102 protein-coding genes, 1 rRNA gene and 1 riboswitch (1 of these 104 running past the window's edge) are annotated in these 100,117 nt (G+C 53.4%); of the genes, 61 read left to right on the forward strand and 42 right to left on the reverse strand.

The window, feature by feature from the left end; genetic code table 11:
- Positions 1–1,349 carry the 3' portion of an aldehyde dehydrogenase family protein gene (locus ABS784_RS10450; protein WP_068896326.1) on the forward strand. It extends 133 nt beyond the left edge of the window, so only the last 1,349 of its 1,482 coding nucleotides appear in the window; the start codon falls outside the window, past its left edge; it ends in the stop codon at positions 1,347–1,349.
- A 157-nt stretch (positions 1,350–1,506) separates the two neighbouring features.
- On the forward strand, positions 1,507–2,664 hold the full coding sequence (locus ABS784_RS10455; RefSeq protein WP_042381028.1) for a saccharopine dehydrogenase family protein: 1,158 nt from the start codon (positions 1,507–1,509) through the stop codon (positions 2,662–2,664).
- A gap of 112 nt (positions 2,665–2,776) precedes the next feature.
- On the opposite strand, the gene ABS784_RS10460 is transcribed toward ABS784_RS10455, so the two are convergent.
- The 8 genes from ABS784_RS10460 to ABS784_RS10495 all read right to left on the reverse strand — a co-directional run bounded on the left by ABS784_RS10460 (position 2,777) and on the right by ABS784_RS10495 (position 10,656).
- Positions 2,777–3,874, reverse strand: coding sequence for an MFS transporter (locus ABS784_RS10460; RefSeq protein WP_352512426.1), 1,098 nt, complete (start codon positions 3,872–3,874; stop codon positions 2,777–2,779).
- Positions 3,875–3,926: 52 nt separating this feature from the next.
- Positions 3,927–4,403, reverse strand: coding sequence for a (2Fe-2S)-binding protein (locus tag ABS784_RS10465; protein WP_011229881.1), 477 nt, complete (start codon positions 4,401–4,403; stop codon positions 3,927–3,929).
- A gap of 21 nt (positions 4,404–4,424) precedes the next feature.
- A complete protein-coding gene (locus tag ABS784_RS10470) occupies positions 4,425–5,267 on the reverse strand; it encodes an FAD binding domain-containing protein (protein WP_352512428.1) in 843 nt (280 codons plus the stop codon).
- Positions 5,254–7,581, reverse strand: a complete 2,328-nt coding sequence (locus ABS784_RS10475) for a xanthine dehydrogenase family protein molybdopterin-binding subunit (protein ID WP_069304000.1) — start codon at positions 7,579–7,581, stop codon at positions 5,254–5,256. Before ABS784_RS10475 ends, ABS784_RS10470 begins: the two co-directional genes overlap by 14 nt.
- The gene (gene pucB, locus ABS784_RS10480; RefSeq protein WP_131873929.1) at positions 7,568–8,206 is read right to left on the reverse strand and encodes a xanthine dehydrogenase accessory protein PucB; all 639 of its coding nucleotides are present in this window, start codon (positions 8,204–8,206) and stop codon (positions 7,568–7,570) included. The genes ABS784_RS10475 and pucB overlap by 14 nt, the downstream gene beginning before the upstream one ends.
- Entirely contained in the window at positions 8,203–9,228 is a 1,026-nt protein-coding gene (locus ABS784_RS10485) for an XdhC family protein (protein WP_352512431.1), read from the reverse strand. The genes pucB and ABS784_RS10485 overlap by 4 nt, the downstream gene beginning before the upstream one ends.
- A 387-nt stretch (positions 9,229–9,615) precedes the next feature.
- On the reverse strand, positions 9,616–9,795 hold the full coding sequence (locus ABS784_RS10490; RefSeq protein ID WP_352512433.1) for a type II toxin-antitoxin system antitoxin: 180 nt from the start codon (positions 9,793–9,795) through the stop codon (positions 9,616–9,618).
- 15 nt (positions 9,796–9,810) lie between these two features.
- Complete coding sequence (locus ABS784_RS10495; RefSeq protein ID WP_047757530.1) at positions 9,811–10,656, reverse strand: SPFH domain-containing protein; 846 nt, start codon at positions 10,654–10,656, stop codon at positions 9,811–9,813.
- A 273-nt stretch (positions 10,657–10,929) separates the two neighbouring features.
- Here ABS784_RS10495 and hutP point away from each other — a divergent pair, with 273 nt between their 5' ends.
- The 4 genes from hutP to ABS784_RS10515 all read left to right on the forward strand — a co-directional run bounded on the left by hutP (position 10,930) and on the right by ABS784_RS10515 (position 15,038).
- A complete protein-coding gene (gene hutP, locus ABS784_RS10500) occupies positions 10,930–11,376 on the forward strand; it encodes a histidine utilization transcription antiterminator HutP (RefSeq protein ID WP_014194867.1) in 447 nt (148 codons plus the stop codon).
- Between the two features lie 119 nt (positions 11,377–11,495).
- Positions 11,496–13,010 (forward strand): histidine ammonia-lyase, encoded by a 1,515-nt coding sequence (gene hutH / locus ABS784_RS10505; RefSeq protein WP_352512436.1) that lies wholly within the window; start codon positions 11,496–11,498, stop codon positions 13,008–13,010.
- Positions 13,011–13,353: 343 nt separating this feature from the next.
- Positions 13,354–14,082 (forward strand): TerC family protein, encoded by a 729-nt coding sequence (locus ABS784_RS10510; protein ID WP_185968142.1) that lies wholly within the window; start codon positions 13,354–13,356, stop codon positions 14,080–14,082.
- 23 nt (positions 14,083–14,105) lie between these two features.
- On the forward strand, positions 14,106–15,038 hold the full coding sequence (locus tag ABS784_RS10515) for a D-2-hydroxyacid dehydrogenase (protein WP_352512438.1): 933 nt from the start codon (positions 14,106–14,108) through the stop codon (positions 15,036–15,038).
- Between the two features lie 105 nt (positions 15,039–15,143).
- On the opposite strand, the gene ABS784_RS10520 is transcribed toward ABS784_RS10515, so the two are convergent.
- From ABS784_RS10520 to ABS784_RS10535, 4 genes are all read right to left on the reverse strand, one after another.
- The gene (locus tag ABS784_RS10520; RefSeq protein WP_352512440.1) at positions 15,144–15,866 is read right to left on the reverse strand and encodes a LutC/YkgG family protein; all 723 of its coding nucleotides are present in this window, start codon (positions 15,864–15,866) and stop codon (positions 15,144–15,146) included.
- Positions 15,863–17,293, reverse strand: a complete 1,431-nt coding sequence (locus tag ABS784_RS10525) for a LutB/LldF family L-lactate oxidation iron-sulfur protein (protein ID WP_069304002.1) — start codon at positions 17,291–17,293, stop codon at positions 15,863–15,865. Before ABS784_RS10525 ends, ABS784_RS10520 begins: the two co-directional genes overlap by 4 nt.
- Before the next feature lie 15 nt (positions 17,294–17,308).
- Positions 17,309–18,028: a (Fe-S)-binding protein gene (locus ABS784_RS10530; RefSeq protein WP_047757534.1), complete on the reverse strand. Its 720-nt coding sequence runs from the start codon at positions 18,026–18,028 to the stop codon at positions 17,309–17,311.
- A gap of 117 nt (positions 18,029–18,145) precedes the next feature.
- On the reverse strand, positions 18,146–18,871 hold the full coding sequence (locus ABS784_RS10535; protein ID WP_047757535.1) for a FadR/GntR family transcriptional regulator: 726 nt from the start codon (positions 18,869–18,871) through the stop codon (positions 18,146–18,148).
- A gap of 461 nt (positions 18,872–19,332) precedes the next feature.
- Here ABS784_RS10535 and ABS784_RS10540 point away from each other — a divergent pair, with 461 nt between their 5' ends.
- Positions 19,333–21,006 (forward strand): L-lactate permease, encoded by a 1,674-nt coding sequence (locus ABS784_RS10540; RefSeq protein ID WP_352512442.1) that lies wholly within the window; start codon positions 19,333–19,335, stop codon positions 21,004–21,006.
- A 294-nt stretch (positions 21,007–21,300) separates the two neighbouring features.
- Here ABS784_RS10540 and mreBH read toward each other — a convergent pair whose 3' ends face one another.
- Together mreBH and ABS784_RS10550 are read right to left on the reverse strand one after the other, a co-directional pair.
- Positions 21,301–22,308 (reverse strand): rod-share determining protein MreBH, encoded by a 1,008-nt coding sequence (mreBH, locus tag ABS784_RS10545; RefSeq protein WP_352512444.1) that lies wholly within the window; start codon positions 22,306–22,308, stop codon positions 21,301–21,303.
- 308 nt (positions 22,309–22,616) lie between these two features.
- Positions 22,617–23,069, reverse strand: coding sequence for a C40 family peptidase (locus ABS784_RS10550; protein ID WP_021321840.1), 453 nt, complete (start codon positions 23,067–23,069; stop codon positions 22,617–22,619).
- 344 nt (positions 23,070–23,413) lie between these two features.
- On the opposite strand from ABS784_RS10550, the gene ABS784_RS10555 reads away from it, so the two are divergent.
- The 5 genes from ABS784_RS10555 (at position 23,414) to ABS784_RS10575 (ending at position 28,679) form a co-directional block, all read left to right on the forward strand.
- A complete protein-coding gene (locus tag ABS784_RS10555; RefSeq protein ID WP_352512446.1) occupies positions 23,414–25,870 on the forward strand; it encodes a putative bifunctional diguanylate cyclase/phosphodiesterase in 2,457 nt (818 codons plus the stop codon).
- 1 nt (position 25,871) lies between these two features.
- Complete coding sequence (locus ABS784_RS10560) at positions 25,872–26,243, forward strand: DnaJ family domain-containing protein (protein ID WP_020279491.1); 372 nt, start codon at positions 25,872–25,874, stop codon at positions 26,241–26,243.
- A gap of 178 nt (positions 26,244–26,421) precedes the next feature.
- Positions 26,422–26,991: a hypothetical protein gene (locus ABS784_RS10565; RefSeq protein ID WP_352512448.1), complete on the forward strand. Its 570-nt coding sequence runs from the start codon at positions 26,422–26,424 to the stop codon at positions 26,989–26,991.
- 228 nt (positions 26,992–27,219) lie between these two features.
- A complete protein-coding gene (locus tag ABS784_RS10570; RefSeq protein WP_014194883.1) occupies positions 27,220–27,861 on the forward strand; it encodes a precorrin-2 dehydrogenase/sirohydrochlorin ferrochelatase family protein in 642 nt (213 codons plus the stop codon).
- On the forward strand, positions 27,858–28,679 hold the full coding sequence (locus ABS784_RS10575) for a PhzF family phenazine biosynthesis protein (protein ID WP_014194884.1): 822 nt from the start codon (positions 27,858–27,860) through the stop codon (positions 28,677–28,679). Before ABS784_RS10570 ends, ABS784_RS10575 begins: the two co-directional genes overlap by 4 nt.
- 182 nt (positions 28,680–28,861) lie before the next feature.
- Here the strand turns inward: ABS784_RS10575 and bshB2 are convergent, their stop codons facing one another.
- Together bshB2 and ABS784_RS10585 are read right to left on the reverse strand one after the other, a co-directional pair.
- Positions 28,862–29,515: a bacillithiol biosynthesis deacetylase BshB2 gene (bshB2, locus tag ABS784_RS10580; RefSeq protein WP_011229911.1), complete on the reverse strand. Its 654-nt coding sequence runs from the start codon at positions 29,513–29,515 to the stop codon at positions 28,862–28,864.
- A 13-nt stretch (positions 29,516–29,528) separates the two neighbouring features.
- A complete protein-coding gene (locus ABS784_RS10585; RefSeq protein WP_011229912.1) occupies positions 29,529–29,876 on the reverse strand; it encodes a YojF family protein in 348 nt (115 codons plus the stop codon).
- Positions 29,877–30,041: 165 nt separating this feature from the next.
- Between ABS784_RS10585 and ABS784_RS10590 the strand changes: the two genes are divergently transcribed.
- Entirely contained in the window at positions 30,042–30,812 is a 771-nt protein-coding gene (locus ABS784_RS10590) for an arginase family protein (RefSeq protein WP_352512451.1), read from the forward strand.
- 171 nt (positions 30,813–30,983) lie between these two features.
- Here ABS784_RS10590 and ABS784_RS10595 read toward each other — a convergent pair whose 3' ends face one another.
- The 7 genes from ABS784_RS10595 to ABS784_RS10625 all read right to left on the reverse strand — a co-directional run bounded on the left by ABS784_RS10595 (position 30,984) and on the right by ABS784_RS10625 (position 36,395).
- Positions 30,984–31,268, reverse strand: a complete 285-nt coding sequence (locus ABS784_RS10595; RefSeq protein WP_352512453.1) for an acylphosphatase — start codon at positions 31,266–31,268, stop codon at positions 30,984–30,986.
- 87 nt (positions 31,269–31,355) lie between these two features.
- Complete coding sequence (locus tag ABS784_RS10600) at positions 31,356–32,102, reverse strand: sirohydrochlorin chelatase (RefSeq protein WP_352512455.1); 747 nt, start codon at positions 32,100–32,102, stop codon at positions 31,356–31,358.
- A 10-nt stretch (positions 32,103–32,112) separates the two neighbouring features.
- Positions 32,113–32,889 (reverse strand): uroporphyrinogen-III C-methyltransferase, encoded by a 777-nt coding sequence (cobA, locus tag ABS784_RS10605; protein ID WP_352512457.1) that lies wholly within the window; start codon positions 32,887–32,889, stop codon positions 32,113–32,115.
- 156 nt (positions 32,890–33,045) lie between these two features.
- Positions 33,046–33,657 carry an adenylyl-sulfate kinase gene (cysC, locus tag ABS784_RS10610; protein WP_352512459.1) on the reverse strand — a complete coding sequence of 204 codons (612 nt, stop codon included), beginning with the start codon at positions 33,655–33,657 and terminating at the stop codon, positions 33,046–33,048.
- A gap of 12 nt (positions 33,658–33,669) precedes the next feature.
- Positions 33,670–34,830 carry a sulfate adenylyltransferase gene (gene sat / locus ABS784_RS10615; RefSeq protein WP_011229919.1) on the reverse strand — a complete coding sequence of 387 codons (1,161 nt, stop codon included), beginning with the start codon at positions 34,828–34,830 and terminating at the stop codon, positions 33,670–33,672.
- Positions 34,831–35,103: 273 nt separating this feature from the next.
- The gene (locus ABS784_RS10620) at positions 35,104–35,811 is read right to left on the reverse strand and encodes a phosphoadenylyl-sulfate reductase (protein ID WP_069304005.1); all 708 of its coding nucleotides are present in this window, start codon (positions 35,809–35,811) and stop codon (positions 35,104–35,106) included.
- A gap of 125 nt (positions 35,812–35,936) precedes the next feature.
- Positions 35,937–36,041, reverse strand: a riboswitch (SAM riboswitch).
- Between the two features lie 129 nt (positions 36,042–36,170).
- Complete coding sequence (locus ABS784_RS10625; RefSeq protein WP_011229922.1) at positions 36,171–36,395, reverse strand: DUF1128 domain-containing protein; 225 nt, start codon at positions 36,393–36,395, stop codon at positions 36,171–36,173.
- 349 nt (positions 36,396–36,744) lie between these two features.
- Between ABS784_RS10625 and ABS784_RS10630 the strand changes: the two genes are divergently transcribed.
- Together ABS784_RS10630 and ABS784_RS10635 are read left to right on the forward strand one after the other, a co-directional pair.
- Entirely contained in the window at positions 36,745–37,233 is a 489-nt protein-coding gene (locus ABS784_RS10630) for a low molecular weight protein-tyrosine-phosphatase (protein WP_013146347.1), read from the forward strand.
- A 51-nt stretch (positions 37,234–37,284) separates the two neighbouring features.
- Positions 37,285–38,118: a YihY/virulence factor BrkB family protein gene (locus ABS784_RS10635; RefSeq protein WP_011229924.1), complete on the forward strand. Its 834-nt coding sequence runs from the start codon at positions 37,285–37,287 to the stop codon at positions 38,116–38,118.
- 345 nt (positions 38,119–38,463) lie between these two features.
- Here ABS784_RS10635 and ABS784_RS10640 read toward each other — a convergent pair whose 3' ends face one another.
- Both ABS784_RS10640 and ABS784_RS10645 read right to left on the reverse strand, forming a co-directional pair.
- Complete coding sequence (locus ABS784_RS10640; protein WP_011229925.1) at positions 38,464–38,610, reverse strand: BH0509 family protein; 147 nt, start codon at positions 38,608–38,610, stop codon at positions 38,464–38,466.
- Between the two features lie 124 nt (positions 38,611–38,734).
- A complete protein-coding gene (locus ABS784_RS10645) occupies positions 38,735–39,868 on the reverse strand; it encodes an MFS transporter (RefSeq protein WP_011229926.1) in 1,134 nt (377 codons plus the stop codon).
- Between the two features lie 146 nt (positions 39,869–40,014).
- Here ABS784_RS10645 and cax point away from each other — a divergent pair, with 146 nt between their 5' ends.
- Together cax and ABS784_RS10655 are read left to right on the forward strand one after the other, a co-directional pair.
- Positions 40,015–41,067, forward strand: coding sequence for a calcium/proton exchanger (gene cax / locus ABS784_RS10650; RefSeq protein WP_011229927.1), 1,053 nt, complete (start codon positions 40,015–40,017; stop codon positions 41,065–41,067).
- 152 nt (positions 41,068–41,219) lie between these two features.
- Positions 41,220–42,008, forward strand: coding sequence for a YfkD famly protein (locus tag ABS784_RS10655; RefSeq protein WP_011229928.1), 789 nt, complete (start codon positions 41,220–41,222; stop codon positions 42,006–42,008).
- Positions 42,009–42,037: 29 nt separating this feature from the next.
- Here ABS784_RS10655 and yfkAB read toward each other — a convergent pair whose 3' ends face one another.
- On the reverse strand, positions 42,038–43,162 hold the full coding sequence (gene yfkAB, locus ABS784_RS10660) for a radical SAM/CxCxxxxC motif protein YfkAB (protein ID WP_352512463.1): 1,125 nt from the start codon (positions 43,160–43,162) through the stop codon (positions 42,038–42,040).
- A 229-nt stretch (positions 43,163–43,391) separates the two neighbouring features.
- On the opposite strand from yfkAB, the gene ABS784_RS10665 reads away from it, so the two are divergent.
- The 10 genes from ABS784_RS10665 to ABS784_RS10710 all read left to right on the forward strand — a co-directional run bounded on the left by ABS784_RS10665 (position 43,392) and on the right by ABS784_RS10710 (position 52,463).
- Complete coding sequence (locus ABS784_RS10665) at positions 43,392–44,939, forward strand: fumarate hydratase (protein ID WP_021321832.1); 1,548 nt, start codon at positions 43,392–43,394, stop codon at positions 44,937–44,939.
- 182 nt (positions 44,940–45,121) lie between these two features.
- A complete protein-coding gene (pdaA, locus tag ABS784_RS10670; RefSeq protein WP_014194895.1) occupies positions 45,122–45,913 on the forward strand; it encodes a delta-lactam-biosynthetic de-N-acetylase in 792 nt (263 codons plus the stop codon).
- A 178-nt stretch (positions 45,914–46,091) separates the two neighbouring features.
- A complete protein-coding gene (locus ABS784_RS10675; protein WP_014194896.1) occupies positions 46,092–46,958 on the forward strand; it encodes a DNA-3-methyladenine glycosylase family protein in 867 nt (288 codons plus the stop codon).
- A complete protein-coding gene (rlmD, locus tag ABS784_RS10680; RefSeq protein ID WP_020279474.1) occupies positions 46,955–48,358 on the forward strand; it encodes a 23S rRNA (uracil(1939)-C(5))-methyltransferase RlmD in 1,404 nt (467 codons plus the stop codon). Before ABS784_RS10675 ends, rlmD begins: the two co-directional genes overlap by 4 nt.
- A gap of 162 nt (positions 48,359–48,520) precedes the next feature.
- Positions 48,521–48,709, forward strand: coding sequence for a hypothetical protein (locus ABS784_RS10685; protein ID WP_352512494.1), 189 nt, complete (start codon positions 48,521–48,523; stop codon positions 48,707–48,709).
- A 290-nt stretch (positions 48,710–48,999) separates the two neighbouring features.
- Positions 49,000–49,359, forward strand: coding sequence for a lmo0954 family membrane protein (locus ABS784_RS10690; RefSeq protein WP_011229934.1), 360 nt, complete (start codon positions 49,000–49,002; stop codon positions 49,357–49,359).
- A gap of 27 nt (positions 49,360–49,386) precedes the next feature.
- Positions 49,387–50,010: a PspA/IM30 family protein gene (locus ABS784_RS10695; RefSeq protein ID WP_227016122.1), complete on the forward strand. Its 624-nt coding sequence runs from the start codon at positions 49,387–49,389 to the stop codon at positions 50,008–50,010.
- Positions 50,011–50,074: 64 nt separating this feature from the next.
- The gene (gene liaF, locus ABS784_RS10700; protein WP_020279776.1) at positions 50,075–50,806 is read left to right on the forward strand and encodes a cell wall-active antibiotics response protein LiaF; all 732 of its coding nucleotides are present in this window, start codon (positions 50,075–50,077) and stop codon (positions 50,804–50,806) included.
- Entirely contained in the window at positions 50,803–51,828 is a 1,026-nt protein-coding gene (locus ABS784_RS10705) for a sensor histidine kinase (protein ID WP_352512467.1), read from the forward strand. Before liaF ends, ABS784_RS10705 begins: the two co-directional genes overlap by 4 nt.
- A 2-nt stretch (positions 51,829–51,830) precedes the next feature.
- Positions 51,831–52,463: a response regulator transcription factor gene (locus ABS784_RS10710; RefSeq protein ID WP_013146334.1), complete on the forward strand. Its 633-nt coding sequence runs from the start codon at positions 51,831–51,833 to the stop codon at positions 52,461–52,463.
- 192 nt (positions 52,464–52,655) lie between these two features.
- Here ABS784_RS10710 and ABS784_RS10715 read toward each other — a convergent pair whose 3' ends face one another.
- Positions 52,656–53,090 (reverse strand): MbeB family mobilization protein, encoded by a 435-nt coding sequence (locus tag ABS784_RS10715; RefSeq protein WP_352512469.1) that lies wholly within the window; start codon positions 53,088–53,090, stop codon positions 52,656–52,658.
- Between the two features lie 193 nt (positions 53,091–53,283).
- Here ABS784_RS10715 and ABS784_RS10720 point away from each other — a divergent pair, with 193 nt between their 5' ends.
- The 8 genes from ABS784_RS10720 (at position 53,284) to ABS784_RS10755 (ending at position 63,676) form a co-directional block, all read left to right on the forward strand.
- Positions 53,284–54,741, forward strand: coding sequence for a protein adenylyltransferase SelO (locus tag ABS784_RS10720; RefSeq protein ID WP_352512471.1), 1,458 nt, complete (start codon positions 53,284–53,286; stop codon positions 54,739–54,741).
- Positions 54,742–54,821: 80 nt separating this feature from the next.
- On the forward strand, positions 54,822–55,106 hold the full coding sequence (locus tag ABS784_RS10725; RefSeq protein WP_011229941.1) for a hypothetical protein: 285 nt from the start codon (positions 54,822–54,824) through the stop codon (positions 55,104–55,106).
- A gap of 112 nt (positions 55,107–55,218) precedes the next feature.
- Positions 55,219–56,007, forward strand: coding sequence for a MerR family transcriptional regulator (locus tag ABS784_RS10730; protein ID WP_014194904.1), 789 nt, complete (start codon positions 55,219–55,221; stop codon positions 56,005–56,007).
- A 249-nt stretch (positions 56,008–56,256) separates the two neighbouring features.
- Positions 56,257–57,963, forward strand: coding sequence for an ABC-ATPase domain-containing protein (locus tag ABS784_RS10735; protein WP_352512473.1), 1,707 nt, complete (start codon positions 56,257–56,259; stop codon positions 57,961–57,963).
- 431 nt (positions 57,964–58,394) lie between these two features.
- Positions 58,395–58,763 carry a Na-translocating system protein MpsC family protein gene (locus ABS784_RS10740; RefSeq protein ID WP_011229945.1) on the forward strand — a complete coding sequence of 123 codons (369 nt, stop codon included), beginning with the start codon at positions 58,395–58,397 and terminating at the stop codon, positions 58,761–58,763.
- A 333-nt stretch (positions 58,764–59,096) separates the two neighbouring features.
- On the forward strand, positions 59,097–60,602 hold the full coding sequence (locus tag ABS784_RS10745; RefSeq protein ID WP_042381529.1) for an NADH dehydrogenase subunit 5: 1,506 nt from the start codon (positions 59,097–59,099) through the stop codon (positions 60,600–60,602).
- Positions 60,595–63,207: a DUF2309 domain-containing protein gene (locus tag ABS784_RS10750; protein WP_352512475.1), complete on the forward strand. Its 2,613-nt coding sequence runs from the start codon at positions 60,595–60,597 to the stop codon at positions 63,205–63,207. The genes ABS784_RS10745 and ABS784_RS10750 overlap by 8 nt, the downstream gene beginning before the upstream one ends.
- Before the next feature lie 151 nt (positions 63,208–63,358).
- Positions 63,359–63,676: a DUF3870 domain-containing protein gene (locus ABS784_RS10755; protein WP_011229948.1), complete on the forward strand. Its 318-nt coding sequence runs from the start codon at positions 63,359–63,361 to the stop codon at positions 63,674–63,676.
- An 84-nt stretch (positions 63,677–63,760) separates the two neighbouring features.
- Here ABS784_RS10755 and ABS784_RS10760 read toward each other — a convergent pair whose 3' ends face one another.
- Together ABS784_RS10760 and ABS784_RS10765 are read right to left on the reverse strand one after the other, a co-directional pair.
- Complete coding sequence (locus ABS784_RS10760) at positions 63,761–64,960, reverse strand: acyl-CoA dehydrogenase family protein (protein ID WP_023633705.1); 1,200 nt, start codon at positions 64,958–64,960, stop codon at positions 63,761–63,763.
- Between the two features lie 109 nt (positions 64,961–65,069).
- A complete protein-coding gene (locus tag ABS784_RS10765; RefSeq protein WP_011229950.1) occupies positions 65,070–66,254 on the reverse strand; it encodes a CaiB/BaiF CoA transferase family protein in 1,185 nt (394 codons plus the stop codon).
- A 484-nt stretch (positions 66,255–66,738) separates the two neighbouring features.
- On the opposite strand from ABS784_RS10765, the gene ABS784_RS10770 reads away from it, so the two are divergent.
- Positions 66,739–67,569 carry a glycosyltransferase family 8 protein gene (locus ABS784_RS10770; RefSeq protein ID WP_011229951.1) on the forward strand — a complete coding sequence of 277 codons (831 nt, stop codon included), beginning with the start codon at positions 66,739–66,741 and terminating at the stop codon, positions 67,567–67,569.
- A gap of 109 nt (positions 67,570–67,678) precedes the next feature.
- Here ABS784_RS10770 and ABS784_RS10775 read toward each other — a convergent pair whose 3' ends face one another.
- From ABS784_RS10775 to ABS784_RS10790, 4 genes are all read right to left on the reverse strand, one after another.
- A complete protein-coding gene (locus tag ABS784_RS10775; RefSeq protein WP_011229952.1) occupies positions 67,679–67,864 on the reverse strand; it encodes a YfhD family protein in 186 nt (61 codons plus the stop codon).
- Positions 67,865–67,953: 89 nt separating this feature from the next.
- Positions 67,954–68,082, reverse strand: a complete 129-nt coding sequence (locus tag ABS784_RS10780) for a YfhE family protein (protein WP_011229953.1) — start codon at positions 68,080–68,082, stop codon at positions 67,954–67,956.
- A 130-nt stretch (positions 68,083–68,212) separates the two neighbouring features.
- On the reverse strand, positions 68,213–68,767 hold the full coding sequence (locus ABS784_RS10785; RefSeq protein WP_011229954.1) for a GNAT family N-acetyltransferase: 555 nt from the start codon (positions 68,765–68,767) through the stop codon (positions 68,213–68,215).
- Positions 68,768–69,011: 244 nt separating this feature from the next.
- Positions 69,012–69,929 (reverse strand): TIGR01777 family oxidoreductase, encoded by a 918-nt coding sequence (locus tag ABS784_RS10790; RefSeq protein WP_014194913.1) that lies wholly within the window; start codon positions 69,927–69,929, stop codon positions 69,012–69,014.
- 93 nt (positions 69,930–70,022) lie between these two features.
- Between ABS784_RS10790 and recX the strand changes: the two genes are divergently transcribed.
- Positions 70,023–70,832, forward strand: coding sequence for a recombination regulator RecX (gene recX, locus ABS784_RS10795; RefSeq protein WP_062898376.1), 810 nt, complete (start codon positions 70,023–70,025; stop codon positions 70,830–70,832).
- A 168-nt stretch (positions 70,833–71,000) separates the two neighbouring features.
- The gene (locus tag ABS784_RS10800) at positions 71,001–71,342 is read left to right on the forward strand and encodes a YfhH family protein (RefSeq protein ID WP_011229957.1); all 342 of its coding nucleotides are present in this window, start codon (positions 71,001–71,003) and stop codon (positions 71,340–71,342) included.
- 75 nt (positions 71,343–71,417) lie between these two features.
- Here the strand turns inward: ABS784_RS10800 and ABS784_RS10805 are convergent, their stop codons facing one another.
- The 5 genes from ABS784_RS10805 to fdhF all read right to left on the reverse strand — a co-directional run bounded on the left by ABS784_RS10805 (position 71,418) and on the right by fdhF (position 76,857).
- Positions 71,418–71,579: a YpzG family protein gene (locus tag ABS784_RS10805; RefSeq protein ID WP_011229958.1), complete on the reverse strand. Its 162-nt coding sequence runs from the start codon at positions 71,577–71,579 to the stop codon at positions 71,418–71,420.
- 67 nt (positions 71,580–71,646) lie between these two features.
- Positions 71,647–71,808 (reverse strand): small, acid-soluble spore protein K, encoded by a 162-nt coding sequence (locus ABS784_RS10810; RefSeq protein ID WP_011229959.1) that lies wholly within the window; start codon positions 71,806–71,808, stop codon positions 71,647–71,649.
- A 107-nt stretch (positions 71,809–71,915) separates the two neighbouring features.
- Complete coding sequence (locus ABS784_RS10815; RefSeq protein ID WP_011229960.1) at positions 71,916–72,899, reverse strand: metal-dependent hydrolase; 984 nt, start codon at positions 72,897–72,899, stop codon at positions 71,916–71,918.
- Between the two features lie 513 nt (positions 72,900–73,412).
- Positions 73,413–73,901, reverse strand: a complete 489-nt coding sequence (locus tag ABS784_RS10820; protein ID WP_011229962.1) for a helical membrane plugin domain-containing protein — start codon at positions 73,899–73,901, stop codon at positions 73,413–73,415.
- Complete coding sequence (gene fdhF, locus ABS784_RS10825; protein ID WP_020279371.1) at positions 73,894–76,857, reverse strand: formate dehydrogenase subunit alpha; 2,964 nt, start codon at positions 76,855–76,857, stop codon at positions 73,894–73,896. Before fdhF ends, ABS784_RS10820 begins: the two co-directional genes overlap by 8 nt.
- A 266-nt stretch (positions 76,858–77,123) precedes the next feature.
- Between fdhF and ABS784_RS10830 the strand changes: the two genes are divergently transcribed.
- From ABS784_RS10830 to mutY, 4 genes are all read left to right on the forward strand, one after another.
- The gene (locus ABS784_RS10830; RefSeq protein ID WP_011229964.1) at positions 77,124–77,471 is read left to right on the forward strand and encodes a Na-translocating system protein MpsC family protein; all 348 of its coding nucleotides are present in this window, start codon (positions 77,124–77,126) and stop codon (positions 77,469–77,471) included.
- 260 nt (positions 77,472–77,731) lie between these two features.
- A complete protein-coding gene (gene fdhD, locus ABS784_RS10835) occupies positions 77,732–78,523 on the forward strand; it encodes a formate dehydrogenase accessory sulfurtransferase FdhD (protein WP_131874121.1) in 792 nt (263 codons plus the stop codon).
- Positions 78,524–78,539: 16 nt separating this feature from the next.
- Complete coding sequence (locus ABS784_RS10840) at positions 78,540–79,805, forward strand: L-lactate MFS transporter (RefSeq protein WP_014194917.1); 1,266 nt, start codon at positions 78,540–78,542, stop codon at positions 79,803–79,805.
- A gap of 105 nt (positions 79,806–79,910) precedes the next feature.
- The gene (gene mutY, locus ABS784_RS10845) at positions 79,911–81,011 is read left to right on the forward strand and encodes an A/G-specific adenine glycosylase (RefSeq protein ID WP_020279373.1); all 1,101 of its coding nucleotides are present in this window, start codon (positions 79,911–79,913) and stop codon (positions 81,009–81,011) included.
- Here the strand turns inward: mutY and ABS784_RS10850 are convergent.
- Entirely contained in the window at positions 81,008–81,232 is a 225-nt protein-coding gene (locus ABS784_RS10850; RefSeq protein ID WP_011229968.1) for a hypothetical protein, read from the reverse strand. The genes mutY and ABS784_RS10850 overlap by 4 nt on opposite strands.
- A gap of 60 nt (positions 81,233–81,292) precedes the next feature.
- Between ABS784_RS10850 and fabL the strand changes: the two genes are divergently transcribed.
- The 9 genes from fabL to nikC all read left to right on the forward strand — a co-directional run bounded on the left by fabL (position 81,293) and on the right by nikC (position 89,590).
- Positions 81,293–82,042 carry an enoyl-[acyl-carrier-protein] reductase FabL gene (gene fabL / locus ABS784_RS10855; RefSeq protein WP_011229969.1) on the forward strand — a complete coding sequence of 250 codons (750 nt, stop codon included), beginning with the start codon at positions 81,293–81,295 and terminating at the stop codon, positions 82,040–82,042.
- Positions 82,043–82,100: 58 nt separating this feature from the next.
- On the forward strand, positions 82,101–82,292 hold the full coding sequence (locus tag ABS784_RS10860) for a gamma-type small acid-soluble spore protein (RefSeq protein ID WP_011229970.1): 192 nt from the start codon (positions 82,101–82,103) through the stop codon (positions 82,290–82,292).
- 227 nt (positions 82,293–82,519) lie between these two features.
- On the forward strand, positions 82,520–82,729 hold the full coding sequence (locus ABS784_RS10865; protein ID WP_011229971.1) for a YgaB family protein: 210 nt from the start codon (positions 82,520–82,522) through the stop codon (positions 82,727–82,729).
- A gap of 134 nt (positions 82,730–82,863) precedes the next feature.
- Positions 82,864–83,397, forward strand: coding sequence for a nucleoside tri-diphosphate phosphatase (ntdP, locus tag ABS784_RS10870; RefSeq protein WP_011229972.1), 534 nt, complete (start codon positions 82,864–82,866; stop codon positions 83,395–83,397).
- Positions 83,398–83,985: 588 nt separating this feature from the next.
- Positions 83,986–85,011 carry an ABC transporter ATP-binding protein gene (locus ABS784_RS10875; RefSeq protein ID WP_013146309.1) on the forward strand — a complete coding sequence of 342 codons (1,026 nt, stop codon included), beginning with the start codon at positions 83,986–83,988 and terminating at the stop codon, positions 85,009–85,011.
- On the forward strand, positions 84,977–85,999 hold the full coding sequence (locus ABS784_RS10880; protein ID WP_020279375.1) for an ABC transporter ATP-binding protein: 1,023 nt from the start codon (positions 84,977–84,979) through the stop codon (positions 85,997–85,999). The genes ABS784_RS10875 and ABS784_RS10880 overlap by 35 nt, the downstream gene beginning before the upstream one ends.
- The gene (locus ABS784_RS10885; RefSeq protein WP_013146308.1) at positions 85,996–87,600 is read left to right on the forward strand and encodes an ABC transporter substrate-binding protein; all 1,605 of its coding nucleotides are present in this window, start codon (positions 85,996–85,998) and stop codon (positions 87,598–87,600) included. The genes ABS784_RS10880 and ABS784_RS10885 overlap by 4 nt, the downstream gene beginning before the upstream one ends.
- Before the next feature lie 70 nt (positions 87,601–87,670).
- Entirely contained in the window at positions 87,671–88,675 is a 1,005-nt protein-coding gene (locus ABS784_RS10890) for an ABC transporter permease (protein WP_014194923.1), read from the forward strand.
- A gap of 15 nt (positions 88,676–88,690) precedes the next feature.
- Complete coding sequence (gene nikC, locus ABS784_RS10895) at positions 88,691–89,590, forward strand: nickel transporter permease (protein ID WP_011229973.1); 900 nt, start codon at positions 88,691–88,693, stop codon at positions 89,588–89,590.
- Positions 89,591–89,603: 13 nt separating this feature from the next.
- Here nikC and ABS784_RS10900 read toward each other — a convergent pair whose 3' ends face one another.
- A complete protein-coding gene (locus ABS784_RS10900) occupies positions 89,604–90,683 on the reverse strand; it encodes an FUSC family protein (protein ID WP_352512485.1) in 1,080 nt (359 codons plus the stop codon).
- A gap of 128 nt (positions 90,684–90,811) precedes the next feature.
- Positions 90,812–92,098 (reverse strand): glutamate-1-semialdehyde 2,1-aminomutase, encoded by a 1,287-nt coding sequence (locus ABS784_RS10905; protein WP_013146305.1) that lies wholly within the window; start codon positions 92,096–92,098, stop codon positions 90,812–90,814.
- A 157-nt stretch (positions 92,099–92,255) separates the two neighbouring features.
- Between ABS784_RS10905 and ABS784_RS10910 the strand changes: the two genes are divergently transcribed.
- The 8 genes from ABS784_RS10910 (at position 92,256) to perR (ending at position 97,968) form a co-directional block, all read left to right on the forward strand.
- A complete protein-coding gene (locus ABS784_RS10910) occupies positions 92,256–92,423 on the forward strand; it encodes a hypothetical protein (protein ID WP_014194925.1) in 168 nt (55 codons plus the stop codon).
- 68 nt (positions 92,424–92,491) lie between these two features.
- Positions 92,492–93,496, forward strand: coding sequence for an ABC transporter ATP-binding protein (locus tag ABS784_RS10915; protein ID WP_011229976.1), 1,005 nt, complete (start codon positions 92,492–92,494; stop codon positions 93,494–93,496).
- The gene (locus tag ABS784_RS10920) at positions 93,489–94,280 is read left to right on the forward strand and encodes an ABC transporter permease (RefSeq protein WP_011229977.1); all 792 of its coding nucleotides are present in this window, start codon (positions 93,489–93,491) and stop codon (positions 94,278–94,280) included. The genes ABS784_RS10915 and ABS784_RS10920 overlap by 8 nt, the downstream gene beginning before the upstream one ends.
- 3 nt (positions 94,281–94,283) lie before the next feature.
- Entirely contained in the window at positions 94,284–95,069 is a 786-nt protein-coding gene (locus tag ABS784_RS10925; RefSeq protein ID WP_352512488.1) for an ABC transporter permease, read from the forward strand.
- A gap of 145 nt (positions 95,070–95,214) precedes the next feature.
- On the forward strand, positions 95,215–96,168 hold the full coding sequence (locus ABS784_RS10930; RefSeq protein ID WP_011229979.1) for an L-lactate dehydrogenase: 954 nt from the start codon (positions 95,215–95,217) through the stop codon (positions 96,166–96,168).
- 169 nt (positions 96,169–96,337) lie between these two features.
- Entirely contained in the window at positions 96,338–96,742 is a 405-nt protein-coding gene (locus ABS784_RS10935) for a potassium channel family protein (RefSeq protein ID WP_011229980.1), read from the forward strand.
- Positions 96,743–96,808: 66 nt separating this feature from the next.
- Complete coding sequence (gene bcp, locus ABS784_RS10940; protein ID WP_131874113.1) at positions 96,809–97,285, forward strand: thioredoxin-dependent thiol peroxidase; 477 nt, start codon at positions 96,809–96,811, stop codon at positions 97,283–97,285.
- Positions 97,286–97,509: 224 nt separating this feature from the next.
- Positions 97,510–97,968 carry a peroxide-responsive transcriptional repressor PerR gene (gene perR / locus ABS784_RS10945; RefSeq protein ID WP_020279379.1) on the forward strand — a complete coding sequence of 153 codons (459 nt, stop codon included), beginning with the start codon at positions 97,510–97,512 and terminating at the stop codon, positions 97,966–97,968.
- 25 nt (positions 97,969–97,993) lie between these two features.
- On the opposite strand, the gene ABS784_RS10950 is transcribed toward perR, so the two are convergent.
- Complete coding sequence (locus tag ABS784_RS10950; protein WP_011229983.1) at positions 97,994–98,347, reverse strand: YgzB family protein; 354 nt, start codon at positions 98,345–98,347, stop codon at positions 97,994–97,996.
- A gap of 375 nt (positions 98,348–98,722) precedes the next feature.
- Here ABS784_RS10950 and ABS784_RS10955 point away from each other — a divergent pair, with 375 nt between their 5' ends.
- Positions 98,723–99,586 carry a nucleotidyltransferase-like protein gene (locus ABS784_RS10955; protein WP_033845649.1) on the forward strand — a complete coding sequence of 288 codons (864 nt, stop codon included), beginning with the start codon at positions 98,723–98,725 and terminating at the stop codon, positions 99,584–99,586.
- A 452-nt stretch (positions 99,587–100,038) separates the two neighbouring features.
- Positions 100,039–100,117, forward strand: a 16S ribosomal RNA gene (locus ABS784_RS10960); the annotation flags it as partial.

The following is a 100,117-nucleotide window of genomic DNA, read 5'->3' on the forward strand; positions in this document are numbered from 1 at the left end:
CGGTTCAGGCAGCCAAAGAAGCGCAAAAACAGTGGGCCCTCGTGCCGGCGCCGAAACGCGCGGAAATCTTGTATAAAGTTGGGATGCTGCTAAAGGAGCGGAAAGAACAGTTGGCCCGGCTGTTGACGATGGAAATGGGCAAAGTGATTGAGGAAGCGCGCGGCGAAGTGCAGGAAGGCATTGATATGGCGTTTTACATGGCGGGAGAAGGACGGCGGTTGTTCGGCGATACGACGCCGTCTGAACTGAAAGACAAATTCGCCATGAGCGTCCGCACGCCGGTTGGAGTGGTCGGCATCATCACTCCATGGAATTTTCCCATTGCCATCGCCACTTGGAAGTCGTTTCCGGCCATTGTTGCCGGCAATGCGGTCGTATGGAAGCCAGCGCCCGAGACACCGATCATGGCGCAGGAATTAGCTCGCATTTTTGAAGAAGCGGGCTTGCCGCCGGGAGTGTTTCATGTGGTCCACGGTGACGGGCCGACAGTCGGCAATGCGCTCGTCGAGCATCCTGATGTCAAGGTCATCTCATTTACCGGATCGAATGAAGTCGGGCGGATGATTGCGGAAAAATGCGGACGGCTGTTGAAAAAGGTGTCGCTTGAAATGGGAGGAAAAAACGCCGTCATTGTGATGGATGATGCGGATTTGACATTGGCGGTTGACGGCATCATCTGGAGTGCGTTCGGCACGTCGGGGCAGCGGTGCACGGCGTGCAGCCGGGTCATCGTCCATGAGCGGGTGAAACAGGAGCTTGAGCGGCGTCTGCTTGAAGCCGTGAAAACATTGAAAATCGGCAACGGGTTGGATGAAACGGTCAAAGTCGGACCCGTCATCCATGAAGAGGCGCTGCAAAAAATCGACCGCTACGTGCGCATTGGCGTAGAAGAAGGGGCGAAACTGCTTGTGGGTGGCTATATATTGCGCGAGGGCGACTATGCGCGCGGCTTTTATTACGCGCCGACGATTTTCACCGATGTCACGCCGAATATGCGCATCGCCCGCGAAGAAATTTTCGGCCCGGTTGTGTCGATCATTTCCGTCCGCAGTTTGGACGAAGCGATCGCCGTCAACAACAGCGTCGATTATGGGCTGTCAAGCGCCATTTTCACACGCGATGTCAACAATGTATTCCGAGCGATGCGTGATTTGGACACCGGCATCGTGTATGTCAACGCCGGCACAACGGGAGCGGAAATTCATTTGCCGTTTGGCGGCACGAAAGGGACGGGCAACGGCCACCGCGACTCCGGCGTCGCTGCGCTTGACGTATTCACCGAATGGCGGAGCATTTATGTCGATTTCAGCGGCAAGCTGCAGCGGGCGCAAATCGATACCGATGATTGAACCGGGCTGTCGCTTGCAACATGGCCGGCAAAAGAGAAGCGAAGATCAACGTGGAACATATATCGTGAATCGAAGCAGCGGCCGCGGCAACGATGTGAAAAAAGCGGCTGTCATGTGAGCGTATGGCAAAGAATCGGTGACAGAGGGGGAAAGAACGATGAAAGTGCTTGTGCTTGGAGCGGGGCTGATGGGCAAAGAAGCAGCACGCGATTTAGTGCAAAGCCAAGATGTTGAGGCGGTGACGTTGGCGGATGTCGATTTGGCTAAGGCGGAGCAGACGGTGCGGCAGCTTCATTCCAAAAAGCTTGCCGCTGTGCGGGTGGATGCCAGCGACAAGCGGCAGCTGTCGGCTTTCATGAAAGGGCACGATGTGGTTGTCAACGCCTTGTTTTACCAGTTTAACGAAACGGTGGCGAAAACAGCTATTGCAGCTGGCGTCCATTCTGTCGATTTAGGCGGCCATATCGGCCATATCACCGACCGGGTGCTTGAGCTGCATGAACAAGCCCAAGCCGCTGGGGTGACCATCATCCCCGACCTTGGCGTCGCACCCGGAATGATCAACATTTTATCCGGCTATGGGGCGAGTCAACTCGATGAGGTGGAATCCATCTTGCTGTATGTTGGCGGCATCCCCGTCCGCCCCGAACCGCCGCTGGAGTACAACCATGTGTTTTCGCTCGAGGGGCTGCTTGACCATTACACCGATCCGGCCTTGATCATCCGCAACGGCCAAAAGCAGGAAGTGCCGTCCCTTTCGGAAGTCGAGCCGATTTATTTCGACCGGTTCGGGCCGCTTGAAGCGTTTCACACCTCAGGCGGGACGTCGACGCTCTCGCGCTCGTTTCCGAACTTGAAGCGGCTCGAGTACAAAACGATCCGCTACCGCGGCCATGCGGAAAAATGCAAGCTGCTTGTCGATTTGAATTTGACGCGCAACGATGTGGAAGTTGAGATCAATGGATGCAGAGTCAAGCCGCGCGATGTGCTGCTTTCCGTCCTGAAGCCGCTGCTTGATTTGAAAGGAAAAGATGATGTGGTGTTGCTTCGGGTCATCGTCGGCGGTAGAAAAGATGGAAAAGAAACGGTGCTGGAATACGAAACCGTCACGTTCAATGACCGCGAAAATAAGGTGACGGCGATGGCGCGTACGACGGCCTACACCATTTCCGCTGTCGCCCAGCTCATCGGCCGTGGGGTGATCACAAAGCGCGGCGTCTATCCGCCGGAGCAAATCGTTCCGGGGGATGTATATATGGACGAGATGAAAAAACGAGGAGTGGTGATTAACGAGAAGAAAACGGTTCGCTTATGAAAAAAGCATCATAGAGTGATGATAAGAGATGATGACAATGATCCGAATAAAAAACACGCCTGTTTCTCACCGAGAAACGGGCGTGTTTTCGTTTTGTCCGCAACGGTTGCTTTTATACAGTTTTCGTTGCCGATGGCTCCCGTTTGCGCCAGGCAAGGAAAAGGAATGCAACAAGCGACAGCGCCATGGCGATCATAAACGGCGCCTTTGCGGAAACGGCATGACCGATGACGCCAGATAGCACTGGAGCGATGGCCGCCCCCATCCAGCGAATGAAGTTGTACATGCCGGAAGTGACGCCGCGTTCATACGGCGATGTTTCCATCACATAGCCTGTAAACAAGGCGTTGTTTAAGCCGGATACAAGGCCCGACAAAATGATAAGGACGATCATGAACCATGTTTGTTCAGCGACCGCTAAAAGCAGCAATAAAACGGCAAACAGCAATAAGCTGTAAGGCAATATTTGTTTCGGTTCGTATTTTGCTTCAAGCCGGTGGGCCAACGCTGCCGATCCGTAGGCGAGGCAAAGCCCCCAGCCGAAAAAGACAAGACCGATTTGAATCGCCGATAACTTCATGACCAGAGGCGAATAGGCCAAAACAACGAAAAAGCCGTAATAATAAAGCATCCCGCCGATCGCCCCTTTTAAAAACGGCGGAAAGGCGAGCAGATGCCGCATTTCCTGCCATCCGACTGCTTTTTTCGGTTTTCCTTTGTTTGGATCATACACAAAAAATGTGACAAGCAAAAAGGCGATAAAAATGAGTACGCTTGTGCCGATAAACGGGTAGCGCCATGAATGTTGGCCCAGCAGTCCACCGATGAGCGGACCGCCGGCCATGCCGAGGCCGATCGCCGCCTCATACAAGCCGACAGCGGTGCTTGCCTGCGGTGTCAAAGCGATTAACAGTGTCATAGCCGTTGCAAAAAAGGTGGCATTGCCAAGCCCCCAACCGGCGCGGAAGATCGACAGTTGTGGAATGTCGGCGGCGAAACCGCACAATAATGAGAAAATCGTGACAAGGCCAAGTCCGATCACCATCATTTGTTTATCACCAACGCGGCTGACGACAAGGCCAACGGGAATCATCATGACCGCCATCGTAAAAATATAGGCGGTAAACAACATTTCCACTTGCCAGTGGGTCGCGCCGATGCTTTCGGCGATGACCGGCAAAATCGGATCGACGACGAAAAAACGTCGCACAAAACAAAAAAAGATATCCCCGCTAGACTCGGGATATCCGGTTATGTGAAGGCTATATGTCCGCTTTTTTTGCTTCAAGCGCTTCTTTTACCGCTGCCTCGATCTCCTGATAGCTCGTGCAGCGGCAAATATTGGACTCCAGCCATTCTTGAATCGTCGCTTGATCCGCGCCCGGATGCCGCTCGATGAGTGCGTGGGCGTTCATAATGAATCCAGGAGTGCAATAGCCGCACTGAAAGGCGAAGTGGCGGACGAAGGCGTGCTGAATGGGGGCATCATCAAGCCCTTCGATCGTGGTGATTTCTTTGCCGACTGTCTCAATCGCGAGCATCATGCACGATTTGATTGGCGTGCCGTCGACTAAGACGGTGCAGGCGCCGCAGTCGCCGTTCAAACAGCCTGGCTTGGCCCCGGTCAGCCCCAGCCCATCGCGCAAAACAAACAGCAGCGTTTCGGCTTGGCGAGTGACGATCGATCTTCGTTCTCCATTAACGTGCAGCACAAGCTCCCGCTTTGTCGTTTCCTCCATGTCCGCATGCTCACCTCCTGTTTAGACGTTTTCTCCGTCTCCGAGCTCACGAAGCATATCTTCAAGCAGCTGGGCGGCCACGAACAGCCGGTAGTCTGCTGAGCCTTCAATATCGTGCAAAATCGGGCGCGGGAAGGCGTCAACCGCTGCTTGGATTCGTTCACCAACTGGGCGGTTCCGGTCGTTGAGGTGCGCCTCAACGTCAGCCGAGCGAAACGGAAACGGGCAGATGCCGCTTAGGGCAACGCGAACCGTCCCGTCTTTTTTCAGCGCTGCAATCGTCACAAGCGGGTAGCCGACTTCCCCTTGCTTGCGGCGCTTGCGGTGGAAATGGGGCAGGGTGGCGGTGGCACGGTCAACCTTGAACTGGACGACAAATTCACCGCGGCCAAGCTGCAGCTGTTGATGAAACAAGTCAAGGAAGCGGCATTGCCTGATGCCGTATGGTCCGGCGATGATGACATCCGCCTCGGCGACGAATAGCGGCAGTGCGGTCTCACGGTAAAAAATTTGTCCGCAGATGTTGCCGCCGAGCGTAATTTGGTTGCGCGCTGTCCGGTCGGCGACTTCTCGCGCCGCTTTTGTCAATAACGGGAACGGATTTGCTTCTTCGAGCTCGCCGAGGGAGAGCGCCGCTCCGAGCACGAGAGAACCATTGTCGACATCAAGCGACCGACATTCAGGGATCGATTTTATGTCAATGACGGCCGCGGTGCGGACAAGGTTCAACCGAGACAACGTGATGATTTCCGTGCCGCCGCCGTAGTAGAGCGGTCGTTTTCCATCCCGCTCGAGCGCCGCAAACAGCGCTGTCGCTTCGGCGATCGACTGCGGCCGGTAGTAGGCAAAGTCAAACGGAACCATAGGAGTCCCCTTTCTGTGTCCGCCAAATGAGTTCAGGCACAAGCGGCAGTTCATTGAGCGGCACGCCGGCAGCGAGAGACAAGGCGTTTGCCAAGGCGGCGGGCATGCCGATCAAGCCATGTTCGCCGATGCCGCGAGCGCCGTATGGGGCATCGATTTGCGGCGTTTCGACAAACTCAACGATGTACTCTGGATGTTCGCCGAAGCGAATCGGCCGGTATGTGCGCAACTGTGGGTTTAACACGCGCTGTTCGTTGTCAAAAAGAAACCCTTCGCGGCTGGCAAAGCTTAGCCCCATGCTCATCGCCCCCATCGCTTGGCCAAGCGCTGCCTTTGGGTTGAGCACTTTGCCGGCATCAATGACCGCATACGCTTTGACAATGCGATACGTGTAGTCGCGGCGGTTGAACTCAATTTCCACTCCCTCGGCGCATACGCCCCATTCCGGTCCCGGTTTGCCGGCGCCGGTCTCCGGATCAAGCGGGGTCAAGTGGCGCAAAATGTAGTGGCCGCGCCCGATCACTTGCCCGCCGATGGCGTTGCCGTTCGGAAACTTGTAGCCATAGGCGATGTCTTTGATCAGAAGAAAGATGGCCGGGTCATCGCGCAAAAAGACGCGCCCGAATCCGACTTCCAAATCGTCCGGCGAGGCCCGCAAGACGCAGGCGGCGATGTCTTTTAACTGACGGATGGCGTCGTCGGCAGCGGCAAGCGCCGCACGTCCGGCCATAAACGTCCCGCGGCTGGCGACTGTTTTCCAATGTTCCGGCGTCGTTTGCGTATCAATATCCATTTTGACATGGACACAATCGACGTCCATCTTCAGCCGTTCAGCAACGATTTGCGCGAGCACCGTTTTCGTTCCGGTTCCGATTTCGACGACGCCGGAGATGACGTTGACACTGCCGTCGGAGTTGAACGTTAAGATGACGCCCGAGCTAGCATCTGTGTCGATCGTCGATGTTTTCCAGCCGCTGCTGATTCCCTTTGCTCTTACCGTATAAGCGTCCACTTCGACGCGCTGCCACTCGTCCCAGCGCATCAGCTCGCGCAACCGGTCGAGGCAGGCTGATATGTTGCCGACGTTGCTTTTTGTGAGCCGCACTTGCGTCGGGGTCGTATGCCCCGGGCGGATGGCATTTTTGCGCCGCACCTCCCATGGGTCAAGTTGAAGCGTTCGTGCCAATTCATCGATGGCCCGCTCGACGGCAAATGCCTGTTCGCAATGGCCAAAACTGCGAAACGGCGTCGCGTACGGGCGATTCGTATAGACGCACAATGAATCACAAAAAACGTTTTCGACATGGTACGGGCCGGTGCAATCGACGGCTGCGGCGCGGCTGACATCGATCGCCTTGTCGGAATAAGCCCCGCCGTCAAATAGAAATAAGATTTCCATGGCCTTGAGCAAGCCCTCTTTTGTCGCGCCGATTTTGACGGTTGCCTCCAAACCGATATGGACGGGCGAAGTGACCATGTCATGCTCGCGGCTGTTCCAGACGCTCACTTTTCGGCCGCCGACCGCTTTGGAGGCAAGGTAGGCAAGCAACTCAAGCTGGACGGGCGCTTTTCCTCCGTAGGCGCCGCCGACAAGCGGCGTATGGACGATGACTTTGCCGGTTTCTTCGCCAAAATACGTATGAAGCAACTTCTTGATCATAAACGGTGACTGTGAGGAGGCGGAAATATGGATCGTGCCGTCCGGCCAAATTTCTGCCGTGGCGCAGCGTGTTTCCATCGCGATATGATCGGAAGGGGCGAACGATACGCTTGTTTCGACGATGACGTCGCTTTCAGCAAACCCTTGTTCAATGTTGCCTTTTCGGATTTTTGTCCGGTGGGCGACGTTTGTCCCTGGCTCAGGATGAGTCGTTTTGTTTTTTTCATAGCGGTCGAGATGTTCATGCAATAATGGAGCGCCTTCTTTCAACGCTTCGCGCGGCGAGCCGACGGCTGGAAGCGGTTCGTAAACGACGCGGACGAGGCGGGCCGCTTGTTCGGCTTGCGCGAGCGTATCGGCTACGACGACGGCGACGACTTCGCCATAGTAGCGCACTTTGTCGACGGCGATCGGCGGACGATCGCGCATGTCTTCACCGGTGAGCGGAAGCCCTTCGCCGGTCACAACAGCATGGACGCCGTGGACGGCGAGCGCGCGGCGTGCATCCAGCGAGAGGATGCGCGCATGGGCGTATGGGCTTGTTACTAGAGCGGCATGAAGCATCCCCTGTTCTTTGAAATCGTTCGTATATTTCGCCCGGCCGGTCACTTTATCCCACGCTTCTTTGCGGATGATGCTTTTACCGATGGCCACGGTGGCGTCCCTCCTTTTCTTCTCGATCCATGACGGCACGCTTATAATCGTCTATCGTGTCAATGTCGATGCCGATCGTCTCATCGCCTTCATACAAGAGACCGCGCCAACGCGGATGGTGAAACAGTGTGCGCCCCCCGGCATCGCCCCTTAGAGCAAGCAAGGCAGGGAACATTTGTTTCCCAAAAATGACTGGGGGCATCGGCGTGCCGAAGCGGGTGAAGGCGACGTAATCAGGACGGTGGCGGCGGTAAAGGTCGGTAAGCGCATTGATTACGTCCGCAGTGACAAATGGTTGGTCCGCCAACAATACGACAGCGGCGTCCGCCCCGCTAGCGAGCGATTCCCGCAAGCCGCAGGCAAGCGAATGCGCCTGCCCACGGCAATGGTCAGCGCAACGGGTGAAGCGGCAGTTTTCATGATTCCGAAGCTCGTCTGGAAGCCACGCGAGCGCATCGTCCGGAGGAACGACGACGATGACGGGCGAAAGGCGGGAACGAAGCGCCGCTTTAAGGCTGGCGGCCCCCAGCGTGCTTTCTCCCCAAGGCAAAGCGCGTTTATCCGTTCCCATCCGCCGGCTTTCTCCAGCCGCCAAATAAATGACAGCGATGGTTGGGCCATTCATGATACTCTCTCCGTTGATCGCCCGCGAAGGACGCTGATCAATTCGGCGGTGATGCTAACGGCGATCTCATACGGACCGCGTGCGCCGATGGAAAGCCCTGCCGGCGAACGGACAAATGGAGGCGTCGAGCCGGAAGGAAAGAGGCGGTCCGTGCGCCGCCGCGGACCGAGCACGCCCAGATAAGCGAGCGGCATGTCGGCTAACAAGGAAACGAGTTCGCGGTCGCGTTCAAACTGATGGGTCGTGATGACGACAAAGTCGCGCTCGTTTAGGCGAAGCCGCGGAACAGTTTCATGCGGAAAGCCCATGACGAAGGCGTCGGCGTCCGGAACATGGGATGGGTGGCAAAACGCTGGGCGCCAATCACTCACGGTAACGGAAAATCCCGCCGCTTTGGCCGCCGCGACGAGCGGCGGGGCGTCCGGACCGGCGCCGAAAATGACGAGGCGCGGCTTTGGCCAAAAGTGCTGAACGTAAAACGCCTCCCCATCTGCCTCATACCATCCATTCCATCCCCTGAAAGGCGGCGCATCGCGAAGCCATTCAGTCCATTCTGGCCTCGGCATCCGGCCGCTGCCAAAGCGCTCTCCGGTTTCGCTTTGGAAAAACGGAGGTTCGTTTCGGTTTGAGAGGCTGCGTGCCATGAGAACATGCTCGCCGTGTTCAAGGCAGCGTTTGAGCGTCAGCCAGACCGGTTTTGTGTCCGCCGTCACCGGCTCAAACCAAACACGGATGAGGCCGTTGCAACCAGCACCCTGCCCCCACGACAAATCGTCCTCGGTCCGCAAATCAAACGAGACAGCAGCTGCCTGGCGGTTGGCCAATACGTCACGCGCGTAGGCCGCCACCGCTTCTTCGAGGCATCCGCCGCTCAGCAGCCCGACCGTTTCCCCATTTGCGCCAATCCACATGCATGTTCCTTCTTTTTGGTATGCCGAGCCTTCCACCTCGATGATGATGGCGAGCACGCCATCGCACGGCGCGGCGGCGATGGCCTCAAGCACTGGAAAGTAGCTTTCCATGATGATCCTCCTTATGCGTTGCGGGAAGGTAAAATCTAGAAATTACGAACCATGGCTTTCCCATTGTCTTCTTTTTGGTTTTCGCCGCCCTTGACGTCCCTTTCGCCCCCTTTGGCGGGTGTTGGTCAAGGGTGAATCCCGTCTTCGAGGATTCTCTGCGATGCACAGTGGCGTTTTCTATAGAACTTTAACACTGCCCGTTACGCCTAAAGGCGGCCGAGCTGTTGAAAGCGCGGTGGGATGATGCATCAACTTTCGCAATGGCCGTAAGCGGCGGCAGCGGATGCGGCATCGGTTCGTCCCTCTTTTTAAAAAAGGCTCTGCTATCATTATATTTCTGTAACAAATGACCATGACTGAAAAAGGAAAGAAGCCAGCCGTCATCGGCTAGCCTCCTTGTTTTTGATCTGTTTTTCCTTTTCCGAGCCGTCCGGCCCGCTTGGCGGCTTCCCGCAGCAAAAACTCGATCTGGGCGTTGACGCTGCGAAACTCGTCCTGCGCCCATTGTTCGAGCGCGGCATATAATTCATGGTCAATGCGCAGGGGAAATTGTTTTTTCTTTGCCATCGCACTCCACAACCGTTAATATAGACTGCCGGTATTGATCACCGGCTGGGTGGCGCGCTCGGAGACGATCGCGACCATTAAGTTGTTCACCATTGCGGCTTTTCGTTCATCATCTAACTCTAAAATGTTTTCTTTGTCAAGTTGTTCAATCGCCATTTGCGCCATCGAGACAGCGCCTTCGACGATTTTTTTCCGGGCGGCCAAAATGGCGGCTGCTTGTTGACGCTGCAACATGGCGCTCGCAATTTCCGGGGAGTACGCCAAGTGAGTGAGGCGCGCTTCCATCACCTCGACTCCGGCGACACGCAATCGCTCCTGCAGCTCAGCGGCGAGAACATCGGAAATAATATCGGCGTTGCCGCGCAACGTAATCTCGTTGTCGTCTTCAAACGTGTCGTACGGATATTTTGTCGCGACATGGCGAATGGCGGCTTCGCTTTGAATCTCGACGAATTGTTCGTAATCATCAACATCGAACACAGCCTTGGCTGAATCAATGACGCGGAAAACGACGACGGCGGCAATTTCAATCGGATTGCCTTGAACATCGTTCACTTTCAACTTGTTGCTCGTGAAGTTGCGCACGCGCAGCGATACTTTCTTTCGAACGGTGAGCGGCACGGTGAAAAACAGCCCGCTGTCGCGAATCGTGCCGAAATAGCGGCCGAAAAAGGTGAGCACTTTCGCTTGATTCGGCTGGACGATCGTGATGCCGGTCGCCAAGAGGGCGGCAAGGGCGAAGCAGAAAACGGCCAATAAGAGCTGCACTTGAATGAGGCTGACAAAACCAGCCATAACGAAAAGGGCGATGCATCCGATGCCGATAAATCCATCCATGCGCCATGCTTTTTGTTCTCTCATACCTATCCCCCTAATAGTGTCGATTTGATATTTATATGATATCATATAATCAAAAAAATGGAAACAGGGATTGATCATGTTAAGACGAGAAGAGGGATTCGCCCATAGCTCGCCACGAGGCAGATGTTTCTAACTATTTTCCATCCAGAAGCATAAAGGGCGATCGTTCAGCCTGTTAATGTTTTAATGTACTAAAAAATGGAAATTCATAATTGACATCGCATTCATTGTCATCATACAATAGAAAAAAAGACCAATAGGTGTGTAGAAGCAATGGAAACACGACAAGCGCGCATCGGCCGGCTGGCGCTTTTGCTGGCGATGCTTGACGAAGGAGAGGAAGAAGCGGCCCTCGGCCAGCTCGAGGCGCTCGCTTGGCGCTATTGTCAAGGGCGGGTCGGGGCGATGGAACCGCAAAAAATCGTCGCGGCAATTGAGACGGCGGCGAAACGGCATGGAGTGGTTGACGGTGGCTTGTACCGTGAGATGCACGCCTTATACCATGCGATTTTAGAGGCAGTGCATGGCGTGACGAGAGGGCAGGTAGAGCTAGGAGATTTGTTGAGAACCGCTGGCCTTCGTTTCGCCGTGGTGCGCGGTATGCCATATGAACAGCCGAACGAAGGGGAATGGATCGCCGTTGCGTTGTACGGGACGATCGGCGCTCCGGTGCGCGGGCTCGAGCACGAGGCGGCCGGGCTCGGAATCAATCATATATAAGACGGTAAGTGCCTAGAGCAATAAGTCATGAGGAGGCGAACGCTGCCATATGGCAGGGCGCCTCCTTTTTTGTTTGCCCAGGCGTTCGATTGAGAAACCAAACGAAGGGAGATGGAATGATGATCGTATTGACCGGGCATACATTGACGATCGATGAGGTAAGACGTGTTGTCTATGAACGGGAGCGGGTGGCGGCCGATGAGGAAAGCATGAGGGCTGTCGAGAAAAGCCGCGCGGCAGTGGAACAAGCGATCTCCAATGGACGGACGATCTATGGCGTGAATACGGGTTTTGGCAAACTCGCCGATGTGCGCATTGAAGGAAGCGACCTTGAACAGCTGCAAATCAATCTTCTTCGCTCGCACGCTTGTGCCGTCGGCGAGCCATTTGCCGAAGATGTCGTGAGGGCGATGCTTCTTTTGCGGGCGAATGCGTTGTTGAAAGGGTATTCCGGCGTGCGTCCGGCGGTCATTGAGCAGTTGCTCGCATTTTTGAACACCGGCATCCATCCGATCGTGCCGCAGCAAGGTTCCCTCGGCGCCAGCGGCGATTTAGCGCCGCTCGCCCATTTGGCGCTGGCGTTTGCCGGCGAGGGAGAGGCGATGTACCAAGGGCGGCGGATGCCTGCCGCCCAAGCGCTTTCACAAGCGGGGATTTCACCGCTTTCCCTTCAGGAAAAAGAAGGGCTGGCGCTTATTAACGGCACGCAGGTGATGACGGCCGTCGGAGCCCTTGCTTACTTAGAGGCGGAACAACTGGCGTATGACAGTGAATGGATCGCGGCGCTGACGATTGAGGCGCTTTATGGCATTGTGGACGCGTTTGACGCCCGCATCCACGCAGCCCGCGGGTTTCAGGAGCAGGTGGAGGTGGCGGAACGGCTGCGCCGCTATTTAGCTGGCAGCCAACTCACAACAAGGCAAGGGGAGCGGCGCGTGCAAGATGCGTACTCCATCCGTTGCCTCCCGCAAGTGCACGGAGCGTCGCTTAGGGCGCTTCGTTATGTGAAGGAAACGCTTGAAATCGAAATGAACGCTGCTACGGACAATCCGCTTATTTTTGTGGACGGGACGGCGCTCTCTGGCGGCAACTTTCATGGCCAACCCGTTGCGATCGCCATGGATTTGTTGAAAATCGCGGTGGCGGAGCTGGCCAACATCAGCGAACGCCGCATCGAACGGCTTGTCAATCCGCAGCTTAGCGAAGGCTTGCCGCCATTTTTAAGCCCACAGCCCGGCTTGCAGTCTGGGGCAATGATTATGCAATATGTCGCCGCTTCGCTCGTGTCGGAAAACAAGACGCTCGCTCACCCAGCCAGCGTCGATTCGATTCCGTCTTCAGCGAACCAAGAGGATCACGTCAGCATGGGAACGACCGCCGCCCGCCATGCGTACATGATCGTGCAAAACGCAAGAAAAGTGCTGGCGATTGAGCTCATTTGCGCTTTGCAGGCTGTCGAAGCGCGCGGCATCGAGCGAATGGCCCCGTCAACGAGGCAGTTTTACCATAAGGCGCGCCGCATTGTTTCCTCCATTACAGCTGACCGCGTCTTTTCTGATGACATTGAAGCGGTGGCGGCGTGGTTGAGCGAAAGGGCAAACCATCACTTTCTCCGCGATGAAGCGAAAGCTTAGAAGTCTAGTGAGAAAGAGCCAGGAAGTTGTGGGGTTGCAAGGTTTTTTAACTTGAGAAATACTGTTGGAGGACAGCATTTCCCCTTGAATCACCAGCTTTTTCAAGAAGGGCAAAGCATAGTGGGCGTAGAGGCGTGAGAGCGTTCAAGGATAGGTGTTTGAAAAAATGGTAGTTATATAGACCTTTTCCGCTAGAGATAGGGAAGCAGTCATCAGTGAAGATGGTTTGCTTCCCTAACTTTTTCTACGGAGTTCGGACGATGCAGTGAGCCTTCCCCATAATTGGTTAGGACGAGAGCATTGACAGTCTATTCCATTGTTGTCCCCCAGTCGAATTTGCAGTATGATGAAGAAGAGAGACAAAGGGGAAAGGGTGGGTATATCATTGACAATTTCTGCCGCGGCGCTGTTGGCGTTATGGAAGATTATTGCGATTGATATCATTTTGTCTGGGGATAATGCGGTCGTCATTGCGATGGCGACGCGGCGGCTGCCGAAAGACCAGCGAAACAAAGCGATTTTTTGGGGAACAGCGGGGGCGGTGTTGCTGCGCATCTTGTTTGCAGCCATCATTGTCTTTTTACTGAACATCCCGTTCGTTCACTTCGTTGGCGGATTGCTGCTTGTATGGATCGCCTATAAAGTGCTTGTCGAACGGGAAGAGGAAGCGAACGTACAATCATCAGACCGGTTGTTGAAGGCGATTGCGACGATTATCATTGCCGATGCAGTGATGAGCCTTGATAACGTTGTTGCTGTGGCCGGGGCGGCCGAAGGGCATCTTGGCATGCTGGCGCTCGGGGTAGCCATCAGCATCCCGATTATGATTTTCGGCTCCAAAGCGATCGTCCGGGTGATGGAACAACATCGATGGATCGCGTACGTTGGGTCGGGCATTTTGGCGTGGACGGCCGGAAAGATGATGGCGGGGGATGAAGGGGTGCTGCATTGGGTTCACCTTTCTTATGGCCCGTTCGTCTACGCGGTTGCCGCCGGTGTGACGATTTTGGTCGTGTCAGCTGGCTATATCACGAATAAAAAGGCCGAGCGTGAAGAAGGGACGTTGATTTGAGCGGTTGGGGGTGGTGTGATGCCATGAACATCCAACGCATTCTCGTGACGGGAAGGCTTTATGCCGAGCTTGCCGCCCTTCTCCCGGACAAGCGGCCGGATAAAGCGTTTCGCTTTGTGGCGGAAGAAGAATTGACGGCCAATGATTTCGCCTGGGCGGATGCGTACGTCGGCTTTCGTCCGGCCGGGCCGTTTTCGCTCGCCAATTTGCGCTGGGTGCATTCGCTCGGCGCGGGCGTTGACGCGTTTTTGTGGAAGCGGGAATGGAAGAAGAACGTGTTGCTGACGCGGACGATCGGGTCATTTGGCGAGCAGATCGCCGAATATTGCCTCAGCTACTTATTGCGCGACGCCCAATGTCATGACGTGTATGCATGGTATCAAGAACAGCGGCAGTGGAAGCCGCTCGCTCCGAAACGGCTTGGTGAACAGCGGATTGTCATTTATGGGACGGGTGAGATCGGCCGGCGCATCGCGGAAACGCTTCGTCTGTTCGGCGTTTCGCCGATCGGCGTATCGCGAAGCGGCCGAGACACGCCGCCGTTTTCGGCTGTTTGCCGCCATGAAGAGGCGGGGGAAGCGCTTGCTTGCGCTGATTGGGTGATCGCTGCGCTTCCGCTGACAGAGGAAACGCATCATCTCTTTGACGAGACGTTTTTTGCCTGTTTGCACAACGCGGGCTTTATCAATGTTGGGCGTGGGGCGACGGTTGATGAGACGGCGCTTATCGGCGCCTTGGAAAACCGAAATGTCCGCCTGGCGGTGCTCGATGTGTTCGAAGAAGAGCCGCTGCCGCCGCACTCGCCGCTTTGGGTTCATCCGAATGTCATCATTACCCCTCATATCGCGGCGCTGACATCAGCGGATGCCGCCGCCCATAGCGTTTTAGACACGCTCCGCCGCATCGAAACAGGAGCGCCGCTTGCCAATGCGGTCGATGTCAGCCGGCAATATTGATCAAAAAGCTGCCCCAAAAGCGTTTACTGAGCGTCCGCTTTCGGGGCGTTTTTTTGGGGAAAAAGAAGACGGTGCCCTTCCATGATGGACACCGTCTTCTCATGCTCACCGGTCGGTGACAATGATATACGCCGCTTTCATCGGGCCGTGGACGCCGACGACCAAGTTCATTTCAATGTCGGCCGAGTTGCTCGGGCCGGTGATGAAGTTGATGCATGACGGAATGAGGACGCCTTTTTCAATTTGCTCGTGAATGATGGCCGCCGCTTGCGTCATGCGAGGCACAACGGTGCTTTTCGGAACGATGGCGATATACGTCTTCGGCAAAAAGTGAATGGCCCGCCCTTGTTCATTGCGCGAAAACAAAACGACTGTCCCTGACTCGGCGAGGGTGATGTCACTGAACGCGATGCCGACGTTGGCCTGTTCGGCGGCGTCAATGTTTTGGCGTCCAAGCGCCGGATTCCAAATATGGACGGTCGTTTGTTCTGCGGGCCATTCGTCGCCGAGCAAGGCGGACAGCCCATATTCGGCAAAGCGCGGGTCATCCGGCACGATGACCGGGCCGCCGCCATAAGCCGTGACTTGTTGCTTGAGCACCCCAGCAAGTCCGGCGTTTGTCGTCTCAATGTAATCAGTGTGAATCAGTTTACATTGTTCGCGAAGCACTGCCAACAAGTCGTCTTGGCTATAGCCAGCCAAGACTTTCCATTGCGGCTGATCGCTCCATTGCGGCCGGGAGACGCCGGACAGGCGGGGAGCTCTCCCGAGGCGATGGGCGATGTGTTCTAAAAACGCGTCACGGTTGTGAATAGCACCACGCGTCATGACGGATTCCCTCCTTTTTGGCGATTGCGAAACCAATCGCGGAACCGCTCTTTGCTTGGCGCCGGAAATTCGCGGCTTTCCGTCCACGCTTTGAGCGGGCCGGGGCCTTTTGTGATGCGCCCGTCTTCGGCAAACGGGGCGAAGGCGCTTGGTGCCAACTTCGTACCGAAGCGGTACAATGACGGTGAGGCGGTCCCGAGACGAAACGCCTTCATCGCCAATTTTTCTGCGGCCGGCGCTTTTCCTTCGCGCTCCACGATGATTTGGCGATGTTTGATAAGCAGCTCATGAAGCGGAATTTTCACCGGGCACGCTTCCGTACAGGCGGCGCAAAGGGAGGACGCGTACGGAAGCTCCTTGTAGTCGTCGTAACCGCCCAACAGCGGCGACAAGACCGCTCCGATTGGGCCGGAGTAAATCGAGCCGTACGAATGGCCGCCGATGTGGCGGTATACCGGGCAGACGTTGACGCAGGCCGCGCAGCGGATGCATTGCAGCACCGGTTGAAACTCCGTGCCTAAAATCGACGAACGCCCGTTGTCGACGATGACGAGATGGAACTCTTCCGGACCGTCAGCGTCGCCTTCGTCGCGCGGGCCGGTGAGGACGGTGATGTAGCTCGTCAATTTTTGTCCGACGGCGCTGCGCGTCAACATGCTGACGAGAACTTCCATCTCCTCAAACGTCGGAACGATCCGCTCCATTCCCATGACCGTAATTTGCGTTTTCGGCAGCGCTGTCACCAAGTCGGCGTTGCCTTCGTTCGTAACGAGCGTAATCGAGCCCGATTCGGCGATGGCGAAGTTGCAGCCGGTAATGCCGATGTCGGCTGTCAAATAGTCGCGCCGCAGCATTGCGCGGGCATGGCGCGCGAGTTCAACGGGATCCGACGATTTATCATAGCCAAGCTTGCGGTGGAAGACGTCGCGAATTTGCTCTTTGTTTTTATGGAGCGCTGGGCCGACGATATGCGACGGCGGGTCATGGTCGTCAATTTGCAAAATGTATTCGCCAAGGTCCGTTTCGACAACGTCACAGCCGATGGATTCCAGCACCGGGTTTAAGTTGATTTCTTCCGTGACCATTGATTTCGATTTAACGATTTTTTTCGCTTGTTTTTCCAAAGCGATGCGGCGGATGTAGTCGTTCGCCTCTTCGGCCGTCCGGGCGAAAAAGACGTGGCCGCCCCGTTTGGCAACGTTTTCACTAAGCTGCATTAAATAATAGTCCAAGTTTTCGAGCGTATGCTTTCGGATTTGTTCGGCGAGCGAGCGCCACTCCTCCCAATGGCCGAGCTCTTTGATGACGCCAAGCCGCCGCACATAGCCGCGGTCTTGCATGCCGGCGACCGCTCCGCGCATAAAGTCGTTGTCCAAGTTTTCTCGGACCCGTTTCCAAAACGGCCCGTTTTCGATTTTCATCGGCATGTTCGCTTCCCTCCTTTAGTTGCGCGCATTCAACACTTCGGCAATATGCATGACGCGGATCGGCTTGCCGAGCCGTTCGATGCGCCCGCCGATGTTTAGTAAACAGCCGCAATCGGCGCCGATTAAATAGTCTGCTTCCACTTCTTCGATATGCCCGATCTTTTCATCGACCATTTGTTCGGAAATCGGCCCCATTTTGACAGAAAATGTGCCGCCAAATCCGCAGCACTGGTGGGCGTTCGGCAGCGGAACGAGCTCAAGCCCTTTGACATGTTCCAACAGCCGGAGCGGTGCGTCTTTCACGCCAAGAAGGCGGGTCATATGGCAAGACGTATGGTACGTCGCCCGCCCGTGAAACGAGGCGCCGACATCTTCGACTTTCAGGACGTCAACGAGAAATTGCGTCAGCTCGTACGTTTTCGCTGCGAGCCGTTTCGCCTCCGCTTCCCATTCCGGGTCGCCGTGGAAAATGTGCGGATATTCCTTTAACATCGCCGCGCATGAGCCGGATGGGGTGACGACATAGTCGGCATCGGCGAACGCGCGCATCATCTGTTTCATTGCCTCTTTCGCCTCTTTGACATAACCGCTGTTATACGCCGGCTGTCCGCAGCACGTTTGCGCCTCTGGAAAATCAACCTTGCAACCGAGCCGTTCGAGCAGTTCGACGGTCGCTTTGCCGACCTCCGTATAAAAGAGATCGATGAGGCAGGTGATGAATAACGAGACTTTCATCGGTTCTCCCTCCCTTGTACCGAGCTTAATGAACGGGTCATCTGATGACTATATGTCTATTATAAAATGTTTTTTTCAGATTCGTAGCCCTTTTTTGAAAAAAAGAAAAAAACGCACTCAGTCAGGTTGTTGAGTGCGAATGTAGCGGCGCAGCACGTTTTCGACATTGGTCAAATGTTCCAACATGCGCGCCCGGGCGGCGTCCGGATTTTGGTCGCGAATGGCTTCAAAAATAGCTTGGTGTTCGGCAAGCAGCTTTTCGGTTGTCGTTTGTTTCGAAAACAGCCATATGCGGCGCGTCTCCCGCATCGTTTCGACGATCATGCCGGAAACGCTGTTCATAATGCTTACAAGCATCGGATTTTGCGACGCCGCCGCAATCGCCATATGGAAGGCCAAATCCGCTTTTTCGCCAAGCTCATCGCTGCCGATCCCTTCTTTCATTTGGCGAAGCGCTTCTGTCATCGCATCGAGGTCTCGGTCTGTCCGCTTGGCGGCAGCGAGCGAGGCGGCGCCTGCCTCAAGCAGCTTGCGCACTTCAAGCAAATGCCAAATATCTTCCTTGTTCATCAAGACAGCAATGGATAGCGGAAACGTCATCACTGTCGGGTCAAACTCGCGCACATACGTTCCTTCTCCTTGTTTGAGCTCGATCAGCCCCATCGCTTTCAACGCAGTGAGCGCTTCGCGAATGGCGGCCCGTCCGACTTGAAACTGTTCGGCCAGCTGCTGAACGGAATCGAGTTTATCACCAGGTTTTAGCTCTCCGTTTTTAATCATATCAAAAATGGCTTCGGCCACTTCTTCGTAAATTTTTTTTGTTTTAATCCGTTTAAACGCCAATGGATCCACCTCAAATACGATTAAAGTAGCTTTCCGGTTGTGAAGAAGGAAATCTCCTGCACTGTCTATTATGATACAGCATCATGGATCGAGACAAGCGCTTTTTGTTGCTTGCGGCCGAGGGCGTCAGCGGTTTGGGGAAGCCAACGTGATTCCATCGCGCATGGCGAAGTGTGAAAGGGACGGGATGGGTCGTAGTCAACATCGTCAAGAAACTTCGACCGTACCGACAAGCAGGATGGTCATCCCGTTCTCTGTCAACATCGGCGTGGGGAAACACAATGGATGGAAAGTTCAAAAAAATACAAAAACAACTATTGTCTTTTGCTGAAAACGCTTTTATAATTTGAGACAGACGGCGTTCTTATCCGGTCATCTGATGACTGGAGGAGACGATCAAGGGGACGGATGACCGTTCGTGAACGCCGCCAAGTCGGGCACAAAGGGGAGGAGAAAACCGCATGTGGAAGCAAGATTTTACACCAATCGCCGACCAGCTTTGGTTATCGGCGATTGTCGCACTCATTCCGATTTTATATTTCTTTTGGGCGTTGGCCGTCAAGCGGATGAAAGGGCATGTTGCGGGGCTGACGACGTTGCTGCTTGCTGTTGTGTTGGCTATAATCGCTTACAGAATGCCGGCTGGAAAAGCGGTTATGTCAGTGACGCAAGGCGCGGTGTACGGATTGTTGCCGATCGGCTGGATCATCATCACCTCTGTCTTTTTATACAAGCTGACGGTGAAAACAGGCCACTTTGACATTATCCGCAATTCGGTTGTCTCGCTCACCGAAGACCGCCGGCTGCAAGCGTTGCTGATTGCCTTTTCGTTTGGCGCCTTTTTGGAAGGGGCAGCTGGGTTTGGCGCGCCAGTGGCGATTTCAGCGGCGCTTCTTGCGGGGTTGGGGTTCAACCCGCTGTATGCCGCGGGCATTTGCTTGATCGCCAACACAGCGCCAGTGGCATTCGGGGCGGTCGGGATTCCAATCATTTCGATGGAAGGACCGACTGGCGTGCCGGCGATGGAAATCTCAAAAATGGTTGGGCGGCAGTTGCCGTTTTTATCAGTGTTCATCCCGTTCTATCTCGTGCTCATTATGGCCGGGTGGAAAAAGACGATGGAAGTGTTGCCGGCCATTATCGTTTCCGGTGTTTCGTTTGCGCTGACGCAATATTTCACCTCGAACTTTTTAGGACCGGAGCTGCCGGACATTTTGTCCTCGCTCGTTTCGATCGTCGCGTTGGCTGTCTTTTTGAAATATTGGAAGCCGAAAAGCACATTCCGCTTTGCAACGGAGTCGGAAGTGGCGGCCGCTGGGCAAGTTGCTCGCGCGACGCAACGCGGCGGGGAAGTATTCCGCGCTTGGTCGCCGTTTCTCGTGCTGACGGCTTTGATCTCGCTGTGGGGCATCCCGCAAGTGAAGGCGGCGCTCACCGGCCATTATGAAGGGACAAACGGCTTGTTGAAGTTGGTCAACGCTATCGGCGTCCACTTGACGTTTATGCCGCCTGTGCCGGGGCTCAACAACCAAATTTTGAACCCAAGTGGCCAGCCGATCGCTGCGGTGTATAAGCTTGAGCTGCTCGGCGCGGCTGGGACGGCGATTTTGCTGGCGGCGGTCGTCACAAAGTTCATCATCGGCATCTCGTGGAAAGATTGGGCGCGTACGTTTGTGGAAACGCTTAACGAATTGAAATTCCCGATCATCACGATCGCTTCGGTTGTCGGCTTTGCCTATATCGCCAACTCGTCAGGCATGAGCACGACGCTTGGAATGGCGTTGGCCAAAACAGGCCCGTTGTTCCCGTTCTTCTCGCCGATTTTAGGATGGCTCGGCGTGTTTATCACCGGTTCCGACACGTCGTCGAACTTGTTGTTCGGCAACCTGCAAAAAGTGACGGCGACATCGATTGGCATGGATCCGGTGCTGGCGTTGGCGGCCAACTCATCAGGCGGCGTCGTCGGGAAAATGATTTCGCCGCAATCGATCGCTGTCGCCTGTGCGGCCGTCGGTTTGACCGGCAAAGAATCCGACTTGTTCCGCTTCACGATCAAACATAGCGTGTTCTTAATCATCTTGATTGGCGTTCTCGTTTACTTGCAATCGACGGTATTGTCGTGGATGATTCCATAACGGCCACAAAGGGGGACGAGTATTGTCGATTTGTTGATCGAAGCGGTCGAAGGAGCACAGGCGGCAAAGGAGGAAGAGCGAATTCGGAAAACGTCATAACGCGGCAGTCTGGCGTTTTTGCCGAATGTCGGTTGTTTGAAGCAAAAAAGAAGGTGTCCCGAAAGCAGCGGGACACCTTTTCCATTATGACTTGTTTGGGGAAAACAACCGTTTGGATGTTGCATTAGTCTTTTAAGGTGGCGCGGCGATGCTGATTCGAGGCGTGCCAAATGTCCAGCGGGCGCCCAGCAGAGGCTAAAGTGCTGCGCTGAGCTGTTTCGGCATTGCCCGCAGCGCTTTCCCAGTTCCGATCGCAACGGCTTCAGACGGATTGGGAGCGACATGCACCGGTACGTGCAGCTCGGCGCCAAGCCATTGCTCAATGCCGTGAAGCAAGGCGCCTTCACCGGTGAGCACCACGCCGTGGTCAATGATATCCCCGCTCAATTCCGCCGGGCATTCTTCAAGGACGGCGCGAATGGCTTCGGCAATTTGCAGGAGCGATTCTTTCATCGCCGTTTGCACTTCGAGAGGATCGAGGGAAATGGCTTTCAAAAAGCCGGTGACAAGGTTGCGGCCGTGAATCGTCACCGTTTGATCAGCATCGATCCCCGGAGCGCTGCCGATCGCGAGTTTGACCTGCTCGGCTGTCTGTTCGCCGATTAGCAAATTGTAGCGCTGGCGAACATATTGAATGATATCTTCATCGAGCTGATTGCCGCCGATGTGGAGCGAACGGCAGGCGACGACGCCGCCCAACGAGATGATCGCCGCTTCCGTTTTGCCGGCTCCAAGATGAACGACGACGTTGGCGACCGGCTCGCTGACCGGCAAGTCTGCGCCGATGGCGGCAGCGACCGGCTCTTCAATAAAATGGATGTGCTTCGCTCCGCAATGTTGGGCGATTTCATAAAACGAGCGGCGTTCGACCGAGGTGGCGTGAAACGGAACGCTCATCACGACGCTCGGCTTTTTGAAGGCGAGGCCGAGCGGGTTACCGACTTGCTTGAATACTTGCTGCAACAGCATTTTGGCGCGCTCAAAATCGGCAATAACGCCGTTTTGCAACGGGTAGGTGACTTCGATGTGGGCCGGGGCTTTGCCGATCATCTGCTTTGCTTGTTGGCCGATCGCCATCAGCTTGCCTGTATGGCGGTTGTAGGCGACCGCAGCCGGTTCGTCAAACACAATCCCTTTTGTTTGGCTGAACAGCCGAACGTTCATTGTGCCTAAATCGATGCCTAGCTCTGAAGAAGCGAACAACGGAAACACCTCCTTTGGCCGAAGCGAAGGAACGAACAACCAATCGCCATCTATACTATTCGGCAGAGATCGGTCATTTATGTCTGCTAGGATCATTCGCCGTGCATAAAAATTTTTTGATCTCATGTATAAAAAACGAAAAGGGAGGAAATGAATAATAGCGTAACGTTTTCCAAGTATTCCCCCGATCCCCTATGAAATATAGCATTGGGCTCTCCGGTTTTGGAGGGCCGCTTTTTTTTGCATAATAAAAACCCCCTGTCTATTAAGCGGACTTAATATGACAGAGAGCTTTTCCGACGGAGCTGTTACAGCCGTTTGGCTCCGATATACTTCGTTTTCCAGTAGCTGCTGTTTAAACTGTCGATTTTCACGCCACGGGAAACGGCATGGATGACTTGATTGTTGCCGATGTAAATAGCCACGTGGGAGACGCCTTTCGTCTGTTTGGAAGTGTCGAAAAACACTAAATCCCCTGGCTGTAATTGGGACTTATTTACGTATGTACCTTTTTTGTACATTTCTCGAGAGGTGCGAGGCAAGGTGACGCCAACTTTTTTATGGGTATAGTAGACAAATCCTGAGCAGTCAAATCCTTTTGGCGTCGTCCCGCCATATCGGTAAGGAGTGCCGATCAGCTTTTTCGCTTCGATGATGAGCCGTGCTTTGTTGGCGGCTGCATCTGAATTGGAAGTGCTTACAAAGAAGGAGGAAAATAGAACGATCATGGATACGAACAGGAGAGAATACCATTTTTTCATTTCCCCTAACCCCCGACAAAATCTTTTCCGATTCGACGTATCTCAACTAGAGTATAGCAGAGGAAACTAGACTTGTTTTTTACAGTTGGATTAAATAATGTTACAGCGCCGTTACAAATATAGCACCTCGTCCTAAAGGCTTATACCAATAGATAGATATTTTCGTTTCGGCCGACCTGGCTTTATGGCCGTAAGCGTGGAAATGGTGTTTCATACCCGAGTCCTATGGCCGACAGATGAATGTCGTAAGCTGTCGAACAAATAGGAACGGTGGAGGGAGGCAGCGCGAAGAATGGCCGTCTTATAATGAAAGCAAAGCGTCGAAGAATCGATGACGGTGATGGATGATGTCGAACCAACTTGAATATATCTTGTATATCTTTGGCCTTTTTTTGACGGTCGGCGGTGTCTATGTATACGGCCATTGGATGGCAAAACGGCATTGGGGGGATGCGCCATGGCTGGCGGCGCCGAGACTGACTGTTGTGTTTGCCACCGTTTCCCTGCTTTTTTTAGGGGCAGGAATGATCTATATCCATTATGCTGAAAAACAAGAACATCGTGAATATGAGGAAGCCGCAAAGCAAATCGCCGGCATGATTGCCGGCGATTTGGCCGCCATGGGGCACGAACGGCTCGATGAAAGGGCGGAACATTTGCCTGCGTATCACATGGTGATGGCGGTGCTGGAGCGTTGGCAACATTATGGCCGCGTGTTGAGTGTGTATACGTTAAAAAAGAATGAACGCGGTGAGCTATATTTCGTTGCAGCGCCAGCGACGGACTACAATCGGAACGGCCGCATTGACGGTGAAAAGGAACAAGCTGTTCCACCTGGGACGGTTTACCGCCGCCATTTTCCAGAGATCGAAGAGGCGTTCCACGGCCGGTTTGCGATGGAACAGCATCCGACAACAGATGAATGGGGAAGAAGCATCAGCGCGTTTATGCCGATTCGTCAACCGGACGGGACAGTGGATGCGGTTATTGGCATCGATTTTGATGCCAAAACGTATGAGAAACATTTGCAGCAAGGGCGGAAACAGGCGATGTGGACGATGATGGCCATGTTTTTGGCGACGGCGGTTGCCTATTTGCTCGCTTTGCATCAACAAATGGAACGGAAGGCGTTGGCTGTCTATCAAAAAACGCTTGCATCCAACGAGCATCGGCTGCGGCGGCTGGCGGAAATGACGATGGAAGGGCTGATCGTCTATGCGCATGGGAAAGTCGTTGAGGTCAATGAAGCGGCGTGCCGTTTGCTTGGCTATTCAGAAAGCGAGCTGATTCATTTGCCGATCGGGGAGTTAGTCGTTGATGGATCCATGAAACTGAATCGTCCGCATGAGGAACCGGAGCGCTTTGAAATCGAGCTGCGCCGAAAAGACGGCACCGCATTTCCAGCGGAAATCGTCCGGCGCCGCTACGATTATGAGGGGGAAAAAGTGACGGTGGCCGCCGTCCGCGATTTGACGGAACAAAAACAAAACGAAGAGCGGATGCGTTATATCGCCAATCATGATGAACTGACTGGGCTGCCGAACAAGGAGGCGATGTATAAAGCGGTGGAGCGCTGCCTTGTTGAGGCGAAACAGCATCGCCATGAAGCGGCAGTCATATTCTTAGAAGTGAGTGGGATGAAAACGATCAACGATTTTTATGGCTACGCAGTCGGGGACGAAGTGCTCCTCCATTTGGCGCAAGAATGGAAAGAAAAGCAAGGAATGATCGTCGGGCGCTGGAGCGGGAATGAGTTCATCGCATTGGTGCCAAACAGCACACATCAAAAGGCTGAAGAAATGGCGAAACAGCTCATTGAGGCGGCGGACGAACCGATTGTCGTCAATGGGATGGAATTGTATGTGACCGTGAACATCGGCATCAGCGTCTACCCAAAAGATGGGGAGGATGCAAAAACGTTGATTCGCAAGGCGGATATTGCCCGCTACGAGGCGCGAAAAAAAGCGGCGAGCGATTTTCTCTTTTTCACGGAGCCGATGGCGATTCGTCTCAATGAAAAGATGGCGATGGAACGCGACTTGCGGCGTGCGCTTGAAAATGAGGAATTTGAATTGTACTATCAGCCGCAAATTCGGCTTCACGACCGGCAAGTGATCGGCATGGAGGCGTTGATTCGCTGGCGCCATCCGGAAAAAGGGATGGTTTCGCCGTCATTGTTTATCCCGGTTGCCGAACAGACCGGCATGATCATCCCGATCAATGAATGGGTCATCCGCACGGCTTGTGAGCAGACGAAGCAACTGCTTGATCGTTTTCCTGACTTGTCCGTTTCCATCAACTTATCGCCATATGAATTTGAAAGCCGCCGATTTGTGGATAAACTCGCCCGCCTGCTCGCCGACGCCGGGCTGCCGCCGCACCATTTAGATCTGGAAATTACGGAGCGGATGACCATGGATACAGAACGTGCGCTTGATATTCTCTCGAAACTGAAGGGGCTTGGTGTGACGATCAGCATGGATGATTTCGGCACTGGTTACAGTTCGCTCAGCTACTTGATGGATTTGCCGATCGATCGGCTGAAGATCGACCGTTCGTTCGTTCAGCATATTCAAGGAAAAAAAGATGTCATCTTGCCGGCGATCATCCGACTCGGGCATAATATAGGTGTAAAGGTGCTGGCTGAAGGGGTCGAAACGGAGACCGAAGCGGCTTATTTGCAAGGAAAACGGTGCGACGAGGCGCAAGGCTATTATTTTTCCCCGCCGCTTCCGTATGACGAGCTCGTCCGGTTCTTAAACGGGCAGCGCGTGAGGCGGCAGGCGCAGGAGCTGACGTAACATGGGCGGATTTTGGCGCATCGCCGAGGAGAAAATTCGCGAAGCGATGAAAAACGGCGAGTTCGACAACTTGCCCGGCTTCGGCAAACCTCTTGAGATTGAAGACCTTTCCCGCATTCCAGAGGAGCTGCGGCTCGGGTATTTGTTGCTGAAAAACGCCGGCTATGTGAGGGAAGAAGCGGAGCTGCGCAAAGAGCTTTTGACGCTCGAGGACTTGCTTCGTTGCTGCGAGGATGATGAGGAAAAACGGGAGCTGGAGAAAAAGAGGACGGAAAAACAGCTTCGTTTGGCCGAATTGATGAAAAAGCGGGGGCAGACGAATTCGAAGGCGCTGCGCGACTACGGGCGGCGCATTGAGGAAAAATTTCGCTGAATGCCAAGAAGGGGAGATTCGCTGAAAAGCCAATCTTCCCATTTTTTATGCAAAAATGGCCAAAAAATGGGGAAAATAAGGGAGGACGATGAATGAAAGAAAGGAGGGAACGGGGGCATTCTCTTGGTGGAAGAAATAGCCAAGAACATCTCTAGACAAAAAAAGGAGTGATGAAATCGTGAAAAACGTATGGTTAGCTTTTTTCACCGCCCTTGTGCTGACGATGCCGTCGACGGTTGCTGCTGCTGGCCAGAGCGGCGAAGCCGTTGATGTCCATATGCCGGCCGGCCATATGTGGAAGCACAGGGTGCTTGATGAGCAAAAGTGGATGGAAATGGTGCAAACGTACACGCCAGAGCAGATCGGTGAATGGAAAAAAGTGCTGGAGGAACGGAAAACGCTGCGCCAACAGTTGGATGACGAAAAGGTGAAACGAGCGATCAAGGCACATTGCAAGCAAATGAAAAAAGAACGAGAAGCGGCGCTTGATCGACTCATCGACCAGCTTGCTGACAAAAAAATCACGAAAGAACAGTTCAAGCAAGAGCTGAAACAGTTACATAAAAAGAAACGCTGGATGACGAAAGAAGAAAAACAGCGGCTCCATATGCTTCATGAACAAACAAGACAGGCGATGGAGAATAACGACAAGGAAGCGATGGCCAAACTGTTGCCGCAATGGCTCGATCATATGAAAAAGGAGAACGAGCGGTTGGCAAAATGGCTTCAGGAAGTCAAAGAAGGATGATATGATGATATAATGAAAAAAAGGCCGTGTGACGCACGGCTTCTTTTTTATCTCAACATCGCCTCCGTCGCGCCGAGCGGATGGCCAGGTGTTTGATCCACGATTCCTTCGCCGCTTGGACGAACAGGAAAGGGACGGCGGTGTTCAAATGTTCCCATCGCAAAAAGTTGGCGGAGGGAATTCGTGCATTTTAGCATAAAGTGATTTCGTGGCGGGGAGGAAGAGGCAATGGGATACCCGGTCATTCTTCATTTGCGCGGCCGTCGGGCGGTCGTTGTCGGCGGCGGGAAGGTGGCGGCAAGGAAAATTCATGGATTGTTAGAGGCAGGGGCGGAAATCGTGATGATTGCGCCTGAAGCGGAGCCGGAGCTTCAAGCGTTGGCCGCGGGGGGGATGATCGTTTGGAAGAAAAAGCGGTTTGACCCAGACGATTTGGCGGAGGCCTTTTTGGTGATTGCCGCGACGAATGATCGCAAGGTGAATGAAGCGGTGACGCAAGCAGCAGCCCCCGGTCAACTCGTAAATGTCGTGGATGATCCGGAGCGGTGTGATTTTCACGTTCCCGCTGTTGTCCGCCGCGGTCCGCTCACAATTGCCGTGTCGACCGGAGGGGCAAGTCCGGCGGTTGCCCGCCGCATTCGCCGCGAGCTTGAGGAGAAGTATGGCGAAGAGTACAGGCTGTATCTTGAGTTTTTGCAGCGGGCCCGCGGCATCGTATTGCGCGAAGTGGAGGACGCTGAGGGACGGAAGCGGCTGTTTCAGGCGCTCGCTGCTGATTCCTTCCGGCAGCGCGGCCGATGGGATGAAGAGTTGGCCCAGCTATTGGCGAACGAAAAAGAACGAAACGGAGAAAGAGGGAAAGAGCAATGAACATTCCGATGTATATTGTCGATGCGTTCACCGACCGGCCGTTTGCCGGCAACCCGGCGGCCGTCTGCTTGTTGCCGCAGCCGGTTGGGGATGAGTGGATGCAGCGTGTTGCCGCAGAAATGAATTTGTCTGAGACGGCCTTTTTAGTTCCACATGAGGGCGGCTATCGTCTGCGCTGGTTTACCCCTAAAGCAGAGGTTGATTTGTGCGGCCATGCAACTTTGGCGAGTGCCCATGTGCTGTGGGAGCGCGGGGAACACCGCCGAGATGAAGCGATTGCCTTTTTCACGAACAGCGGAGTATTGACGGCTATAAACAACGATGGTTGGATTCGGCTCGATTTTCCGAACGAAACGCCAGTGCGGGTTGAGTCGCCTCCTGCTGCGCTTGTTGGTGCCTTGCCAGCTGAACCGCTGTTTATCGGGCGCAACCGGTTCGATTATTTGGTGGAAATCGGCTCAGAACAGGAGGTGCGCAGACTGACCCCGGATTTCCGCCTGCTTCAAGAAGTAGATGCGCGCGGCATCATTGTGACAAGCCGTTCAGCGGCAGAAGAAGTGGATTTTGTATCGCGGTCCTTTTTTCCAGCTCTCGGTGTGCCGGAAGACCCGGTTACCGGCTCCGCCCACTGTTGCCTCGGGCCGTATTGGGCGGACAAGCTTGGGAAAACGACGTTAGTCGGCTACCAAGCTTCAGCCCGCGGCGGCATTGTGCGGGTGATGGTGGCAGGCGAGAGGGTTCAGCTCGAAGGAAAAGCCGTCACCGTGCTGAAAGGGGATCTGGCCGCCGAGGCCGCTTTCGGATTGCAACCCATCTGAAACATTCCAGCGGAAACAATGCCTGTTCCGGATCCGGTTGGGCGGGCTGGTGTTTTCTTCACTGCCTATGCCAACGAAAAAGGCGCCCAAGCCTCACGTGAAAGGCGGGCTTCCTTTTTTCGGCGGCGGGCCGGCCGTGCCGGTTCAGCCAGCTTGGAGGTGCGGCCGGCGCCTGTATACGTTTAGTCATCCCACCGATACGTCCAAAACCGTTCTGTTTTGAGCCAAGCAAGTGCATCGCCGCGTTTGGATGCCGCTTGCATCAGTCCTTCGGTTTGCGAACGGTGGGCGCGAATGGCGGCCAGCTTCGTATCGATCACCGAGCTGACATCGCGCACGACATCCGGCTGGCCAAGGTCTTGTTCGCAGTTTTTCGCAAACGCAACGCAATGGACGGTTGGCCGTTCTTCTTTCGGCCAGCGCTTTAAGGCGCGGATGACAGCGGCTCCACACGCATCATGGTCGGGGTGGACGCTGTAGCCGGGGTAAAACGTAATGACAAGCGATGGATTCGTTTCTGCCACGATGGCGGCGATCTGGTCAGCCAGCTCTTCTTCATCCTCAAACTCGACCGTCTTGTCGCGATAGCCGAGCAGGCGCAAATCATGAATGCCAAGAATGCGGCATGCTTCCTCCAGTTCTTGCTTGCGGATGTGTGGAAGCGTTTCGCGGTTGGCAAACGGAGGCACGCCCATATTGCGCCCCATTTCTCCGAGCGTCAAGCAAGCGTACGTCACCGGCGTGCCGTTTTGCGCATGCTCGGCAATCGTTCCCGACACACCGAACGCTTCATCGTCCGGGTGGGGAAAAACAACGAGCACATGTCGTTCGTTCAACGGAACTCCCTCCTTACACAAACGGTTCGTTGCTCAGTTCGAGAGCCACGGCCAATTTCCCTTGATCATCATGGCCTGCTAGCAGCAACTGTCCTTTTTCTGTCCATTCCCAATGGGTCAGCCCTTCGGCGTACACCCAGCCAAGATCAAGCTTCAGTCCGACGCGATATGGCCCGGGGCCGGTGATCTTGCCGCGGGTGAAGCGGATGCAGGCATTGCGGATGTAGGCGCCGACGGAATAAAAACCTTCGTTATGATGGGAGGCGTATGCTCCGTTCGTCGTTTCCAAATGAATATATACGTCGCGATTGGCAAAACGATTCAGCGCCTCTTGTACAGCGGCCGTGTCGATCGGTTGCAAGCGGCTCCCTCCTTGCTGTTTGTTTTTCTATTATTGTACATGACCGAGGCGTGTGAGCGGAAATATTTCGACTCCTATTGTATAATAAAAAAAGAGACACATCTTGGACTCATCCGCACCTACAAAGCGTTGAATGCTGATTCAACGAAAGAAGGGTGATGATCGATGGGGGTTCAAGGCAATGGTGTCACGATACTGAATTTTGACGGCGTGTACCGACCGCAAAAGCGGCTGTTTCAGTTTCCGCACGAATGGGTCGATCTTGCCGACGTGCCGGAGACGAATTTGTATTGCAGCGAAGCGGCGCTTGCTGAAATTGAGCGGCGGCTTGAGCGGCGGCGAAAGCGCGGGGCGGTGCTGATCGGCAGCGGCAACTATCATTATGTCACGTATTTATTGCTTAAAGAAATCAACGAACCGTTTACGCTTGTGCTTTTTGACCGCCATACGGATGCTGAAGGAGGGGATGATGTCATTTCGTGCGGCTCATGGGTCTCCTATGCACTTAAGCATCCGCGGTTGCAAAAAGTCGTTATCGTTGGCCCAACTGCTTCTTCGCATCAACTCCGTTTATCTCCGAACATGACTGTTCTTCCATTTGATGATCATGATGAATGGCCAAAAGCGCTCATCGAGGCCATCCCGACCGGAAGCATCTATATCAGCATCGATAAAGACGCGCTTCGCCGCGAAGACGCGGTGACAAACTGGGATCAAGGAACAATGCCGCTTTTCCGGCTGCTTGCTTGCCTGCGGTTGCTCTTATTCCATAAAAAAGTGCTCGGCGTGGACATATGCGGCGAGTACCCGCCATCTGCTGTCGACGTGTTCGATCCGTTTTGTCGCGAAGCGCGGCGAAAAAATGAGCAGGCAAACATGGCCATTTTGGAGACATGTTTTCACTATACGGCGCCGCATTTGCGGCCGGCGTCATGAGGCCGTGTCGGAAGCGAAGGAATGGAGCGGCAAAAGGCAGCGCCGCTGTGGCCTGACAGTTAGAAAAAGGGAAGGCTGCTGTTCCTCGGGCTTTTGCGGGCGGCCGGCGCTTTTGTTTCCCGATGGGCGAAAAAGCTGGAAAGGCCGCTGCCCGAGGGATGAGCCTAGTTGTCACAAGCCGCTTCCGTATATAATGCGAAATTGTTTTTCATCAGGGCGGACATTGCACGGCTCGATATGCATGCGGGCGACTTTGGCAAACATCGTTCCGGCTTCGATTGTGTCCAGAAAAAGTTGGAGAGCGCTTTCATTCCCTTGGACTTCCATTTCCACCGTCCCGTCGTCATTGTTTTTCACCCAGCCGGTCAGCCGTCGCTTCAGCGCTTCGTGCTGGACGAAATAGCGAAACCCGACGCCTTGCACGCGTCCTTCAACGATGACATGAACCCGTTTCATATGGCGAAGCCCCCTTTGTTACGGTCATTCTGCTTTCATCATATAATAGACAAAGCGGAAAGTACACGAAAAAAGGAGCTTGAACAATCAAGCTCCTTTTTTTACGGATGACAGCAATGATACTTGTTGTTGAATGAGCGTCACGAGCCGCGGATGACAGCCTAGGTAAGAGCATAAATGCCACTGCTTGTCGGAAACAGAGAGCCCCTGCAACTTCCGTTCGATCGTTTTCATTAAGACGCCAGTAAACAATAAGTATGGGACGACGAACACGCGCCGATACGCTGATGCGCTCGCCCGCTCAAGCCCTTCGTCGAGCTTCGGGTGGATGGCGGTGAGAAAGCAAACGTCCACGTGCGGCACGTTCGTTTTTTCTTTTAAACGTGCAGCAATGGCGGAAATGTCGCGCTTCGTGTCTGGATCGCTGCTGCCGCGGCCGACAAGAAGAATCATTGATTTGCCGTCAAGCGGCGCGGATTGTTCGCGGATGCGATCGATAACGATGTCGATCATCGCTTCATGGACGCCGAATGGAGCGCCGCAGAGGATGTCGACGGAAGGGTGGCGCCGTCTCGCGATGTCCAATGCTGCTGGAATATCGTGTTTGGCATGCCCTGCAGAAAGAAGGAGAAGCGGAACGACGATGACGCGTGTCGCCCCTTGGGCGACGCAGCGGTCAACACCGGTCGCAATGTCTGGTTCCGCGAGTTCGACAAAACATAGCTCTTGAATCGGAATATCGATGGCCCCTCGGCACTGTTCGACGAAGCGAGCTGCTTCATGGAGCGCGGCGTCGATGCGGCTGCCGTGGCTGACGTATAAAATGGCTTCCATCACCATCGCCTCACGATGTTGCGCCGGCGGCCGCGGATGACGCGAGCAACTGCTCAAACCATTGAATGTTGGCGCGCAGCCGGACGACGTCCCCGATGATGACCATGCTTGGATTTTGAATGTTTTCTTTAGCAGCGGCGGCAGCGATTGTTGCGAGCGTGCCGGTGACGGTGCGCTGAGCTGTTGTCGTTCCCCACTCGATGACCGCCGCCGGCGTCTCCGGCGCTTTGCCGTATTTCATCAGTTGGCCGCAAATGTACGGCAAGTTATGAATCCCCATGTAAATGGCGATCGTATCAATGCCTTTGGCGAGGCTTTCCCATTTGATCTCGTCACGGCTTCCGTCGCGCCGATGCCCGGTGACAAAGGCGACGCTTGAGCTGAACTCGCGATGGGTGACAGGGATGCCGGCATAAGCCGCCGCCGCGATGGCGGAGGTGATGCCGGGAACGATCTCAAATTCGATCCCATGTTTGGCCAGCGCCTCGGCCTCTTCGCCGCCGCGCCCGAACACGAACGGATCGCCGCCCTTTAAGCGGACGACCGTTTTTCCTTTTTTGGCATGCCAGACGAGCGCATGGTTGATCGTCTCTTGCTGCATCGCATGGTAGCCGGGCAGCTTGCCGCAAAAGATGAGTTCGGCGTCCGGCTTGGCATATGAAAGCAACTCTTCATTGATGAGACGGTCGTACAAAATGACATCCGCCTGCTGGATGCATTTTAATCCTTTGACGGTAATGAGTTCCGGGTCGCCGGGGCCGGCGCCGACAAGGTATACTTTGCCCATCATTGTTTCAGCCCTTTCTTGCATGGTTCAGCCAACCAACCGCCCGACAGCGGCATGGACGCTCGGTTGCTTTTATTGTAAATGGCCTGCCTTGGTATGAAAACGACATTGTCAAATCATCTTCTGCTCTTTTTCAAGTCGAGCAGCACAGGACGATCAGTTTGTCTCGGTTGCCGGGATGAAGCCGCGCCCGCGCAGGTAGGCGAGCACTTGCTCGGCACATTCGTCAACCGAATAACGGTGTGTTTCGATCGTCAGCTCCGGTGCTTCCGGCGCTTCGTACGGCGAGTCGATGCCCGTAAATTCACGGATTTCCCCGCGGCGAGCTTTTTGATACAGCCCTTTCGGATCGCGCTTTTCGCATTCTTCAAGCGGGCAGTTGACGTAAATTTCGATAAACTCGTCTTCTTCGACTAAGCGGCGGACGAGCGCCCGGTCTTCGGCAAACGGCGAGATGAACGCCGTCAGCACAAACTGGCCGCTGTCGACAAACAGCTTTGCCACTTCGCCGATGCGGCGGATGTTTTCCGTCCGGTCGGCGGCGGAAAAGCCGAGATCTTTATTGAGCCCGTGCCGGATGTTGTCGCCGTCTAAGACATAATTCTGAATGCCGAGCTCAAACAGTCGTCTGGAGACAGCGTTGGCCACCGTCGATTTGCCGGAGCCGGACAGCCCGGTGAACCAAAGGATGGCGCTATGATGGCCGTTGCGCTTGCGACGATCTTCTTTTGTGACCGATGTGTGATGCCAAACGATGTTCGTGCTCATCGCGATCCTCCTTTAGCGCGCTGACGGGGCGACCGTTTCGCGTTCTTGCAGCCCTTTGATCAAGACGGCTGCCACTTCCGGGCGGCTGAACGTGCTCGGCGGCACTTGGCCGTTGCGCAGCATTTCACGAACTTTCGTGCCGGAAAGGACGACATGGTATTTCGCGTCATGCGGACACGTTTTTGTCGATGCCATCCCTTCGCATTTCGTGCAGTAAAAGCTATGTTCGAAAAAGAGCGGCGTAATGCCAAGCTCTTCAGCCGTAAAGTTCAAGAAGATTTTTTGCGCATCATACGTACCGTAATAATTGCCGACACCAGCGTGGTCGCGGCCGACGATGAAGTGCGTGCAGCCGAAATTTTTGCGCACCATCGCGTGGAAAATGGCTTCACGCGGACCGGCATAGCGCATCGCAGCTTGGAAGACGCCGAGGAAAACGCGGTCTTTCGGGTAATAGTTTTCCAGCAGCACTTGATAGCTTTCCATCCGGATGTCAGCCGGAATATCGTCCGCTTTCGTTTCGCCGACGAGTGGGTTTAAAAACAAGCCATCAACGATCTCGAGCGCGCATTTTTGAATGTATTCATGGGCGCGGTGAACCGGATTGCGCGTTTGGAAGCCGACAACGGTGTTCCAGCCAAACTCAGCAAACTTTTTCCGCGTTTCTGCTGGATCAAAATAAAACGAGGCGAATTGGCCTTTGTCGGTCCGTTTGACAAGCGTAATCTCCCCGCCGACATACACATCCGGTTTTTCAAACAGTTTGCGCACGCCTGGGTGAGCAAGTTCATCCGTTTTATAAACGAGCTTCGCTTCTTTCGTTTTGTCTGGGCGGTAAATGTCAGCGATCTCAATGACGCCGTAGACGTCGCCACGATAAACGAGTTTCGCCTTATCGCCGACGGCGAGCTCTTTCGCTTTTTCTTCTGTTACCGCGAGCGTGATCGGAATGCTCCAGACGGTGCCGTCAGACAGACGCATTGTTTCAACAACCGCGTCGTAATCCGTTTTCGTTAAAAAACCAGTGAGAGGGCTGTAGGCGCCCGTTCCGATCAGCTCCAAGTCGCTCAGTTCGGCTTTGGAGAGCTCGATCGTTTTGGTCGCCTCATCAAGCGGATAGTCCGGATTCCAACGATTGATCAATGTGCCGCCATGCGGGATGCTTACGCTCATGTTCATAACCTCCTAGATTGATAGATGTTGTGAAATGCCGCTGCCATGTTCATGAGGCAAGCGTTCTTTTTTCAGGCTAATGACGCCAAGCAGACGCTCAAGATGGCGATGACCGTATAGACGTCGCTGTCAAACAGCAGCTTGACGATTCGGAATGGCGTCCGATTCATCAGCGACGCCTATCGAGGCCGCCGCGCCGCTCGCCTCGATGTTCATGGCGAAGAAAAAGGATGCGATCAAAGCAATGGCAAGGAGCATATCGTTTTTCTCTCCTTAAGCGAGATGGAGACCGCATTCCGTCTTTCCTTGGCCGGCCCAGCGCCCGGAGCGCAAGTCGTTCGGATCTGTAGCCGGAGTGGTGCACGGGGCGCAACCGATGCTCGGGTAGCCGCGGTCGTGGAGCACATTGTACGGGAGATGGCGTTTGTACACGTAATTCCATACGTCTTTCCACGTCCAGTGAATGAGCGGACAGACTTTAATAGAACGGAACTTGTCGTCTTTGTTAATGTACTCGACATGCCGCCGCGTCGGCGATTGCTCGCGGCGCAAGCCGGAAATCCACGCCGTCACCCCGGTCAGCACCTCGCGCAGCGGAATGACTTTGCGCAGCTCACAGCATTTGTTCGGGTCGCGTTTCCATAACTCGTCGCCAAACTGCGCCTTCTGTTCTTCCAACGTCAAGCGCGGCTGCTTCATCACGATGCGAAGCGACGGATATTTTTCTTTCACTTTCGCGATCGTATCGTACGTCTCTGGAAAATGCAGGCCGGTATCCAAAAAGACGATTTCGGCGTCCGGTTTGACTTGGGAGATGAGATCAATCAGCACAATCCCCTCGATGCCGAAGCTGCACGCGTATACGATCTCATCGCCGTATTCGCGATACGCCCAAGCAAGGACGTCAAGCGCCCCTTTTGTTTCATTATCGGACGGAAAAGACGGTTTTTCCGCCTTTTCCCACTGATCATACGTGAGCATCGGTTTCTCCTCCTCACAAAATCAAAGAAAATCCACGTAATTAGTCGGATATATAGCGGCCAAACGGCAATTCGGCGGCGAAAATCCTTCCTTGCATGAATCAGAAAGAGCGGGAGAAAGGGTGCCCCTTATTTTACTAAAGATCTTCTTTAGCTGGAATTGGCACTTTGCTATAGGCGGCAGGTTGACGGAGTTCATTGAGCCAATTCCTCCCTCACTCCCGAGCAACGTATGCAACGCATGTCATTTAATTGATTAAAATTTTAGCACAATTGACGATAATGTCAATCATAGTTTTTCGATAGGAATTGTTTTTATACGAAACAGCTGCATTGCCTGCCTAGCAGCAGATGGGAGCGTTATTTTTTGCGCAGGCTTCCGAGCTCTTCGACAATCGCCTGCATTTCGCTTGGGCTGAACGTCTCGCGTTTCATCACCATCTCGTAAATGTCTCTCAACTCATCGTACCATTCCTCGGAAAAATGGGACGGCTTGATGGCATCCAAGTTCAGCACTTTCAACTTTTGCTTCAACTGTTCGATCATGTAGGCGACGTTTTCCGCCGACCGTTTTGATAAATCCATTCGTTTACTCCTTTCATGGCAAGTTACTATGTATTGTACCATAGGTGCAGGAAGAATGGGGAGAGATTGCCTGGCTTGCTTTTCTGATGAAAAACGGATGATGTGGTAAAATGTAGGTGCACATGCATAGTGCCAGTCTAAAAGGTTGGTGAAACACCTCGTTTTCTTCAAAATGGTTGTCGTGAACGCGCACAAAAGTTGTTGGCCCATTCGCACACGCTCCCCCGCTGGAGTTGTTTTTTCGTTACATCCCCGTCCTTCTAGGGACAAAAAGGGCTAGATGAAAAGAAATGAAGGAAAACTAACGGTGGAAAGCACCGTGGACATAGAGAGAGGGGTGGCTGTTTGGATGATTAAAGTGCTGTTTGTTTGTCTTGGAAACATTTGTCGCTCGCCGATGGCGGAAGCGGTCTTCCGTCATTTGGTGAAAGAGCGGGGGCTTGACGGTCTGATTGCCGTTGATTCGGCGGGAACAGGCAGCTGGCATGTCGGTGAGCCGCCGCATGTGGGGACAAGAAGGGTTTTGACTGAAAATAAGATCGACTACTCCGGCATCCGCGCCCGGCAAGTGAATCATCGTGACTTGGAAGAATTTGATTACATCATCGCCATGGACGCAGCCAACTTGAACGATTTGCGCCGATTGGCTGGCTCCCGTTCGAAAGCGGTGCTCGCCCGGTTGCTTGACTTTGTTCCCGACCGGGAAAAAGACGATGTGCCTGATCCGTATTATACCGGGAATTTTGCCGAAGTGTATCGCCTCGTCCGCTCAGGGTGCGAGCATTTGCTTGAGAGGATCATCCGCGACCATCGACTTGGTGTGGAGGAAACAAAATGACTTTGAGGGCGGCGCACCCGTCTAGGGAAAAACGGGGAAGGAGGGCAGCCGATGGTCGTAAATTTGGCGTTCATCCGTGAGTTGGCCCGCCGTTTTACGGAAGATGAAATCCCGCGTTTGTCGGCGGAATTGGCGTATTACTTTCTTCTGTCGCTCTTTCCGTTTTTGTTGTTTTTAATGACGCTGTTGGCGTATTTGCCGATTCCGCATGAAGATGTGCTTGCGCTCGTGCGGCAATACGCCCCGAAAGAGGCGCTTCACCTCATCGAGACGAACGTTTATCGTCTCATGAATGAGCAAAATGGGGGATTGTTGTCGTTTAGCATCATCGCAGCTATTTGGTCAGCGTCTAATGGCATGAGTGCCATTATGAGGGCATTCAACCGCGCTTATGATGTGCAAGAAGACCGGCCGTTTTGGATCGTACGCGGGCTGTCGATTGTGTTGACGCTCGGCATGATCGTTGTCATCATCGTTGCCCTCGTGCTTCCGGTCTTCGGGCGGATAATCGGGCTGTTTTTGTTCTCTGCTCTCGGGTTGTCGCAACAGTTTTTGGAGGTTTGGAACGCGTTTCGTTGGGTGACGAGTTCGCTGTTATTGTTTGCTGTCTTTACTGCCCTTTATTATTTCGCGCCGAACAAACAGCTTCGCTGCGTCAACGTCGTGCGCGGCGCGCTGTTTGCCACCGCCGGCTGGATTGCGGCGTCGCTGGCGTTCGCGTATTATGTCAACAACTTTGCCGATTACACGGCGATGTATGGCAGCCTTGGCGGGATGATCGTGTTGATGGTTTGGTTTTATTTGTCCGGCATGATTCTTGTCTTGGGCGGGGAACTCAACGCCATGTTTGACTGTGAGCGCGAAGGGAAAAGACGGCAGCGTTAGCGTGCATAAACGGTGCCGAGGCGGGATATCGTAACAATGCAGGGGATCTTGGCATAGGGGGGATCAAGATGACGAAACATACGAAAAAAGACGGGGGCACGAAGCAAAAAGGAAAAAACAGACCAAAGCATAAGACGAGTGGCAGTGCCAACGGCCAAAACGGCTATCATTGAAAGAAGCTGCCTCAAAAGGTGGTTCTTCGTTCAACATAGCACAACATATTGTAATATTGTGCCCCGGCGGTCGTTTTATGTGTATAGATGGAAATCAAAAAAAGGTGCCCTTCCCTTTTTGGAGGGCACCTTTCCTTTCATGCAAACACAGGCGCATCGAGCCGCCGCCGCTTTATTCAACGATTTCTTCGTGATGGTGGTAATAGCGCTCATAAATGTATTCAATTTCTGCATCGGTCATATAGGCGAGTTCCTCGCGCGACAATCCCCGCACTTTTTCGATAAACTCGATCATATTTTTCCGTTCCGTTCTGCTCATGATCGCCACTCCTTTATACTGTTTTAAAACAGAAACTTGATATCTTGGTTTTATTATATAACAGAGGGAACAAAATGGTCAACGATTTTTTTGAAAAAAATAAAAAATAAAAAACAAAAAACGGTCAAGCCGCTGTTTCCTGTTCCCGGCGGCTGACGAGGCAAATGGCCGGAACGAGGAGGACAGCGCTGACCGCAAGGAAAAAGGCGCGAGCAGAGAGATCAACCACGCTGCCGGCAAGCGGCGGGCCCGTCATGCTGCCGAGACTGTATAGCATCCCGCACAACAAATTGCCGGCGGGAAGCAGCTCTTTCGGCAACAGGTCGGTCATATAGGCGATGCCGAGCGAGAAGAGCGAGCCGGTAAACATGCCAGCGGTGAACAAACAAGCAGCCAACCCAACCGTGGACGCACCGACAGTGAGGGCAATCAAAAAACAACCGGCGCCGGCCAAGAGTGCACCGGTGATGATCTCGCGCCGCCCGAACCGGTCGCTGAGCGCTCCGAGCGGAAGCTGAAAGATGATGCCCCCAAGCGAGAAGCATGGCAAGATGAAGGCGATCTGCTCAGCGCTCATCCGCTCACGCAAGGCGTACAGCGGGAAGATGGAATGGACAGCCGCTTCTAAAAAACCGTAGGCAAACGGCAACAAAAGCGCTGGCCATGCCTGTTTCCAAGCGCCAATAAACCGACCGGCCGCCGACGAAGAACGTTCAAGCGGCTTTGGTTTTTCGTTCGGCAGCCAAAAGACGCCGATCCAACCGGCGAAACTAAGGAGAGCAGCTAAATAAAACGGAAGCGCCTTCTCGACCGAAGCGAGTGAAGCCAACAGCGGGCCGATGGTGAAGCCGAGGCCGAACGCCCACCCATACAGCGACAATCGCCGTCCGCGTTCAGTCGGCAGCGAAAAGTCCGTAATCCACGTTTGTGTCGCAAAATGAAGCATATGATCGCCGATGCCGATGGCAAAGCGAAGAACAAGCCAAAAGAAAAGAGAAGGAAAAAGTGGAAAAAGAATAAGCGAACATATTACAATGAAACCACCAAGGAGAATGAGGAGCCGATAGCCATAGCGTCTCAGCGGCCGTTCCAAAAATGGCGAAATGGTCAAGACACCGATATACAGGGCGGCGGCGTGCGCCCCGTTAACGGACGAAGAGACGCCGTTTTCATCAAGAAGCATCGCCAAAAGCGGCAGCAACATCCCTTGCGATAGACCAGAGACGGCGACAATCCCGGTTAAGATGGCAAAACGCATCGTGCATCCCCATTTCAGTTGAAATCGCAGGCCAATCAAACAAGCGAGGCCGGATGTTTCCTAGGGCGAATGAATGCCCTTATCCATCGTACATAGAAACGGCGGTCAATGCAACGAAAACAATCAAGAGGAAAGGTGGAAGAGAAATGAACAAGGTGTTTGCTTGGATGACATGGATCGGCGTGCCGGTGTCGGTCATCGGCGGGTTTCTTCATTGGCCGACTGTCTTGATGTTTGTGCTGTACTGTTTGACGATCATTGCGCTCGCCAGCTATATGGGGCGAGCGACGGAAAGCTTGGCGATCGTCGCCGGACCGCGCATTGGCGGGCTGTTGAACGCGACGTTTGGCAACGCGGTCGAGCTGATCATTTCCATTTTTGCCTTGCAGGCTGGACTCGTTGACGTCGTGCTCGCTTCCTTAACCGGTTCGGTGCTCGGGAACTTGCTTTTGGTGGCTGGGCTATCGTTTTTTGTCGGCGGACTAAAATATAAGCGGCAAGAATTCAACATTTATGATGCTCGTCATAATGCCGGGCTGCTGACTTTTGCTATCTTCATCGCTTTTGTCATTCCGGAAGTGTTTACCATGCATATGAATCACAGCGAACAAGTCGCGTTGAGCGTTGGCATTTCGATCATCATGATCTTGCTTTACGCCGCTGCCCTTTATTTCCGGCTTGTCACCCATCGCGGCGTATATCAGCATAAATCAGAAGAAGTGGAAGAACATGAAGAGCCCGAATGGGGCAAAGGGAAAGCGACCGCCATTTTGGCGCTGGCGACGGTTGCGGTCGCCTATTTATCGGAACGGCTCGTTCATACGTTTGAAACGGTCGCCGAGTCATTCGGCTGGAGCGAGCTGTTTATCGGGATCATCATCGTGGCCATCGTCGGCAATGCGGCGGAGCACGCTTCCGCGGTGATTATGGCGTACAAAAACAAAATGAATGTCGCGGTGGAAATTGCCGTCGGCTCGACATTGCAAATCGCCATGTTCGTTGCGCCGGTGCTTGTGCTCGTTTCGCTTTTGTTTCCGGAAAAAATGCCGCTTGTCTTTTCACTTCCTGAGCTGGTGGCGATGGCTGCTTCCGTCCTTTTGATGATCGTGCTGTCAAATGATGGTGATACGAACTGGTTTGAAGGAGCAACATTGCTCGCTGCCTATACGATCATGGGCATCGGTTTTTACTTGCTGTAAGTGACTGCATCCGGGTATTCGCCGTCCGGGTGTTTTTTTGGCGGGTGCGGGAAGTGGGGCGCCAAACGGGGAAAATTTTCACCGCCGCGGATAAACGGCGCATTTTGAAAGAAACTAACAGTGAATAACGTGGGAAGAAAGGAGTGAAGACGATGAAAAAGTGGGCTGTTTCGCTGTTCGTGAGCGTGCTTCTTCTTTATGCGGCGGCGTTTTCGGCGCTGGCGGCTGCCGGCAAACCGGCGCCCGGTGCGGTGATTGATATATCGAAAGAAAATACGTATCCGAACCCGACGCAAGATTTGCCGCATTTGGAACCGAGCTCGTTTACAAAACAGCTGTTAAGATCGGCGAATGTGAAAATTGAGAATCCCGAATTGATCCATCTCTTTAATGAATCTTCGGCGACCGACACGCCATGGGCCGTTGGCTATCGAGCGACGATTTATTTAGGCCAATGGCCGCTCAATTACCAGTCGATCGAAACGTCGACGAACTGGGAATATCAAAAGGTCAACACGAATTTCCTTGATAACCGCGGCGGCGATACGGCGCAAAAGTTGTACTATAAACAAGAAATGCAAAAATACGTCCGCGGCGGGTTGACGGTGAAAGTGCCGAATGAAGACGCGGTTAAGCGGATGATGTTAAACAAAGCGATGGAAAAGACGAACTTGCCGCTCTCTTTCAGCACGGTTGTCGGCCTTGGCACGAAAAAAGACCAACCGTACAACGTACCGGCGAAAAAAATAGGTTATTTGTACGCGTACGCTCCGGCGGTGAATGAAAAAGGGAAAGTAACATACGGGGAAGTGTACGTCGTGCTCAAAGGAAACAAAAAGAAAATTGTCGTCAAAAACGTGACGACAAGAGGGGTTGGGGCGTGGATTCCGGTGCAGGATCGCCTGTACATGTCATATGTGGTGAGTGAACAGCCAAGATAAAACGTCAAGGAAAAGCTCCTTGACGTTTTTTATCGGCCAATGCGCGCGGACCGCTTCGTAAAATCGACGCCGCGGTAATACGTCTGCTTCACAAGGACGTTCGGTCCGAGGCAGCGTGCCGACGGGCAGTGGCAAAGAAGCTCCCTAGCAAGCTTTGAGCGCCGCCATTTGTCATACACGTCTGGCAGCGAATCGTGAATGATGTTGCCAAGCGGCGGTTCATCACCGAAATCGGTGACGATGACATCGCCGGTGAAAATATTGACATTGAGCCGTGAACGTCCGTCTGGATCGTTGCGCACGGTGACGTTTTTGCTTTCATACAGCCGCTTCAATAGGCGCACATCTTCTTCGTTGTCGCTGCACGGGTAAAACGGCAGCGTGCCAAACAGCATCCAGACGTTTTCGTCGCGAATGTCAAGCAAATGGTGAATCGCTTCGCGCAATTCGTCCAAGCTCAACGTCTCCAAAGCGCTGGCAAAATCGCTCGGATACATCGGATGGATTTCATGGCGCCGGCAGCCCATTGCCTCGACAACTTGGCGGTGGATCGTTTCCAAGTGGCGGACGGTTCGTTTGTTTAACATCGTTTCCGCCGATACCATCACGCCGGCATTTGCCAGCGCTTTTGCATTGTCAAGCATGCGCTGGAAGTATTTCTCGCGTTGGGCGCGCGTCGGCTTCCGCTCCATCATGGCAAAACCACCTTCGACAAAGTCGTCGATCGTCCCCCAGTTGTGCGAGATATGGAGCACATCCAAATACGGAATGACTGGTTCATAGCGAGACAAATCCAACGTCAAGTTCGAATTAAGCTGCGTCCGCACCCCGCGCTCGTGCGCGTAGCGGAGAAGGGGAACGACGTATTGTTCGACGGATTTTAATGACAGCATCGGCTCGCCGCCGGTGATGCTTAATGACCGCAAATGCGGAATTTCCTCGAGCCGGCGGAGCAACATATCAAGCGGCAGCGCCTCGGGATCTTTCATTGTCAACGTATAGCCAACAGCACAATGCTCACAGCGCATATTGCAAAGCGTCGTTGTGGTAAACTCAATATTCGTCAGTTGTAGTTTTCCATATTCTTCAATATCGAGGTACGCTTCCCAAGGGTCATACGCCGGTGTAATGGCTGGCATGGTGGATGAGCGCATGGTCTTCTCCTCTTTCCATTCAAAGTCCCAACGTTCATTATCGGCAACAGTCACTCCGCTTGTCAATCGTTTTGGCCGCTGATCCTCTATCCCATTCCTATGAGGCGGGCGGGGGACTGATGAGACAGAAAAGAAAGATTTTTTCCATAACCGAGAAAAAGCAGTATAATAGAAGAAGATGAGACAACTGCCAATAGGGCGATCCAAAAGGAAAGGGCGTGGAATCAGCATGGAAAAATTCCAGCAAAGCATGTATGACTTGATTGTGGAAACATCTACGAAGCTGCCAAAGGATGTCCGTCGAGCGATCGCTCGGGCGAAAGCGCGCGAAAACGCCGGCACGCGGGCGGCCATGGCGCTCGATACGATCGTCGAGAACATTCAAATGGCGGACGAAAACGTGTCGCCGATCTGTCAGGACACCGGCTTGCCGACGTTTAAAATCAAAGTGCCGGTCGGCGTGAATCAAATCGAAATGAAAAAAGCGATCCGCGCCGCCATTGTCGAAGCGACGAAAAACGGCAAGCTGCGTCCGAACTCGGTCGACTCGCTCACCGGCAAAAACAGCGGCGACAACTTAGGGGAAGGCGTGCCGGTCATCAAATTTGAACAATGGGAAAACGATTACATTGACGTTCGCCTTATTTTAAAAGGCGGCGGTTGTGAAAACAAAAACATTCAATACAGCCTTCCGTGTGAACTCGAGGGGCTCGGCCGCGCCGGCCGCGACCTTGACGGCATCCGCAAATGCATTTTGCATGCGGTGTACCAAGCGCAAGGGCAAGGATGCAGCGCCGGCTTTATCGGCGTCGGCATCGGCGGCGACCGCTCATCGGGCTATGAGTTGGCGAAAGAGCAGCTGTTCCGTCCGGTCGATGATGTCAATCCGATTGAAGAATTGCGCCAACTCGAAGAATACATTATGGAAAACGCCAACAAACTTGGCATCGGCACGATGGGCTTTGGCGGCGAATCGACGCTGCTTGGCTGTAAAATCGGCGTTATGCACCGCATCCCGGCGAGCTTCTTCGTTTCGGTCGCCTACAACTGCTGGGCGTTTCGGCGCATGGGCGTGAAAATCGACCCGGCGACCGGTGAGATCATCGAATGGCTGTACCAAGACGGCGAAGACGTCGATTTTGCAAAAGAGTTGGAAAAAGCGGAAGCAGCCGCGGCGCTTGAACAAGGCGACACACGCGTCATCGACCTTGTTCCGCCGCTGTCGGAAGAACAAGTGCGCCAGCTTCGCGTCGGCGACGTCGTCCGCATCAGCGGCGTCATTTACACCGGCCGCGATGCCATTCATAAATATTTGATGGACCATGACGCGCCGGTCGACTTGAACGGGCAAATCATTTATCATTGCGGCCCGGTCATGTTAAAAGATGAAGAAGGCCGCTGGCACGCCAAAGCTGCCGGCCCGACGACAAGCATCCGTGAAGAGCCGTACCAAGGCGACATCATGAAAAAATTCGGTGTCCGCGCTGTCATCGGCAAAGGCGGCATGGGCGCGAAGACGCTGCAAGCGTTAAAAGAACACGGCGGCGTGTATTTGAACGCCATCGGCGGCGCGGCGCAATATTACGCCGATTGCATCAAATCCGTGGAAGGCGTTGATTTGCTGGAGTTTGGCATCCCCGAAGCGATGTGGCATTTGCGCGTCGAAAACTTCACTGCTGTTGTCACGATGGATTCGCACGGCAACAGCTTGCATGAAGATGTGGAAAAATCGTCGCTTGAAAAGCTGGCTCAGTTCAAAGAGCCGGTGTTCAAGTAAGAAGGAGAGCTGAATTTCAAGCACATGGCTATTGGTATTCAAACAAGCTGATCCCGTTTTCTTCTCTGTCCCCAAAGCGCTTGCTTTTGGGGCCTTTTTTTGCAAAAAATGGCGCGCGTAAAGCGGTCAGGGGTGAAAACAATAAGAAAGAGGAAAAGATGGCGGCCAAGGAGGAACTAGGCATGAGATGGCTCATTTCTCTCGTTTTAGCGCTCTCGCTTTTTCCCGCCCCTGCTTTTGCCATAAGCAATGCGCCGATCCATTGGGGATTTAAGAGAAGCGAAAACCACGAGCCCCCATCGGCGGGAAAAGAGCTCGATGAACTGCTCGCCAAATATGACGCCTTTTATTTAGGCGACACGAGCGAAAAAACGATCTATTTAACATTTGACAACGGGTATGAAAACGGCTATACGGCGCAAATTTTGGACGTGTTAAAGGAAAAACATGTGCCAGCCGCCTTTTTTGTCACTGGTCATTATTTGCAAACAGCGCCCGATTTAGTCAAACGGATGGCGGCGGAAGGGCATATCATCGGCAACCATTCATGGCACCATCCCGATTTGACGGCGGCAAGCGAAGAGCGGTTCCGTGAAGAGCTGGAAAAAGTAAAAGAAAAGACCGAGGAATTGACCGGGCAAAAAGGGATGGCGTACCTTCGCCCGCCGCGCGGCATTTTCAGCGAACGGACGTTATCTCTCGCCCGCGACCTTGGCTATTATCACGTCTTTTGGTCGCTGGCGTTCGTCGACTGGCAAACTGACCGCCAGCGCGGCTGGCAATATGCTTACGACCAAATCATGAAACAAATCCATCCGGGGGCGATTTTGCTTTTGCACTCCGTATCAAAAGACAATGCCGAAGCGCTGCCGAAGGTGATCGACGACTTGCGCAAACAAGGGTATACGTTTGCCAGCTTAGATGAGTTGATGGTGAAAAAGATGGGCCTCCATCCGCGGCTGTTTCGCCCATAAGCCGCTTTCATCACTTGAGCGCAAAAGTGGTACGAAACGTTGTGTGTTGGACCATTCGAAAACCCGCCTCGTTCTGTCAACCGAACCATATGCCGCTGCCTCGTCCTGCCAACAAGTTGGTTCGACGGGGCGTTTTTCGTTATAATAGGGGCACGGACAAATGAGAAAGGTGAGAACGATGTGGAAGCAAACGATTACCGTGCCCGCGCCGTACGATTTTGCGCATGCGTTGGAGCGATTGGCGCTCGATCCGCTGCTGGCGGTTGATCTAGAGCGGCAGCGCGTCACCGTGCCGCTTCATCTCGATGACGTAAAGGTGCCTGTCGTGGTGGAAAGCATCGGCGCGAAAGACGCCCCGCGCTTTATCGTGTCGGGGCCGCATCCCGAGCGGCAACAGGAGATCATCGAACGGATTTCTCATCTGTTTCAATGGCGGACGCCCCTTGCCTCGGTGCACGGCTACTTTCAGGCGACCGAGCTGGCGCCGCTGTTTGCCCGTTATGAGGGGCTGCCGTTGGTGCTTGATTTTGATTTGTATTTTTGCCTCGTCAAATGTTTGATCCACCAACAGCTTCATCTCAAAGTCGGCTATCGGCTCACAGAGCGGTTTGTGAAAACGTTCGGCGAGGAGCGGGACGGCGTTTGGTTTTACCCGCGCCCAGAAGAGATCGCGGCCCGCTCGTACGAGGACTTGCGCGCCTTGCAGCTGAGCGGGCGGAAAGCCGAATATATCGTCAATGTGTCGCGCCTCATTGCCGAGGGGAAGCTGCGGCTTGATGAACTCGAGCAGATGGAAGACGGCGAGGTGATGGAGAGGCTGACCGCCGTGCGCGGCATCGGTCCGTGGACCGTGCAAAATTTCCTCCTCTTCGGCCTCGGCCGCCCAAACGTCTTCCCGCCGGCGGATATCGGTTTGCAGCGGGCGGTCGAAAAATGGTTCGGGCTTCCGAAGCGGCCGACCACAAAAGAGATGGCGGCGCTTGGCGAACGATGGAAGCCGTACGCCAGCTATGCGGCGCTTTATTTATGGCGAAGCATTGAATGAGAGGGACCGATATGGCAAAGCAACAAATGAACATCAAAATCAAAAAAGGCGAGCAATTTCCCGTGACGATTCAACGGATCGGCATTAACGGCGAAGGGGTCGGTTATTTCCAAAAACAAGTCGTCTTCGTCCCCGGCGCCTTGCCGGGTGAAGAAGTCATCGTTGAGGCGACGGACATCCACCCAACCTACGCCGAGGCGAAAATCAAGCGCATCCGCAAGCGCTCGCCAAACCGCATCAAGCCGCCCTGTCCGCTCTATGACCAGTGCGGCGGCTGCCAGTTGCAGCACTTGGCGTACGAGGCGCAGCTCGAGGCGAAGCGCGACATTGTCATCCAGGCGCTCCGCCGCCATGCCCGGCGCCTCGATGTCGACAAGCTTGACATCCGCCCGACGATCGGCATGGACAACCCGTGGCATTACCGAAACAAAAGCCAGTTTCAAGTTGGAATGAAGGAAGGGAAGGTGCTCGCCGGCCTGTACGGCCTCAACTCCCACCGGCTCATCGATTTATCGGAATGCCGCGTCCAGCATCCGCAAACGACGCGCGTCACGAACATCGTGAAAACGATTTTGCAAGACTTGCACATCCCGATTTACAACGAGCGGACAAGAATGGGCGTCGTGCGGACGATCGTCGCCCGCGTCGGCTTTCATACCGGCGACATCCAGCTTGTGCTTGTGACAGCGACAAAAGACATTCCGCGCAAAGAGCTGTTGATCGAGGAAATCCGCCGCCGTCTTCCAGAAGTGAAATCGATCGTGCAAAACATCAACGGCGAAAAAACGTCGCTTATTTTCGGCGACGAGACAGAAGTGCTCGCCGGCGACGAATACATTCAAGAAACGCTCGGCGATTTGTCGTTTGAACTGTCGGCGCGCGCCTTTTTCCAGCTCAACCCGTTGCAGACGGTGAAATTGTACGACGAAGTGAAAAAAGCGGCCGCCCTCACCGGAACGGAGCGGATCGTTGACGCTTACTGCGGCGTCGGCACGATCGGTTTGTGGCTTGCTCGCGATGCCAAAGAAGTGCGCGGCATGGACACGATTCCGGAAGCGATCGAAGACGCGCAAAACAACGCCAAAAAGCATGGGTTCACCAACACGCACTATGTCGTCGGCAAAGCCGAATATTGGCTGCCAAAATGGGTGAACGAAGGCTGGAAGCCGGACGTCATCATCGTCGACCCGCCCCGCGTCGGCTGCGACCGGGCGTTGCTTGAAACGATTCTCCACGTCCGCCCGAAAACGGTCGTCTACGTCTCATGCAACCCGTCCAGCCTCGCCCGCGATCTCGATGCCTTGGCCGCACAATACCGCGTCGACTACATCCAACCGGTGGACATGTTTCCGCACACGGCGCATGTGGAAGCGGTGGCGAAATTAACGCTGCAATTTTGACACTCCACACGTCTTCAGCCGTGTGGAGTGTCAATGGAAAATGAAATCGGGTTCTTCCACTCCTTTTTGGGAGAAAGAAGAGAGGGAGAAAAAGTGGGGGAACCCTTGGAAAAGCAAGGAAAAAAGATCGAAATGAGAGAAAAATGAATTAAGCCAGAGGCAATAAAATATCTGTTCGTGACACACTTCCATCCTGATCATGCCGGCATGGTAGAAAACATTAAGAAATTCGGAACTTCCTTTATTTTGTTTGAACATACAGATGTCCATGAGCAATTTTTGCTCTCCCTCCATCATGAAAATGGCAACTCAAGGAGCGCACATTCTCATAGAAAACCAGAGCAAGGCTGAGCGCGCATTTTTCAATCACGGCCATGATGTGGAGGAGGGTCATGCCATCAAGTGAAACGTTTGCCTCACCTATTGCATCAACAAGAAATTCCTTCTAACAGGGCTCGCCGTTAGAAGGGATTTTTTATTTGGAAAAATAAGACGCTGGCCGCTTCGAATTCAGCAAAAGGGAAGCTGAGGCATTATATCTTAGCAAAAATACGCCTCGAGTCGTAGACAAAATATATCTTTGGAACATGATGGGATTCGGGTTGTCTGCGGTACGATGGAAGACGAAAGGAGGCGAAAGGATGGCAAAAAAGATCGGGCTGTTCGTTGCCGGCGCGGTGGCGTTGCTTGTGCTGCTGTTTCATCTTGGGCCGCTTGTCGGGTTGGCAATCACGCTGGCGGTGCTGTACTATGCGTTCAAGAAATGTTTGAAAGCCCCGTCGACGTTCGGGAAAATCGTGTGGGCATTGATTGGCTGTGCAGCGTTAGTTGTCAGCGCTTCGAATGTGCCAGCGCTCATCGCGCTTGTCGCGGCGTATGTGTTGTATGTCGTGTATAAAAAATGGAATGGAGTGAAAGACGAGCGCGTCGTTCCAGAAGCAGACGACCCGTTTGTCAACTTTGAAAAACAATGGGCGGAGCTGCAAAAGCATTATTCATGAAATCAATGGAAAAGGAGCGAATCGATGATGAGTGTGTTCTCACGCTTGAAAACGATCATTGAAGCCGATCTCCATGAATGGCTTGACGAAAAAGAAAAGAAAAACCCGATCGCGCTTCTCAATCACTATTTGCGCCAATGTGAACAGGAAGTCGAGCGGGTGCGGCAGCTGCTCGAGCGCCAATATGTGCTGAAAGAGCAATTTGCCCGCGAACATCGCGAAGCCGAACAGATGGCGGAAAAACGAAGCAAGCAGGCGGAGGTGGCGGCGCAAGCCGGGGAAATGGAGCTGGCCGAATTTGCGCGGCGCGAACAAGCGCAATACGCGGAGCGGGCGGCCCGCTTAAAACAGCTGCTCGAGCAAGCGAGCCGTGAGCTGTTTGAGTTAGAAGCGAAATATGAAGAAATGAAGCATAAGCTGAAAGATATGCAAATGCGGCGCATGGAGCTGATGGGGCGGGAGAATGCGGCTCGGGCGCACTACCGCATCCATCGGGTGGTCAACGGGGACGCCGGCCCGGCGTTGGCGGCGTTTGCTGATGCGGAAGTCTACCTTGACCGCCTTGAGCGGCAAGTTCGTTCCGATTATTACCGAAGCACGATCGATGCGCGCATCGCTCAGCTGGAAAAGCAGTTGCAGGAAGGAAAATAACCGGATATGCTAAAGGCGTACATGGTTACGCCTTTTTCATTTTGGACAACAGGGGGCTCCCCACATGCTTGATCAACGGAAGAAAACTGACTATGTCAGTTGGGTTGTTTTGGTGACACTGCTCCTTTTTGCAATCGAAATTTCGTTTTTTCGCCCGGGCGTGCTGTTTTCGTTAAGTATATCGGTCTGTTTGATTTATGTTGGAAGGAAAAAATGGCATCGGCGGAAAGGAAAATGGCTGTTTTGGCTTGGCTGCATCATGTTGGCCATTCATGTGTTAACGATGATGGCCGCTCGTTTTGTCATGGTCGCGCTGTTGGGTTATGCCCTTTGGCAATTGTTTCAGTCGAAGCGGCATCCGACGGTGATCCGCCCGACTATGGCTGAGAACTCGTATGGGGGAGAGGAAATCGTGCGCCGTCAACCACTGTTTCAAAATGTATGGGTTGGCCGGCAAGCGACCCCAGAACGGGTGTATGAGTGGAATGATGTCAATATCCAAACGGGGATCGGGGATACGGTCATTGATGTCAGCTATACTGTGCTTCCGAAAGGGGAAGCGGTCATTATCGTGAGAGGGTTGATCGGCAACATTCGAATTCTCGTTCCGTACGAAATTGAAACACGGCTCGTTCATTCCGCCATTTTTGGTGTTGCCTCGCTGTTTGGCAAGGAACAGGAGAAAATGTTCAACGAGACGCTCATTTATCAAACTTCTTCGTATGATCAAGCGGAGCAAAAGCTAAAAATCGTCACCTCGATGATCATTGGCAATGTCGAGGTGACACGCGTATGAGCCGACCGATGCTCGCTTCTGTTTTGCTTGCGCTTGCGCTTGCTGTGGCGTTGCTCATTTCCTTTCTCTATTTCCTTCCGCCTGGAATGTGGTCGTCTTTGTGGGATCAAACTGTGATGGGGTTGCCGTTTTTGTTGTTTGTGTTCGCTGTAAGCCTGTGTATGGGGATTGCTGTTGGACTTATGCTTGATTCCTTCTTTCGCCAGCAATGGCAAGCGGTTGTGCAGGCGCTTCGGCACATTGAACAAGGAGAGATGGGGGAGTTGCATCGGGAAGAGCCGCCGCCGGAACTGCAAGAGCTTTGGCGGCAAATCGTGAAGCTGCAAGCGCAATGGCGCGCGCAAACGAAACGCGTGCAAAAGTTAGCGGCGGAAAAGGCCGAACAGGAAGAACGGCTCGTTGAACGCATTCTTTCCGAAGAACGCACGCGGCTGGCGCGGGAACTGCATGATTCCGTAAGCCAACAATTGTTCGCCGCTTCGATGATGATGTCAGCCGTTATGGAAACGATGCCGCCGGATGATGAACGGCAGCGCAAACAATTGGCCATGGTCGAGCAAATGATTCACCAGTCGCAATTGGAAATGCGGGCGCTGCTTCTGCACTTGCGGCCGGTGCAGCTGAAAGGCAAATCGCTTCAAGAAGGGATGACCGAACTGCTCACGGAATTGGCGGGCAAAGTGCCGCTCGAGATGAAATGGAACATCGAAGACGTTCCGCTCGATAAAGGGGTGGAAGATCATCTGTTTCGCATTTTGCAAGAGTCGCTTTCCAACACGCTGCGCCATGCGAAAGCGAAGTCGTTGGAAGTATTGCTCATCGAACGGGACGGGTTTGCCATTTTGCGCGTCACCGACGATGGCGTTGGCTTTGATGTGGAACGTTCGAAAAGCGGCTCGTACGGGTTGCAGCACATGTATGAGCGGGCGGCGGAAATCGGTGGGATGTTGAAAATTGTCAGCTTAAAAGGTCAAGGAACGAGGTTGGAAGTGAAAGTGCCGCTTTTGCACAGGGGGGGATGACCGTGATTAAGGTACTGCTTGTCGATGATCATGAAATGGTGCGGCTTGGCGTGTCGGCGTATTTATCCGCCCAACCAGATATGGAGGTGATTGGCGAGGCGGAAGATGGTAAAAAAGGGGTGGAGCTCGCCCTCCAGTTGCGTCCGGATGTCATTTTAATGGACCTCGTGATGGAACCGATGGACGGCATTGCGGCGACGCGCGAAATCATCGGCGCGTGGCCGGAGGCGAAAATCATTGTCGTGACGAGTTTTTTGGATGATGAAAACGTGTTTGCCGCGCTTGAAGCAGGGGCGACGAGCTATTTATTGAAAACATCGAAAGCGAGCGAAATTGCCGACGCCATTCGCGCCACGTTCCACGGGCAATCGGTGTTCGAACCGGAAGTGGCCGGAAAAGTGATGCGAAACTATCGGAAACAAGAAGAGCGCCTGCCGCATGAGCAGCTCACGAGCCGGGAGATGGAAGTGCTTTTGTTGATGGCGCAAGGGAAAACGAATCAAGAAATGGCCGATGAATTGTTCATTTCACTTAAAACGGTGAAAGTGCATGTAAGCAACATCCTCGCCAAACTCGGCGTCCAAGACCGGACGCAAGCGGTCATTTACGCGTTTCGGCATGGTTTGGTGAAATGAGGAGCGTGTGAGTGGCACAAGCGCTATGCATTGAGAGTATGCTATGTCGAACGCGATTCATTTTTTGATAGGGAGTAGGTGTTCTGTGAACACCAAAACCGCTCCGTTTCATCAAGATGAACATGGAAGATGAAACGGAAGCGGTTTTTGACGTGCGGTGGACAGGGAAAATGGCTGGCTAACTGAGAGGAGTTACGCTTGCTTGGTCAGTTGGCGAAGTTTTCGGTCGTGGTGGAGCACTTTTGTTGTCAACACTTCGACCGAGGCTTGAGTATCTGTTAATTCTTCTTCAAGGTGGTCGATTCGTTCGTTCAGTTGTCTGTTTATCTGTTGCATTTCCTCACGAAGGGAGTCGATTTTGGCCTCAAGCCGAGTCTCAACAGCGTGGATTTCTGCCCGAAGCTGTTGCCCCATTTCTTGCATCTCGCTGCGGAGCTGTTGTCCCATCTCTTGCATTTCACTGCGGAGTCGTTGCTCCATTGTTTGCATTTCATGGTGAAGTCGCTGTTCCATCGTTTGCATTTCATGATGCAGTCGTTGCTCCATTTCCTGCATTTTCGAGCTAATTTTGTCAGAATGCTGTTCGAGCGCTTGAAGCACCGCTTGAATGATTGTTTTCTCTTCCACTTTTTCTCACCTCCTCACAGGTATTATACAAAGAAACGGGGCGAGAAAGAAAGAGAAAATATGGTGGTTTTCGTCGAACGTTGACGGTTCGGTTTTTGGTTTAGGATCGCGCGTTTTCGGTTTATCATGCCGTCCGCTTTGCCGTACAATAAACTCATATAAAAAGGCTGTTTTGGCAGCAAAGGAGATGACGATGTTGGACGCAGGATGGAAGTTCGACAACAGTTATGCAAGGCTGCCGGAGCGCTTTTTCAGCAAAGTCCTCCCCACGCCGGTGCGCGCGCCGAAGCTTGCGGTGCTCAATCGTTCGTTGGCAGTCAAGCTTGGGTTGAATGAGGAAGCGTTGCGAAGTGAAGATGGGGTGGCTGTGTTCGCTGGAAACCAAATTCCAGACGGAGCTGAGCCGCTGGCGCAGGCGTATGCAGGGCATCAGTTCGGTTATTTTACGATGCTTGGCGACGGACGGGCGGTGCTGCTGGGCGAGCACGTCACCCCAAGCGGGGAGCGGGTGGACATCCAGCTGAAAGGCTCGGGCCGGACGCCGTATTCGCGCGGCGGTGATGGGCGGGCGGCGCTTGGGCCGATGCTGAGGGAGTACATTGTGAGCGAGGCGATGCACGCGCTTGGCATCCCGACAACGCGAAGTCTTGCGGTCGTCACAACGGGAGAGACCATTATGCGCGAAACGGAATTGCCTGGGGCGGTGTTGACCCGTGTCGCCTCGAGCCATCTGCGCGTCGGGACGTTTCAATACGCGGCGCAATGGGGGACGATAGAGGAGTTGCGCGCTCTGGCCGATTATGCGCTCTGGCGCCATTTTCCTGGCTTTGAGGAAGCTGAGAACCGCTATTTGTTTTTGCTTGAACAAGTGATCGAACGCCAAGCGGAACTGATCGCGAAATGGCAGCTTGTCGGCTTTGTCCACGGGGTGATGAACACGGACAATATGACGATCAGCGGGGAAACGATCGACTATGGGCCGTGCGCGTTTATGGACACATACAGCCTGGAGACGGTGTTCAGTTCGATTGATACGGAAGGGCGGTATGCGTACGGAAACCAGCCGTACATCGGGGGCTGGAATTTGGCAAGGTTTGCGGAAAGCTTGTTGCCGTTGCTTGATGAGAATGAAGAAAAAGCGATCGCGCTTGCCCAAGGGGCGCTTGATGAGTATCCGAAGCGGTATCACCACCATTGGCTTAGCGGGATGCGGGCGAAGCTCGGCCTTGCCGAGGAGCAGGAAGGGGATCAGGAGCTCATTGCGGATTTATTGCGGCTGATGGAGGCGCATCGCGCTGATTACACGAACACGTTCCGGGCGTTGACGTTAGGCGAGTATACGGGAATGGCGCTGTTTGATTCCGCTGAGTTCCGGGAGTGGCAGGAGCGCTGGCAGACAAGGCTCAGCCAAGAATCGGTGTCAAGGGAAGAAGCGTATGAGCGGATGCGCCGCCATAATCCAGCTGTGATCCCGCGCAACCACCGGGTTGAAGAGGCGTTGGCCGCCGCGGTCCATGACGGCGACTACAGCGTGATGGAGCGTTTCCTTGAAGCGCTGTCTGACCCGTACGCCTACTCGCCGGAACAAGAGAAATACGCGGAACTGCCTCCGCCGTCCGACCGCCCGTACCGGACGTTTTGCGGGACGTAATGGTGATGGCGTTTTCGTTTAGCGGCAAAGGAGAAACGAATCACCTTTTGCATCGTCTAATTTGGATAGAGGTGGTGTGAGTGAAGCGAAGTGTTCTTCTCTTTGCCGTGGTGGGAATGTTGTTTGTATGTGATGCCGTCTTTCCTTCGCAATTGGCTGAGACGGACAAAACAAAAGAACCATATGCGTCGTTTCGCCAGCGTATCATCATCCGCGATTCGGTTGATCAGCCGCTTTCTCCTCATGTGAAACAAGCAGGGGCGATGGAAACAACTAGCGAACCACAGCTGTTGCCTAACGTCGATTTGAACCATTCGATTGTGATAACGAAGATGCCGCATATCGAGGAAACGAGGAAAAATTGATGAAAGGCATCGCTTTTAACAAATGAAACAGCGATTGTTCAATGGGGGGCTGGGCTTGAGCCCTTTTTTCTTTTTTCCTCTTTACTTTTACGTTGCGTCAAGGTGTATCGTCATGAATAGGGAGGTGAGGGAAGTGGAGTACACGGTGCATGAGCTGGCGAAACTGGCGGGGATCACGAGTCGGACGCTTCGATATTATGATGAGATTGGCTTGCTGAAGCCGGCGCGATGGAGCGAAGCCGGTTATCGGCTGTACGGGCCGCGCGAAGTCGATCGTTTGCAGCAAATTCTCTTTTATCGTGAACTTGGCGTCGATTTGGAAACGATCAAACAAATCATTCATTCCCCGTCCTTTGATGAATTGAAAGCGCTAAGGGAGCACCGCCAACAGCTGTTGGAAAAAAGACGCCATCTGGATGCGTTGATTGCGAGCGTTGAAAAAACGATTGCCGCTAAAGAAGGAGGAATCATGATGAGCGACAAAGAAAAGTTTGCTGCGTTCAAGGAGCAGCTGATTGAAGAAAACGAACGGAAATATGGAGAAGAAATTCGCCAGAAGTATGGTGATGAACAGGTCGATCGTTCCAACGACAGACTGCGGAAGATGACGAAGGCACAGTTTGATGAAGCGGAACGGCTCAGTCAAGATGTGCTTGAGGCATTGAAAGAAGCGATGCAAGATGGCAACCCGGCTGGAGAGGCGGCGCAACGGGCGGCGGATTTGCACCGCCAGTGGCTTGGCCTCTGGTGGGATCATTATTCCAAGGAAGCGCATGCCGGACTGGCGCGTTTGTATGTCGAGGACGAACGGTTCAAAGCTTACTATGACCAAGTGCATCCGGGAGCGGCTGAGTTTTTCAAAGAAGCGATTTGGATCTATACGGGGATGAAAGACCGTTAGGCAGCAGGCGGCTCGCCCTAAGAATAGGCGGGCCGCTGTTTTTGCTGGTGATGGATGAAGAGGATGGGTTTGCGGTACAATCAAAATGGTGCATAGGGGTCGTTTTAGAACAAAGGCAAGGACTGAACATTGCTATGGAAGTGTCACGCAGAATCCATTAGGCATGGCTGGGCATTCTTGGAGTTGGATCCAATTCTGAAAGGTGTCTGTTAGAAGTAGGAGTCAAGGGAAAAAGAAAGGGATGGTTGGATGGAAACACTGAGACAACGGCTGCGGTCGATCGACCAAAAAGGCTATAAGGCATATAAAGCGATCGAAGGTACGTATCGGTTCCCAACGTTTACGCTTGCAATTGACCATGTGCAAGGCGATCCGTTTGCCGAACCGTCCAAGGTGCGGGTGATCGTGCCGCGGGCGAAAACGGCGCTGGCAGCGGAGTGGACCGATACGAAACCGCGCCGCACTCGCTGTGAGGATTTGCTTTTGCGCCGCGTCCACCGCGAATTGCGGCAATGGCCGCTGCGGGCGCGCGGGTCGGGAAAAAGTGGACTCGTCTTGATTGATGCGCCGGGGCAAAAAGTGCTCGAGCGAACGGCGGTGCAAGTGGCTGACGAGACCATTACGGTTTGTTTATCGGTCGGTTTGCCGGCGAATGGACGGCGCATTTTGGCGAAAGAAGCCGAGGTCATCTTTTTCGAGCAAATTCCATCCGTCATTGAGCGAGCGGTGTACGGCCTTCGGGAAGAAGACATCCGCCCGGCGGTGGAGCTGGCCGATCAGCAGCACGCCATTCGCCGTTATTTGCGCGAGCATGGTTTGGTGGCGTTTGTCAAAAACGGCGCGATTTTGCCGCGGGAGAGCGGAGTGAGCGACAAGCCGCTGCAATGCGAGGCCGTACCGTTTCAAAGCCCGCCAGAGCTGGAGATCGCGATCCCGATCCCGCACTGCACCGAGCCGGTGAAAGGCATGGGCATCCGAAAAGGCATTACGCTTATTGTCGGCGGCGGGTATCACGGCAAATCGACGCTGCTTCAGGCGTTAGAGCACGGCGTGTATGACCATATCGCCGGCGACGGGCGGGAGTTTGTCATCACCGACAGCGGGGCGGTGAAAATTCGCGCCGAAGACGGCCGGAGCGTCGCCAGTGTTGACATTTCGCCGCTCATTGGCGCGTTGCCGTACGGCAAAGAGACAACGCAGTTTTCGACGGAAAACGCGAGCGGCAGCACCTCACAGGCCGCGAGCATGATCGAAATGATTGAAGCGGGGGCATCGGCGTTTTTGATTGACGAAGATACAAGCGCAACGAACTTGCTCATCCGCGATGGACGCATGCAGGCGCTCGTGGCGAAAGAAGCCGAACCAATCACGCCGTATATCGACAAGGCGCGTCAACTATTTCGCGATTACGGCATTTCGACGGTTCTTGTCGTCGGCGGGTTGGGGGATTACTTGGATATCGCTGATTGCGTGATCAAAATGGAGCAGTACGTCCCGTTTGATGTGACCGGGGAGGCGAAGCGGATCGCTGCAGAGATGCCGTCGGGACGGAAAGCGGAAGGCGGAGAGTCGTTCGGCCGCATTCGCGAGCGCATTCCCCTGCCCGAAAGTTTGAACAGCCAAAAAGGAAAAAAAGCAAAAGCCGTCGCGCGCGGACGGCACGTTATTCAGTACGGGCAAACCGATCTATTGCTTTATGCGCTTGAGCAGCTGGTCGATGACAGCCAGACTCGGGCGATTGCCGCGGCGCTGCTGTATATGGAACGAAAAGGATGGTTCGACGGGAAGAAAACCATCCGCCAACTACTTGATGCGATCGAAGAACAATGGGACCGTCAAGGGCTAGGCTCAGTTTCGTTCCGAAAAGGGAATCCGGGTGAACTTGCTCGCCCGCGCCGCTTCGAGCTGGCGGCGGCGCTGAACCGGCTGCGGTCGCTCCGGTGTATCCAGCAGTAGCCAGCTTGGAAAGGAGAAAGCCGGTTTGCTTTTTCTTGGCGACGTTTCCGTGCAGGTTGGATTACAGGGTTATTGGGGAGGAGGAATGGGTTGGTTTTTGTTTTTCCCAGCTGCAACAAAAAATAGGGCCGCAGGATGTGAGGCAAGGGCGTTTGTTTTCCCTGCTGGCCAACGGAACAACGGACGCTCTTGTTTCAACAGGGGCGGCCGTGTGCCGGTATCGACCCAGGCGCGATCGGTGCGGGGCCGCTGCTCTTGTTCCAATAGACGATGCCTCATGCCTCAGGCAAAACGCGAATGAATCCGCTTTCTGTCGGCGCCTTGCCCATTTTGCTCTAGCGCTATCCACCAATTACGGCTATAATAATGTTTATCAGTGCAACGTGGCGGATGGCGGCGGGAAGCCGCGGGTTGGTTAGGGGGATCAGGGCATGAACAAGTCAAAAGGTTGGATGGAATCGGAAATCAGCAAAGCGTTGACGAAATGGGAAAAAGATTTTCTCGGCCGCGGCTCGGTGTCGGTGAAAACCGATATTTTGCGTGATATGATTATCGTTTCCCTGCATGGCATCTTGACACCTGCTGAGTACGCTCTTTGTGAATCGAAGGAAGGGATGCTGGCGGTGAAACGGTCGCGGACGAGTTTGGTGGAATCGGGCGTCGATGATTTGAAGAAGATGATTTTGGAAATCACGGGTGAAAAAGTAAAAAGCTTTCATACCGATTTAAGCACCCGAACGGGTGAGCGGATTATTGTCTTTAAGCTGTTCAACGATTTGGAGAAACAGTTGACAAAATAAATTTTTCCATGACAAATCAACAAAGTTATTGTATAATTGAAACAACTTTTGTATAGTAAGTATAGAATAAAATAGTGGACGATGCTGTCGGGAGCCCTTCAAAAAACCTACGTGGGCTTAGGTTCGTTGAAGGGAAACCGACCGTCGCCTGCCGCGCGACAACGAACGGGAGATCTTCAAACAATCAAGCGATGATTGGTTGAAGGTAAACCGGCTATGGGCAATCGATAGGCAATGGAACGGCCTTTTTCGGCCGTTTTGCCTGATTGACATAGCCGGTTTTTTCTTTTTTCTCTCGAACGATGTGCAAGCAGATGAGGGGAGGAGATGGCAATGGGGAACGAATGGTTCGCATGGGGATGGCTGGCGGCGATTGCGGTCGTTTTCCTAAGTGCGATCGTGTGGCTGTTTCCGCGCGTGTCGGAACGATATGTGCATGTGCACGTTTGGCTGTTGCTGTTGCCGGGGACGGCGGCGCTATTCGGATGGATCGGCGCCGGCGGCGCGGTCGACATCGGCCCGTGGCGGTTTGATGCGACGAGCTGGCTGTCCGCCGTTTATATTTCGCTTCTCAGCTGGGCGATTCAACGGTTTGCGGTTCGCTATTTGCACGGCGACCGCCGCTATCGGCTGTATTTCTCGCTCTTGACATGGACGTCATTTGCCGCTTCGCTCACGTGGGCGGCCGGCGACTTGCGGTTGATCGCAGTGTGCTGGGGGCTGCCGCTTGTGGGGCTTGTGGCGTTGACCGCGTTGAAAAAAGAATGGGAGCCGGCTCAGTTCGTTGCCTGGCAGATGGGCATGCTGTTTTTGGCAAGTTGGATTGCTGTGGCCCTCACCGCTGTTTGGCTTGGGGCGAGAGTCGGTGAATGGACGCTCGTCTCGGCGTTGTCGGCGGAACGTTTAGCTCGTCTCGCTCTATGGGAAAGGGCGGTGATGAGCGGATTGCTCATGTTGGCTGCCGTCATTCCAGCTGGGCAATGGCCGTTTCATCGCTGGCTGATGGAATCAGCCGTGACGCCGACGCCGGTGTCAGCGGTGATGCATGCCGGTCTTGTCAACGCTGGGGGGCTCTTGCTTTGGCGCTTTTCTCCGCTCTTTAACGAAACGTGGGCGCATGTGGCGCTGTTTCTGATCGCTTTTGCCTCGATTTTGATTGGCACGGGCGTTAGCTTTGTTCATGTTGACTATAAGCGCCAGCTCGTTGGTTCGACGATGGCGCAAATGGGCGTCATGCTTGTGCAATGCGCCCTGGGTGCTTACGGGGCCGCAGTAGTGCATTTAGTGTTGCACGGGTTGTTTAAAGCGACGCTCTTTTTGCAGTCCGGGTCCGTCGTGCCGCGAGTCGGTCGGGCAGGATTGCGAAAAACAGGCAGTTCGTGGCCGGGCGGCATCATCCTCGGCGTGCTGTTTGGGTGGGCCTTTTGGCAGGCGGCTCCGCACGAACCGGCTCGGTTGTTGAGCGCGCTTTTGCTTGCGGCCTCGGCAACGGTTGCCTGGGGACGGCTTACGGATTTTCGCGAAGGCCGTTGGCTGGGCTTTGCGGTTGTCGTTGCTTTGGCGTTGGCGTCCGAAACGGTGCGCCATCAATTTATGGCGCTGCTTCATAACGGGATGCCGTCCGCGTTTCTGCCGCCCGCTTCGTTCGAATGGCTTGTCTGCGCTCTGTTTGTTGCCGCGGCGCTGGTTGCTGTATGGATCGCGAACCGGCGCAGTTCCATGCTTGCCATTCAGCTGTACATGTGGCTTGTTCACCTTGGTGAACCGCGTCCGGCGGCGACCGAAGCACACCCGCGTTATTTGGCGTCCTATCTAAAGGAGGGGATGGCTCATGAGTAGAAGCGTCATATCACTTGAACGGTCAACGGAGGCAAAAAAAGCAGCCGCTTGTCCGCTCGAGGCGACCGTCAGCGAAGCGGCGAAGGTGATCGCTCCGCTTTGGCCGATTTCCGCGTTTATCGCCCGCCATCCGTGGATGGGGATGGAAAACAAGTCGTTTGTCGACGCGGCTGACCGACTGCAAGAAGCTTACGGCATCGACTTGTATCCGCCAATGGCCGTTTTTCATGCGGCGCTATCCAAAGGGGAGATTGACGTTTCCTTCATCGAGCGGCGTCTGCAACGATGGTTGGATGACGAGCCGCTTCCTGCGCCGCGCCATGAAGCGGAACGGCTATGCCGCGCCCTCCTTTGGAACGATGCGGTGCCCGAAGAAGCGCTTCAGATGCCGAAACTGATCGAGTTGGCCGCCGCTATGCCGCTGCGCTCTGTTTCCATCCGCACGCGGTCTGTGCGCCTTGGTTTGGAAAAGCGGTTGGATCAACAAATGATCAAATGGTGCAAGCTGTTTTACGATCGGGGAGAGGCGGTGTGGGCGCTGCCGCATCGTGAACACGGCTTTTACGGGTCTTGGCGTCGTTTGGCGCCTCTTGATCCGTCCTTGTCCAAGGAGGAGCGGAAACGGCTTTTCGATTGGCCTCACCATCCAGAGGAGGCGCTGCAACGGGCGCTTGAGCAGCTTGGGGTGCAGGATGAGGAAGCCGTGGCCTATTTAGAAGCGCATTTATTAGCTCTGCCCGGCTGGGCGGGGATGATGGTCTGGCAATCGCGCCGTGCAGGTGACGAAATCGGCGGGCTGATCAACTACTTGGCCGTTCGTTTGTCGCTGGAGTGGGTGTTCACAGCGCCCCATCTGCCGCTGAAGGAGGAAGAAAACGAAGACGATCGTGCGGTTGGGCCGCTGTTGGCCGCCTGGATCCACTGGGGCGGCATGACGCTGGACGACTGGCGGCGCCTTCCGCTCGAAGACCGCCAAGCTCGTCTGGTGTTCGCCGATCGGTTCTGGCGAATTGGCCGCCGCCATCTTTGGCTTGAGGCGTGGGAAGATACGTATGAAGCGAAGCTGAAAGAAGCGGTTCTCACCCGTCAACCTGAGGAGCCAAAAGAGCAGGCGGCAGCGCAGCTATTGTTTTGCATTGATGTGCGCTCCGAGCCGTTCCGCCGTCATGTAGAGGCGGTCGGCCCGTTTGAAACGTACGGCTGCGCTGGCTTTTTCGGCTTGCCGATCCAAACGCGCGTGCTTGACAGCGATGACGCCCATCCGTCTTGCCCGGCGATTGTGGCGCCGCGGCATGAAATCAACGAAACCGCTTCTCCCGAAACGGCGGCGCCGTACCGCCGGCGGCGCGATCTGTTCCGCTTTGTCGGCCGGACGTTTAAAAAAATCAAGCAGCATCTGCTGGCTGGTTTGCTGCTTCCGGAAATGAGCGGCCCGTGGCTCGGTTTGCATACGATCGCCCGCAGCGCAGCGCCGGCTTGGGCCGGGCAAGCCATTCATCAGGCGGAAATGTCGGCGCAACAAAAACCGAAGACGACGCTGTCGCTTGATTGCCAAGGGCATGACGAAACGACTGGGCTGCCGATCGGGTTGACAAAAGAAGAGCAAGTGCAATACGTAAAACAGCTTCTCGTGAACATCGGCCTGACGTCCTCATTTGCCCCGCTTGTCGTCGTCTGCGGCCATGAGAGCGAGACGACAAATAACCCGTATGCGTCCGCGCTCGATTGCGGGGCGTGCGGCGGCGCGGCTGGGGCGTTCAACGCCCGCGTATTCGCCGCGTTGGCCAACTTGCCGCACGTGCGGGATGGATTGGCGAAAGAGGGAATCGTCATCCCGGATGAGACAGTGTTCGTCGCCGCTGAACATATCACGACCGTTGACGAGTTGCGTTGGGTGGAAATGCCGCCGTTGTCCGAAGCGGCTGAGGCGGCGTTTCGACAGCTGAAACAGGCGCTTGCCGGCGTCAGCCGCCAAGCCAATGCTGAGCGGATGGCGAAGCTGCCGCATGTCGGCGCCATGCCGCGCGATCCGGTTGCCGAAGCCCGACGCCGCGCCGTCGACTGGAGTGAAATTCGTCCGGAGTGGGGATTGGCGGGGAACGCCGCTTTCCTGATTGGGCGGCGGGCGTTGACAAAGGGCGTTCATTTAGACGGCCGGGTGTTTTTGCACAGCTACGATTGGCGCGAAGATCCGACCGGTGAGGCGCTGGCCGGCATCATCGCTGGGCCGGCCACGGTTGGGCAGTGGATCAACTTGCAATATTATGCTTCGACAGTGGCACCGAATTACTATGGAAGCGGCGACAAAACGACCCAGACGGTGACCGGCGGCATCGGCGTCATGCAAGGGAACGGAAGCGACTTGCTAGCCGGCTTGCCGTGGCAGTCCGTCGCCGCATCTGACCGTGAGTGGTTCCACTCTCCGCTTCGGTTGCTCGTCATCATTGAAGCGCCGTTTTCCTATATCGAGCGGTTGCTCGATGAAAACAGCGAATTTCGGCGCAAAGTCCAAAACGGCTGGCTCCGTCTCGCCTCGATTGACCCAGACAGCGGGGCGTGGGTGAACTGGGAGGCAGGCCGTCTTGCGTCGGTACAGCAGCGCTAAAAAGCAACGATATGCCGCTTGCCGGGTTTGTCTGGCCGGCGGCTTTTTTTCGTTGACTGCCAAATGAGGCAGGGAAAATGGATGCACGCCGCGAAATAAGATAGCAGCTGGTATAACAGCAACAGGAAAGACGAGGAAAGAGGGAAAGCGGATGAAAACGCAGTTTATCGCCGGTCATGCGCGGCTGCCGGCCGGAATGGCGGCGAAAAGCCTTTACGATACGCTGACGATCACAGCGGAAATTGATAAAAAATACGGGGTGATCGTGGAGGCATCATGCACACTGGCTACTGAACATGGGCGCGATTACGTGGCCCGCCTGCTTCGCGGCCATTCGCTGCGCGATGGCATCGACGGTCTGCTCGCCGAGCTTGACGAAGGGTATTTAGGGAAAGCCCATTCTGCTCTGTGCGCGGCGCTAAAAGATTTGTACAAACAATATTGCAAAATGGAGGAGAAAGAGCCATAAGCCGCTGCCCCTCATCGGTTGATGGGGGGCAGCGGCGTTTTGGTGCGGGTCAGCGGCTTGGCCGCCCATGATTTCGTTGGTGATTCAGTTTTCAGCCGGCCGCCATGCCGGCAGCGTTTTGCGCAGCGGTTTGTCTTGGCGGTAACCGAGCACATATTCGGCCTGCATGATCGTATGAATTTCCCGTGTTCCTTCGTAAATGACCGGCGCTTTCGAGTTGCGCAAGTAGCGCTCGACCGGGTATTCGTTCGAATAGCCGTAGGCGCCATGGATTTGCACGGCATCGTCGGCCGCCTGGTTCGCGTAGTCGCAGGCGATCCATTTGGCGAGCGATGTTTCTCTCGTGCAACGCCGGCCTTCGTTTTTGAGAAAGCCGACTTTGTAAACGAGCAGGCGGCTGATTTGCAAACCAGCTTCCATGCGGGCGATCATTTGCTGGACGAGCTGATGGCGGCCGATTTCTTTGCCGAATGTTTTTCGTTCGTGGCAGTATTTCACGCTCGCCTCAAGACATGCCATAATGAGGCCGACCGCGCCGGCGGCGACGGTGAAGCGGCCGTTGTCAAGCGCTGACATGGCGATTTTGAATCCTTCGCCTTCTTCCCCGAGCAAGTTTTCTTTCGGGACGCGGACGTTGTCAAAAAACAGCTCGCCCGTATTGCCAGAGCGGATGCCAAGTTTCCCTTTAATCGGGCGCGACGAAAAGCCGGGCATCGTCCGTTCGACGATAAAGGCGGAAATGCCGCGGTGCTTTTTCGATTTGTCCGTATAGGCGAATACGAGAAAATGGTCAGCGATGTCAGCGAGGGAAATCCATGTTTTTTGTCCGTTTAAAATGTAGTCATCTCCGTCGCGGACGGCTGTCGTCTGGATGGAAGCGACGTCTGAGCCGGCATTCGGTTCGGTCAGGCCGAATGCGCCGATTTTTTCCCCGCGCGCTTGTGGGACGAGATATTTTTGCTTTTGTTCTTCAGTTCCCCACTGAAGGAGCGTCAAACTGTTCAGCCCGGTGTGAACCGATACGGCGGTGCGAAACGCCGTATCGCCGCGTTCGAGCTCTTCGCAGACGATGGCAAGCGAGTTGTAATCCATGCCCATGCCGCCATATTCTTCGGGAATGCAGACGCCCATTAAATTGAGCTCAGCGAGCCGCTTGAAAATGTTGCGGTCAAATTCGCCCCGCTCATCCCATTCTTTGATATAAGGCATAATTTCTTTATCGACGAATTTGCGCACCGTTTGCCGCAGCATTTCCTGTTCGGGTGTAAAGTCGAAGTTCATCATCGTTTCCATCCCCCTATGCAACTGTTTGTTTTTCATGGTTTTTTCGTGTCAACGTTCGTTTCCCTTGTTTCAGCGGGCGCTGAAGCGGTTGAGGAGAACAACGGTTTATTCATTGGCTTTTGTCGTGCGGACCGTTTTCAGCGGCCGGGTTGCCTTGCCATCCAGCTTCGACCTCGCGGTTATGCTCGCCGGCCAGCGGGGGCGGCAGCCGATAAGACACCGCCGTGTCAGACAGTTTCAGTGGGCTGGCGACAAGCGTTAACGGACCGACGATTGGATGGTGCACCGTGACTGTCATCTCGCGCGCCGCCGTTTGCGGATGGCGGAACAGTTCATCGAGCGTCTGCACCGGTCCGCATGGAATGCCTTTCTCGGCGAGAAGGCGCTGCCACTCGGCCCGCGTCCGCCGCTTGATTTCCTCGTTCAGCCGCCGGTTTAGCTCTTCGCGATGGGCGACTCGGCCGGGATTGGTTTGAAAGCGCGGATCGGTTCCAAGCGAGTGATCGGACAACAACGAGCAAAGCGCTTGAAATTGTCGGTCATTGCCGACGGCGATGACGATCGGACCGTCGCTTGCCATGTACGTTGAGTATGGCACGATGTTCGGGTGTTCATTGCCGAGCGGCTTCGGGACGTCGCCGGATAACAAATAATTGGCGGCGACATTGACAAGCGCACTCACGGCGCAGTCAAACAGTGCGAGATCAATTTTTTGCCCGCGCCCCGTTTTCTCGCGGGCCAAAAGCGCCGCTTCGATCGCGATGGCGGCATACAGGCCGGTGAACACATCCGTGACGGCGACGCCGACTTTGAGCGGGCCGGTGTCCGCAGTGCCGTTAATGCTCATCCAGCCGCTCATTGCCTGAATGATATAGTCGTAGCCGGCTAATGGAGCGAGTGGTCCTGTCTCGCCAAACCCGGTGATGGAGCAGTAGATGAGACGTGGGTTGAGGCGTGACAACGATTCATAGCCAAGTTCCCACTGTTCCATCGTTCCGGTCTTAAAATTGTGAATGAGGACATCAGCTGTTTCGGCGAGGCGGCGAATCGTCTCTTGTCCTTCTGCCGATTTTAAATTGACGGTGATGCTTCGTTTGTTTCGATTGACGGCGGTATAGTAAGCGCTCATGCCGTTTTGGAACGGCGGCCCCCAAAACCGGGTGTCATCCGACCCCCCGGGCGCTTCGACTTTGATGACATCAGCGCCTAAATCGCCTAAAATCATCGTCGCATACGGACCAGCCAACACGCGCGACAAGTCGAGCACGCGCACGCCATCGAGCGCTCCTGGCATCGATTTCCCTCCTTTCTGTTTACATGCAAAAAGCCGGTTCCTATACAGCGTGCAAGATAGGAACCGGCTTGAACGGACTGAGAAGGCATTCCGGCGCGGAGATGCCGTCAGGCCGTACAGTTCTTTTTGTGGTCGATGCATAAAAGCTGCCAACGCTGCCTGTCAGGCAACGGGGCTATCGGACAGATGGCAGGGGCCGTCCGGTCTGCACAAGCGGCCAAGCTGGCAGGAGACGGCTTATACGTTTATTATAGTGATTTGTTTGATAATTGTAAATAGTCGAACAAGAAATTCGCCAGCGAAAGCCGGCTGGCGAGGAGAAGATGCACGTAGCCGCGTGAATAGCTCTTCGATACAAATGAATGAAAAGAAATCGATCGCGCGGTCGGACAATTTGGCATGAAAAGAGCGCAACATTCACCTAAATTTCTATATAATTGTAGAGAAAGGGGAATCGATGACGCAAAAAAGGAAGTGATGGTGCGTGTTCCATGTGTTAGTGACGACAGACGCCAATTATCTTCCGCCGCTGAGAGTCTTGATGCATTCGCTGTTTTGCAACAACCGGCGCCCGTTTACGTTTTACTTGCTTTACTCGCGCATTGCCGAGGAAGAGATTCAGGCGCTTGGCGAGTTTGTTCGCCGGCAGGGGCATGAGCTCGTGCCGATTTACGTTGATCCGCAACTGTTTCATGATGCGCCTGTTTTCCGCCACTATACGGTGGAGATGTATTACCGTCTGGCGGCGCATTTGTTTTTGCCGCCAGACGTCGACCGTGTCTTGTACCTTGATCCGGATATTGTGGCGATCAACCCGATGGATGAGCTGTATGACATGGATTTCGAAGGGAACTTGTTCATTGCGGCTGAGCATACCCATTCGACGAAGGTGGCAAACTTGTTCAACAAGTTGCGGTTAAAAACGCCGAACGCGAAAGGGTATTTCAACACGGGTGTGATGATGATGAACATTGCGATGATGCGCGAACACGTTCGGCTTGCGGACATTTACCAGTTCATTCGCGACAACCGGTTCAAGCTTGTTCTTCCTGACCAAGACGTGTTAAATGGGTTGTACTGGGACAAAATTAAACCGGTCGACTGCTACCGCTACAACTACGACGCGCGCTATTATGACTTTTTGCAGCTTTTGCCCAACCCGAAACACGATTTAGCTTGGATTGAGGAAAACACCGTTTTTATCCATTATTGCGGCAAGGAAAAACCGTGGAAAGACAATTACAAAGGGGAGTTGGGGCGGTTTTACAAACGGTACAGCCAAGTGTTGGAGCTCGAGGGCGAGGCGACGGTGTAGCGCGGCTTGAGAGACGCGTTTCACAAAGAAAGTCTCTCACTCCAAGCAAAGCGAAGTGGAAGCGGTTCACAGGAAAAAGGCGCCCCATCAAAGCGGGCGCCATGTTCGATTACTGTTTGCGCTCTTGCCGGCGGATGCCGGCTGCCGCAGCGCGCGCCTGTGCTTCAAGGTCTTCATGGTCGGCAAATTCTGCCGAGTATTCCACATCGATGCCGTCAGATTTCAGCTGTTTCGGCACTTGCGGCAAAGTCGCCTTGTTTTTGTCGCGCGTCCGTTGTCCGCGAGAACGGCCCATCATCCATGCCCCCTATCCAAAAGTGTGAATCGTACGATTCAATCATTAGGATGGCATGGACGGCGCCAGCGTATAAATAGCAATCGTTTCTAGTGGCGCGCCTTTTTGGCCGTATAGCCGCCCGCTTGGTCCGCCATTTTAAAATCCCGGGCATAGCTTACTTCTTGGGCGCTTGTCAGCGTATGCTTCGATTTTTCGCGTTTTCGTTTTTCCGCCATCGCTTGTTCCCTCGCTTTGCATCAATATTCCTTTAGTTCCATTTTGCGCAAAACCAGCCGTTTTTATGCGTAAAAAAGAGGATGTCCGTTTGGACAGCCTCTTTTTGCATCAGATGCGCTCTTGCGCGGCTTATGCCTCTTTGCGCTGTTCTTCATTGTGGGCAAAGGAAGGATGGCGCATTGTATAGAGCGTGTAGTTGTCTTTTGTAATTTCGTACAAATTGTATACATCCGCGCCGATTTGCTCGAGCAACGCCCGCCGCGTTTCATTGGCCGGCGTGACGTACGGCAGTTTTTCCGCCGCTTTGATCGAGCGGACGTTGACTTTGCGAATGCGCAAAAACACGGTCTCGATCGACAGCTCATAAAACAGCTCATGGAAAAACGCTTCTTTGGCGCGCCGATTGTAACCGAGCCCGTGATACGGCTTGCCGAGCCACGTGCCTAAAAAGCCGGCGCCATCTTGGATATCAAAGAGGCTGATTGTGCCGATCGGGTTTCCCCATTCGTCTAAAATCGTGCGCGAAATCAATTCGCCGCGTTCTTCCGCCTCCATGAGCTGTTTTGTCATGAATAAAAACTCTTCGTACGAGCTGGCTTTTTGGCGCACGAAAGGGAAGACGTCCGGATGCACCATCAGCTCGTACAGCGCATGGCAGTCTTGCAGCTCGCGTTTTTTCAACATGGCCAATCTCTCCTTTGGATGCCGAGGGCAGCCTCCCAGCGGGAACCCACCCTCGAAATTTTTTTATTAAAACTTCATTAAAAAAATTTCGGGGTGGGAATCGAACCCACTAGGACCAGCGCGAGCGCTGGTGACGCACCATTTGCCTTCCCCTTGTTCCTGTCCGTATGCGATTATGACGACAACTAGCCTAAGGTCTCCTTTATCATACACGATCGGAAGAAAAAAGGGAATTGTTTTTTTGTTAATTTTTTTTGGATATTTTTTGTCGGTCATGGGGCAAAAGCAAATCGGTGAGACAGCCTTCCAACGTTGGAAACGAAAAGCGGAAGCCGTCTTGCAATAGCTTCTCTGGAATGACGCGTTGCCCTTCGGTGACAAGCATGCTCATTTCGCCAAGGAGAAGGCGAAGCGCCCAAGCGGGAACCGGAAGCCAATGCGGGCGGTGAAGAAGCCGGGCGGCGGTCAGTCCAAATTCTTCCATTTGTACTGGATGGGGCGCGGTGAAATTGATGGGGCCGGACAATTCCTCGTGTTCGATGATGTACGAGACCGCGCGCACGACGTCTTCAAGATGAATCCACGACAGCCATTGCCGTCCGCTGCCGATTGGGCCGCCGACAAACAGCAGATACGGCTTGATCATCATCGGCAAGGCGCCGCCATGTCGGGCAAACACGACGCCAAAGCGAGCGTAGACGGTGCGGATGCCAAGCTGCTCAATCGGACGGGCCGATGCTTCCCATGCTTGGACGGTCTGGGCTAGAAAGTCGCCGCCGTAATCGGTCGTTTGCTCGGTAAATGTTGCGGAGTCCGAAGTGCCGTAAATGCCGATGGCGCTGGCGTTGATAAACAACGACGGGGGGCGGGACAGTGAATCGATGCAGCGGCCCATCGCTTCGGTGGCGCGAAGGCGGCTGTCAAGGATGATCTCTTTTTGCTTCGCCGTCCAACGTTTTCGATTGAGCGGCTCCCCGGCTAAATTAATGGCGACATCGACAGCTTCAGGCTTTCGGTGGTTGTCGAAGGAAAGGTAATGAATGTTGCCTTCGGAAGGTTTGGGAGAGCGGGTGAAAATGTAGATCTCATGTCCTTGTTTGGAAAAATGGCGGGCGAGCGCCTGGCCGATCAGCCCAGTGCCGCCGTTGATGGCGATGCGCATCTTGATTCCCCTTCCATTGGTTTATTTTATGACTTCGCTTTTGGTGTCAGAAGTTCCTGCTTATGATACGATAAAAGATAAGGGGGACAAACAATGGGAACGATTGCCGACATTGCCGCAACCGAACAAAATGCTGAACGATTTTGGATTGTCGTGCACCGTGACGGCGCACCGTCGTTGAGATTGACAGTTGATCAAGATGTATTGCTTCAATTCCGCTTGAAAAAAGGGATGGAGATCAGCGACGACCTGCTTCAACATATTGTGTATGCCGATGAGGTGAAAAAGGCGTATCAACAGGCGCTTTACTTTTTGGCGCACCGGATGCGTTCGGAGCATGAGGTCGCCGCACACTTGCGAAAAAAAGGCGCTCCGGATTCGGTGATTGATGAAGTGCTCAAAAAACTTCGCGCCGAGCGGTATGTCGATGACGAGGCGTTTGCCGCCGCTTATGTGCGCACGCAAAAAAAGACGGCGGCGAAAGGGCCGCTTCTTGTGCGCGCCGAACTGGAACGGCTCGGCGTTCCCGACCGCTTGATCGAGCAGAGTTTGGCGGAGTATACGTTGGATGAACAGATGGCCATCGCCCGCTCGCTTTACGAAAAAGCGAAAAAACAGCGCCGGGCTGAATCGGCTCGCGCGTTTTTGGAACGGGTGCGGCAGCAGCTGATGCGCAAAGGATTTCCGCATGAGGTGATTGCCGCCGTTTTGGCGGATGGCGGCACTCATACTGAACAAGAAGAACGGGAGGCGCTCAGTGTTCAGGCGGAGAAAGCGCACCGCCGTTATGCGCACCACCCGCGGCCGCTTTATGAGCAAAAGATGCGCCAAGCCCTGTACCGAAAAGGATTCGCACTTGACTTGATCAATGAATGGCTGCGCATGCACGGTAATGACGAGTGATCTCGAATGAAAGGATTTGAAAAAATGGGATATATTATCAGTTTTGTTGTTAAATGTTGATCACAAAATCGTTCCAGTTCCATAAATCAAGAGATGTTCTGAGCCTTTTGCCGAGTTCCATGTGGATGAAAACGATCCATCGGGAATGCTCAAAAAGGAGGCTTGCCTATGATCAAAGGAGAACAAAAACGGTACAGCGAAATGACGAAAGAAGAACTGCAACAAGAAATCGCCATGTTGACGGAAAAGGCACGCAAGGCGGAGCAGATGGGGATGGTGAACGAATACGCCGTCTACGAGCGGAAAATCGCCATGGCGAAGGCGTATATGCTTAATCCAGCTGATTTTCATCCTGGGGAGATTTATGAAATTGAAGGGGCGCCTGGAGAGTATTTTAAAGTGCGCTATTTAAAAGGAGTGTTTGCCTGGGGATGGCGGTTGAAAGGAAACGGAGAGGAGGAGGCGCTGCCGATTTCACTGCTTCGTAAACCGAATTTGCCTCAATCATGACGGGCGGGACAAGTTCACAGTCGGACGGAAAGCGAGCCTAAAAACCTAGGGAGGGTGTCTCCCTAGGTTGTTCCGCTACGACTGCTTGCGCGTCTGCCGCTCTAAAATGATGAGGTCAAGCGTTTGCTGCGTTTCGCCGTTCACTTGCGAGTGGGCGTGTTTTGGATTGGCCCACGGCTGCTGAAACGGGTTCGAATAAAAGTTGTCATAAAATTTTTTGTGCCGATGGTGACCCATGATTGTTCACCTCGCTGCGGAATGTGCCGGGGGAGTGCGGCGAACGATGCCGCGCTCCCCCTTCATGTTAAAAGAAATCGCTTCGTTCGCCGGAGGCGCGCATCCGTTCTTGCGGGTGGGTGTTGGTCGTGCCGTCGGCCCGCTTCGAGGCGTACTCGGCCTTGGCGCGCGGTTCGCCTTCGAGCTTGTTGTTGTTTTGGTTCGGGAAGTTGTGCGCTTTGTTCCGCACGGCACATTCCCTCCTTAACGGCGTGCTCGTGTTGGATGGCCAACACGTATTTTTATTATGGGACACCCTGTAGTGCTTATGTGTGGCAATGATTGGGGCGGAGCCCATCAGCCGTTTGGAGCAAGTTCGAGCTTTTTGCGCAGTTTGCCTTCGCTGAAAATCCAGCCGGTGTATGAGCTGACAATATTGAGATCGCGGTCGAGCTGGACGACAGCGACAAACGGGTAATACCCTTTGCTTCGATAGCGTAAATCAGTAAAGCGCACTTCGTAGTAATCATCGTATTCGTTCATTTCCCAACGGTAAACCGGGGAAAAAGATAAGAAAGCGGCGATATTTTCGTCGCGTTTGGCGGCGTTCATCACCGGATGGTCGGGAAGCGCACGCTTTTGGAAGCGGTCAAGGATGATGAGCTCGCCGCGTTTGACGCGGGCGACGTAAAATTTGTCGCAGGTTGAAATGGCTAAATGCCATTCGCGCGGCCGCCATGTCGGTACGGTGATGATCTCGGTCACCCCGGCGATCGAGGCGTGCACGAGCCGTTTGATGTTGGCCTGCTGGCGGAAGCGAAGCCCATAATACGCAGCGATAAGCACGTAGACGACAAGAAACGTATAACCGGGATGGGCGCCGAGAAACAAGCCGCCGACGCCGACCAAATGAAGCCCAAAAATGACCGGATCAAACGTATGAATCACGCCAAGGGCGATCCATTTTTTTGTAAACGGACGCAACGCCTGGGTTCCGTAAGAGTTAAAAATGTCAACAAATACGTGCAAGGCGACGGCAACAAACGTCCAAAGCCAAACGCGAAGCCAATCCGTTTTCGGATAGATGGCAGCCATCACGCTGACGATGAGCAACGGCCAAAGAACGACGGCGGGAATCGAATGGGTGATGCCGCGATGGTTGCGAATATATTGGGCGTTGTTGCGCAATTTGAAAATCGTGTCGATATCCGGCGCTTGCGAGCCAGCGAGCGCGCCGATCAACACAGCGTGGGATAAGAGCGGATCATGGGCGATCGCAGGGTCAAGTGAAGCAAGACTGCCGAGCGCCACCCCCATCAAAACATGTGTGCCTGTATCCAACGTGAAGGCGCCTCCTTCTTGCAGCATCGTTGCATGTTCGGATGGAAACTGTCTGTTGTCTCTCGGCCGGAGCACATCTTTCTTTTTCATGCAACTATTAGTATGCCCCACCTTGTGTTCAGCCAATAACCGTTTGAGGCATTGGCCGAAAGGAGGCGAGAGACAAACAAGGTTATGGCTAGTGTATCATAGAGAGACAATCGTTGGCGAGAGGCGGAACGACCAATTTCACAACGATTCAAAAAAGGAAACGATTGATAGACAGTGGAGTGAGAAAAAGAAAACAGGAAGCAAGCCGTTCGTCAGACGAAAAGGGAAGCGCTTCAACCAAAAACGAAAAGCGCCCCGCATGAGGCGGGACGTTTTGTTGATCATCTCGGACCGAGAAGCTCCCCACTTCAACGTCTATATAGGTGTAAGTGGGGAGCATTCCATGCTGATGGAAGATCGGTTCACCATCCGTTCTTTTGGCGGCTCATTGGTCAACTGTCCTTTTCTCTGCAAGCCGATCGATTAGCCGTCATTTCTGAACCGTTTGCCGATCGCTTTGAGAGCGGACAGGAAAAAGCGGATCGCGCGGTTGATGTCCGGGTCATTGAGCGCTTTAAGCAAATCAAACAACCCGATTTTTTTTGTTTCGGCGGAGTTTTGTTCGTACGCCTCCAGCGCGCCGGCGGCGATGTGCTCAAGCAGTTTCGCCGTTTTCTCCGGATCAAGTGAAGCAACAAGGCCAGCTATGGCGAACGCATGGTTGATCATCGTTGTCACCGGTTTTTGGTTGAGCTGGCCGACGACGATTTTCGCCACGTCTTCCCGCGCTTTTAACAAGGCGTTGGCCGCTTCGAGCAGGCCGCTTTCATGGAGCTGCTCGATGAACGCCAAGAGCTCGCGAACTGCCTCTTCACTGTCGCCGACAGCGGCTTTTAGCTTGGCCAGCGCTTCAGTTCGTTTTTCTTCCTCCGTCATTTGGCGCTTTTGAATGGTGGTAATCGGCTTAGCCACCGATCGTCACCCCCTTGTTTTCCTCGGTGAGCGGCACGTAGTCGCTTCGCCGCCACTTCCGCTCCACCTCGACGCCGTTTTGCGGATGCCGCTTTTTAAAGCGCGGATTTGTGCGCGGCAGCGGCGTCTTGCCGGACCGTTCAATGACTTCCATGCGCACTCGGGCTTGTTTGTAAGCCGGCGTGTTCGTGCGATGGTCGGTTTGCGGGCCGGTCAGCATGTTAATGGCGCTCTCATTGGCTGTGGAGTGCATCGGCAAGAACAGTTCATTGCCTCTGACTCGATCGGTGACGAGCACGCGCACTTTGACGCGGCCGTACGGCGAGATGAGCCGAACGAGCGCCCCATCTTCAATGCCGCGTTCTTTGGCGAGTTCAGGGGATACTTCGACAAACACTTCTGGGAATTTATGCTCGATGCCTTTGGATTTGTACGTCAAGTTTCCTTCATGGAAATGTTCGAGCAATCGGCCGTTGTTCACAAGCAAATCGTACTCTTCCGGATATTGCACCGGTTCGACCCAATCGGCTAACGCAAAGCGGGCTTTGCCGTCCGGGAAGTTGAACCGCTCTTTGTACAACAGCGGCGTGTCAGCCCCGTCATGGCTGCCCCAGCATAAGCTGTTCCAGCCCTCGAGCCGGTCGTAATGCGCTTGTGAGTACAGTGGGGCGAGGCTGGCGATTTCATCCATGATTTCTTTCGGGCCAGCGTAATTCCAATCGGCGCCAAGCCGCTTCGCGATTTCTTGAATGATCCACCAGTCTGGCTTGGAGTCGCCAAGAGGCTCCAGCGCTTGGTAAAACCGTTGGATGCGGCGCTCGGTATTCGTGAAAGTTCCTTCCTTTTCCAAACTTGGCGCTGCTGGCAAGATGACATCAGCAAATTGCGCTGTTTTTGACAAGAAAATGTCTTGAACGACAACAAAGTCAAGCTTCGCCAACGTCTCTTGCACATGGTTGGCGTTGCAGTCGACAAGCGCCATATCTTCGCCGATGATATACATCGCTTTCAGCTCGCCGCGCTCGGCCGCTTCGAGCATTTGGATGTTGTCAAGGCCTGGTTTCGCATCGATGCGGACGCCGTACGCTTTTTCAAACTTCGCTCGCGCCTCATCATCGGTGACATGTTGGTAGCCAGGCAGCCAGGCAGGAAGCGAACCCATGTCGCAGGCGCCTTGGACGTTGTTATGGCCGCGCAATGGGAACGCGCCCGCCCCCGGACGACCGTAGTTGCCGGTTGCCAAAAGCAAGTTGGAAATCGCCGCCGATGTATCGCTGCCGCCCGTGTTTTGCGTGACCCCCATGCCCCAGAGGACGCACGTGCCGTCTGCTTCGTGGATCATCTCGGCGATGCGGATGAGATCGGCTTTGGCGACGCCGGTGACTTGTTCGGCATAATCAAGCGTATATTTTTCCAGCAATTGTTTAAACTCTTCAAAGAAATGGACGCGCTCGCGAATGAATGCCTCATCGTGCCAGCCTTGGTCGATGATGTATTTTGTCACGGCCATCAGCCATACTTGGTCGGTGCCTTGTTTCGGGCGGATGAACAGGTCAGCCCGCTCGGCCATTTCATTTCGGCGCAAGTCCGCAACAATGAGTTTTTGGCCAAACAGTTTATGCGCCCGTTTGACGCGGGTGGCGATGACCGGATGCCCTTCCGCTGGGTTGGCGCCGATGATGATGACAAGGCCGGCTGAAGCGATGTCATGAATCGTGCCGGAATCGCCGCCCATGCCGACCGTGCGGAACAGGCCGTCCGTCGCCGGTGACTGGCAGTAGCGCGAACAGTTGTCGACATTGTTCGTTTCAAATACTTGCCGTGCGAGTTTTTGCATTAAATAGTTTTCTTCGTTGGAAATTTTTGATGATGAAATAAAACCGATGGCGTTGCCGCCGTATTGCCGCTTGATCGCCCCGAGCTTTTCCGCGACCAAGTCGAGTGCTTCGTCCCATGTCGACTCGACGAATACGTCGCCTTTGCGAATGAGCGGTTTCGTTAGGCGCTCTTCGCTGTTGACGAAATCCCAGCCGAATTTTCCTTTGACGCATGTGGAAATGGCGTTGACCGGAGCTTCGGATACCGGCTGGATTTTTAAAATTTTCCGCCCTTTCGTCCACACTTCAAACGAACAGCCGACGCCGCAGAACGTGCAAACCGTTTTCGTCTTTTTGATCCGTTGTTCGCGCATGGCGGCCTCGATTTCAGAAATGGCGAAAATACTCGTATAGTTTGGCTCGACTTCCTTGACAAAATCGATCATCGGGTTGAGGACGTCTTTGTCCAAGCCGGTGAGAAAGCCCGCTTCGCCAAGCATCGATTTTTCCATTAACGCGTTGCACGGACAGACGGTGACGCAATGCCCGCAGCTGACGCACGACGATTCGTTGATCGGCACCCCACCGTCCCAAACGACGCGCGGCCGTTCCGCTTCCCAATCGATCGAAAGCGTTTCGTTCACTTGCAAGTTTTGGCAGGCTTCGACGCATTGCCCGCAGGCGATGCATTGATTCGGGTCGTAGCGGTAGAACGGATGCGACATGTCCACCTCGGACGGGTCGACTTTCGGCCGGTACGGATATGTTTGATGTTCAATTTGCATCATTTCCGCCGTGTTGTGCAGCTTGCAGTTGCCGTTGTTGTTGTCGCACACCGTACAGTACAAGAGATGATTTTCCAACAGGCGGTCCATCGCTTCTTTTTGCGCTGCCTTTGCCCGCGGCGAGCCGAGTTCGACGACCATGCCGTCCTCAACCGGCGTCGCACAGGCGCGAAGCAGCGTTCCGTTGACTTCAGCGATGCACGTGTCGCATGTCTGAATGGCGCCAAGCTCCGGCGTATAACAAACTTGCGGATGCGGAAGACCGTGTTCATTGACGACTTCCAAAATCGTCATCCCGGGCTTGGCGCGGTAGGCACGCCCGTTGATGGTTACCGTCACCATTTGCGCTTCCATCGTCGCTCCCCCTTTGTCAAAATAAAAAACTCCACCAGCGACGAGACGAATGCTTCATCGTGGGTGGAGTAGTTCTTTAGCATAACGATACTAAACAACCAATCCAAACTTTTTATATTTAGTAGAAAAATAACAAGGCCGCTTCTTGCCTTATTATTTTTCCACTATGTATACATTTGCTATAGTTTATTATAGTACGGCAAAACGAAGAACACAACGGATGGGCTGGAACTTTTTCTGGTGGCTTTCGGAAAGGGGGAAGAAAAATGTCCAAAAAAGAAGCCGCTTTCAACGATATTGTGCGCAAAGTGCGCAAACAGCTGTTTGGCAAAGGGCCGGAACGGATTAAAACGTATTTCGTCGACAATTTGGCAATTACGATTTTGCACGGCAATTTAACGCCGACGGAAAAATTTATCGCCCGCACCCCGGAAGGCCGAGAGATGGTGCATGCAGCGAGAACGAAAATGATCCAAGATGTGTACGCCCAACATGTGCCGGACGGCATGGAAGAGCTCATCGGTTCGAAGCTTCTTTATTTGTTCAGCGACATTAAAGTGGAAGAAGATATGGCCGTATCGGTGTTCGTGTTTGAAAAACCGATTGAATTGTGACGATTTTGTGAACAGAAACAATTGTTTTTCGTTACTGTTCGTGGTATGCTTATGAATAGTTAGCACGATGAAAATAGTAGAAGCCTTGCCGGCTAAACGGTTTCGCCGCTTGGCAGGCAGGTTTCGGAAACGGATGTGCGTTGGTTTCGCTGCAGAAGTGCTGGGCGCAAACTACCGCCGCTTTTCGCTGACAGGGGCGAGTTTGTCCTCTTGTCCGGAAGGCGGCGGTTTTATTTTGCATGGAAAGGGGGAATGGCAAGGTGAGCGGGTTTGCGGCGAAACGGCGACCGATTGCGAAATACCGGAACGGGCGCTTTGTTGAGGAAGAGGACGAGATCGCGCTCGAGTTTCCGTTGACCATAACGGTCAATGGCGAGGAGTTTGCGACGATCGTTTGCACGCCGGCGCATCTAGATGAATTGGTAATCGGATTTTTGGCTTCGGAAGGAGCCATTCGGACGTGCAGCGACATCAAAGGGATGACCATTGATGGTGAGCGGGGCTTTGCTTATGTCGAACTCGCCGCAGGCGGACTGCCGGCCAAACAGTTTTATGCCAAGCGGTTCATCGGCTCGTGCTGCGGAAAAAGCCGGCAATTTTATTTTTACAATGACATGAAGACGGCGAAAACGATCGTCGGCGGCATCGCCGTGAAGGCGGATGACTGCATTCGCCTCATGGAAGCGCTGCACGAGCAGTCGACGGACTTTGCGGCGACGGGTGGTCTTCACAACGCCGCGCTCGCCACACCGGATGGGATGGTCGTGATTCGTTCTGACATCGGGCGTCACAACGCGCTTGATAAGCTGTATGGCTATTGCCTGCGTCATCAAGTTGCAGTGAAAGACAAGCTCATTGTATTCAGCGGCCGCGTCTCGTCGGAAGTGCTGTTAAAGGCCGCGAAAATGGGAGTGAGCGTCCTGCTCTCGAAATCGGCGCCGACGACGCTGGCCTTAGATTTGGCGGATGAACTCGGCATAACAGTGGTTGGCTTTTTGCGCGGGCAAGCGTTTAACGTGTATACGCATGAGAGTCGGATCATAATCGGATGAAAGGGGAGGAGAGTCTGTGAAAAACCGTTGGCTCATTGCGCTATCGGCCGTCGGCATTCATATTTCGATTGGGTCTGTTTATGCGTGGAGCAATTTTACCAATCCATTAAAACAATTGTTTGGATGGTCCGATCAGGAAGTAGCGCTCACGTTCAGCATTGCGATCTTGTTTTTAGGATTGTCGGCTGCGTTCCTTGGCCATTTTGTTGAAAAGCACGGACCGCGGAAATCCGGACTATTGGCCGCCATCTTCTTTGGCCTCGGGGTGACTGGTTCTGGATTAGCTGTTGCTCTCGGTTCCAAGTATCTGCTTTATCTGTTTTATGGCGTTTTAGGTGGGATCGGGCTCGGCGTCGGGTATATTGCGCCAGTGTCAACGCTTGTCAAATGGTTTCCAGACCGGCGCGGGTTGGCTACAGGGCTGGCGATTATGGGATTCGGTTTTGCCGCAGCGATCGCGAGTCCGGTGATGAACAGTTTGATTGCCTCCGTCGGCGTCCAAAATACGTTTTTCATTTTAGGCATTACGTATTTTGTCATTATGACGTTATCTTCTCTTTATTTAGAAAAACCGCCAGAAGGATGGCTGCCGGAAGGATTTCAGGAAAAAGTGAAGGCCGGAAAAGCCAAACCTTCGCTTGATTTGGCGCAGTTGACGGCCAATGAGGCGGTTAAAACAAGACGTTTTTGGTATTTATGGTTCATGTTGTTTATTAACGTGACGTGCGGCATTGCCGTTTTAGCGGTGGCCAAACCGTTGGCGGTGGAAAGCATCGGCATCAGCCAAACGGCCGCGGCGGCATTAGTTGGCGCCATTGGGGTGTTTAACGGGTTAGGGCGCATCGGTTGGGCATCGGCTTCTGATTATATTGGGCGGCCGAATACGTATACGACGTTTTTCGTTTTGCAAATCTTGATTTTCTTCCTGTTGCCGAACGTGTCCATCAAATGGCTGTTTGTTGTGATGCTGACGATTGTGTATACGTGCTACGGCGGCGGATTCGCCTGTATCCCGGCGTATATCGGCGATTTGTTCGGCACGAAGCAGCTTGGCGCCATCCATGGTTATATTTTGACCGCTTGGGCCGCGGCTGGTCTCGTCGGACCGATGTTTGCTGCGTATATTAAAGACACGACCGGTTCTTATGAAGGAAGTTTGGCCTTTTTTGGCGGATTGTTTGTCATCGCTTTCATCATCTCGTTGCTCGTGCGCATCGATATTCGCCGATTGCGCGCCCAGCATGAACAAATCGCCTATGTTTCGGCGGCTAAGGAAAGTTGAGAACGATTTCCTTCCGTCTTCCCTCGGCGTGCGGCAAGCCACGCCGGGGGTTTTTTGATATAATAAGGTGGATATGGATCATAGGCATCATGGGGGAAACGTTGAATGACAAGAGAAACAGAGCGATTTCCAGCGCGCGAGTTTCAGCGCGATTTGCTTGACTGGTTCGCCCGCGAGCGCCGCGACCTGCCGTGGCGGAAAGGCCGCGACCCATATAAAGTATGGGTGTCGGAAGTGATGCTGCAGCAAACGCGCGTCGAGACGGTCATTCCGTATTTTGAACAGTTTATCGATCGGTTTCCGACGCTGGAGGCGCTTGCTGACGCTGATGAGGACGAGGTGCTGAAGGCGTGGGAAGGGCTCGGCTATTACTCGCGCGTGCGCAATTTGCACGCGGCGGTGAAAGAAGTGAAAACGCGCTATGGCGGCAAAGTGCCGGACGATCCAGATGAATTTTCTAGGCTGAAAGGAGTCGGACCGTATACGGTCGGGGCGGTGTTGAGCCTCGCTTATGGCGTCCCGGAGCCGGCTGTTGACGGCAACGTAATGCGTGTCTTGTCGCGTCTGTTTCTCGTGACAGACGATATTGCCAAACCGTCGACGAGAAAACGATTTGAACAAATCGTCCGCGAAATTATGGCGTACGAAAACCCGGGAGCGTTTAACGAGGCGCTGATTGAGCTTGGCGCTCTTGTTTGCACACCGCGCCGCCCGTCGTGCCTTCTTTGTCCGGTGCAAGTCTACTGCCAAGCGTTCGCCGAAGGGGTGGCGGAAGAGCTGCCGGTGAAAACGAAAAAAACAGCGGTCAAACAAGTGCCGCTCGCAGTAGCGGTGCTGGCCGATGATGAAGGCCGCGTTCTCATTCGCAAGCGCGACAACACCGGTTTGCTTGCGAATTTATGGGAGTTCCCCAGCTGCGAAACGGACGGTGCAGATGGAAAAGAGAAGCTCGAGCAAATGGTTGGGGAGCAATACGGTTTGCAAGTAGAGCTTACAGAACCGATCGTTTCGTTTGAGCATGCGTTTTCCCATTTAGTCTGGCAGTTGACCGTGTTTCCCGGCCGCCTGATCAGCAGCGAGTCCACCAAGGAGCCTTTTCGGCTTGTGTCTGAAGATGAGCTCGAAGCGTACGCCTTTCCGGTGTCCCATCAACGTGTTTGGCGCGAATATAAAGAATGGGCGGGCGGAGTACGCCGCCCCGATTAATCAGGCACCGGCATCGTGCCGTGTGTATACGTTGCTTCACGGCGCCCAAGGCCGCCGCGCGCTTCGATTTCCTCGATGATTTCACGGTGAATCGTCTGCCCTTCGACGTTTAAATATGGAGCGATTTGTTGGAACGAATGATGAAAATAAGCGAGTTCGTCATCGGTCCATTCCGTTTTCGGAATCATCGACAGCTCAGTCATATCGCGGCCGACGTACATAGGCAGCCCCTCCCTCATCTATGGAATTCGGCTATATTATATGTATAAGGAGTGAAAAACATGAGCGGAAAAGTAGCAGTGGTCACCGGCAGCAGCCGCGGCATTGGCAAAGCGATCGCCTTGCGGCTGGCCAAGGAAGGATACGATATCGTGGTCAACTACGCCCGCAGCAAAACAGCTGCCGAAGAAACGGCGCGCGAAATTGAAGCGCTCGGGAGAAAAGCGCTCGTCGTCAAAGCGAACGTCGGCGACGTTGAGAAAATTCACGCCATGTTTGCCCAAATCGATGAGGTGTTCGGGCGGGTCGACGTGCTCGTGAACAACGCCGCATCCGGCGTCTTGCGCCCGGCGATGGAATTGGAAGAAACGCATTGGAACTGGACGATGAACATCAACAGCAAAGCGCTTTTGTTTTGCGCCCAGGAAGCGGCCAAAAGAATGGAGCAAGTCGGCGGCGGGAAAATTGTGAGCATCAGCTCGCTCGGGTCGATCCGCTATTTGGAAAACTATACGGCGGTCGGCGTCTCGAAGGCCGCGCTTGAAGCGCTGACCCGCTACTTGGCTGTCGAGCTGGCGCCGAAAAACATCGCCGTCAACGCCGTCTCCGGCGGGGCGGTCGATACCGATGCGCTGAAGCACTTCCCGAACCGTGAAGAGCTGCTCGCCGACGCGGCTGCGAACACGCCGGCTGGCCGCCCGGTCAAACCCGATGATATCGTCAACGCGGTTTTGTTTTTGCTCTCGGATGCAGCCGAGATGATTCGCGGGCAGACGATCATTGTCGATGGTGGAAGATCTTTACTTTTGTAACGTCAGCGGATAGAACGATCACCCCCGGGGCATAGTAAAGCACGTGGAGGTGAGAACAATGGCCAAACAACCGAACAAAACAGCAGCTGGCACAAACATTCAAGAAGTAAGACAACAAAATGCCCAATCGGCTCAAGCCGCTCAAGCTGGCCAATTTGCGACGGAATTTGCGGCTGAGACGAATGTGCAACACGTAAAACAACAAAATGCGCAAGCGGAAGCCCGCAAAGCGCAAAATGTCAATCAATAACCAACGATCATCCATGGCTGACGCCTGGCGGTTGTGACGACGGCGTATGTTGCTACAAGAGCGCAGGCGATAGGCCGAAGATGGAAGGAAAAAGCAGGGGCGGCGCGCCTCTGCTTTTTTTGTCGACAAAAGCTGTCATCTCTTTACAAGATTAGTGAAAGGGATTTGTGGGTGCGGGCGCGAAATGATGAAAGGAAATCACACGGCAAAGGGGAAGGGAGAACGGAATGGCGATGGAGCACGCATGGACGAATGTAGGCGACGAGGCGCTGTTTTTGCAACAGGAGATGGAGCGTTGCGAGGAGATCACCCGCCAGTTGGATGAACTTGAACGTGAAGCGCCGACCGCCGCCTTGCGCGAGGAAGTGCGGCAAATGAAACGGGAGGTGGAAGCCATCCGCCGCGCATTTTTAGGGCAGATGGCACCCGGTGTCTGACGGACAGGCTGCGTCCTTGAGCCAACGCGCCAGTTGCCTTTTCCTCAGTAAGGCGGCCTGCTTTTCTTTCCTTTTGCAAAAGGAACAGGGTATAATATAACGAAGAAGCTCCCATCGGAAAGTAGGGAAGAATGATGCCAGTTTACCCTCGGGAAGGGAAAATCATTCAAATCCATAGCTACAAACATAATGGGACGATTCACCGGATTTGGCAGGAAACGGTCGTATTAAAAGGGACGCCATCGTATGTGATCGGCGGCAATAACAAAACACTCGTCATGGAAGCGGACGGCCGGACGTGGGTGACGCGCGAACCGGCGATTTGTTTTTTTCATGCTAAGCATTGGTTTAACATTATCGCCATGATTCGTGAGGACGGGGTGTACTACTATTGCAATTTAAGCTCGCCGTTCGTTTGGGATGAAGAAGCGCTGAAGTACATCGATTATGATTTGGATATTAAAGTGTTTCCCGATATGACGTACATGCTGCTGGATGAAGATGAGTATGAGCGGCATCGCCGCGAAATGCACTATCCCGATGTGATCGACCGCATTTTAAAAAACAACGTTCAAAAACTGATCGGCTGGATTAAGGAGCGGAAAGGGCCGTTTGCGCCCGAGTTCATCGACAAATGGTACGGAGTGTTTCAGGCGTACCAAACGTAAATAGCGGCATGAAAAAAGCCTGTTCGGCATCGCTGGCAGGTTTTTTCTGCTTTTTTGTCGAAAGCGGCACGCATGAAGAGCTGATGGTGAGGCGGGGGATTGTCCTACGGCAGGCTGTCAGTCAAGCCATCCTCGTGCGTCCCACGGTTGGGCTGCCTTGCTAACGCTTATGCTTAAAAGCAGGGGTCTCGATTAGAGATGAGAAATAGCGACATGAAAAATCCTGTTCGCAAGTCGGCAGTTTTTCTGCTTTTTCCCGCATGCATGAGGAATGGCGACGGTCAAGCAGGAGTGATCAGTTGATTTGGAGGCAAAAATGGAATGAGACGTTAGAAATTATGATAAAAAATCTCCATGCGCTATTTTTGCAATCTGTCCGGCGTGAAAATGGTCGTTCAAGGTGCGTGCATCTTTACAACAAATAAGGTCAACGAGGGATTGTTTCATCCCCTCGTTATTTTATTACTTTTCCTTTTTCGATAATTTTAATTTTTTATAATATTATATTGTGTTAGAAAACAATACATGGCATAATTTTATTCAGAGAGCAAAAGTTTCATCAAAATCGAATGAGAGAAGGGGAGCGTGATGGGGGAAAAGATTTTATTGGAAGTTCGTGGGCTTCGGACGTCTTTCTTTACGGATGATGGGGAGATCCCGGCGGTCGATGGTGTAGATTTTTCCATTCGTGAAGGCGAAGTGCTTGGCATTGTCGGGGAGTCCGGGTGTGGGAAAAGTGTGACGTCATTGTCTATTATGGGGTTGTTGCCAAAAGGAATCGGCAAGGTGGTTGGCGGTGAGATTTGGTTTAAAGGCGAGAACTTGATCGAAGCCTCGGAGCGGCGGATGAAGCAAATTCGCGGCAACGAGATCGCGATGATTTTTCAAGAGCCGATGACTTCTTTAAATCCATTGTTTACCATTGGAAACCAATTAGTCGAGGCTATTCGTTTACATACAAAAATAGGGAAAAAAGAAGCGCGAGCGCGGGCGGTGGAGATGCTCAAGCTTGTCGGGCTGCCGCGCGCTGAGCAAATGTTGGACGAATATCCGCATCAGTTGTCTGGCGGCATGCGCCAGCGCGTGATGATTGCGATGGCGATGGTGTGCCGTCCGGCGCTCTTGATCGCGGACGAGCCGACGACGGCGCTTGATGTGACCATTCAGGCGCAAATTTTAGCGCTGATGAAAGAATTGAACCAGACGTTCGGCACGGCAGTGATGATGATCACCCATGATTTGGGAGTTGTCGCTGAACTATGCGATCGCGTCATTGTCATGTACGCTGGCCAAATCGTGGAAGAAGGAAGCGTTCGGGACATTTTCCGCAATCCGAAGCATCCGTACACCGCCGGCCTGATTCGCTCGATCCCGGATATCCGCGGCAAAAAGGAGCGGCTGTATTCCATTCCCGGCCAAGTGCCAAAACCCGGAACGGTCCGCTGCGGCTGTCGGTTTGCCGCTCGGTGCGAATGGGTCGTTGACCGCTGCCGCCACGAAGATCCGCTATTGTACGAAACGAGTGAACAAGGCCATCGCGCCCGCTGTTTTTTGGCGTTAGAGAAGGAGGGGCTGGTTGATGAGCGAGCCGCTGCTCGAAGCGAAAGGGCTTAAAAAATATTTTCCCATTACCGGGGGCGTTTTTGGCAAACAAATTGGGACGGTCAAAGCGGTCGATGATGTGACATTCACCGTGTACCGCGGTGAGACGCTTGGCATTGTCGGCGAGTCGGGCTGCGGCAAGTCGACTACGGGCCGAATGCTGCTGCGGCTCATTGAGCCGACAGACGGTTCGATTCTATTTGAAGGGAAGAATGTAACCGCTTTATCAAAAGCGGAGCTGCGTCGGTTGCGGCGCGATATGCAGATGATTTTCCAAGACCCGTTCGCTTCGCTGAACCCGCGCCATACAGTCGAAAAAATTTTGGAAGAGCCGCTTATCGTTCACGGCATTGGATCAAAAGAGGAACGGAAGCGGCGAGTGCGGGAGATGCTCGAGGTGGTCGGGCTCGGTTCGTATCATGCCAAACGCTATCCCCACCAGTTCAGCGGCGGCCAGCGTCAGCGCATCGGCATCGCGCGGGCGCTGATGACTCATCCGAAGCTGATCATCGCCGATGAACCGGTTTCGGCGCTTGATGTATCGATTCAAGCGCAAGTTCTCAATTTGCTTGAAGATTTGCAAAAGCAGTTTGGGCTTACATATATTTTCATTGCCCATGATTTAGGGGTCGTTCGCCATATCAGCGACCGGGTTGGCGTCATGTATTTGGGTCGTATAGTTGAGCTGGCGGCCAGCGAGTCATTATACGAATCGCCGAAGCATCCGTATACGCAGGCGCTTTTGTCCGCTGTGCCGATTCCAGATCCTGATCATAAAACAGAACGACAGTTGCTCTCCGGCGATTTGCCAAGCCCGGCGAATCCGCCGCAAGGGTGTGCGTTCCATACGCGTTGCGCATCCTGTATGGATATTTGCCGCCAGCGGCGCCCGGAATTGCGAGAAGTGGCCAATGGACATTACGTTGCTTGCCATTTATACGAGCCAACAGGTGAGCAACGTGATGATAAACAAATGAAACACAAGGGGGAAACACGATGAGGAAAAAAACATGGTTTACGTGGCTTGCCATGATGCTGGCAGTCATGCTTGTTTTAGCTGGCTGCGGCAAGTCGAAGCAAACCGCAGGGGGTGGCAGTGACAAACCGTCGACCCAGGATACGCTGGTGTACGGGCGCGGCGGTGATTCGGTGTCGCTCGACCCGGCGACTGTGACGGATGGGGAGTCGCTGAAAGTAACGAAAAACATTTTTGATACGCTCCTTGATTACAACGACAACGATACGTCCGTCAAGCCGGCGTTGGCGACGGAATGGACGATTTCGAAGGATGGACTGACCTATACGTTTAAATTGCGCCAAGGTGTCAAGTTTCATGACGGGACAGAGTTTAACGCCGATGCAGTGGTCTTTAACTTCGAGCGTTGGGCGAACGGCAATGCAGACAAGTTTCCGTATTACGGATCGATGTTTGGCGGTTACAAGCAGGATGACAGCCATGTGATTAAAGAAGTAAAGGCGCTCGACAAGTACACGGTGCAATTTGTGCTGAAACGGCCGCAAGCTCCATTTTTGAAAAATCTCGCCATGACGCCGTTTGCCATCGCCAGCCCAGAAGCCGTGAAAAAATACGGCGACAAGTTTGGCGAACACCCAGTCGGGACCGGCCCGTTCGTCTTTAAAGAATGGAAGCGCAACGAACGGATCGTACTTGAAAAAAATAAAGACTATTGGGAAAAAGGCTATCCAAAGCTGAACCAGCTCATCTTCGTGTCCATTCCGGACAACTCGGCGCGTCTCAATGCGCTCTTAAAAGGCGAAATCGACATCATGGAAGACTTGAATCCGACGGACTTAAAACAAGTGGAAGGAAACAAAGAGTTTCAAATTTTCAAGCGCCCGTCGATGAACGTCGCCTATGTCGGACTGACGGCGACGAGAGGGCCGCTGAAAAACAAGTTGGTTCGCCAAGCGTTGAACTACGCGGTTGACAAGAAAGCGATCATCGATGCGTTTTACGCCGGCCAGGCGGAACCGGCGAAAAACCCGATGCCTCCCAGCATCCCGGGATACAACGATGCGATTCAAGACTATCCGTTTGATTTGAATAAAGCGAAAGAGCTGCTTGCGAAAGCGGGTTATCCGAATGGCTTTGAAATCGAACTGTGGGCGATGCCGGTACCGCGTCCGTATATGCCGGACGGGCAAAAAATCGCTGAGGCCATTCAAGCGAATTTTGCCAAAATCGGCGTGAAAGCGAAAATCGTGACGTATGAATGGGCGACCTATTTAGACAAGCTCGCCAAAGGGGAAGCGGACGCCTTCCTGCTCGGCTGGACGGGCGACAACGGTGATGCCGATAACTTCTTGTATGCGCTCCTTGACAAAGACAGCATTGGCAGCAACAACTACACCTATTTCTCGAATGATGAGCTGCATAAAATTTTGGTCGAAGCGCAAACGGTGAGCGATGAAAACAAACGGAACGAGCTGTATAAAAAAGCGCAAGAGATCATTAAAGAAGAAGCGCCATGGATTCCGCTCGTCCATTCAACTCCGCTGTTGGCCGGCAAGGCGAATATCCAAGGCTTTAACCCGCACCCGACCGGTTCGGATAAGTTTACGAAAGTCGAGTTTAAATAATCGACTGAGAGAGGGGAAGGAGCGCATCTTCCCCTCTTTGTTTGCCGCATGTTAAGGGAGGGAGAGTCAGGTGCTGTCGTATGCTGTGAGAAGGGTGCTGATGGTGATCCCGGTGTTGTTTGGCATGTCGCTTGTCGTCTTTTTTATGATCCGAGCCATTCCAGGCAACCCGGCGCAAGTCATTTTAGGGCAAAAAGCGACGAAAGAGGCTGTAGCGGCTTTGACCCATAAGCTTGGGTTAGATGAGCCATGGTATGTGCAGTATGTCAAATACATCGGCGGCTTGCTGCACGGTGACTTAGGCGAGTCGATCCGCACCGGCGCCCCCATCGCCGAAGAAATTTGGCCGTATTTAGCGGCGACGATCGAACTGTCGCTGGCGGCGATGCTGATTGCGGTGATCATTGGCGTGAACGCCGGCATTATTAGCGCTTGGTTTCAAAATTCATGGTTTGATTATATTGCGATGGTGTTGGCATTGATTGGTGTTTCCATGCCGATCTTTTGGCTTGGCTTAATGGAGCAGTGGCTGTTTTCGATTGAACTTGATTGGCTGCCGACGTCCGGTCGCGAGGACGTACGCAACCCTGTTGAGCCGATCACTCATCTTTATCTGATCGATACACTTCTCTCTGGGAATACCGATCAATTTTGGCAAGTTATTCAACATCTTGTCTTGCCGAGTATGGCTCTAGCGACGATCCCGATGGCGATTATTGCTCGCATGACGCGTTCGAGCATGTTGGAAGTGATGAAATCCGACTACATTCGCACCGCTCGTGCGAAAGGATTAAGCATGTTTTGGGTCGTGTACAAACATTCGTTGAAAAACGCCATTATTCCCGTGTTGACGGTCATTGGGCTGCAAACAGGACTGCTGCTTGGCGGTGCGATTTTGACGGAAACGATTTTCAGCTGGCCCGGCATCGGACGCTATATTTATGATGCAATCGGGTATCGGGATTATCCGGTGATCCAATCAGGCATTTTGATCATTGCCACCATTTTTATTTTTATTAATTTGATCGTTGATTTACTTTATGCGATCATTGATCCGCGCATTAAGTACAATTAAGGAGGGAGGGCGCCTATGGCTGAACTAGCGCGCACGCCGGCAACACCGCCCGCGGCGATTAGGGAGACGGAATCGGTTTCTTTATGGAAAGAAGCATGGCGGCGGTTTCGAAAAAATAAAATCGCCTTGGTCGGTGCTGGGATCGTTTTGTTTTTTATCCTTGTCGCCATCTTGGCGCCGTGGCTGGCACCGTATGATTATAAAGACCAACAGTTGGCCGAGCGGTTGCAGCCGCCTTCTAGCGAGCATTGGTTCGGCACCGATGATTTTGGCCGCGACATTTTTTCCCGCGTGATATATGGAGCCCGCATTTCCCTGTGGGTCGGATTTTTTTCCGTGCTCGGCTCGGTCATGGTTGGTTCGCTGCTTGGCATTATCGCCGGCTACTATGGGCGCTGGATTGATGGGGTGATTTCGCGTTTGTTTGACATTATGCTGGCGTTTCCGAGCATTTTATTGGCGATCGGCATCGTCGCTGTGCTCGGGCCGTCTTTGCAAAACGCCCTCATCGCCATCGCTGTCATTAATGTACCGAACTTTGGGCGGCTCATCCGTTCTCGCGTGCTAAGCATTAAGCAAGAAGAATACATTATGGCAGCGAAAGCGATCGGCATGAGCGACTGGCGCATTTTAATCCATCATATTTTGCCCAACAGCCTCGCGCCGATCATCGTTCAAGGGACACTGGCGATCGCCACCGCCATTATCGAAGCGGCCGCACTTGGCTTTTTAGGCTTGGGGGCGCAGCCGCCCAATCCGGAGTGGGGGAAAATGCTATCGGACGCCAAAGATTTCTTGACTCAGGCGCCGTGGACGATGATTTTCCCTGGATTGGCGATCATGCTGACAGTGCTTGGCTTTAACTTAATGGGCGACGGGCTGCGCGATGCGCTTGACCCACGGATGAAAAATTGAAGCAGGCGGTCCGCTACGAGCGGCCGCCTGCTGACTTTTCCAGCTCTTTTTCCAGCGTGTCATCGTAATGGTAATGGTGGAAACTATCGATAAGCTTGTCTAAATGTTCGAGGCGATCCCCATAATCCATGATCGCTCCGATTAAAGAAAACAACCGATAATCGCCCGGCGGCTGGCCGTCCGCATAAAAGGCGGAAGTGAGCCGCTCGCGCTGATGATGAATTTCCTCGGCCCGTCTGCTGTGAGGGAGCGGCTTTGCCTTATGGATAAATTTCAGCAACAGTTGCTCATGGTAGTCAAGCAAGCAGCCAAGGTGCAGGCAGACGGCTTGACGAAGCTCGGCGGGCAAGCGGCTGAACTCGTTTTCGAGCCGGTGCAGCCATTTTAAGACAGATAAAGCTCGATCGGCCGCTGCTATCATTTGCCGGTACAACACGAGTTTGCGAGATTTTTGGAAGCGTTGGCGTCGAAAATACGTGCGTTCTTCTTTGTACATAAAATATAGATGCTCGAGTTTGGTCATTTCTTCGTGTCGTGCTTCAATTTCTTCCTTCAAATGGTGATGGTCGGCTGCCTGCTGTTTATGCAGGCGGATCCATTTTAAAATGACCTCTGTTTCTTCGCTGATTTTTTCATATACCTTTTTTTCGTACTTGGGCGGCAAGAAAATCAAGTTGACGACAAAGGCGGCGAAAATACCGAGCATCATCGTTAAAAAGCGAATGGCCGCAAATTGAATGAACTGGCGGTCTGTATATTCCATAATGGCAATGACTGTGACAAGCGCTACGGAAATCGTCGATGATTCAAGGCGCATTTTCAGGCAAAGGGCGATGACGATCATCAGCGTCAAACCGACGACCAACGGATCGCGCCCAAGAATGAAAACCGCCGCGATCGCGAACAAGGCGCCGATCACATTCGCTTGCACTTGCTCGATCAGCGATAAATAGGAGCGGTAAATGGTCGGCTGCATGGCGAACACAGCGGAAATGCCGGCGAATGACGGCGATGGAAACTGGAAGAGCGCTGCTAAGAACAAGGCGAGCGCCACTGCGATCCCCGTTTTGAAAATGCGGGCACCGAGTTTCATCTATGATCAAAACTCTCCTTTTTGTTTTGGTGAACCATTCAGTACTATACACAGTTTCATCCTATGTGCGCAAGGAAAAAATATAACGCCCCGCCGATGAAGGCGGGGCGTTGAGAAATTTCTGGTGTTCAAAGCTGCCGGAACGCCTTGCCGACCGCGTCGATCGTGTAGGCGATGTCGTCTTCCGTATGGGCGAGGGTGATAAACCATGCTTCGTATTTCGACGGCGCGAGATTGATCCCTTGTTTGAGCATGAGCTTGAAAAATTTCGCAAACAACTCGCCGTCGCTGCGCTGGGCTTGCTTGTAGTTTTCCACTTTTTCGTCAGTGAAGAAGACGGTGAGCGCGCCTTTTAAGCGGTTGACGGTCACCGGCAGGCCGCATTGGCGAGCATGGGCCAGGATGCCTTCTTCCAGCATTGCTCCCAATCGGTCGAGATGCTCATAGACGCCCTCTTGTTTCAACACTTCAAGGCAGGCGATGCCAGCGAGCATCGACGCCGGGTTGCCGGCCATCGTCCCGGCCTGGTACGCTGGTCCGAGCGGAGCGACTTGTTCCATAATGTCTTGGCGTCCACCGTACGCCCCGATCGGCAAGCCCCCGCCGATGATTTTCCCCATCGCCGTCAAGTCGGGCTCCACACCGAGCAAGTTTTGCGCTCCGCCGTACATAAAGCGGAAGGCGGTGATCACTTCGTCGTAAATGACGAGCGCCCCTTCCTTGTGGGCAATCTCATTGATCGCTTCTAAAAAGCCCGGTTTTGGCAGGACGATGCCGAAGTTGCCGACGATCGGCTCGACGAGGACCGCTGCGACTTGCTCGCCCCAAACGTTCATCGCTTCGCGGAACGATTCGACATCGTTGTATGGCACGGTAATGACTTCTTGGGCGATGCTCGGCGGCACGCCGGCTGAGTCCGGCGTCCCCAACGTCGATGGCCCCGAGCCGGCGGCGACGAGCACAAGGTCCGAATGGCCATGGTAGCAGCCTTCGAATTTGACGATTTTGCTTCGTCCGGTGTAGGCGCGGGCGACGCGGATCGTGGTCATCACCGCCTCTGTTCCCGAGTTGACAAACCGCACTTTCTCGAGCGACGGGATCGCCTCTTTTAACATTTTGGCAAACGTGATCTCATGCGGCGTTGGCGTGCCGTACAACACACCGGTCTCGGCGGCGCGGCGGATGGCTTCCGCGATGTGTGGATGGGCGTGCCCGGCGATGATCGGTCCGTAGGCGGCCAAGTAGTCGATGTACTTGTTTCCATCCACATCCCAAAAGTAGGCTCCTTGCGCCCGCTCCATCACGACTGGCGCACCGCCGCCGACCGCTTTGTATGAGCGGGACGGGCTGTTCACTCCACCAACAATGTGCTGGAGCGCTTCTTCATATAATTGTTCTGATTTGGTCCACTGCATTGTTTGATCCTCCTGTTTCCGCTGACTGCCTCTTTATATAGTAAACCGAGAAGACTCAAACTTCAATGCTATAGGTGTAAAGCGGGAGACGGATCGGTTTCTCCCATCATTGACGTGCCGATTCGAAAAAATCCGACAGGAAATCGTTTGTTTCCGTATGGGCGGAACTGACATCCAACTGTTGCCGACGGTCGATCGGCGAGTGGGCATTGATTTAGGACAAAAGCATTTTGCCGTTCTTTCCAAATCGGAGGCGGCGCCTAACGCAATGGCGTCAACAGACTGGAAAACAAAAAAGATGAAAATGGCGGCGATTCATGTATAATGCAACATAGGAGAAGGGCGCAAGCCGCCTTTTTCCTTTGACGCCAAGGAGAGGTCAGGAGGAGAACGATGAACGCGATTGAAGTAGAACATTTGCGCAAAGAATTTAAAGTGCACAAAAGCCGCTCCGGCCTTGTCGGAGCGTTTCGCGATTTATGGACGCGCCGTTATACGCTCGTTCGAGCGGTTGATGACATTTCGTTTGCTGTTAAGCAAGGGGAAATCGTCGGCTATATCGGCGAAAACGGCGCCGGCAAATCCACGACGATCAAAATGTTGACCGGCATTTTAACGCCAACGTCTGGGCGCATTGTCGTCAACGGGATGAATCCCCATAAAGAGCGGGAAAAATTCGTGCGCACGATCGGCGTCGTGTTCGGCCAGCGTTCGCAATTATGGTGGGACATCGCTGTTCAAGAGTCGTTCCGGCTGTTGAAAAAAGTGTACCGCGTCTCGGACGAGCAATATCGCCGCCATATGGCCGAGGTGATTGACATGCTTGAGATCGGCCCGCTGCTTGATAAGCCGGTGCGCAAGCTGTCGCTTGGCCAGCGGATGCGCTGTGAGCTTGCCGCCGCGCTCATTCACAACCCGCCGCTGTTGTTTTTGGATGAACCGACGATCGGCCTTGATGTGCTTGTCAAACTCAACATCCGCCAGTTTTTAAAGCAATTGAATGAACGGTATGGCACGACGATCCTGCTGACGACGCACGATATGTCAGACATTGAAGCGCTTTGCGAGCGGGTCATTATGCTCGATGAAGGGAAAATCATTTACGACGGGTCGCTTGAGCGCCTGAAAGAAAGATGGGGCCAAGGAAAACGGGTCGCCTTTACGTTTGCCGAAGCGGTGACGGCCGCTTTTTTGCAGCAGTTGACTGAAGGGTTGGATGTTGTTTGGAAAAAAGGTGAACAGCCAAACGTTTGGGTCTCGCACGTTCCATCAGGAGGCGTGCCGGAAGTTGTCAGTCGCGTCGCTGCCCGTTGTGCGTTAAATGACATCCATATTCACGAAGTGCCGACGGAGGAGATCATCCGCAATATTTATGAGGAAGGTGCGGTTCATGGGTAAGTATGTCGAAATGGTCCGCATCCGCTTTTTAATGATGCTCGCCTACCGGACAAACTATTACACTGGCATTTTGATTTACGCCATTAACATCGCAGCGTATTACTTCCTTTGGTCGGCTATTTATGGCGGCAAATCATCGATGCAAGGGATGTCGCTTGGGCAAATGACGACGTATGTCGCCATTTCCTGGCTGGCGCGGGCGTTTTATTTTAACAACCTTGACCGTGAAATCGCCATGGAAATCCGCGATGGAAAAGTAGCGATTGAACTGATCCGCCCGTACAGCTATTTAGGGATGAAAGCTGTGCAAGGGCTTGGCGAAGGGCTGTTTCGCCTTTTCTTTTTATCGCTGCCTGGGCTTTTGGTCGTATCGCTTTTTTTGCCGCTTCAGTTTCCGGGACACGCCAAAACGTGGCTGTCTTTCGGCTTGTCGCTTCTATTCAGCTTTATCATTTTTTCGGAGCTGAACTTGCTTGCGGGGGTTGTGACGTTCTTTACGTTCCGAAATGAAGGGTTGCTTAGGGCGAAGCGGTTTATCATCGACTTGTTTTCTGGGCTCATTTTGCCGCTTTCCTTTTATCCTGATTGGGCGCAACGGGCGATGATGTATTTCCCGTTTCAAGCCATCAGCTACATCCCAAGCATGATCATGACAGAAAGTTTTAAAGGTGCTGCTGTCCGTGATGGCCTGCTTCTGCAGGCAACGTGGTGCATCGTATTGCTTTTTCCGATTGGATGGTTATGGAGAGCGGCGAAAAAGCGTCTTGTTGTGCAAGGGGGGTAAACGTTGTTTTACGTATCGGTTTTTTTTCAATACATGGCGCAATATATGAAGACAAAGCTGCAATATCGAGCCGATTTGTTCGTGGAGTGGCTGTCTGACTTTATGGCTCAGGCGGTCAACTTGGTATTTTTGCTGGTTGTGTTCGGCCATACGACGATGCTTCACGGCTGGTCGCGCGATGAGATTTTGTTTATTTACGGTTTTTTTCTTGTTCCATATGCCGTATTTGGCGCCTTTTTTAACCTTTGGGATTTTAATGAACGATATATTGTGCAGGGGGAAATGGATCGCGTGTTGACGCGCCCGCTAAACAGCCTGTTTCAAATTGTTTTGGAGCGGATGGAGCTCGAATCGTTGCTTGGCGCTGTGCCCGGGCTGATCATTATGCTGTATGCCGGCAGCCGCTTGTCTCTTTCATTTCATTGGTATGATGTCTTCGTGTTTATTTTGTTTGTCATTGGCGGTGCATTGATTTATGCCGGCATTTTCATTTCACTGGCGACGATCAGTTTTTTTGCCGACGCCCGCACATCCATCATGCCGATGATGTACAACATCAGCAGCTATGGCCGCTACCCGATCGATATTTATCATCGCGTCATCCGCTATATTTTAACGTGGGTGCTGCCGTTTGCCTTTGTCGGCGTTTATCCAGCTGCTTATTTTCTTGATAAAAAGGAATGGTACAGTTATGCCTTTTTCACCCCAGTGGTCGGCATGGTTTGCTTCACCGTTTCGGTCATGCTTTGGAACGCCGGGGTGAGACGATATCGCGGGACGGGGAGCTAGGCGCCCCGCCCGTTTTTGTTCATTTGCCATCAAAATGACAAACAATGGTCAAGCAATCGACACAACCTTGTCTGTATCGTTAGCATGTTGTGGCGTAAAATAAAATGTGAATATATTCACAAAAAGGAAGAAGAGGTGAATAGTGATGAAAAACGGGAGAGGAAATCGGGTAGCGGTCGTCGGCACCGGGTTTGTCGGCGCCAGTTATGCGTTTGCCTTAATGAATCAAGGGATTGCCGATGAGATCGTGCTCATCGATGCAAATGAAAACAAGGCTGAGGGCGATGCGATGGACTTCAACCATGGGAAAGTATTTGCGCCGAAGCCGGCTGACATTTGGCACGGCGATTACGATGATTGCCGCGATGCCGATTTGGTTGTCATTTGCGCCGGCGCCAACCAAAAACCGGGCGAGACGCGGCTTGATCTTGTGGACAAAAACATTGCCATTTTCCGCTCGATCGTTGAGTCGGTCATGGCATCCGGATTTCAAGGACTGTTTCTCGTCGCCACCAATCCGGTCGACATTTTAACGTACGCGACGTGGAAATTCAGCGGCCTGCCGCAAGAGCGAGTAATCGGATCGGGCACGATTTTGGACACGGCGCGGTTCCGCTTCTTGTTGGGCGACTATTTCGCCGTCGCCCCGACGAACGTGCACGCCTATATTATCGGCGAACATGGCGACACTGAACTCCCGGTCTGGAGCCAGGCTGATATCGGCGGCGTGCCGATCCGCAAGCTGGTCGAGTCCAAAGGGGAAGAAGCGCAAAAAGAGCTCGAGCGCATTTTTGTCAATGTGCGCGATGCCGCCTACCAAATTATTGAGAAAAAAGGAGCGACGTACTACGGGATTGCTATGGGGCTTGCCCGCGTGACGCGCGCCATTTTGCATCATGAAAATGCCATTTTGACCGTTTCCGCTTACTTGGACGGCCCATACGGCGAACGCGATGTCTACATCGGTGTGCCTGCTGTGATCAACCGAAATGGCATCCGCGAAGTGATTGAAATTGAACTTGACGAGGAGGAGAAAAAATGGTTCCACCGTAGTGCTGCGACGTTAAAAGGTGTATTGGCGCGCTATTTTGCTCAGTAAAGCGCAACGATTGGCTTCGTCTGACGGGACGCTGGCTTGTCAAATGGGTCGGGCGATCCGGTGGAATACAGGAGTGCTGCCGATTCAAGCAGGGTGCGGAGGGTCATGCGGTATAATCGCCCGGTTGTCCGCGTATATATGAACGACGGACAAAAATGGGGGGAACGTGATGGATTACGCCTTCCTTGGCATTGTTGCCGCCGTACTGCTCGGCAGCATCACCTCGCTTTGGACAGTGCGCGTGCAAGCGACGCATCGCCTGTCACTCGATAGCTTATGGGTTCTCGTCCAATGGTATTTAACGATGTTGCTCGGTTTTGCCATGATTTATATGATTTTGCAAGTAAACGGCCATGCTGTGTTTACCCCATCCCCAAATAGCGCATCGAAAGATCGTTTGTCGCTGCTTGAAGACAGCTTGTATTTAAGCGGTATGACGCTTTTGTCGGTCGGATACGGTGATGTCACTCCGATCGGCGTCGGGCGGTGGATCGCCATTGCCGAAGCGCTGCTCGGCTACATTATGCCCGCTGTCATCGTGACGCGCACCGTGTTTGACTGGGATCATCGCTGATATGAGTTGCAATTTCCCTTCGTCTTCGCTACGCTAAAAGAAAACGAAGAAGACGGGGGGAACGACATGACGATTGCCATTGGCCAGCCAGCTCCAGATTTCACCTTGCCGGCAAGCAATGGGAAAATGGTTTCGCTGTCTGATTTTCGCGGCCGGTATGTGGTGCTTTACTTTTATCCAAAAGACATGACCCCGGGGTGCACAGCCGAAGCGTGCGACTTTCGCGATCGCCATGCGCAGTTCGCTGAGTTGAACGCCGTCATTTTAGGAGTGAGCACCGACCCAATGAAGCGGCATGAGGCGTTTATCGAAAAATATGAGTTGCCATTTTTGCTTCTTTCTGATGAGCGGCATGAAGTGGCCGAGCTGTATGGGGTATGGAAGAAAAAGAAAAATTTCGGCAAGGAATATATGGGCATTGATCGCTCGACATTCATTATCGCCCCCGACGGAACGTTGGTCCAAGAATGGCGCAGGGTGAAAGTGAAGGGGCATGTCGATGAGGCGCTTGCGGAAGTCGCCCGACTAGCGTCATCTAGGTAAGCGTCCAGACAATGTACATCGTTTGGCGTATGATACATAGTAACCTCCTCAAATGAATGACATAAGAGGCGGAAACAATTTCCGCCTCCTTTTTTTGTTAAAATGGCGTCTGAGCCCATATATTAATGGCATCTATATTGACAAATGGCATGTATTCTTTGTAGACTAATTATAAATATTATAAAGTGATAATTTTTTTCACCTTTGCACAGAGAGTGAGGTGCATGACGGTGTCTGACAACGAGCAACTGAAGGAAGCGCTTGACATGCTGAAAAAGACTGGCATACGCATCACGCCGCAGCGTCATGCGATATTGGAGTATTTGATCAGCTCGATGTCCCATCCGACGGCTGATGAAATATACAAAGCGCTGGAAGGGAAATTCCCAAACATGAGTGTAGCTACCGTCTACAATAACTTGCGCGTCTTTAAGGAAATCGGGCTTGTCAAAGAGCTGACGTACGGCGATTCGTCAAGCCGGTTTGACTTCGTCACTTCCAATCATTATCACGTCATCTGTGAAGAGTGCGGCAAAATTGTCGATTTCCACTATCCAGCGCTTGATGAAGTCGAGCAGCTTGCCGCTCACGTCACCGGCTTTAAGGTCGACCATCATCGCATGGAAGTGTACGGAGTCTGCCCTGACTGTCAAAAAAGCGGGGCGCCGGCGCATTCGCATTAAAAAAGCTGATAGCACAAGGCGGCTATCAGCTTTTTCTTTTTTTGTTGTACTTTTCGTCAAACTCTTTTCCTTCCAGTTCGCGGTCTAACGTCAACGGTTCACGGCAAAACATACATAAATCGACGCGTCCGAGCATTTTTGTCACTTTGCCGCACGACGGGCAAACAACTTGGACGGCTCTCGTCGAGAGTGTGCCGATCCAAAAATATACAATGCCACTGGCGACAAGAAACAACATCCCAAACAACATAAACAACGTCATGATGACCGGGGACGTACGAAAAAACAGCCCAAGATACATGACAATGACACCGATAAAAATCAAGCTTAAGGCGAAAGTGCGAATTTTGTTGATTTTGCTCGAATATTTGATGCTCATCACAGTCCCTCCTACATAGACCACTATACCATAAAACGGGGTCCCATCGCGAAGAAGAAATCAACAAAATCGACGTTTTAAAGAAAGGAATTCCTCGTTTTTTGTCGAATAACGAATGACGGCAACAAACGACAGCTTCATGGATGCAAGCATTCTGGTCTTTCTGAAATGAAACAGGCGTTGACAGCATTGTTTGAACATCTGCACAAACGCAATGTGATGATTGATGATGGTGGAAGGGAGGAAAAAACGTTGCAGAAAAAACAGCCGGCTCAAAATAGGAACGTATGGTTGTCTGTCAATCGATATGTTGGGATATCTGAGGGATTTGTCCGCCCGGATATCGCGGCCGGCTTTCTGCAACGGACGCGAGGTATGAAAGAATTGCTGCATCCCATCTGTCACGAATGGGCAAACCGCTGCAACACGCACGGAATTTTAATGATTGAAAAAACGGCTTGCCATGCAGCAACAACGGATACGTTTGATGTCGTGCTGCTCGTCATTGTCGACCCGCAAAGCGAGCCTATGCTTCTCAGACAGTATTCACTAAACGAGAAAAAGGCGGTGCTTTATGCAGTCAGTGAACGGCAGTTAAATGAATGGCTTGTTCTCGGGTCACATCGAAAGGCGGTCGACTGGGTGTTCAACGGAACGGTCGTGTTTGACCGAAACGGCTATGTTCAGCAGTTGCGCCAGCGCCTTGAGCAATTCCCGCCTAAAGAACGGCGATTGAAAATGGGACTCGAGTTTGCCAAACTGATCCGCCATTATACAGAGGGCAAGGCGCTGTTTGCCGCCAAGCATTGGCTCGACTCATACAACCATATGGTGCAAGCCCTCCATCATTTGGCGCGATTGACCGTGATCGAGCACGGACTTTACCCGGAAGTGACCGTATGGAATCAAGTCAAGCGAATGGATGGAAGGATTTATAAACTGTATGAAGAACTCGTTGGAAGTGAAGAACCGCTTCCGAAACGGCTGGAACTTTTGTTGCTGGCCAGTGAATTTTTGATTCATTCTTACGTAGAATCAGGTTCCTCTCATTTATGCGAAGCGCTGAAAGAAAAAAATGGTGCTTGGAGCATTGAGGAAATGACCGGTCATCCGCAGTTTGCGCCTTACTCGGTTGATCTTGTTATCATGCTTGAGTATCTTGTCGAAAGGAAAGTGCTAACCGTCGTGGAAATGCCGACAAAAGGAAATACAATGCTCGAACGGTATTACACGTTGTAAAAAAAAAGAATTTTGACGGTCCCCTTCTGCTGATCCCCAAAAATGGAAGGGAGCCGGTGAGAGGATGGATGCTATTAGGAATTTCATTGTGTTTATACAAATGTCAGTTGCCAAGATCATTGAAGGAAGGAGGCAACCCGGCCGAAAAAAGCTCTTGACTTCCTTGTCGAACGATGATATATTTTAAATCGCTGTCGCGCCGGGAAAATGTTGCGGAGCGGTATGAATAAAAGGCTGTTGACAACGAACAATAAAAATGCTATGATGTAAGGGCCGCTTTAGGAAGCGGAAAACACATTTGCGTTTGAGGGAGTCCAGAGGAGTTGGATTCCTCGGCGCAAGATTGCAACGAAGCAAGTTCAAGAAGAGGTCTCGTTCCTTGAAAACTGAACGAAACGAAGCGCAATAGAAAAGCGGAGGCCGCATTGGCCAAAGCAAAAGCCTATCAACTTTTTTTGGAGAGTTTGATCCTGGCTCAGGACGAACGCTGGCGGCGTGCCTAATACATGCAAGTCGAGCGGACCAAATCGG

Origin of the sequence: Geobacillus sp. G4 (genome assembly GCF_040327975.1) — a bacterium.
GTDB classification, from domain to species: domain Bacteria; phylum Bacillota; class Bacilli; order Bacillales; family Anoxybacillaceae; genus Geobacillus; species Geobacillus thermoleovorans.

Coding starts and splice junctions, on each gene's coding strand:
- ABS784_RS10640 (WP_011229925.1), bottom strand. CDS start 38,610: ATGAGCAGAACGGAACGGAAAAATATGATCGAGTTTATCGAAAAAGTG.
- ABS784_RS10720 (WP_352512471.1), top strand. CDS start 53,284: ATGTTGGACGCAGGATGGAAGTTCGACAACAGTTATGCAAGGCTGCCG.
- ntdP (WP_011229972.1), top strand. CDS start 82,864: ATGCCAGTTTACCCTCGGGAAGGGAAAATCATTCAAATCCATAGCTAC.
- ABS784_RS10550 (WP_021321840.1), bottom strand. CDS start 23,069: ATGAAAAAATGGTATTCTCTCCTGTTCGTATCCATGATCGTTCTATTT.
- ABS784_RS10595 (WP_352512453.1), bottom strand. CDS start 31,268: ATGAAACGGGTTCATGTCATCGTTGAAGGACGCGTGCAAGGCGTCGGG.
- ABS784_RS10865 (WP_011229971.1), top strand. CDS start 82,520: ATGGCGATGGAGCACGCATGGACGAATGTAGGCGACGAGGCGCTGTTT.
- ABS784_RS10740 (WP_011229945.1), top strand. CDS start 58,395: ATGAACAAGTCAAAAGGTTGGATGGAATCGGAAATCAGCAAAGCGTTG.
- ABS784_RS10645 (WP_011229926.1), bottom strand. CDS start 39,868: ATGCGTTTTGCCATCTTAACCGGGATTGTCGCCGTCTCTGGTCTATCG.
- ABS784_RS10730 (WP_014194904.1), top strand. CDS start 55,219: ATGAATAGGGAGGTGAGGGAAGTGGAGTACACGGTGCATGAGCTGGCG.
- cysC (WP_352512459.1), bottom strand. CDS start 33,657: ATGAGCACGAACATCGTTTGGCATCACACATCGGTCACAAAAGAAGAT.
- ABS784_RS10520 (WP_352512440.1), bottom strand. CDS start 15,866: ATGACGCGTGGTGCTATTCACAACCGTGACGCGTTTTTAGAACACATC.
- ABS784_RS10830 (WP_011229964.1), top strand. CDS start 77,124: ATGTCCAAAAAAGAAGCCGCTTTCAACGATATTGTGCGCAAAGTGCGC.
- ABS784_RS10915 (WP_011229976.1), top strand. CDS start 92,492: ATGAACGCGATTGAAGTAGAACATTTGCGCAAAGAATTTAAAGTGCAC.
- sat (WP_011229919.1), bottom strand. CDS start 34,830: ATGAGCGTAAGCATCCCGCATGGCGGCACATTGATCAATCGTTGGAAT.
- ABS784_RS10560 (WP_020279491.1), top strand. CDS start 25,872: ATGGGCGGATTTTGGCGCATCGCCGAGGAGAAAATTCGCGAAGCGATG.
- ABS784_RS10735 (WP_352512473.1), top strand. CDS start 56,257: ATGGAAACACTGAGACAACGGCTGCGGTCGATCGACCAAAAAGGCTAT.
- ABS784_RS10470 (WP_352512428.1), bottom strand. CDS start 5,267: ATGGTTCCGTTTGACTTTGCCTACTACCGGCCGCAGTCGATCGCCGAA.
- ABS784_RS10540 (WP_352512442.1), top strand. CDS start 19,333: ATGTGGAAGCAAGATTTTACACCAATCGCCGACCAGCTTTGGTTATCG.
- fabL (WP_011229969.1), top strand. CDS start 81,293: ATGAGCGGAAAAGTAGCAGTGGTCACCGGCAGCAGCCGCGGCATTGGC.
- perR (WP_020279379.1), top strand. CDS start 97,510: ATGACGGTGTCTGACAACGAGCAACTGAAGGAAGCGCTTGACATGCTG.
- ABS784_RS10490 (WP_352512433.1), bottom strand. CDS start 9,795: ATGGCAAAGAAAAAACAATTTCCCCTGCGCATTGACCATGAATTATAT.
- ABS784_RS10790 (WP_014194913.1), bottom strand. CDS start 69,929: ATGCGCATCGCCATCAACGGCGGCACTGGGCTGATCGGCCAGGCGCTC.
- ABS784_RS10785 (WP_011229954.1), bottom strand. CDS start 68,767: ATGTTGAAAAAACGCGAGCTGCAAGACTGCCATGCGCTGTACGAGCTG.
- ABS784_RS10600 (WP_352512455.1), bottom strand. CDS start 32,102: ATGGAAGCCATTTTATACGTCAGCCACGGCAGCCGCATCGACGCCGCG.
- ABS784_RS10620 (WP_069304005.1), bottom strand. CDS start 35,811: ATGCTCACGTATGATCAGTGGGAAAAGGCGGAAAAACCGTCTTTTCCG.
- nikC (WP_011229973.1), top strand. CDS start 88,691: ATGGCTGAACTAGCGCGCACGCCGGCAACACCGCCCGCGGCGATTAGG.
- ABS784_RS10675 (WP_014194896.1), top strand. CDS start 46,092: ATGTGGAAGCAAACGATTACCGTGCCCGCGCCGTACGATTTTGCGCAT.
- ABS784_RS10900 (WP_352512485.1), bottom strand. CDS start 90,683: ATGAAACTCGGTGCCCGCATTTTCAAAACGGGGATCGCAGTGGCGCTC.
- ABS784_RS10510 (WP_185968142.1), top strand. CDS start 13,354: ATGATGAAGAAGAGAGACAAAGGGGAAAGGGTGGGTATATCATTGACA.
- ABS784_RS10955 (WP_033845649.1), top strand. CDS start 98,723: ATGAAAGAATTGCTGCATCCCATCTGTCACGAATGGGCAAACCGCTGC.
- ABS784_RS10635 (WP_011229924.1), top strand. CDS start 37,285: ATGGTCGTAAATTTGGCGTTCATCCGTGAGTTGGCCCGCCGTTTTACG.
- ABS784_RS10530 (WP_047757534.1), bottom strand. CDS start 18,028: ATGAAAGTCTCGTTATTCATCACCTGCCTCATCGATCTCTTTTATACG.
- hutP (WP_014194867.1), top strand. CDS start 10,930: ATGGAAACACGACAAGCGCGCATCGGCCGGCTGGCGCTTTTGCTGGCG.
- cobA (WP_352512457.1), bottom strand. CDS start 32,889: ATGGGCAAAGTATACCTTGTCGGCGCCGGCCCCGGCGACCCGGAACTC.
- rlmD (WP_020279474.1), top strand. CDS start 46,955: ATGAGAGGGACCGATATGGCAAAGCAACAAATGAACATCAAAATCAAA.
- ABS784_RS10920 (WP_011229977.1), top strand. CDS start 93,489: ATGGGTAAGTATGTCGAAATGGTCCGCATCCGCTTTTTAATGATGCTC.
- ABS784_RS10570 (WP_014194883.1), top strand. CDS start 27,220: ATGGGATACCCGGTCATTCTTCATTTGCGCGGCCGTCGGGCGGTCGTT.
- ABS784_RS10695 (WP_227016122.1), top strand. CDS start 49,387: ATGAGTGTGTTCTCACGCTTGAAAACGATCATTGAAGCCGATCTCCAT.
- ABS784_RS10575 (WP_014194884.1), top strand. CDS start 27,858: ATGAACATTCCGATGTATATTGTCGATGCGTTCACCGACCGGCCGTTT.
- ABS784_RS10690 (WP_011229934.1), top strand. CDS start 49,000: ATGGCAAAAAAGATCGGGCTGTTCGTTGCCGGCGCGGTGGCGTTGCTT.
- ABS784_RS10745 (WP_042381529.1), top strand. CDS start 59,097: ATGGGGAACGAATGGTTCGCATGGGGATGGCTGGCGGCGATTGCGGTC.
- ABS784_RS10630 (WP_013146347.1), top strand. CDS start 36,745: ATGATTAAAGTGCTGTTTGTTTGTCTTGGAAACATTTGTCGCTCGCCG.
- ABS784_RS10655 (WP_011229928.1), top strand. CDS start 41,220: ATGAAAAAGTGGGCTGTTTCGCTGTTCGTGAGCGTGCTTCTTCTTTAT.
- hutH (WP_352512436.1), top strand. CDS start 11,496: ATGATCGTATTGACCGGGCATACATTGACGATCGATGAGGTAAGACGT.
- ABS784_RS10705 (WP_352512467.1), top strand. CDS start 50,803: ATGAGCCGACCGATGCTCGCTTCTGTTTTGCTTGCGCTTGCGCTTGCT.
- ABS784_RS10780 (WP_011229953.1), bottom strand. CDS start 68,082: ATGGCGGAAAAACGAAAACGCGAAAAATCGAAGCATACGCTGACAAGC.
- ABS784_RS10765 (WP_011229950.1), bottom strand. CDS start 66,254: ATGCCAGGAGCGCTCGATGGCGTGCGCGTGCTCGACTTGTCGCGCGTG.
- pucB (WP_131873929.1), bottom strand. CDS start 8,206: ATGAATGGCCCAACCATCGCTGTCATTTATTTGGCGGCTGGAGAAAGC.
- ABS784_RS10875 (WP_013146309.1), top strand. CDS start 83,986: ATGGGGGAAAAGATTTTATTGGAAGTTCGTGGGCTTCGGACGTCTTTC.
- ABS784_RS10590 (WP_352512451.1), top strand. CDS start 30,042: ATGGGGGTTCAAGGCAATGGTGTCACGATACTGAATTTTGACGGCGTG.
- ABS784_RS10625 (WP_011229922.1), bottom strand. CDS start 36,395: ATGGATTTATCAAAACGGTCGGCGGAAAACGTCGCCTACATGATCGAA.
- ABS784_RS10935 (WP_011229980.1), top strand. CDS start 96,338: ATGGATTACGCCTTCCTTGGCATTGTTGCCGCCGTACTGCTCGGCAGC.
- ABS784_RS10495 (WP_047757530.1), bottom strand. CDS start 10,656: ATGAGAGAACAAAAAGCATGGCGCATGGATGGATTTATCGGCATCGGA.
- ABS784_RS10515 (WP_352512438.1), top strand. CDS start 14,106: ATGAACATCCAACGCATTCTCGTGACGGGAAGGCTTTATGCCGAGCTT.
- cax (WP_011229927.1), top strand. CDS start 40,015: ATGAACAAGGTGTTTGCTTGGATGACATGGATCGGCGTGCCGGTGTCG.
- bcp (WP_131874113.1), top strand. CDS start 96,809: ATGACGATTGCCATTGGCCAGCCAGCTCCAGATTTCACCTTGCCGGCA.
- ABS784_RS10485 (WP_352512431.1), bottom strand. CDS start 9,228: ATGGAAAGCTACTTTCCAGTGCTTGAGGCCATCGCCGCCGCGCCGTGC.
- ABS784_RS10555 (WP_352512446.1), top strand. CDS start 23,414: ATGATGTCGAACCAACTTGAATATATCTTGTATATCTTTGGCCTTTTT.
- yfkAB (WP_352512463.1), bottom strand. CDS start 43,162: ATGCGCTCATCCACCATGCCAGCCATTACACCGGCGTATGACCCTTGG.
- ABS784_RS10750 (WP_352512475.1), top strand. CDS start 60,595: ATGAGTAGAAGCGTCATATCACTTGAACGGTCAACGGAGGCAAAAAAA.
- ABS784_RS10525 (WP_069304002.1), bottom strand. CDS start 17,293: ATGCCGATGAAAATCGAAAACGGGCCGTTTTGGAAACGGGTCCGAGAA.
- ABS784_RS10800 (WP_011229957.1), top strand. CDS start 71,001: ATGATCAAAGGAGAACAAAAACGGTACAGCGAAATGACGAAAGAAGAA.
- ABS784_RS10760 (WP_023633705.1), bottom strand. CDS start 64,960: ATGATGAACTTCGACTTTACACCCGAACAGGAAATGCTGCGGCAAACG.
- ABS784_RS10950 (WP_011229983.1), bottom strand. CDS start 98,347: ATGAGCATCAAATATTCGAGCAAAATCAACAAAATTCGCACTTTCGCC.
- ABS784_RS10465 (WP_011229881.1), bottom strand. CDS start 4,403: ATGGAGGAAACGACAAAGCGGGAGCTTGTGCTGCACGTTAATGGAGAA.
- liaF (WP_020279776.1), top strand. CDS start 50,075: ATGCTTGATCAACGGAAGAAAACTGACTATGTCAGTTGGGTTGTTTTG.
- ABS784_RS10665 (WP_021321832.1), top strand. CDS start 43,392: ATGGAAAAATTCCAGCAAAGCATGTATGACTTGATTGTGGAAACATCT.
- ABS784_RS10910 (WP_014194925.1), top strand. CDS start 92,256: ATGGGCGGAACTGACATCCAACTGTTGCCGACGGTCGATCGGCGAGTG.
- ABS784_RS10850 (WP_011229968.1), bottom strand. CDS start 81,232: ATGTACGTCGGCCGCGATATGACTGAGCTGTCGATGATTCCGAAAACG.
- ABS784_RS10860 (WP_011229970.1), top strand. CDS start 82,101: ATGGCCAAACAACCGAACAAAACAGCAGCTGGCACAAACATTCAAGAA.
- pdaA (WP_014194895.1), top strand. CDS start 45,122: ATGAGATGGCTCATTTCTCTCGTTTTAGCGCTCTCGCTTTTTCCCGCC.
- ABS784_RS10930 (WP_011229979.1), top strand. CDS start 95,215: ATGAAAAACGGGAGAGGAAATCGGGTAGCGGTCGTCGGCACCGGGTTT.
- mutY (WP_020279373.1), top strand. CDS start 79,911: ATGACAAGAGAAACAGAGCGATTTCCAGCGCGCGAGTTTCAGCGCGAT.
- ABS784_RS10880 (WP_020279375.1), top strand. CDS start 84,977: ATGAGCGAGCCGCTGCTCGAAGCGAAAGGGCTTAAAAAATATTTTCCC.
- ABS784_RS10885 (WP_013146308.1), top strand. CDS start 85,996: ATGAGGAAAAAAACATGGTTTACGTGGCTTGCCATGATGCTGGCAGTC.
- recX (WP_062898376.1), top strand. CDS start 70,023: ATGGGAACGATTGCCGACATTGCCGCAACCGAACAAAATGCTGAACGA.
- ABS784_RS10805 (WP_011229958.1), bottom strand. CDS start 71,579: ATGGGTCACCATCGGCACAAAAAATTTTATGACAACTTTTATTCGAAC.
- fdhF (WP_020279371.1), bottom strand. CDS start 76,857: ATGGAAGCGCAAATGGTGACGGTAACCATCAACGGGCGTGCCTACCGC.
- ABS784_RS10905 (WP_013146305.1), bottom strand. CDS start 92,098: ATGCAGTGGACCAAATCAGAACAATTATATGAAGAAGCGCTCCAGCAC.
- ABS784_RS10755 (WP_011229948.1), top strand. CDS start 63,359: ATGAAAACGCAGTTTATCGCCGGTCATGCGCGGCTGCCGGCCGGAATG.
- ABS784_RS10455 (WP_042381028.1), top strand. CDS start 1,507: ATGAAAGTGCTTGTGCTTGGAGCGGGGCTGATGGGCAAAGAAGCAGCA.
- ABS784_RS10775 (WP_011229952.1), bottom strand. CDS start 67,864: ATGGGCCGTTCTCGCGGACAACGGACGCGCGACAAAAACAAGGCGACT.